Here is an 83,499-nt window from a genome sequence, read left to right as displayed (position 1 = left end):
TAGACCTTGCGCACGATCGCAATGGTCATGCGCGCGCCTTCGACGATGACAGATTCGCCGGCAAGGATGGGGATCATCCGGTCGGCAGCTTCTGCGCCCCAGACCGAGTCGCCAACCTTGATCTGGCCGTTGCCGCCGGAGAAATCGCCCGTCGCCTGCCCGCGCTGGCCGACAAGGCCGGCCATGCGCTTGTTCAGCGTCGGGTGCTCCTCGACGCTGCCACGAAGACCCGAGAACAGCGTCCGGCCGAGGGCGACCAGGACGAAAGCGGCCCCGCCGAAGAAGACCAGCTGGCCCTGCCACGTCGCGTAGGTTTCCGGCGCGAAATAAGCGAACGCCCCGGTCAGCCAGGCGGCAATCGCCAGCATCATCAGGTCGAACGTGCCGGTCATCATCTCGATGCCGAACAGAACTAGGCCCAGGGCCAGCCAGTGCCAGACGGTGAGTTCGGTGAATAGCTGTTCCATGGTCCGGTTTCCTTTCGTCTACTCGCGGCGCGTCGGCGGCACGGCGCCGCCCTGCGGACGCGGATTCGCCTGCGCTTCTTTCGCGGCGCCGGTCAGGCCCTTGATGCCTTCGATGGTGCCGAGGATGCTGGAGAATTCCGCCGGAATGATGACCGTGCGCTGCTGCGGGCTGGTCGCCAGTTTCTCGAAGGCGGCGACATAGGCCTGGCCGAGGAAGTAGTTGATCGCGTTGACGTCGCCCTTGGCGATGGCCTCGCTGACCATCGCGGTCGCCTTGGCTTCGGCCTCGGCCTCGCGCTCACGCGCTTCAGCGTCACGGAAAGCCGCTTCGCGGCGGCCTTCGGCTTCGAGGATCGTGGCCTGCTTCTGGCCCTCGGCCTTGAGGATCGCCGACTGCTTGTCGCCCTCGGCGGTGAGGATTTCCGCCCGCTTCAGGCGCTCGGCCTTCATCTGGCGGTTCATGGCTTCGGTAATGTCGGCCGGCGGGCTGAGATCGGCGATCTCTATGCGCGTGACCTTGACGCCCCACGGATTGGTGGCGGCATCAATCACATGCAGCAGGCGGGCGTTGATATCGTCGCGGTTGGAGAGGACCTCGTCGAGGTCCATCGAGCCGACCACCGTACGGATATTGGTCAGGGACAGGTTCTGGATCGCGTTGTGTAGATTGTTCACCTCATAGGCCGCCGAAACGGCATCGATCACCTGGATGAATACGATCGCGTCGCACTTCATCATCGCATTGTCTTTGGTGATCACTTCCTGCTGGGGAATGTCCAGCACGGTCTCCATCATGTTCATCTTGCGCCCGACCTTCTGGTAGACCGGCATGATGAAGTGCAGGCCCGGGGTCAGCGTCTTGGTATATTTTCCGAAATTCTCGACCGTCCAGTTATAGCCTTGCGGCACCTGCTTGACCGTGGACAAGATCAGAATGACGGCGACGGCGAATACCAGCACGTATGCAATCGTTGAGACTTCCATGAATCCCTCTCCTTTGTAACCCTTATTCATGTGGGGGAGGGTTTGTCGATAATCAATAACAAACGAACAAAATCGGCGCGCCCGGTCCCCCCGAACGCGCCGATAATGACTTGATTTGTTTAACAGATACTACGCAAGCAGCCTTAAAGCTGGCCGAGCAGGTAATCGGCGCTGGAAACCTTGAATTCCGGCCCCTGCTCAACATTGAGCTCTGCGACGACGCCGTCTTTCACCAGCATGGAATAGCGCTGCGAACGCTTACCCATGCCGAAGCCCGATGCATCCATTTCAAGGCCGAGCGCCGTGGCGAAGGCGCCATTGCCGTCCGCCAGCATGCGCACGTCTTGTTCGGCGCCGGCAGACTTGCCCCAGGCGCCCATCACGAACACATCGTTGACCGACGTGCAGACGATTTCGTCGACGCCCTTGGCCTTCATGTCGCTGGCCTTGTCGACGAAGCCCGGCAGATGGCGAGCCGAACAGGTCGGCGTGTACGCGCCGGGCACGGCGAACAGCGCGATGGTCTTGCCGCCGAAAACGTCAGCTGTTGTTCGCGGCTGAGGACCGTCGCCCGTCATTTCCATGAAAGTTGCGTCTGGAAGCTTGTCACCAACCTTGATGCTCATCTGTCTGTCTCCTTGCAGGTTTGGCATTGGACATAGGGCCGACCTACTGTCGCCGCAAGCCGGATCGCCCTTGCCAAATTCCCAGCCATGCCTCAGCCTCGCCAGAATGGAGATCGTTAGCGCATGAATACAGACCTCACAGGCAGACTCCTGATCGCCCTGCCCAGCATCGGCGACTCGCGGTTTTCACGTTCGGTCATCCTGCTCTGCGCCCACTCACCGGACTTCGCGATGGGTATCGTGCTGAACAAACCGATGGACGGCATTCGCCTGCCGGAACTGTTCGAACAACTCGATGTGGAAACCGAACTCGGCGTGCCCGACACGTGTGTGCTCGACGGCGGCCCGGTCAGCACCGAGCGCGGCTTCGTCATCCACACCGACGACGTGATCAGCGAAGGCGCAACGCTCGAGATAGACGGCGCCCTCTGCATGACAGCCACTCGCGACATATTGCTGATGATCGGCTCCAGCGCGGCTCCGCGAAAATCGGTGCTCGCGCTAGGGTATTCCGGCTGGGGTGCCGGGCAGTTGGAGGAAGAACTCGCGGCCAACGCCTGGCTCGTCGGAGACCCCGACGACAACATCGTGTTCGGTGATGAGTACGACCTGAAATGGCAGCAAGCGTTAGGCCGCATGGGTGTTGATTCCGGGCGCCTCCAAGTCGATGGCGGTTCCGCCTGATCAGGCGACCAGGAAGGCGGCGGCCGATTCGGCATTCATCGGCCGGGCAAAGGCAAACCCCTGCACATGGTCGAAGCCAAGGCCGCGCAGCTTCACTGCATCATCCTTGTTTTCGACGCCCTCCGCCGTGCTCGTCATGCCAAGACGGCTCGCCAGTAGCGTAATCGTCGTCAGGATCGTGTCGATGCGTCTCTGGCCGAGGCGGCAGGTCAGGCCATGGTCGATTTTCAGGCTATCAGCAGGCAGGTCAGCCAGCCAGGCGAAGGACGAATGCCCTGTGCCGAAATCATCGAGCACAAGTCCGGCGCCAACGGCTTTCAGCGCCATCGCGGCGGCAAGCGCGTTGCCGACATTGCGCAGTGCCGCCTGCTCGGTCAGTTCGATCCTTAGCGCACCCGGCGGCAGCTTGTATCCGTTCATCAACGCCTCGACCAGGGCAGGCATGGTGCCCCGGGCAAGGTCGCGGGCCGTCAAGTTCACATGCATGAACACATCACCTCGGCCGGATTTTTCCCGCAGCATGGCAAGCGTCTCAGCGGACCGGATAAGCATGTTCGACGCGAGCGCTTCGTCTTCGTACCGGCTGGGGGGCGATGTGCCTTCCGCGCCGACCCAGCGGGCCAGCGCCTCAAAGCCGGCGATGCGGCCGTCGCGCAGGGAAATGATCGGCTGGTAGACAGGCGCCAGGTCCGGACCCGGTTTCAGGTCGGACGGATCGATTTCCGGGAAGTCGTCACCAACCAGCAACATTCCGCGCGCCTCGGATTGTCCGACGAATGCCCCGACGAGATGAACGTCGCGTCCATTCGAAAGACGCAAGGCACACCGCACCGGGCCATCGCCGGTTCCGAACGCCTTGCCGAGACGCCCGCGGCTAAGGCCTTCCAGCATCTGCTCCAGCGCATCTATCGACCAATCGCCCGACAGGTCGGAAAGGGCGGTCGCCTGAGGCGCCTCGATGAGCAGGCGCTGGGACGGCGCGTGCCAGTACCAGTTGCCGTGAGGCTGCGTTGTAGTGGATTTGGCCATCATGCTGAAGCTAACTGCGTTTCGGATGCCTGACGAGACCGAAAAGGACGTGGTCACGCCGCTCACCTGCAATCTCGAGATAGGCGCGAGCATAGCCCTCTTCCTCGAAGCCCGCCGCTTCGAGGACTTTACGCGACCGGTTGTTCTCGGCCAGCGTCCCGGCCTCAATCCGCCAGAGACGGAGATCCGCGAAAGCCCAGTCGCACACGGCGATCACGCTTTCGCGCATATAGCCCTTGCCTTCAAAGTCCGCCCCCAGCCAGTAACCGAGACTTGCGCTGGAAGCAGGCCAATTGCGTACATGTGTCAGAGAGGCGCCGCCAATGAGGGTATTGTCCGAAATGTTGCGTATCAGGAAGACATAAGCCTGCCCCGCCTTCCAGGCCGTCGTCCAGACTTTCAGGCGCCGCACCCAGTCGGCTTTCGAGTGGGCGTCGCCCGGCCAGAGTGGCTCCCAGGGCTCAAGGTGCTCACGGTTCGCCGAACGCAGCGCGGCCCAGTCGTCAAAGTCGGCCTTGCGGGGGGGTGTGAGAACTACGCGTTCTGCCGTGATCGAAGTATCGCGCTGCAGGACGGCCATCAGGGGGCCGCTTGCATCTTGGCTTCAATCACGCCGCGCACGGCCGCCACGTCTGCCGGAAGGCGGTCGAACACTTCGCCACGCGCCAGAAGCGAGCCGCAGCGATGAGGCAAGGGGGCGTCGAGGCCAGTGGCCTCTTTCACGGTCTCCGGGAACTTCGCAGCAGCTGCTGTCGCCAGCACCACGGTCACAACGTCGGTGCGCGGCGACTGGCGCGCCTCGAATGTGCCCACAGCCGTATGCGGGCAGATCAGCCAGCCGGTCTCGGATTCGAAGGTCGCCATTTCGGCAAGCGTGTCTGCATTGTTGACGGCTGACGCGGTGATGCCAACGCAGCCGAGTCGGTTCTTGGCGACGTCAGACAGCTCGGCCTCGCCCGCTTGTTTGTATCGGTCGTAGACGCTGCGCACGGCGTCGCCGTCGCGTCCAGTGGCTTCATAGAGCAGCCGCTCGAAATTGCTGGGCACGGAAATGTCCATGGCCGGGCTCGGGGTCGCCACCGCCGGCGCACGCGACATGATTCCGGTTTTGAACAGGCGTGCCAGTGCGTCATTCTCGTTGACGGCGCAGGCGATCTCGAAACCGCCGGTCATTAAGCCGCATCGTGCAGCGACATAGCCGGCGAGCGCATCACCCATGTTCCCGCTCGGCACGACGAAGCGGATCTTGCCGCCGAGGGCGGCCTGCGCGGTAGCGTAATACACTGACTGCGCTGCGATACGGGCCCAGTTGATCGAATTGACCCCCGAAAGGCCGACGCCGTCGACAAAAGCCTTATCGGCGAACAGGGATTTCACGATCGCCTGACAGTCATCGAAGTCGCCATCGAGGGCGAGATTGGTAACATTGGGCGCGCCGGTCGTGGTCATGAACAGGCGCTGGACGGGCGAGATGCGCTCGTGCGGGTGCAGGATGAAGAGATCAGCATGCTTCGCGCCAGCAAAGGCGGCGGCTGCCGCACCGCCCGTGTCGCCCGATGTTGCGCAGACGATGGACAAGCGCCTGCCCGTCTTGCCGAGCATATAGTCATAAAGCTGGGCGATGATCTGCATCGCCACATCCTTGAAGGCCAGTGTCGGGCCGTGATGCAGTTCCATCAGCCAGAGGCCGGGACCGGCCTGTGTCAGCGGCGCGACCGAATGGTGGGCAAAGCTCGCATAGGCGCGTTCACACATGGCCAGCATATCGGCCTCGGGAATGGCATCGCCTGCGAAGGCTGACAGGATGCGCGCGGCGACGTGCGCATAAGGTTCATCTGGCCTGGGCGGCGCAATCTGCGGATAGGTCTCTGGCACGTATAGGCCACCATCCGGCGCTAGGCCCGCAAGGCAGGCGCCGATGAAGTCAACCGGTGCGGCCTGTCCGCGTGTCGAGACATATTTCACGCATCGCTCCCCTTGCGCAGCCGCAGACGGCCCTTTTGGTGATGGAAGGCGAGATACACGCCGAGCAGCGCCATGGCGAGCCCCCACCAGGTGATCGCATAACCGAAATGACGCTGCGGCGGCAGTTTGAAGTCGGCGCGGACACGGGCGAACGGATTGTCGCTGACCATGGTGCGGCCATTCTCGCTGAGTTGGATCGTGTCAGGTTCGAACACGCGGCCGTGCACGCGGCTGGCCTCGCCAGCTGGCAGGAGCGTCGCGAGAACAGCGGGATCCAGTGTGTAGAAGATGCCCGTTTCCGGGCTGTCGGTTCCGCTGAAGGCATTGCGCCCGCGCGGCACCTGGTAAAGGCCGCGCGCGGCAAAGCGCAGGCCGGCGCCGCATTCGGGGCCCTGGCACGGCTGTGGCGGCTCGACCTGGTAAATCACCTCGGTCGGCGTGAAGACGATCTCCTCGCCCGTGTCGATGGCGACGAAGCGCCGCCATGCGGCAGCCGCGTCAATATAGGAATAGACCATGGCCTCACTGCCCGGCACGACCGTTCCGTCAATCACCGTCCATTCCAGCTCGGACTTGTCCAGCGCCATCTTTTCGAGGAAGCGGCCATACTGCCAGTTACCGAGCCAGACCAGCAGCGCGAGGCTGAGCACGGTGAACAGTGTCAGCACGGGCATCGGACGAAACGACATGGGGGCAGGCCTCTTAAGAAAAAGGCCCGCCGGGCGGTTGGACGCGCCGGCGGGCCTGGGATCGAACCAGGTTCGCTTGAAGGCGCTTACTTGCCGCCCTCGAAAATCAGGTATGGCGCAACGTACACGAAGGCGAAGAGGAACAGCCACACCACGTCGACGAAGTGCCAGTACCAGGCAGCGAATTCGAAGCCGAGGTGCTTTTGCGCGGTCATGCCGCCCATGATCAGGCGCATCAGGCAGATGGCGAGGAAGATGGTACCGATGACAACGTGCGCACCGTGGAACCCGGTGGCCATGAAGAAGGCCGAACCATAGAGCGTGCCATCAAAAGTGAAGCCGGCATGGCTGTATTCGATCACCTGAAGCGCGGTGAAGCCCATGCCGAGAAGGACGGTCAGCAACAGGGCCAGCTTGGCACCGGAACGATCATTGTGCTGCAGCGCGTGGTGCGCCCACGTCACAGTGGTACCTGACAGGAGCAAGACCAGCGTGTTGATCAGCGGAAGGTGGAAGGGGTCGAACGTCTCGACACCTACCGGCGGCCAGTCCTTGAAACGGGACAGCGCATCGGCATAAAGCGGGTTGGTCGCATCCCATGTGTCGCCGACACGCGCGTGCGCAAAGATCGAGAATTCGAAAAAGCCCCAGAACCAGGCCACGAAGAACATGACTTCCGAGACAATGAACAGGATCATCCCGTAGCGCAGGCCAATGCTGACAACCGGCGTATGGTCGCCGAGAGCGCCTTCTTTGGCGACTTCGCGCCACCAGCCAATCATCACATAAGCGACCATGGCAAAACCGATAGCCATCAGCCACCAGGTGCCTTTTTCAAGACCGAAAAGGCCCTTCATATAGGTCACGCCGCCGACGGCCAGCGTCAGAACGGCCAGCGAGCCGATCAGTGGCCAGGGTGAGGCACTTACGAGGTGGTAGTCGTGTTTGACGTCGCCGCTGGACATGGCTTGGAAAACCCCTTGAAATTATCACGTATAGCTTTGCGCTGTTTAGCCCCCTCCGCGCCAAAAACGCAACTGGTTCAGCCTGGGCGGGCTGAATTCGCCGCACCCCGGGCTTCCTGCTTGAGCGAGCCTTTATAGGCCGTGCTGTCGAAAAATGTGTAGCTGAGCGTGATCGTCTCAAGTTGCCCGGCCACGTGATCCTCGATCATGTCTGGGGAAATGAAGTAGACGACCGGCAGTTTCTTCGATTCGCCCGGCGCGATTACACGCTCTTCGAAGCAGAAACATTCCAGCTTGTAGAAATACGGCCCCGCAAAATGTGGCGTCACATTATAGCTCGCGATGACGCGAATCGGTTTGCTCGTCGGGTTCTCGACCTCGAAAAAGGCAAGGCCGTGCTGGCCGATCCTGACTTTCTGGTCGCGTTGGAGAGGACGGAAGACCAGGGCCGTGTCGGCCACGTTCGCATCGAACCGGACGGTAATCTCCTGATCGAGGATTTCCTTCGGCGCACGCGTCGCGATCCGGGTCGTGCCGCCAAAGCCGGTGACCTGACAAAAACTCTTGTAGAGCGGCTCAGCCATGAAGGCGAGGCCGAGCATGCCGACGAAGACGGCGCCAGCGATGAGACCCATGTTGCGGTTGGACAATTTCATTCCGGTGCCTCGCCGGGCTCAAGTCCCGCTGGCGGAGCGGCCTGCTCCTCGGTCATGCCCGGCGGCAGGGCCGGCGCTTCGCCGACTGGCGCGCGGCCGTCACTATTGCTGTAGTAGAAGCCGGCCCCCTCGCTGAGGTCGGTGTTCGACAGACGGATGACGGTTGTCACAGCGACAAGGACGACAAAGCCGAACAGGGCCAGTCCCAGCCAGAAATTCCGCCTCTTGCGGGCGGCAATCGCCTCCGGCGCCATGCGCGGCGCATCCATGAACTCGCCGGCGTACGGCTCTTTCTCGTCGGTCATCTAGAAACCCTTCACAGCGAAATACAGGCCGGTCGCATGCTCGATGATCAGCGCGGCAAAGACGATGAACAGGTAGAGGATCGAGAACAGGAACATCGAGCGCGCCAGTTTCTTCTCGGCTGCCGTGCAATCGGCATCCCCGGCTTTCGACCGGAAAACCCGAACGGCATAGGTCATGAAGACCGCGCCCAGCACCACTGCCGTGACCGCATATATCCAGCCGCCGAGACCGGTCACGACAGGCGTCAGCGCCAGCGGAACCAAGACGATCGTATAGAGCAACATCTGCAGGCGGGTCGCCTTGGCGCCATGCGTCACGGGCAGCATGGGCACGCCGGCCTTCTCGTACTCGCCATGCGCCAGCAGGCTGAGCGCCCAGAAGTGCGGCGGCGTCCAGAAGAAGATGATTGCAAACAGGATCCACGCATCGAGCGGCGTGTTGCCGGTGACAGCGGCCCAGCCGATGACCGGCGGGAACGCCCCTGCCCCACCGCCAATGACAATGTTCTGCGGCGTCGAGCGCTTCAGCCACATCGTGTAGATGACGCCGTAATAGAAGATCGAAAAGGCGAGCAGCGCCGCCGCCAGCCAGTTCGACGCCAGCCACATCAGCATCACCGAGACGCCGGACATGATCAGGCCCATGGCGAGGGCCTCCTCGCGCGGCACGGCGCCGGACGGGATCGGACGCGTGGATGTGCGCGTCATGATCGCGTCGATGTCGGAATCGAACCACATGTTGATCGCGCCGGCCGCACCCGACCCCAGGGCCACGGCCAGCAGCGCGATGGCGCCCATCAGCGGATTGATCGGCGTCTGCGTGACACTTGCGGCCGCGATGAGGCCAGCCGCTGCCGTGAAGACGACGAGCATCATGATGCGCGGCTTCATCAGGTTCACATAATCGCTCGCCGTGGCGTAGCGCTTTGCGGGAGTGGCGGGGGCGTCGGTCATGGTCATAGCCTTATGGGGCATTCAAGCGAAACGGCCCATACGCCTTTTCAGCGCAGGGCCGCCCGATTCTCGTATCCGTGTGCAGGCCCGAAGACGGGGTCGGCAACGCAAGCGTCTAGTGGCCGCCCTTGTTCGTGACGTGCGGCAGCTCGTTATACTGGTGGAATGGCGGCGGCGAAGGCAGCGTCCATTCCAGCGTTGTTGCACCTTCGCCCCATGGATTGGCGACACCCTTGCGACGGCGGATCATCGCTTCGGCAAGGCCGATAAAGAAGACCAGCGTGGCGGCAAGCGTGATCGCATAACCGATCGACGACACGAGGTGCCAGGTGTGGAAGCCGTCGGCGTAATCGATGTAGCGGCGTGGCATGCCCTGCAGGCCGAGGAAGTGTTGTGGGAAGAACAGCACGTTCGAACCGATGAACATCAGCCAGAAGTGCAGGCCGCCGATCATGCCATTATACTTGATGCCGAACATCTTCTCGAACCAGTAATACCAGCCTGCGAACAGGCCGAACACGGCGCCGAGCGACAGCACATAGTGGAAGTGTGCCACGACATAATAGGTGTCATGCAGGGCATGGTCGATACCGGCATTGGCAAGCACCACACCCGTCACACCGCCGACGGTGAACAGGAAGATGAAGCCGATGGCCCAAAGCATTGGCACCTTGAAGTCGATGGAGCCGCCCCACATCGTTGCGATCCACGAGAAGATCTTGATGCCCGTGGGCACCGCGATCACCATGGTGGCTGCGATGAAATAGGCTTTCAGGTCAACGTTCATACCAACCGTGTACATGTGGTGCGCCCACACGACGAAGCCGATGACGCCGATCGAGACCATGGCATAGGCCATGCCGAGATAGCCGAAGATCGGCTTTTTCGAGAAGGTCGACACGATGTGACTGACGATGCCGAAGGCCGGCAGGATCATGATGTAGACTTCCGGGTGACCGAAGAACCAGAACAGGTGCTGGAACATGACCGGGTCGCCGCCACCTGCCGGATTGAAGAATTGCGATCCGAAATTACGGTCGGTCAGCAGCATGGTGAGCGCGCCCGCCAGAACCGGCAGTGCGAGCAGAAGAAGGACAGCCGTGACGAGAACGCCCCAGGCGAACAGCGGCATTTTGTGCATGGTCATGCCAGGCGCACGCATGTTCAGGATGGTCACAATGAAGTTGATCGCGCCGAGGATGGACGCAATACCGGCCGTGTGCAGCGACAGGATCAGCACGTCCATGGCTGGACCGGGGTGGCCCGTTGTCGAGGAAAGCGGAGGATACAGAACCCAGCCGCCGCCGAAGCCGTTACCAGCCGAGTTGCCCGGAACAGTCATTGAAATACAGGCGAGCACGAAACCGGCAACCGTCAGCCAAAACGAAATATTGTTCATCCGCGGGAAGGCCATGTCCGGCGCACCGATCATCAGCGGCACCATCCAGTTACCGAAACCGCCAATCAGCGCCGGCATCACCATGAAGAAGATCATGATCAGGCCGTGATAGGTGATCACGGTATTGTAGAAATGCTTGGCATGCGTGATGGCCGCGTCGCCCTGCACGCCCTGGAAGTGTTCGACGATCCAGAGCATCGGCCCGATGCCCGGCTCAGCCAGTTCCCAACGGATCAGGCCCGACAGCGTGTAGCCGACGATACCCGCAAACATCGCGAAGATGAGATAGAGTGTGCCGATGTCCTTGTGGTTCGTCGACAGGAACCAGCGCTTGAAAAAGCCGGGCTTGTGATCGTGGGCATCGTCGTGATGGTCGAGGGCGATTTCATCCATTGGCATGACGGATCTACTCTTCTTTGAAAGCTTAATGGTTAGCGGCGAGCTGGGTGCTCGGCTCAAGGGCGGCCATGGTCCGAACGGACGCGGCGGCGGCGTCATAGTCGCCGGCTAGCATCAGTTGGGCCCAGGCATCGAACTGGTCCTGCGGCACGACACGCACCTCGATCGGCATGTAGGCATGATCAACGCCGCAAAGCTCGGAACACTGGCCGTAATAGACGCCCGGCTCGTCAACCAGGAACCAGCCCTCGTTGAGGCGGCCTGGCACGGCATCCGTCTTCACGCCGAAGGCAGGCACGGTCCACGAATGGATCACGTCAGCGGCAGCGGTGTAGTAGCGAACATAACGACCCGCCGGGATGACCATCGGATAGTCAACTGCGAGGTTGCGCGGACGTACGTCCGTGTCGGTCGGGTCGTTCGATGTGCCCTTGTAGATGGAGTTCGAAACGAATTCGAGCGGTAGGCCCTCAGAATCAACGATGTCAGGATAGGAATAGGTCCAGTTCCACTGGTTGCCCTGCGCCTTGACGTTGACGAAGCCCTTCGCGGCAGCATCCGGGAAATAGTTCTTGGTGTAGCGCTCGTACTCGGCCGACTTGCCGTCAGCCAGCAGGGCGGCTGATTCGGTCTGGATCTTTTCGAGGTTCGGCACCACGTCCTGATAGTAGAGGTTCGGGAAAGACAGGCCGGCAATCGCGACCAGGATCAGCGCCGGAACGACCGTCCAGATCACTTCGATCAGCGAATTGTGGCTGAACTTGCGCGGTATAGGATTGGCCTTGCGATTGTAACGCACCATGACCCAGACCAGCAGAAGCGACACGAAGATCGTGATCGCCGTAATGATCCACATGACATAGTCATCGTGGAAGAAGTGGATGCGCTCAGCAATGCGTGTTGCAGCGGGCTGGAAGCCGAGCGCCCCGTCGACGGGGACGGCAGCGAAGGCCGGTGCAGCCAGTATTGAAGCGCACAAGGCGGCAAAGAAGTGTCGCACGAAGGAATCCTCGTCTCGTTGGAATTGCTCAGATGGGTCTATACCAGACCGCCCCGGCAACCCAGCAGTTTTGACGCTCAATATTGTCGCAGGCGCTCGCGGCTGGGGGGAACTCGTGCTATTCTTACAAAAAATAAAAGGACAGGGAGACGACAATGGTAAAATTCCCCGCGCTCGCGTTGATTGCATTGACGCTGTCGGCACCTATGGCCATTGCCCAGGTATCGATCATCGGAGGCGGCGTCGCGAAGGACTGTTACGAGGCCGCCAAGTATCAGCGTGTTTCCGCCAGCGCCGGTGAGAAAATCTGCACCAAGGCCATAGAAGCCGAGATCATGAACCTGACGAACAAGTCCGCCACCTATACCAATCGCGGCGTGTTGCGCATGCGTGACGGTAGGCTCGAGGCGGCCCTTTCGGACTATGACATCGCCAAACGGCTGAACCCGAACGAAGGCGCGACCTACCTCAACGAGGGCGCGGCCCATATCATGCGCAAGGATTACAATGCGGCGATGGTGTCGCTGAACAAGGCGATCGAACTCGATTCCCACGATCTCTACGCAGCCTACTACAATCGCGCGATCGCCAGGGAACACACAGGTGACATCCAGGGCGCCTATTTCGACTTCAAACGGGCAGATGAACTGAACCCTGAGTCGGACCTGGCCAAGCGCCAGATGGAACGGTTCCAGATCACGACGAACTGATCGTCGGGATACCCTCGCGCGCAGGGCCCTGAACGTACGTTAGAAAGGAGTGGAACCAATTTCCATTCCTGTCGTTTCATTTTCCAGAACCCACAATGGAAAAGGAAACACAACATGCTGCGTTGGGCCATCATCTTTCTCGTCGTCGCGCTGGTCGCGGCTGTCCTCGGCTTCAGCGGCATTGCAGGCACGGCCGCCGGCATCGCCAAGCTCTTGGCGCTGATCTTCGTCATACTCTTCGTCGTATCGCTCGTCTTCGGTGGCTTGCGTCGTAGATGACTTCCGACGCATCCAGCAATTCGGATGAAACACTGCGAGCGCCCAGCCATCAAGGCTGGGCGCTCGTTGGCATTTTCTGGATCATGGCCCTGAGCGTCCTGACGATCGCGCCGGGCCTTATTGTTCCGATTGTCACGGCGATGATGCTGGCGCTGATCTTCAGCCCGGTCCGCCGAGCGATGGACCGTTTCGGCTTCTCATCGGGCGTCTCGGCGGCCATCATCCTTCTGACCCTGCTCGGCTCGATCGGCACGCTCGGCTATTTCGTGTCCGGTGCCGTGCAGGACCGCCTCGCCGGCCCCCCGCACATGATCGAAGAAATCGGTGACAAGCTGAATGAGCTGACAGGTACCGTCCAGCCGGTCATGGATGCCACCGAGCAGATCGAACACATCGCCGGCAAGGAACCCGCCACGGACACAGTCACCATTCGCGAGCCGGGCTTCCTGGCCGGATTTACCGACAAGATGCCCGTCATGGCCGGCCAGGTCGTGATCTGCCTGACCCTCGCCTTCTTCCTGATCGCGTCCGGAGACCTGTTCTACGAAAAGCTTGTGCAGGTGATGCCGACGCTGAAGGATAAACGGCGCGCACTCGCTGTGGCCCGGGCGATCGAGAACCAGCTGTCGGTCTACCTGCTGACCATCACCCTCATCAATATGGGCCTTGGCGTCGCCATCGGCCTCGCAATGTGGGCCATCGGCATGCCGGACCCGGTCCTGTTCGGTCTCGCCGGCTTCCTGTTGAACTATATTCCCTATATTGGGGCGATGGCCGGGGTCGGCATTTCCTTCCTCGTCGCGTTGGTAAGTTTTGATTCGGCCGCGGCAGCCATCCTGCCTGCGGTCGTCTATTGGGGCCTGACCTCGTTCGAGGGACAGTTCGTGACCCCGGTCATGGTCGGCCGACGACTGCGGCTCAATGCCGTGGTCGTGTTGGTCTCGTTCGCGCTCTGGGCCTGGCTCTGGTCATTCATGGGCATGCTTCTGTCCACGCCGATGCTGCTGACCATGAAAGTCGTCTCCGACCATGTGCCCGGCATGTCCGGCTTCGGAAAGTTCCTGGCTGACCGGGATGAGCTCTCTCGCTCCGACCGGCGCATCCTGAAATTCATTTTTGGCCGTGATGTTCAGCTCAGCAAGCGCCAGTAAGCCTGGCAAGCCCGAGCGGCGGACGCGAACCCTGTGCCCCTGCCCGACGCCAAGCCACCAGCCTAGCCGATTGTGCGTCGATGACAGGGTTTGCCCTTGCTGCGGGCGCCGATCACCCGCATTTAGGATGGATGACCCAGACCCAATTGCCTTTCGATGTCGCCCGCGCTGCGGATATCCTGTCTGACGCCGTGTCCGGCGGAGATGACGGTGACCTGTTCATTGAGCGCTCACGCTCTGAAAGTTTCATGTTCGATGACGGGCGGCTGAAATCGGCCGCCTTTGATACAGACCAGGGCTTCGGCCTGCGGGTCGTCGCTGGCGAAGCGCAGGGCAGTGGCTATGGCTCCGAGCTGTCCTTGGGCGCGATTACCCGCGCGGCGCAGACAGCCTCGCAGGCCAAGCGCGGCTATTCCGGCAAACTGGCCGACGGTCCGCATCCGACCAACCGCCGCCTGTATGCGCCGATCGACCCGACATCGGCGCCCGACTTCACGGTCAAGACCGGCCTGCTCGCCGAGATCGATGCCTGGACACGGGCGCTTGATCCACGCGTCGTGCAGGTCTCGGTATCGCTTGCCGGCAGCCACCGGGAGATCGATATCATCCGCCCGGACGGCGCGATGTTCTCCGAGATACGTCCGCTGGTCCGCCTCAATGTTTCCGTGACACTGGAAGAAAGCGGCCGGCGCGAATCCGCCAGCGCTGGTGCAGGCGGCCGTGCGGCCTATGACGAGTGGATCCAGCCGGGCCGCTGGCAGGACCTCGTCCGCCGCGCCCTCGGAAAGGCTTCGGTCAACCTGCAATCCATTCCGACCCCGGCAGGCGTCATGGAAGTCGTGCTCGGCCCTGGCTGGCCGGCCGTGCTGCTGCACGAAGCTGTCGGCCATGGCCTCGAAGGCGATTTCAACCGCAAGGGCACCAGCGTCTATGCTGGCCGGATCGGCGAACAGGTGGCGGCCAAAGGCGTCACCGTGATCGACGATGGCAGTATCGAGGCACGCCGCGGCTCGCTTTCCTTCGATGACGAGGGCACGCCGACCCAGCGCACGGTCCTGATCGAGGACGGCATCCTGAAGGGCTATATGCAGGACCGGCTGAACGCCCGCCTGATGGGCGTCGCCCCGACCGGCAATGGCCGCCGCGAAAGCTATGAGGCCCAGACCATGCCCCGGATGACCAATACTGTCATGCTGGGCGGCGACAAGGACCCTGCCGAGATCGTCGCATCGATCAAGCGCGGCCTGTGGGCGGTCGATTTTGGTGGCGGACAGGTCGATATCACATCCGGCAATTTCGTGTTCCAGTGCACCGAGGCCTATCTCGTCGAGGACGGAAAGATCGTCGCGCCGGTCAAGAATGCCACTCTGATCGGCCATGGGCCAACCGTGCTTCAGCAGATCTCTATGATCGGCAACGATTTCGCCATGGATGACGGCGTCGGCGTGTGCGGCAAGGGCGGGCAGTCAGTGCCGGTGGGCGTCGGACAGCCAACCCTTAAGGTCGGTGCCTTGACCGTAGGCGGCGCCGGATAAAATTCCTGTCATTTTAACGGGAGACTCTTGCGGCCTCACGGAGGTTTTGCCACTTTGTTGCGACATTGACCAAGGGCCAAGCCCCCTGGCGGCGCAGAGGTGAGTGACGGCGATGAGAGTTCAGTTCCTGGGACTGGTATGCGGGGCCCTCGGCTTTGGCGGCGCGGCGATGGCGGATGTGGAAACCCTGAGTGCCGATTCAGCTTTCCAGATGTCCCAGAAAGGCGAGCTCATCCTGATCGACGTGCGCACGCCGTCAGAATGGGCCATGACCGGCATGCCGCGTGATAGTGTGGGTGCCACACTTCAGGATATCGACTTTGTGGCACGCGCGCGGGGAGCCGTTTACGGCGATCTCGAGCAGCCCGTCGCAGTGATCTGCAAATCAGGCAACCGATCGACCTCTGCGGCCGAGAAACTGGCCGCAGAAGGCTTCGCCCACGTGTTCAACGTGACCGAAGGCATGACGGGTCATCTTGGCTCCGGTGACGGTTGGATCAAACGCGGCCTGCCGACCGATCCCTTCAATCCCCCGATGCGATAGACCTGTTTTCATCCGAAACGAAAAAGGGCGGCCCGCTAAGGCCGCCCTTTTGTTTGAGCCTCGTAGCACGGCTAGACCATCGTGCCTTCGTCCGTTTTCATCCAGCTCTTGATCAGCGGCGAGATCAGCAACATCACGACCGCAATGCCGATCCCGATATAGCCCACCGAACTATAGACGCTGATATAGGTTGCCTTAGCCGCAGCGACATCGGTCAACTGGCCGCCAATGGTCTCAGACCCCGTGGACCGGGCGATAATGCCGGCGAGGAAATTCGACAGTCCCGAATAGAGGAACCAGGCGCCCATCGTCATGCCAACGACTTGTGCTGGCGCGAGCTTGGTCACGGCTGACAGGCCGACAGGTGACAGCATCAGTTCTGCCATCGTGTGTATCCAGTAGATCAGGAAAATGAACAGGACCGGCGTCATGGCCGACGGACCGACCGTCTGGATGCCTGCCACAAGGGCGAGAAAGCCAAGGCCGACACCGAAGACGCCAATGGCAAATTTCACCGGAGTCGATGGTTCCTTGTCACGCTTGGCCAGCCATATCCACAACCAGGCGATGATCGGCGCAAAAATGAAGATGAAGGCGGCATTGAGTGACTGGAACACCGGCGCCGGAACCGACCAACCAAACAGTGAACGGTCAACAAGGCGATCCGTGAACAGGTTCAGTGAAGAACCCGCCTGCTCGAACAGAGCCCAGAACGGGATCTGCGCCAGCACGAAATAGATCGCGGCAAACATCCGGTTCCGCTCAGTCCCTTTGAGGCGCAGCATCGCGTATCCGACGAGGAACAGGAACATCAGGATGCCGATCGGGCCAAGAATGCCGCCGACAATCTCTTCATTCATCACGAGCAGCATCGAAACACCGATCATCAAGAGACCGGCGAGATAGCAGGCCCATTCCACGTTGATCGGGCCAAGAACAGACTGCCGCAGCTTTTCAGCATCCGGCGGATCCGCGCGGCCACCAAGGTATTTCTGGCCCCAGAGGAACACGACCAGGCCAGCCAGCATGCCGATGCCTGCCAGGCCAAAGCCCCAAGCCCAGCCATAGACGATGCCGAGGATCCCGCAGGTGATCGACGACAGGAATGCGCCGAGGTTGATGCCCATGTAGAACAGGGTGAAACCGGAATCGCGGCGTGCGTCGCCGACACCGTAGAGTGCGCCCACGATGGTCGAGATATTCGCCTTGAGGAAGCCGACCCCGGCAATGATCAGGGCAAGCGACAGGAACAGGATGTTCTTGTACAGGTCCTGCTGGATGATCTTCGTGTCATAGCTGGCCCGGTCGATACGCTCGGGCAGGCCCATCAGTGCCGGGTCGCCGATCACGAGTTCATTGGTTTCATTGTCGAAACTGATCGGGGAGACCTTGTCGCCCTGAACGATGATCTGGTTGCCGTCGCCGCCGCGACCATCAAGGGTCAGTTCGTATTCGGCGCCGTTGATCGTGGCGATCTGTTGCGAGCCGGAGCCCTCGAACGCCATGCCAAAATGCCCGAGGACCAGCAGGATTGCCCCGAATGTCACGGCTTTCCGCTGGCCGAGATACTTGTCGGCGAGCGTGCCGCCAATGATCGTCATGACATAGACCAGCGCCGTATAGGCGCCGTAGATCAGCGCCGATTTCTCGTCCGAGAACAGGAAGTGCTGGGTTAGGTAGATGATCAGCAGGCCGCGCATCCCGTAAAAGGAAAAGCGCTCCCACATCTCGGTCAGGAACAGGATCAGCAGGCCCTTCGGGTGTCCGAAAAAGCTGGTGTCTCCCGCCACGGGATCCGTTTTTGATACTGGAATGTCTGTCACAGTGGCCCTCCCCAGGCTCGTTGCAGTCTGTGGTGCGCCATCCGCGCAGGGGGCCAGTTTGACCATGCGCCGGGCAAAGGCTCAAGGCAATTTGTGCTTATGCGCAGCTCCAAAGGCGCAAAAGCGCGCCCCTAATACGCCTCTTCCGCGAAAATCGGTCGCACATCGCGATTCCAGGCGCTGTAATAGCGGGCCAGCAAGCGGTCGGCAGGGGTGAGGCCGGTGGTTGCTATGTCATCGAGTTCGGTGAGGTAGCCGGTCTCGTCGTCCCCTGACGTGGAGAGGTTCGCCCGGTTCTTCAGGCCCTGCCGGGAGAGCACGAGCACCTGTTTGGCGAGGTCCTGCATCGAACCGCCGCCGGGAATAGGCGTCCGCAAGCCCAGTGTCCGCACGCCCTGGCGCATCGATTCGCGGTCGGCTGCCGTCCAGTCCTTCACGAGGTCCCAAGCGCCATCGAGGCAGTCCGGGCAATACAACAGGCCCGTCCAGAAAGCGGAGAAGGCGCACAGGCGGCTCCACGGGCCGGCATCGGACCCGCGCATTTCGAGGAATTGCTTTAGGCGCACTTCCGGGAAAATCGTCGAGAGATGATCGATATAATCGTCCATGGCTGGCTTTTCGCCCGGCAGGATCGGCAGCTTTCCGGCCATAAAGTCGCGGAAACTGAGGCCGCTGGCATCGAGATACTCGCCCTTGCGGCGGACGAAATACATCGGCACGTCGAGCGCATAGTCGACATATTGCTCGAAGCCGAACCCCTCTTCGAACACGAAAGGCAACATGCCCGTTCGGTCGGGGTCGGTATCTGTCCATATCTGCGAGCGATAGGACACGAAGCCGTTCGGGCGCCCGTCGAGGAAAGGCGAGTTGGCAAACAGGGCCGTGCCGAGCGGCTGCAAGGCCAGCGACACGCGGAATTTCTTCACCATGTCGGCTTCCGAGCCGAAATCGAGATTTGTCTGCACGGTGCAGGTGCGGAACATCATCTGGCGGCCAAGGCGGCCGACCTTGTCCATGTAATTGGTCATGATGCGGTAGCGGCCCTTGGGCATGACCGGTGTTTCCGCAAGGCTCCAGAGCGGGCTGGCGCCGGCACCAAGGAACGCCACACCCAGTGGTTCAGCCACCTGGCGCACTTCTTCCAGATGGCGCCCGACTTCATTGCAGGTCTGGTGGATGGTTTCGAGCGGCGCGCCGGAGAGTTCGAACTGGCCGCCGGGCTCGAGCGAGACGCTGGCGCCGTTCTGTTTCAAGCCGATCAGGTGGCCACCCTCGACAATCGGCTCCCAGCCGAACTGGTCGCGCAGGCCTTCAAGCATAGCGCGAATCGAGGCGTCGCCCTCATACGGCAGCGGGCGCAAGCCGTCCTTGATGAAGCCGAATTTCTCGTGTTCCGTGCCGATCCGCCAGTCCGCCATGGGCTTTGACCCTGCGGCAAGATAATCAACCAGTTCGGACTTGGATTCGATACGTGCGGAGGACTCGTCGATGTCCGACGTCGGTGTGGTCATCAGGTGCCTCCCATGAATCGGCGATGGAAGTGCACATAGGGATGTTTCATCCGAACGCCAACCGGGTTATCTTAACCTTCAAACTGAGATTTTAGAGGGACTAGCGTGAACAGGCTGAAGGCAGACGAGCGTGACGACCTGAAAATGTGGGCACATATCCACGTACGGGGCGGCTATGAGGAAATCGATGAGATCGAAGACATTCTGTTCGAACTCACCGAGGACTTCGAGACGACCATGTCCGAACGTGACCGCCGGGTGGAGGTGCGCCAGGTGCTGGTCACGGCGGTGCAGGCACTGGTCGACGAGCAGGAAAACTGGCCGGTGCTGACCGACTATGACCGCCTCGAACTGGCCATGGACACGCTGGAAGACAATGGCATTGTCGCCCGGCAAAACTTCACTTGCTGCGGCAATTGCGGCGCTGCCGAAATCGGCGTCGAGATTGAAGACTACGAAGCCATGGGCCACCTCGCCCGGGGCTATGTCTTTTTCCACCAGCAGGACACCGAAAGCGCCGTTGAAGGCCACGGACTGTATTTCAGCTATGGCGCGGCGCGTTCGGAGATGGACGTCGCTCATATCGCCATCGCGCAGGAATTGTTCGACCTGTTGCAGGCCGTCGGCCTGCAACCGCACTGGGACGGCAAGATCGATCACCGCGTCGGCGTCGTACTCGACTGGAAGCGCCGCTGGGTCGACGACGTGCCCATGCCGCTGAAGCGCTGGTCGTTCTAGGCCGACAACAAGCCCGGGCCCGTCCTTCGACTTCGCTCAGGATGAGCCCTCCGGGGCCATGTTTGCAGAAGCTCATCCTGAGCGAAGTCGAAGGACGAGCCGGTAGACCTAACCCCAATCCCCACACAAGGCCTGCCACAAGGTCATCGCCGCCACTGCAGCCGTTTCGGCGCGCAGGATGCGCGGGCCGAGGCTGACGGGATGAGTGCTGGCGCGGGCGCGCAGGTGGGCGCGTTCGGCGGGGCTGAAGCCACCTTCGGGACCGATCAGGATGGCAGCGGGCTGGCCCTTGAGGGCCGGCAGTATTTCCGCCATCGGGCGGGCCCGGCCGGACTGGCCGCCCCAGGGCGCCTCTGCCTCGTCGCCCGCCTCGTCGCAGAAGATCAGCGCCGTGCCGAATGGCAAGGCCGCCAGCGCCGCGTCGAGGCTGGTGGCGTCACTCACGTCCGGCAGGTCAAGGCGTTCGGTCTGTTCGGCCGCTTCGAGGGCGATTTTCTGGAACCGGTCGAGGCGGACGGTCCGGGTCTGGGTGCGTTCGGTGATCACGGGCTGGATCCGGGCAGCGCCAAGCTCGGTGGCCTTCTCGACGATGAAATCGGTCTCGGACTTCTTCACCGGGGCAAAGAGGAGCGTCAGCTGCGCGCAGCCGTTCGTCTCCTGCTGGCGCAACTGGTCCACGGGCGTCAATTCGGCCCGGCGGCCCTCAATCTTGTTGATCTCGGCGCGCCACTCACCGTGGCGGCCATTGAAGACGCGGGCGGCGTCACCCAAGCCAAGGCGCATGACGCGGATCAGGTAGTTTGCCTGCCCCTCGTCGAGCGCAAAGGCTTCTCCTTCGACAAGATCACTGTTCACGAAAAGGCGAGGCATGGAACTCATTGGCGCTCTATATGCCTATATAGGATTGAAGTTAAGCCGAAGGATCGCCTCATGAGCACGCCAGTCGTCACCTCGATCAACCCCGCCACCGGAGACGTGCTGCAAAGCTTTACGCCGCTGGCCAGCGCCAATCTCGATGCAGCCATCGAACGGGCGGATGACAGCTTCCGGACATGGCGCCTGACAAGCTTCACCGAGCGGTCGCGCCTGATGCACAAGGCCGCCGACATCCTGGAGAACCGAAAGGACGCCTATGCCCGCACGATGGTGCTGGAAATGGGCAAGCCGCTGCGCGAAGCCGTGGCGGAGGTGGAGAAATGCGCCCTCGTCTGCCGCCACTATGCCGAGCATGCAGAAGCCTACCTGGCCGACGAGCCGATCAAGACCGAGGCGAAACGCTCCTATGTGCGCCACTTGCCGGTTGGCCCGGTGCTGGCCGTGATGCCGTGGAATTTTCCATTCTGGCAGGTTTTCCGCTTTGCCGCACCGACCTTGATGGCGGGCAATGTCGGCCTGTTGAAACATGCCTCGAATGTCTGGGGCTCGGCCATGAATATCGAGGCGGTGTTTCGCGAGGCCGGATTCCCGGACGGTTGTTTCCAGACGCTGCTTATCGGCTCGAAAGCCGTCGAGGGCATTATCCGCGACCCGCGCGTGAAAGCCGTGACGCTGACCGGCTCGGGCCCCGCCGGGCGGGCCGTGGCCAGTGTTGCCAGTGAGGAGCTGAAGCCGTCGCTGCTGGAGCTCGGTGGATCGGACGCGTTCATCGTGATGCCGTCAGCTGACATGAACAAGGCGGTGGATACGGCGGTGAAGTCACGCACACGGAATAATGGCCAGTCCTGCATCGCGGCGAAGCGTTTCTTCGTTCACGCCGATGTCTACGACGCGTTCACCGAGGCCTTCGTGGAGAAGATCCAAGCGCTGCGCGTCGGCGATCCGCTGCTGGAGGAGACGGATATCGGGCCGCTGGCGACAGAAGCGATCCGCGACGAACTGGCCGAGCAGGTCGCGGCGACGCTGAAGGGCGGCGCGAAGCGGATCAGCACGCCGGCAAAGGTGGATGACAAAGGCTGGTGGTTTGCACCGCAGGTGCTGGCCGAGGCACCGGACGGCACGCCGGGCGCGGACGCGGAAATGTTCGGACCGGTGGCGAATGTCTGGCGCGTCAAAAGCCTGAGCGAGGCGATCAGCAGGGCCAACCGGAGCGATTACGGCCTCGGCTCTGCGATCTTCACGCAGGATGAGGGCGAGATCGAACAGGCCGTGCGCGACCTTGAAGCAGGTTCCACCTTCGTCAACGCACTGGTTGCCTCAGATCCGCGGCTGCCCTTTGGCGGGGTAAAACAGTCCGGCTACGGACGCGAACTCGCGGCGGACGGTATCAAGTCGTTCGTCAACCGCAAGACCGTTTCGATCAGCTAAGCCGATAACCGGCATCAACCTTCGGTGCCCAGCTTGCCTGTGTGATTGTCTGTTGGATTCAGCTGGAATCATCTCCCAGAACCCGCGCGGCGCACGCGAACTCAATGATATTAGCCGCCATCAGGGTGTCGCCTGAGCGTAAGCGGCCACTGGTCTGCAAGACAATAGGCGGCCTGGTTGAATGGCTGGTCATTATTCCGGGTATCGAGAACACCAAGATTGAAGGTGCAATAGTCTTTTGCCGGAATAACGCAGAGCGCCGCCTTCAGTCTGGCTTCCAGCTGCGCCAGACTGTCGATTGATATCATGCTGGCCGTTTCGCTGTCGCCCCAACTGGGGCTGCCTGTCTGACCTTCGATCAGGAGAAATGGCACCTGCGTTTCCTGTGCTTCCCTGAACCGTTTGAACGCGTCCCAACGCAGCGAGAGGGGAATATCCGTAGATTGGTAAAATTGATAAAACGGAGGGCGTTTTCTGAACAGTCTGGACTTGTCTGCAATGCATACATCAAGTGCGCAGAATATTTCGCCGAGACGATCCTCAGCCACGCAGGCCGAGATTCGGATGTCCGCATCATGATCATAATTCAGATGAGCTGCCTTTACGTGATCAAGCAGCGCATTGGCCGTGAGGCCCTCAAGGCCTCGTTTTGAGACAAAATATGTCTCGTAAATATGACCGGACCGATCGACTGAGATTTCGCTGACAAGGCTGTGCCCGGTCTGCATCGTCCAGTAGGCCGTGCAGCACCCCACATCGACGCGCGCATGTGTTTCCATAAACTAAAACACCCTTCTCTTGCGTGAAAAGTCTGGGATCGGGAATATGTCCGCGATACTCAACCCACCCTGCTCTAGTCTGCGCGATAGGCCTTCGGCATCTCGATGGCGGGCCAGCCCAGCATGGCGCGTTCGGCATTGATGTCGGCGGCGACCTTGGCCTCAAGGGCTTCAAGCCGGGGCCTGGGCGCGTCGTTCAGGCTGGGATAGATGAACAGGTAGATGTCGCGCTTGCCCTTCGAATAGGCCAGTTCCAACAGGTCCGTCGCCTTGCCCGGATGGCCCTCGAGAAAATATATCCCGGCTTCGTTCATATCGTAGTTGGCGTTCCGGAAACCAGACGCGCGATCCGCATCAATGGCCCGTCTTGCCGCCGCCAGCATGGCAGGCGCGTCCCGGTGCCCGGCGTCGAGCAGGGCCGGCAGGACGTATGTGTAGGGCGGCCAGATACAGGCCTGCTGGAAGGATTCCGGGCTGCCCCAGGCTTCATCATAGTAGCGAGCAACTTCTGCCCAATCGTGGATGCTGTTATGGACATCGAGATAGTCGGACTGCTGTTGCGGAAAGTCCGGTCGCGCATCCGTTTCCTGCCTGACCAGCGCCCGCGCATCATCCTTGCGGCCCATCAGGACCATCGCCCGATAGCGCAAATAAGGCTCGTCAGCTTTCAGGACCGTCTGGAATTCCCCCAGTCCCAGTTCGCCGAAATGAACGTCTGGCGATGCTCTCGGATCGTGCGGCGCCATGGCGAGCACCTTGCGACGAAACTTCAGCCCTTCTGCCAGATTGCCGGAAGCTTCCTGCAGAGACGCCCTGAACGCGTGAGGTCCCGGATTCTCCGGTGAGATGGCGAGCCATCTGTCGACCTGGGCGCGCGCCTTATCGAAGTCACCCAGGCGGCCGTAGTAAGCCAACAAATTTGTGTTTAGGTCGCTTTGGGCCGGGTCGCGCGCCAGCGCCACTTCGAATTGCGCAATGGCCTCGTCAAACCGTTTCTGGTCGTTCAGCCAATAGCCGTAGTCATTCCTTGCAAGTGCAAAATTGGGTTTGATCGCGAGGGCGCGTTCATAAAGTGCACCCGCCTTGTTCCGGGTCCCGGCATCAAACCCCATCGAGAACAGCCCGGCACGGGCGAAGAGGGCATCGGCAGAACGGGGTCCAGCTTGAGCGCGCGGCTGGTCCATTGGTCCGCACGCGTGATGGCTTCCTCGGCCGGAATGTCTCCGGCGGCGCCCTCTCCATCAGACATCATCAGCTCGTAATAGCCGCGCCATGCAAGGGCGGGAACGAAATCCGGATCGATGGCGAGGGCCTTGTCGAGGGCGTCAGCAGCATCCTTGAAGCCGGCCATCGTGTTGAGGGCAGCCTTCTGCTGGGCGAGCAGGTAGAGGTCGTAGGCGGCAATGTCCATGCGCGGGGCCGCGATGGGCGTAACCTTGCCCATGAGTTGCGGCTTCAGCTCTGTCAGGATGGCATTGGCGGTCTCGTCCTGCACGGCGAAGATGTCAGTCAGGTCGCCATCATAGGTGTCGGACCACATGTGGAAGCCATTGTCGGCGCGGATGAGCTGGGCCGTGACGCGGCCCTTGTTGCCGGACTTGCGGACGGAGCCTTCGGGCACATGGGCAACGTCGAGAATCTGGGCGATCTCGCGCAGGTCCGTGTTCTGCCCCTTGAAGGCGAACGAGGATGTGCGCCCCGCCACGGCGAGGCCGGGCGCTTGGGCCATAACATTGAGCAATTCCTCGGAAATGCCATCGGCGAAATATTCCTGGTCGCCATCCGGGCTCATGTCCGCAAACGGCAGGACGGCGATGGAAAAGTCTTCCGAGGCGACCGACTTCTGGTTGGCGGCGGCCTTGCCGGAAGGCATGACTCGGTCGCCGATAATGACCACCACGAGGAGGGCCGCTGCGGCAGCGAGGACAATGTCGCGCCGCTTGCCGGTGCGGCCCGCGACGCTTGATTCCGGATCGACCCTGCCGGTGGGTTTCAACCCGTCCGGCGTCATCTCGAACGCCCATGCCCCGAAAACAACGACCCGGAAGCCGATCAGCACGAGGATCGTGATCAGCGTATCAAACCAGCTGGGGAGCAGCAAAGTCGTCTCGAGAACGACCGCGAGCTACATCAATAGCCAGCCGCCGACCGCATAGATCGAAGCGACGCGGAACACGTTCCGGCGTTGTTGTTCCTGGATAAACTTCTGCAATCTGCGTCCCCGAACTGTCTTGCGTACACATTGGCTAACATCGTTTGAGCGCTTTGTCGTGAGTTAAGGCACGCAGTAGGCCGCCCCGTTTTCGGCGGCGTTTGAGCGGCCCACTTGCCCCCGGCAGCGCCTAGCGCCTAGTCTGCGCCTGGAACCAAAACATCAGAGAGCAGCATCATGAGTATAGCACCGCGCAAGCTGGGGTCGGACACGGTTTATCCTGTAGGACTAGGGTGCATGAACCTGCATCATGGCTATGGCCCGCCATCGGATGAGGGTGATGCGGCGGCGCTGCTGCACGAGGCGCTCGATCTCGGATACAATTTTCTCGACACGGCGACGATCTATGGCTTCGGCAAGAACGAGACGCTGATCGGCGAAACGCTGAAGGACCGGAAGAACGACTACCTGCAGGCGAGCAAATGCGTGCTGCTGTTCGATGGCGAGCAGCGGCGGATCGATGCGCGACCTGAGAGCATCAAGGCGGCCTGCGAGGCGAGCCTGAAGCGGCTGCAGCGCGATGTGATTGACCTCTACTACATGCACCGGCCCGACAAGAATGTGCCGATCGAGGATTCCATGGGCGCGATGGCGGACCTCGTGAGTGAGGGCAAGATCCGCATGGTCGGCCTGTCGGAAATGGGTGAGGGCCTGCTGCGCCGGGCGCATGCGGTGCACCCGGTGTCGGCGATGCAGTCTGAATACTCGCTGCTGACGCGCAACCCGGAGATCGCGGTGTTGGGTGCCTGCAAGGAGCTGGGCGTGACCTTCGTGCCGTTCTCGCCTGTAGGGCGCGGCTACCTCGCCGACAATCCCCCCGCACCGAAGGATTACCATGCCGCCGACATGCGGCGCATCTTCCCGCGCTGGACCGAGCCCTACTGGACCGAGAACCTGCCGCTGCTGAAACAGGCGCAGGAAATGGCCAGCGACGTTGGCTGTACGATGTCGCAGCTGGCGATTGCCTGGACGCTGGTGAAGGACCCGGATTGCGTGCCGATCCCCGGCACGACCAGCGCCAAGCATTTGCGGGACAATTTCGCCGCAGCGCAGGTAGCGCTGGCGCCTGAGCACGTGGCCCATCTCGATGCAGTGTTCGCGCCCGAGGCGGTGAAAGGGCCCCGCTATAACGAGAGGGCGCAGGCCAGCGTGGATACCGAGCAATACGCCTTCGAACTGACGGCGGGATGAGCGTTCGCGCGATGGTTGCTTGAGGCTGTGAAAGGGCGCGTTTCGCTGTATAAGCCGCGAAATGAACAAGTTCAACACCACCAGCAGGCCCAGCCTGCAAGCCATTCCGGCTGACAGCGCCCTGCCCGGGCTGCTGGCAAAGCTGCCTGACTGGATGCAGCCCTATGCCATGCTGGCACGGCTGGACCGGCCTGTCGGCATCTGGCTGCTTTACCTGCCCTGCCTGATTGGCCTCGCCTTCGAGCGGATGCGCACGGGGCTGTACCTGGTCGACCTGTTCTGGGTGCCGCTGTTCCTGTTGGGCGCTGTGGCGATGCGCGGCGCGGGCTGTACGTGGAACGATATTGCCGACAAGGATTTCGATGCGCAGGTGGCGCGTACGGCGCTGAGGCCGCTGCCGTCGGGCGCGGTGACATTGCGCGAGGCGTTCACGTTCCTCGGTGTGCAGCTGGCGGTGGGGCTGGCCGTGTGGGCCTGCCTGCCGGGCGACGCGAAACTTGTGGCCTTGTGTGCGCTGCCGCTGGTGGCGGCCTATCCGTTCATGAAACGGGTGACCTGGTGGCCGCAGGCCTGGCTGGGCCTGACCTTCAACTGGGGCGTTCTCGTCGGCGCGGCGACGGCGGACAGCCTGTCGGTGCCGGTGTTCATTCTCTATGCCGGGCTGGTCCTGTGGACGATTGCCTATGACACGATCTATGCCCTGCAGGACCGCGAAGACGATGCGCTGATCGGCGTGCGGTCGACCGCGCGCCTGTTCGGCAAGCGGGCGGTGCTGGCGAGCTTCTGCTTCCATATGGGTGCAGCGGCGCTGGTGGCACTGGCGGCCGCGCTCAACGGGTCGGTCCGGGCGGGCGCTGTGACAGGGCTGGCATTCTTTGCGCATGGCGTGTGGCAGGTGGTGCAGCTCAAAACGAGCCAGGAGCAGGACGCACTGGGCGTATTCAAATCGAATGTGTGGGCCGGGGCGATCCTTGCCGGGGGCTTCCTGCTGGCGGCGATGCTGCCGACGCCGGAGCCGCGCTCATTGTTCGCCGAGCATGAGACCGTTCCCGTCGGCCCATCAGAAACACTTGTCCTGCCCTTCGGGCTCGAACTGAAGCGTGAACACCAGATTTCGCACGCGGAAACCTGGATGGCGAGCGATGTGCTGCGCGCGCTGGAGACAGAGGGTGTTTTGGTGGAACCCGCGCAGCCTGAATAGGGCGGGATTCGCCGCCCCTGCCTGCGCCGGGGACACGGAGATATTGGTGCGGGGGGCAAAGCTTGATCGGCCAGCACGAAAGCCCGGCGCAGGGGAGCCCTGGTACGCAGCCGCTGGCGGCAGGTTGGAGACAAGATCGCTGACGATGAGGCATGTTTCGGCATCCGGTCGGATGGCCGGTGCGGGGCGCAGGCGCCCGCCACGGGATTTTATGTAAGCTGCCATGCGCAGGGCATGCAGTTCCGGATTTCGGAAGGCCTCGGCCAGCAGGTCGAGGCTGTGCGTGAGGTGGACGTCACGGGCGCCGGGCGTCGGTGGCAAGGGCGTGGCACGGGGGTACGACGGGGGTGGCGCGGGTGTGGCGCGTGGACGGAACGCGCCCGCAAAGGCCTTACCGACGGCGACGGAAAACACACGGGCAGCGCCGGGGCGAGATGATCGGCCCGTGCCCGCCAGGCCCGCCGCCCATGGCGCATGCACCGGTGGCGGCGCCTTGCGGCCCATCAGGATCAGCAGGCAGCGCAAGGCATGTTCCAGCATGGCGACACTGGCCGATGTGCCCGGCAACAGGCGCGTCCGGGCGCCGCCCGGTGCCAGCAGCATCACGGCCTGCACATAGAGGCGCAGCGCCCGTGTCGCGGCGCGCATAAGGGGCCAGGCGCGGGCAACGCGGCGGCGTGTCTGTGCGGGATCGGGAACATTTCGGGTCATGGCGCTTAGCTTAGCCACAGACCTGTCACGGTCGGAGACGTGCGACGCATTTTGCCGTCCCGGCAAAAGGTCTGCAGAGGAAATTTGGGGGAGAGGCCCGGCCTTGCAGGACAGGTGGGGGCGATCGTCACTCCCCTTGTGTATACCCCAATGGGGTATTATATGGAAGCAAGACACATCAAACGGAGCGAACGCACCATGGATACGTCTTCCCACGATCATACACATCACACACACAAGACAGCCGACGCGCCTGCGGCGGATGCCTGCTGCCATGGCGGCAGCGCTGCGGCGAAAGCCGGCACGGCCTATGATCACGTGCCGGAACATTATTCCGGCACCGTGTGGACCTGCCCGATGCACTCGCAGGTGCGCGAGACGTCGAACACCGGCTGCCCGATCTGTGGCATGTCGCTGGAACCGGAAACCGTGTCGGTCGACGAGGACACAAGCGAACTGGATGACATGACGCGCCGGTTCTGGATCAGCACTGCGTTTGCCCTGCCCTTGTTTGTCTATGCGATGGGCGACATGATTCCGGGCCAGCCCCTGCACGGGATATTCCCACCCGGCGTGGCGCAATGGATCCAGTTGGCGTTGGCCGCCCCGGTCGTGCTGTGGGGCGCGGCGCCCTTCTTCGTGCGCGGCTGGCGCTCGGTCAAAACCATGAACCCGAACATGTTCACGCTGATCGCGCTGGGCGTGGGTACGGCCTTCCTGTTCAGCCTGGTCGCGACCATTGCGCCGGGCCTGTTCCCTGATGATTTCCGGGACATGGACGGTAACGTCCATGTCTATTACGAAGCCGCTGCTGTCATTGTGGCGCTCGTCCTGCTTGGGCAGGTGCTGGAACTGCGCGCGCGCAGCGCGACGTCCGGCGCGATACGCGCGCTGTTGCAGCTGACGCCGCCGACGGCGCGGATCATCCGCGCGGATGGCAGCGAGGAAGATGTCGATCTTGACACGGTCAAATCCGGCGACCGGCTGCGCATCCGCCCCGGCGAGAAAGTACCGGTGGACGGCGAGGTGGCCGAGGGACATTCCTCCATCGACGAATCCATGGTGACGGGCGAACCCGTGCCGGTGGCGAAAGCGGCAGGCGATGCAGTCACCGGCGGCACGCTAAACACGACCGGCAGCCTGGTGATGACCGCGACGCGGGTGGGCGACGATACGGTACTGGCGCAGATCGTGCGCATGGTGGCCGAGGCGCAGCGCTCGCGGGCGCCAATCCAGCGGCTGGCCGATATTGTCGCAGCCTGGTTCGTGCCGGCAGTTGTGGCGTCAGCCGTATTGACGTTCATCGTGTGGGCCCTGTTCGGGCCGGACCCGGCGCTGGCCTTTGCGCTGGTCAATGCCGTGGCCGTGCTGATCATTGCCTGCCCCTGTGCCCTGGGCCTTGCAACACCAATGTCGATCATGGTGGGCACGGGCAAGGGTGCGCAGAACGGCATCCTGATCCGCAATGCCGAAGCGCTGGAGACGCTGGAGAAAGTGGACACTGTCGTCGTCGACAAGACCGGCACACTGACCGAAGGCAAGCCGAAACTGGTCACCGTGGAGCCCGCCGAGGGCTGGGACGAAACCGGACTGCTGACGCTTGTTGCGGCCGTCGAAGCGGCGAGCGAGCACCCGCTGGCAGCCGCCATCGTGCGCGGCGCGGAAGCACGCGGCATCAAGACGAGCATGGCCCAGGACTTCGAGTCCGTTACGGGCGAAGGTGCTCAGGGTACGGTGGATGGAAAGTCGGTCGCCATCGGCAATGCGAAGATGATGCGCCGGATTGGCGGATTCGATGACGCGCGGGGCGAGGCCGCCCAGTCATACAGGGAAGACGGCCAGACCGTGATGTTCGTGGCGGTCAATGGAAAAGCGGCGGGCCTGATCGGCGTCGCCGACCCGATCAAGGCAACCACGAAAGAAGCGATTGCGCGGCTGCACGCACAGGGCCTGAAAGTGGTGATGCTGACCGGCGACAGCGAGGCGACAGCACGGGCCGTGGCCCGGCAGGTGGGCATTGACGACGTGCACGCCGATGTCTCGCCGGAGGACAAGAACCGGATCGTGCGCGAGCTGCAGGCGGGCGGCGCGGTGGTGGCGATGGCGGGGGACGGCATCAATGACGCCCCGGCGCTGGCGCAGGCCGATGTCGGCATCGCGATGGGCACCGGCACAGATGTGGCCATGCAAAGCGCCGGCGTGACGCTAGTGAAAGGCGACATGCTGGGCATTGCCCGGGCGACCGCGCTGAGCCGCGCGACGATGCGCAATATCCGGCAGAACCTGTTCTTCGCCTTCGTCTACAACACGCTGGGCGTGCCGCTGGCGGCAGGCGTGCTCTACCCCGTGTTCGGCCTGTTGCTGAGCCCGATGATCGCGGCCGCAGCAATGAGCCTGTCATCGGTGTCGGTGATCGGCAACGCGCTGCGCCTTAGGACATTGAAGCTGTAATGGCTAGTTCTTACGAGAAAGGCAGTCTGACGCTTCCGGGCACTGTGGCCATGGGCACAGGCGTGATGATCGGCGCGGGCATCTTTGCCCTCACCGGCCAGGTGGCCGAACTGGCCGGCACGCTGTTTCCGCTCGCCTTCCTGCTGGCCGCCGTTATCAGCGGCTTCAGCGCCTATTCCTATATCAAGGTATCGAACAAATATCCCTCGGCGGGTGGCATCGCCATGATCCTCAAGAAGGCCTACGGACCAACCGTCGTGACCGGTGGCGCCGCCCTGCTGATGGCGTTCTCGATGATCATCAATGAAAGTCTCGTCGCCCGCACGTTTGGGACATACACACTGCAATTGTTCGGCATCGAAGGCGGCATTCTGGTGCCTGTGCTGGCGCTGGGACTGATCGTGGGAGCGTTCATCGTGAACATCTCCGGCAATCACGTGATTGGCGCGGTCTCAAAAATTACCGCTGCGCTGAAGATCGGCGGCATTCTGGTCTTTGCACTGGTGGCACTTTGGGCGGCAGGGTTTGCTTTCCAGCCTGTACGATCCGGCGTGGGTGACAACACGTCGGCGGGCGGATTCCTCGCAGGGGTCGCGCTCGCTATACTTGCCTATAAGGGCTTCACCACGATCACGAACAGCGGCGGCGAGCTGAAGGACCCGAAGAAGAATGTCGGTCGGGCGATCATGATTTCGCTTGCCATCTGCACGGTTTTCTACCTGCTCGTGTGCTACGCCGTCGGTTCGACCCTCAGTATCGAGGAGATCGTCAAGGCGAAGGATTATTCCCTGGCACAAGCAGCACGTCCCGCCGTTGGCGAATACGGCGTCTGGTTCACAGTAGCCATTGCCATCATTGCAACCGCCTCCGGACTGCTGGCAAGTGTGTTCGCCGTGTCCCGTATGCTGGCCATGCTGACTGAGATGAATCTCATTCCGGAAATGAAGCTGGGACTACCGGGCGACACGCAAAAACATACGCTGGTATATACGGTCTTAGCTGCCGGCCTGCTGGCGGCTTTCTTCGACCTGTCACGCATCGCATCACTCGGCGCAATCTTCTATATCGTCATGGACATCATCATCCATTGGGGCGTCTATCGTCACTTGCGCGAGGATGTCGGCGCACGGGCCAGCGTGCTTCTGACTGCGATGATGCTCGACATTGTTGTTCTGGGCGCATTCCTGGCAATGAAATCGCAGAGCGATCCGTTGATTATCGTCATCGCGCTCGCCGGTATTACTGTGACCTTCGCCTTTGAACGATTTTATCTTGCAAAGGCCCGCGACAATAGCGTCGAAGCGCCTGATTTGGATCAAGGACAGTTCGTGATGAAAACAGAGACAAGAGATGCCGCCGCTAAGCGCCTGGCCCGGATCGAGGGACAGGTGCGGGGCGTGGCGAAAATGGTGGGCGAGGACCGCTATTGCGTGGACATCGTGCGGCAGGTGCAGGCCATCAAGGCGGCGCTGACCGGACTCGAGGGACTGATCCTCGATGATCATATCGCGACCTGCGTCGAGCATGCGCTGGAAGCTGACGATCTTGATGCGCGTCGGGAAAAGGTGGAAGAACTCGTCGCCGTGCTGGGCGGACGGAAGAAGTAGGCTGCGCGGCGACTTTCTGCCCGCCAGAAGCCACCGGCGTTGCCGAACCGGACGCTTGATCCGCATCGGAGGCACGCGGCTGCGGCATGCAGAGTTGACGAGATTTGGTCACTATTCTAGGAAAACAGCGTTTTCATGCTCAACTCAGTGCAGTGGCATGAATACCAGGGAAAATGGACGATGCTCGCAGCCAAGCACCCCCACCAGGCTGAGCGTCTAGCCGCCCTGTACCGATATGACATACTCGACACCGAGCGAGAGGCCGATTTCGACGATATCGTCGAACTGGCCGCTGAATTGTGCGGCGCGAAGATTTCGGTCATCAACCTGATCGATGCTGACCGCCAGTGGTTCAAGGCGGAGACCGGGCTGGGCGTGCGCGAAACGCCGCTGGACACCTCGATCTGTTCGCACGTCATACTCGAGAACGATTTCGTCGAGATTCCCGACACACAGGCCGACACGCGCACGCAGGACAACCCGCTCTGCCGCGATGAGCCGGCCCTGCGCTTCTATGCTGGCGCGCTGCTAAAATCCCGCGACGGGTTTCCAATCGGCACGCTGTGTGTCCTTCACGACGAGCCCTATGCGCTCAGCGAATTCCAAAAGAAGTCCCTGCGCACACTGGCCAAGCAGGTGATGCGCGAACTGGACCTGCGGATGGCGCTTCGCGACCAGCAGGTGCTGCTGGGTGAAATGGATCACCGCGTGAAGAATTCGCTGCAATCGGTCAGCTCGCTGGTGCGGCTCTACCAGTCGCGCGCTGGCGAGGAAAACAGGGACGCATTCGATGCCGTGTCCCGGCGCGTTGATGCCATTTCCCTGCTTCACCAGGAACTGCACCAGGCCGCAGAAATCGAGACCGTGCCGCTGGCGCGGTTCATTCCGCGTGTGATCGCGCTGCTGCAGGATTCGGCGCCGGAAAATATTGTGATCGAGGCGGAGATCGACCCGATCAGCGTCGGGTCGGCCTATGCGTCGGCCATCGGCATCATAGTCAGCGAGTTCGTCGCCAATTCGATCAAGCACGGCTTTGCCAACAAGCGCGCGGGCACCATTTCGCTGAGCCTGCTGAACGGGGCGGACGGGCACGTGACCCTGACCTGCAGCGACAATGGCGCGGGCACAGGCTCGGACACCCGACCGACGAGCGCCGCCGAGGGGCTCGGGCACCGGCTGGTCGATGCGGCCGCTTCGCAACTCGGCTCGGAAGTCACACGCACCGCCACCGAAAACGGCTTTTCGCTGAGCCTGACATTCGCCCGCACCTGAACCGGCGCCATTCTTCCAAACTCAGACGTTTTCACGACTTTGCGCGGCTTCCTCTGCCGGGCTGCTGCATGGCACCCGTCGGATACTAGGCAGGCTTGCACCAGTCGGGCGGTGACATGCCCGCCGGATTTGCCGGGTGCGGCAGCAGCATGAAGTCAGGAAAGGGGGTGACGCGTGGATAGTCGCCGATCCCGGCGAAGGCGGCCGTCACGTCGCCCAGCGCACTCCCCGGCAGTTCCAGCACGTGTTCGCCGCGGCGCGACTTGTCCTGTTGGCCAAACGACTGGCCCGCCGCTGCCTTCATCTCCACATGCCCGCCAAGCAGCCAGTCGATCGGGTGGGTCTCCGCGAAACCAGCAACACGGTCGAGGGAGGCCGCATACTCACCGGCCTTGTCGCATACGAAGTACAGCCGGCCCGGATAGATGGCGTCCCCCGAGAACATACTGCGCGTGACCGCGTCATAGACCATGACGTGCGAGGCATGATGCCCCGGGGTCGGCAGTATGTCCACTTTGCGTCCGCCAAGGTCCAGCGTGCCGATATCGTCCGGCCACCGATCAATTCCGAATAACTCCGCCACTTCCTCAGCCGTGTGCCCGACGACTATTGTATCGGGCCGATCGGCAAAGCCGGCATCGCCGCCGACATGATCGCCGTGACCATGCGTATGCATGACCACGAGCGCCAGTCCGGCGTGCCCGCTCGCCGCGAGCACCCTGTCCACTTCGGCGCGAGGGTCTGCGCCTTCAGCGCCTGTATCGATCAACAGCGCCTTGTCCTCTCCGAGGAGGAGGTAAAGGAATGGCGCCTCGAAACTGGTCCTCAGCGACTGGCGCAGGGCGAACGTGTTCGCATCGATCTCCTGCACCTGGAACGCGGGCTCATCCGGATCAATGCCACTGTTCCACGCTTGCGCGAACAGCGCAGAGGGCGGCGCTTCGATGGCGGCATCCTGGGTTTCGCAGGCCGAGAGGCTGGCGAACAGGATGGCAGACAAGAAGAGGTTTGAGAGTCGGGTCATGTCAGTTGTCTTTCATGCGAGTGAGAAGTGGCGCGTTGAGAAGGGCGTCTGCCGCGCGCTGGATGACGGCGGAGAGATTGCACCCGAGTTCGTCGGACAGGGCTTCAAAAGCCAGGCTGGCATTTGCGAGCCGCGCCGTCAGGACCTCGAATTGAGCGGCCCCCTGACGGGTGAGGCGGAGCAGTCTGCGGCGACCATCATCGGGATCGTCGACGCGCTCCACGATACCAAGACGGATCAGGAGGTCCACGCGCTGGGTGGCAACCTGATGGGGTTGGCCAAGGGCCCGGGCGATATCGGCGGTCGAGGTCGGCTGGTGCTCGCCGATATACAAAACAGTCGAGACGGCCCGCGACGGGAACGTGATCCCGGCCGCGTCCAACATATCGTTCCCTTGGGCGACGATCAGTTCTGCCAGTCGCTCAAGCTGGTACGCGATGAACGCGGATCCCAGCCTGTGTGTATCGATGAAATTTTCGTCGCGCATTTGCCTCGCGTCCTTTTATACAATTAATTGTACAGTTAGTTGTATTGTTGATCACTGTCAAGCCGGACGGACTACTCGTCCATCACATCTTGTTGTGCCGGTTGCGTGCGCGATAAGTGGGGAATAGGCTGAGGCCATGACAGTTGTTGTTGAAATGGTATCGGACTTGGTCTGCCCGTGGTGCTGGCTGGGACTTCGCAGGATCGAGGCGGCGCGCAAGCTCGCCCCGGAGGTGGACGTGCAGCTGGTGTTCCGGCCCTTCGAGCTGGACCCGACGATCCCGTCGGCGGGCGTCGACTACAAAGCGTACATGAAAGAGAAGTTCGGCGGATCGGATGAGAGCCGCGAACGCTCCGGCATGATGCGCCAGGCGCTGGTCGACTATGGCGAGGCCGAGGGCATTCCCTATCATTTCGACAAGATCACGCGCCGGCCGAGCAGTTTCGATGCGCACCGGCTGGTGCGCTGGGCACAGGGCCAGGACAAGGGCGCAGAGGCCAAGGAAGCGCTGTTCATGGCCTTCTTCGAGGACGGGCGCGACATTGGCGACCATGACGTCCTCATAGACGTGGCGCGGGAGATCGACCTCGACGCGGCGATCGTGGCCGACCTGCTCAAGAGCGATGCCGACGTGCAGGCCGTGCGCGAAGAGGCCGAGACCTTCCGCCAGATGGGCGTGAGCGGCGTGCCGACCTATATCGCCAATCGCGCGGTGGCCGTGCAGGGCGCCGAGAGCGCCGAGAAGCTGGCGAAATTTCTCCAGCATGCCGCTGCGCAACTGCCGCAGGAACGCCCGGCGGGCGACGCCTGAATGAGCGACCTTGTCAGCGTTACGCGCGAAGGCCGGATTGCAACCGTGCGCTTCGATACGGGCAGCCGCTCCAATGCGCTCAGCCAGAAACTGATGCGGGAGCTGACCGAGACGGCGCAGAGTTTCCATGACTGCCCGGATATTTCCGCCGTCATCCTGACCGGCCGCGACGACCAGTTCTGCATGGGCGCGGACCTGAAAGATCCGGAAGGCAATACGGCAGTCCAGTTGCCGCTGAGCCAGCGGCGCGTGCAGCTGCGCCGGGGTCCGCGCCTTTGCCAGGCGTGGGAGGATATTGACGCGCTGACCATATGTGCGGTGGAAGGCTGGTGCGTCGGCGGCGGCACGGCATTGGCGACGGCGTGCGACCTGCGCGTGGCGGCGGACAATTCGACCTTCTATGTACCGGAAGTCGAGCGCGGCATGAACATGAGCTGGGGCTCGATCCCGCGCTTTGTCGCGCTGGTCGGCCCGGCCCGGACGAAGCGTATCGCAGCGCTGTGCGAGAAAGTGGATGCCGCGACAGCGCTGGCCTGGGGCCTTTGCGACCATGTCGTGCCAGCGGGCACGGCGCTGGCCAAGGCCCGCGAGATCGCCGAAGCCGCCGCCGCGCTACCGCCGACGGCGCTGAAAAGCGTGAAGCAGGACGTGAATATTGCGGCCATGGCGCTGGCCCGGGCGACCGGCCACCGCGACCTTGAGGCGTTTGCCCTGTTGCAGCAGTCGGATGATTTCAAGGAGGGCGTCAGCGCTTTCCTGACAGGGCGCGAGCCGGACTTTACCGGGGATTGATCTGGCCCAGTCTGCGGAGCGCCCATCCTGAGCGAAGTCGAAGGACGGGCGCGGGAGCTGGCAGATCAGCGTCGCCCGGCTCGTCCTTCGACTTCGCTCAGGATGAGCCTTCGAGGGCTCAGCTCAGCTGGAGGTCGACCAGGCGGCGATAGGCGCCGTTCCTGTCCATCAGGTCGCCGTGGGTGCCGTCTTCGACGGCGCGACCGTCTTCCATAACGATGATGCGGTCAGCGGCGCGCACGGTGGACAGGCGGTGCGCGATGATCAACGTGGTGCGACCGGTTGAGAATTTGGCGAGGGCGTCCTGTACCTTCGCTTCGCTTTCGGCATCGAGGGCGGAGGTGGCTTCATCGAGCAGCAGGACCGGGGCAGCGCGCAGGATGGCGCGGGCGAGCGCGACGCGCTGGCGCTGGCCGCCGGAGAGGTTGCGGCCCATTTCGCCGGCGGGGGCATCATAGCCGCCCGGCAGTGCACGGATGAACTCGTGGGCATTGGCCGCATCGGCGGCAGCTTCGATCTCGGCATCGCTGGCGCCGAGGCGGCCAAGCGCGATATTGGCGCGGACCGTGTCGTCGAACAGGGCGGCATCCTGCGCCACGAGGCCCATATGGGCACGCAGGCTGGCACCGCTGACATCGCGGACATTCGTTCCGTCGACGGAGACGATGCCGCCGGTCGGATCGTAGAGCCGCAGCAGTAGGTTGAAAACGGTAGATTTTCCCGCGCCGGAAGGGCCGACAAGGGCGATCGTCTCGCCGGGATTGGCCGTGAAGGAGAGGCCTTTGAGGGCCTCGGTGCCATCCGGATAGGCGAAGCTGACATTGTCGAAGGCGACGGTGCCGCTGACCCAGGCGATTGGCTGGGCGCCGGGCGGGTCGGCGATTTCGGGCGCGGCATCGGTGATTTCGAAGACGCGATCTGCGGCGGCGCCGCCTTCCTGCGCCACCGAGTTCAGCGTGCCCAGCGCCCGCAGTTCCGACGCGGCAACGGCGATGGCGCCGACAATGCCGACAAAATTACCAAGCGATGTGTCGCCCTGCGCGATGCGCCAGGCGGTCAGCGCGAGGATGCCGACAAGGGCGAGGCCACCCGTAATTTCGAGGATCGGATCGACAGCGGCGCGGTCGGTGAGCACTTTGAGGAAGAGGCGGGAGCGTTCGGCAAAGCCGCGCCCGGCGCGGGCCTTCTGGTAGTCCTCGAGGCCATAGGCCTTGACCACACGGGCGGACTGGAACGCCTCGCCGAGCAGGGAGGTCACCTGGCCGATCTGCTGTTGCGACTGGCGCGAGCGTTTGCGGACCCGGTTGCCAAGGGCAAGAACCGGGGCAAAGGCGATCGGATAGATGACGAGGAGGACGAGGGTCAGCTTCCAGTCCATGACGAGCATGGTGATGAAGACACCGATGACGGTGAGCACGCCCTTGGTGAGATTGTTGGCGATGCGCAGGCCGGCGTCGCGCAGGGCATTCACGTCATTGATGAATCGCGAGACGAAGCCGCCCGACGCCTCGGCCGCGATCCTGGCAAAGTCTCCATCGGTGAGCGCGCCGAACTGGTCAGCCTGGATATCGACAATGGCGCGCTGGACGCCGGTATTGTTGAAGATCGTCATGCCATAGAGCGCCAGCGAACGGACAATGGCGGCGAGGCCGATAACGGCGATCAGCCACCAGAGGCTGGTCGGGACCTCGACCCTCTCGGGTGCGGTCAGAGCCTCAAGGCCTTCGACGACAAGTTTCAGGAGGTAGCCGTAGGACGCGGCCGCGACAGAGGTCAGCGCGGCGCACAGCGTTCCGGCCGCGAACCAGCGCCAGTGCGCGGCAAAGCGCTCCCGGCCGAGACGCGTCAGGGCGCCAGAGCGGCGCACCGGTTTGGCCGGATCAGATCTGATGGTGTTCCCCCGTCTCCGGGTCGAGCAGCCGGTGGGCGTGGAGGATGAAATACCGCATTTCGGCACTATCGACCGTGCGGTGTGCCGCGGCCTTCCATGCGTCATAGGCTTCCTTGTAGGAGCCGAAGGCACCGACGAAGTCCATTTCCGAGAGATCTTCGAATTCGACTTCGTTCACGTCTTTCAGCTCTCCGCCAAACACGATGTGGAGAAGCTGTTTTCCGACTTTTGGTGCGTCGCCCATTTTGACTGGCTCCGTTTTGACAATGGGTGCGGCCTGGACCGCCTTTTGCTGTGGGTCAGGTATATCCACAAAACCTGACCGGCGCACTAACAGAGGATGCAGTCGTTTGCCAGACGCGATGACGCTGCGCTGGGCCGGAATGGCCCGGTTGAAATGCAGCGTCTCGCCCTTGTGGGTTGTGGCGATGCCACCCGCTTCGCTGACCAGTATGGCCCCTGCGGCGAGATCCCAGTCGGATTTGTGGCTGAGAACCAGCGTGGCATCCCAGGCTCCGGACGCAACAAAGGCCATGCGCAGCAGCGTGGAATTGGGTTTGGGGCGTGGCACGGTGACGGCGGGCCACGGTTCTGGCCAGCCCTTGTGGTTGAGCATTTCCTCGGCTGCGATCAGGCGGCAGCCTATCTCGCTCTGGCATTCGGAGACACGCATGATCTCGCCGTTCAGGTAGGCACCGGCACCGATGCGGGCTTCGTAGAGCTGGCCGAGCGCGGGCGCATAGAGGACTCCGGCGACGGCCCGGCCTTCCTCTACGATGGCGAGGCCGACACACCAGTTCGGGTCGCCGCGCATATAGGCGCGGGTGCCGTCGATCGGGTCGACGACCCAACAGCGGTCTTTCTGGCGGGCGGCAGGATCGTCGAGCGTTTCTTCCGACAGCCAGCCATACTCCGGCCGGGAGGCCGACAGGCGCAGGTCGCAGAGCTGGTTGACGGCCATGTCGGCTTCGGTAACCGGGCTGCCGCCGGTCTTCTCCCAAGCGCGCGCAGACTGGCCTTCCAGCGTATAGGACAGCGCCAACTGGCCGGCCTCGATGGCGAGGCTGCGCAGTGTCACTAGGTCTTCGATCAGCGTGCGTTCAGATGCCGGCAAGACTCATGTCCTCGACGAGGATGCTAGGCGCGTCGCGCGTACCACGGAATTCAAGATCGGAGGCGGGAATCAGGCGCGCAAAGATCGCCGGCAGGTCGCCCGCGATGGTCACTTCGGACACCGGATAAGCAATCTCGCCATTCTCGAACCAGAAGCCCGCGACGCCGACCGAATAGTCGCCGGTATTCGGATTGATCGACGGGCCGAACATGTCGGTAACGAGCAGGCCCTTGCCAGCCTGGGCCATCAGTTCGGCGGGCGTCTTATCGCCGGCCTGAAGATAGAGGTTCGAGGTCGTGACGCCCGGCGGATCGCCGAAGCCGAGCGCAGAGAAGCCGTTGGGCTTGAGGCCGAGCTGGCGGGCCGATGGGCCGTTGAGCAGCCATTCGGTCAAGCGGCCATCCTCGATCAGGTGGGTCTCTTTCACGGGCAGGCCCTCGCCATCATGGCTGCGCGAGCCCATGCCCAAGGGGCGGAACGGATCGTCGATCACGTTGACGCCCTTGGCAAAGACCTGCGTGTCCATGCTGTCTTTCAGGAAGCTGACGCCGCGCGCGATGGACGGGCCGGAGATCGCGCTCATCAGCGCGCCGATCAGGCCGCTGGAGACGCGCCGGTCATAGAGGACGGCAGCCTTCTGGGTTTCGATCTTGCGGGCGCCGAGGCGGGCAATGGTGCGCTCGCCAGCAACGCGACCGATAGCTTCGGCGCTGGGGCGGTCAGCCGTGTGGCGCACGGACCAGCTTTCATAGTCACGCTCCATGGCGCCGTCTTTTTCGGCGACCGAGGCCAGGCCGAGGCTGGTGCTCGTGCCAGTCTTGTAGGCCGCGAAGCCATTGGAGGCCGCGACCCAACGCGAGGAGCGGTTCCATGAGGCGCCGCAGCCGGCGACCGTCTTGATGCCTTTGACAGCCAAAGCAGCGGCTTCGGCGGCGATGGATTCGCTTTCGAGCGTCTCGGCGGAAATTTCGGGTTCGCCTGTCAGGTCCATGTCGAGCGGACCCGTGGCGAGTTCGCTGGCGTCCGGCAGGCCGCAATACTTGTCGTCCGGCACAGCGCGGGCCATCGCAGCGCAGCGGGTGGCGAGGGCGTGGAGCCCTTCGGTGGAGAGATCGGAGCCGGAGACGTGTGCCTGGCGCTTTCCGAAGAAGGCGCGAAGGGCCACGCTTGTGCTCTCCTCACGCTCGATGCTTTCCATCTTGCCGTCGCGGACGGAGACGCTGACGCCCTCGGCTGCGCCGATACGGGCATCTGCTGCGTCGGCGCCTGCTTTCAGGCACTGGTCGATGAGGCCGGCGAGCAAGTCAGCCGGCGGAGTCTTGAATTCAGCCATTCCGGCTAGATGGACCGCCCCGCCGGGCTGTGCAACCGGTCAAATCAGGCAAGCCCGTGATAAATAAGCATGACCGCGATCAGGATCATCGCGATCCAGGTGACCACCATGCCAGTCGCCCGAAGTGGCAAGATCGTGCGCGACAGGCCGATGGCATGGAGGATACGGCCCGCCGTGAAGGCGCTGCCGAGGATGTGAATCCAGAGCGCCGGGATGCCCATATAGGCCGCCGTGACCAGCCCCACCATCATGGCCGGGATGTACTCGGACGCATTGCCATGCGTGCGCGTTCTCAGCTCAAGTTCGATATTCCCGCCATGCCCGACCGAGACCTGCGCCGAGCGGCGCATGAACACGACGCGCGAAGACAGGTAGATCAGCAATAATATGTTGATGCCGACATAGATGGCGGCAGCTTCCAAGGGTGGCATATTTCATTCCTTCCAGAAAAAATGCCGCCAGAAGAACTCCGGCGGCATTGAATAATTTCCCCTAAATCAATGACCGCTCAGTCGTCGCGGCGCGCGTCCGGCAGGCGGTCGTTGATGTCGTCGCGGATGTCCATGAGCGTGACGATCAGGCCGCACACCAGGCTGGCAGCGATCCAGCCACCGGCCGTAAAGATTGCGAAGTCCGCAACCTGAGCGATTCCGCCCGTCAGGCCTAGCATTTCATTGCTGAATTCGCCCTTGTTGTAGAGGCCGAGGGCGATGCCACCGACGATGATCGCGATATAGGCCACATAGACCATAATGCGGAAACTGTTGATGATTAAGAACTTCATGGGCATCCCCTTTGTGTTGCAGGATCGAATTTAAGCGGAATAGCGGCCCCCGTCACGCGATTACACGTGTGAAACGAAGTTCGGGACCGCAACGGTGCGCAATTGCATCAGCCTCCCAGGGCCGTTTACGCCTTTGGCGGCGACAGTTTGCAGGTGAACATATCATTCACGACGGAGGCAAACTGGAGCTGGTCTTCATTGCTCAGCGAGGTGACGAACGTTTCGACATCGCGCTTTTCGCGCCCGATCGACTGGGCCGTGCGCTTGAACAGGTCCGGATCGAGCTTGGCCTCCATGGCGTCGGCGATGCAGGCACATGTTTCGGCGTTTTCACCGCCCGTCGTGCAGGCGGCCACGATGGCCTTGTTGTCGCTGTTGCCGCTGCAGGACGCGAGCAGCGTGAGGGCCGCGAGGGAGAGGGCGAGGTGGCGCATTCTGGCGGCTCCGTAATCATATTCGTCGCCGACCCAATCATGAATCTTTCGTAAGGGGAAGCGGCTATTCCCGCCCGAGAATCTTGTCGATCTGCACTTTCGTGCCGAAGGATTCGAGGAAGTCCGCCTTCACCGCGAGACGGTCATAGTCTTCCGCGACCCAGTCGAGGAAAGGTTTCCAGTCGCCCGGCGCCCTGCCCTCATTGAACCGCGCATAGGTGTCGAAGAAGGCATCCAGCATGCCCGTCTTGCCATGCCTGATATGCAGGTACTTTAACGACAGCTGCTCGCGCGCCTCTTCAAACGGCACCTTTTCGTGCAGCAATTTGTACAGGACAGCCATGATGCCGGCCCGGTCTGCGCCCGACTTGCAGTGCATCAGGGCCGGATATTCGATCCGGGCGAACAGGTCGCGGGCCCCGAAAAGGGCTTCTTTCGTGGGCGTGTCGCGGGAAAAGACCTGGAAATCGACAAGTTCGATGCCAGCGGCCTCGCAGGCCTCCTTTTCCAGTAGGTAATAGCCCTTGGTGCTGGCCCCGCGCAGGTTGATGATCGTTCGGATGCCGCGCTCGCGTGCATGCGCAGCGACCTGACTCGGGGACGGCTGGTTGGCGCGCCACATGCCCGGACCGAATTCGTGCAGGTTGCTGAACGCCGCCCGCAGGAAGCCATGGTCGCCCCAGACAAGCTCGCGGCGCGCGCGTTTGCGCCCTGACGAGGTGGCGAGATCGGGCGCCACATGCGGGCGTTTTCTGGATTTCGGCTTGAGTTTGACCATGCTGCCTTCGCGATTACAGGGGTGCCCCGCCGCCTGCAAGCCGAGGCGGCAGCAAGTTTTTTTGATGACAGCTGCATCCAAATGGGCCGCTCGCGGCATCTCCCACATAAAGCCGGGCAAAAGGATCCGGTGAAACTGTGAGAAAGACTATCCAATGAAAGACATCCTTGTCCCAATCGTCCTGTTCTCTGTCGTGCCCGTGTGCATTTGGCTGGTCAGCTATTTCAACTATCGCAAACGCCTGACGGCCCACGAAACCGTGCGCCATGCCATCGACAGCGGCCAGACCATCTCGCCGGAACTGATTGAGAAAATGTCGTTGCTGGTCGACCCGATCCGCGCCGACCTGCGCCGCGGCGTGCTGTTCATCGCCTTCGGCGCCGCGTTCGGCGTCCTCGGCCTGATGATCGGCCAACAAGAAGGCGAAGCGATCATGCCCATGTTTGGCGTGGCATCATTTCCGGTTTTCCTCGGACTGGCGTATCTTGGCCTCTGGGCATTCGGTCATGGTCAGAAATCGGCCTGATCTCTGGATCGTCGCTGCGGGAGGCACCGACATGCGCACCGACCCCGACCTGGCCGCTGATGCCGCACGTGGCAACGACAGCGCGTTCGCCGAACTCGTTCGGCGTCACCAAGCCAGGGTGAGGGGCATGTCCCGGCGCCTTACCGCCGCAGGCGGCGATGCAGACGACATTGCGCAGGCCACCTTCGTGACCGCCTGGCAGAAAATCGGCACCTATGCCGGGGGCACGTTCGCCGCATGGATCTGCACGATCTGCTACCGGGAATTCCTGCAGGTGCGGCGACGCCAGAGACAGGAAATCGGGTTTGACGAGACGGCGGAGATCATTCCCTTCGACCGGTCTATGGCCGACACCGGCGACAAGATGGACCTGTCGCGCGCCCTCGCCAAACTGCCTGAAGCCCAGCGCATCTGTGTCACCCTGTGTGTCGCGGCCAGCCTGAGCCACAGGGAAGCTGCCGAAGCGACCGGATGGCCGCTTGGCACGATAAAATCACATGTGACGCGCGGCGTGGCCGCCCTTCGCAAACACCTTGCCGCCGACCAAGTGGCGTGATGGAGTAGAGACCATGCGAGACGAAGACACTTATGCTGACCTGACGGCCCTGTTCACCGCTGAAGACCAGGAACATGAGGCCAGGCCCTTCGTGGACCGGGTGATGGGCCGTATACGGGCACAGGCCCGCATGCGCAAGCTGCTGCTTGTTGCTGCCGGACTGGGCGGTGCGATCGTGGCCGCATCGCAATTGCCGAAACTGCTGGCCGATTCCGTGGGGCTTGATGCGTCGCTGACAACATCGGTCATTCAGGCGCAGGAAGATGTCAGCGCGCTGGCCAGCGCCAATCCGCTCTGGCTGGGCATTGGCGCCGTGGTGATGCTCAGCCTGGTGGCCGTCGCCGCGATGGAGCGAGCCTAGGGCACGAAGACGCCGCCATTGGCATGGATGGTCTGACCCTGAACAAATTTGGCGGCGGGACTGAGCAGGAATTCGACAACACCGGTAAAGTCATCGTCCTGCGCAATCCGGCCCTGCGGGGTCATGCGGGCGGCACTCGCAAGGACTTTGCTGGCCGCCTCTTCGCCGCCGACCATGGTTGCCACCGAACTTGTCGCAACGATGCCAGGCGCCACGGAATTGATCGTGATACCAAGCGGCGCCAGTTCCAGCACCAGGTAGCGGATCAGCCCCTCTGCGAGGGTTTTGCCAACGCCGAGCGCCGCATAGCCAGGCCTCGCTACCTTGGCGCCGGCACTGGTGACAAACACGATTGAGCTTCCGGATTTGAGCACGGGCATCGCGGCCCGCACGAGGCGCAGCAAAGACATGCCGTTGACGTCGAGCGCCTTGGAAAGGATCGTCATGTCGGCGGACAACAGGTTAGTGGCATATATCATTGCTGCATTGTGGACGATGTGGACCGGGCCATCATCACTCACACTTTGAACGAGCCGATCAACGCCGCCCGGCTCACCGAGATCGCTGCGAACCGTTGTGACCTTCGCGCCAAGCTGTTCGAGGCTTGCTGTGGCGTCTGCGGCGGCGCGCTCATCGCTCAAATAGCCGATAATGAGATGGCTGTCTTTCGCGGCGAGACGCTTGGCTATGGCCAGTCCGATGCCCTTGGTGCCGCCTGTGATGATGGTGGTTTTCGTCATGTAAATCCGTTCCCTGAGTTGAGCCTGACGCGACATCGCAACCAGGCTCTTGTCGACGTGCCCATGCCTTGTGCCTGCTTTCGCTTGGCCTGGACGGCCCGACAGTCCAAACCCATCGTCATGGGTGGCACGTTCAGGGACATAGGATCACATGATCCATCTCCGCGACATGCAAATTGGCGAGTTTTCCGATTGCATCGCCTACTTCATCCCCGACTACGCGGAAGAGATTTCTGCCAATTATAATGAAGCCATCGGGGCCGCTCGCGCGCGAGCGGCGCGCGAAGTGAAAGCCGACTTGCCCTTGGGCGTTGATACGCCGGGTCAGGTCCTGCTTTGCATGGTGAGAGGCGATGAAGACGACGCGCCTGTCGGGTATCTTTGGTGCAAGCCCGAAGAGACCGTACACCGAGAAGCCAGGTCGCGCGTGGCCGCAGACAATGAAAAGGCGCAGCGCCTGTACCTGACGGCGGGCTATCGTGCGACAGGCATCAATATGAGAAAATCCATTTGCGGATGAAATGCTTCAACCGCGCCAGCCCATGCCTTCGAGCAGGGATTTGGTTTCATAGAGCGGCAGGCCGACAATGGTGGTGTAGCTGCCATTGATGTGGGTGATGAAGGCGCCAGCCATGCCCTGGATGCCGTAGCCGCCTGCCTTGCCCTGCCATTCGCCGCTGGCGACGTAAGCGGCGATCTCTTCATCGGTGAGGCGCTTCATCCGGACTCGGGCAAGGATGGTGCGCGACTGCACCCGGCCGTCCGGCGCTTTCACGGCAATCCCTGTGATGCACTGGTGAGACCGGCCTGACAGCAGGCGCAGGAAGGCTTCGGCTTCAACCGCGTCTTCGGCCTTTTCCAGGTTCCGTGTGCCCAGGGCGACTACCGTGTCGGCGGCCAGTACAAAGCCGTCGGCATCGCACGCCGCCGCCTTTTCCCGGGCGAGGCGTTCGGCCAACGCACGCGGGGACTCGTCCTTGCGGCGCGTTTCGTCAATGTCGGTGGGGGCGATGCGGGCCGGGACGATGCCGATCTGGGCAAGCAGGTCCCGCCGGCGCGGACTGGCGCTCGCAAGGATGAGCGGCGCGTGTCCGAAGCTCGCCATGCGTCTTACTTGAAGCGGTAGGTGATGCGACCCTTGGTCAGGTCGTAGGGGGTCATTTCAACCATGACCTTGTCGCCAGTCAGCACGCGGATACGGTTCTTGCGCATCTTGCCAGCTGTGTGGGCGATGATTTCGTGCTCGTTCTCGAGTTTGACGCGGAAGGTCGCGTTCGGCAGCAGTTCGACGACCGTACCTTCAAATTCAATCAGTTCTTCTTTCGACATGAAGTCTCCAAATTCAGAGCGGTCCGTTGCGCCGCCGAAACATATGTAGGGCGCGCCATAGCCGTTTGCACAGATTCCGGCAAGCGCGGAAGGTCAGAGGGGCTCGCGCTTGTCGGTCAGTCACCGCTGCCTTATGGCTGGAGGCACTGGAGGATGCCATGCTTGATCTTGATCGCTTCGTCGAAGATTGCCGTGTTGCGGTGGCCGCTGACCCGACACCCAAGACCGTACAGGACGTCGTGGCGCGCGCTTTCAGTGATCCGGCGGACGTGCTGGCCGCCGTTGGCGAGCCGACGGCGGGGGGAATTGTCCCGCTCCATGTCGCAGACGACCTCACGATCCTGAACGTGATCTGGAAGCCCGGCATGACGCTGATGCCGCACAATCACGAAATGTGGGCGGTTATCGGCGTCTATGGGGGCCGGGAAGACAATATCTTCTGGCGGCGCGTGCAGGACGCCCCGGACGGCCGTATCGAAGCCGCAGGCGCGAAGGCGCTGTCGACAGGCGATGTCACGCCGCTGGGCAAGAACGTGATTCACTCGGTTACGAACCCGATTCAGAAATTGACCGGTGCGATCCATGTCTATGGCGGCGACTTCTTCAAAATCCATCGCAGCGAATGGGATCCGGAACACCTTACAGAGCAGGCCTACGACATCGAAAAAGCGAAAGCCATGTTCGGTCGCTGAGCGGCGAATGACAGACCGGATGGCCGCCGGCCTAGCGCGTTTGGCCTGCATGCAGGGCGCAAATCAGGGTGAACACGCGGCGGGCGGTGTGGAAGTCGATCTTGACCTTACCTTCCAGTCGCTCGGCCAGGAGTTCGGACCCCTCATTGTGGATGCCGCGCCGGGCCATGTCGATCGCCTCGATCTGGTGCGGCGTCTGGTTGCGAATGGCGTCGTAATAGCTGTCGCAGATCATGAAATAGTCGCGGATCACGCCCCGGAACGGGCCCATCGACATGATGAATGTGTGGACGTCCTCGCCCGCCTCGTCGCGAATGGCGAACACCAGCTTGCGCTCGACCTGCGAGAGGCTGAGCGTATAGGGACCGCGATCATGGTCTGGCAGGGCGAAACTGTTTTCCTCGATCAGGTCGAAGATCGCGACGCGGCGCTCATGCTCGGCGTCCGGGCCCGACGCGCCGAGGGTCTCGTCGTCAATGCTGACGGATATCAGGCGGTTGTCACCCATCGCCCCCACTCCGGTTCGTGCGGATGGAGATCGAGCGCGCATGGGCTGGCAGGCCTTCGGCTTCAGCCAGACGCACCGCCGCCGGGGCCAGCGCAGCAAAGCCTTCAGGACTGACGCGCTGCACGCTCATCCGTTTGAGGAAATCATAGAGGCCGAGGCCCGAGCCGAAGCGCGCCGCGCGGCTGGTCGGCAGAACATGGTTCGACCCGGTGACATAGTCGCCGAGCGCTTCCGGCGTCAGGTGGCCGAGGAAGACCGCGCCTGCATGTCGGATCAGCGGCAGGAGGGCGTCCGGATCGGCGATGGCGAGTTCGAGATGTTCCGGTGCGATCTGGTTGGCAATGGCTGCTGCAGTTGCCAGATCAGGGACGGTGATGATGGCCCCGTGGCGCTCCCAGGACACACGGGCGCGTTCGCCCGTCGCCAATTCCTTCAACTGGTTTTCCACAGAGATTTCCACAGCTTTGCCCACAGCCTCATCCACAGTGATCAGGATCGACTGGCTGGACGGGTCATGCTCGGCTTGGGACAGCAGGTCGGCAGCCACCCAGTCCGGGTTGGCGGTGTGGTCGGCGATGATCAGGATTTCCGACGGACCGGCAATCGTGTCGATGCCGACACGGCCAAAGACCTGGCGCTTGGCTTCGGCCACGAAGGCGTTGCCGGGACCGACAATCTTGTCGACTGGCTTCAGGCGTCCGGCACCGAAGGCAAGGGCACCGACAGCCTGCGCGCCGCCGATCGGGTAGTATTCATGCACGCCGGCCTTGAGCGCGGCATAGGCAACGGCGGGAGCGAGTTCGCCGCCCGGTGCCGGCGCCACCATCACGATCCGCTCCACGCCGGCGATCTTGGCCGGAACCGTGTTCATCAGCACGGATGAGGGATAGCTCGCGCGGCCGCCGGGCACATAGACACCAACGCTTTCCAGCGCCGTCCAGCGCCAGCCGAGATCGACGCCTGCACTGTCGGTGAAGGCATGGTCAGCCGGGCGCTGCGCGGTATGATAGGCCGCGATGCGGTCGTGGGCGAAATCGATCGCTTCGCGCAGGTCTGCGGGGCAATCCGCAGCGAGCGCATGCAGGTTCACATTGTCGGATTCCAGCGTCGTCGGGTCGATCTGCAATTCGTCATACTTGGCGGTGTAGTCGGCAACGGCCTTACCGCCGAAGCCTTCGACATCTTCCAGTATCTTGCGCACGATGCTGGCGACATCATGCCCCGTGCCGCGATCCTCGGCGAGGAAGGCCGCAAATTCGCCCTTGAATGACGGCGTTTCGGAATTGAACCTGCGCAACACGTTACCGCCGCCTTTGCTCGTGGCTCGGCAGGTTGCGGGTCGGCCAGACATAATCGCTGTCGAGCAGGGTCGCGTCGAGCACTTCAACATCCAGCGTGATTTCGCCGTCACCTGCAAACAGCAGAGTCACGGTGCCGCCGGGCGGCTCGTCCGCTGGCGTGAACGTGGCTGAGAGCAGTGAGAGGATCAGTTCCGGATCGGTCTTGGTGACCGCGCGGGTTTTCGCGCCCAGGACGCCGTCAAAGGCAAGCAGCGAACGAACGCGAACGCCTTCCTTCGCACGCGGCTGGCCAGCCTCCCAGCGGAACCGGTTCAGTTCCAGCGAGAAACGATTCTTGCGCGCCTCGTATTTCAGGCTGCCAGCCTTGACGACCGAATCCTGGACTGCCGCTGCAATGACTTGAAGATCCTCGGCCGTTTCGGCCAGGAGACGCAGCGCGTGTGGTTCGGACATTGGGGCCCCTTATTCGTCCTCGCCCGACAGACGCTGGATATTGGCGCCGCAGGCATTCAGTTTCGCTTCCAACCGCTCAAACCCGCGATCCAGATGATAAATACGGTTCACCACAGTCTCACCCTGTGCGGCAAGCCCTGCAATGACAAGTGAGACCGACGCACGCAAGTCTGTTGCCATCACGGGAGCCCCGGTCAGCTGTGGCACGCCTTTGACGACGGCCTCCTGCCCCCGGACATTTATGTCGGCGCCAAGGCGTGACAATTCCGGCGCGTGCATGAAACGGTTCTCGAAAATCGTCTCGCGAATAATGCTGGTGCCATCGGCCAGGCTCATCAGGGCCATGAACTGGGCCTGGAGGTCGGTCGGGAAGCCCGGGTGCGGCTGGGTGGAGACGCTGACGGCCTTGAGGCGCGTGCCATTGCGGCGAATGCGAAGCGTCGACGCCGCCTCGTCGGCATCGACCGTGACGCCGGCTTCGCGCAGCTTGGCGATCATTGCGCCGAGGGCCTCGACCGGCGCGCCGACAAGCGTGACATCGCCGCCTGCAGCGGCGGCCGCCATGGCATAGGTACCGGCTTCGATCCGGTCGGGCATGACGGCGTGCGTGGTGCCGTGCAGTTTCTCGACGCCGGTGATGCGGATCGTCGACGTGCCGGCCCCGGTCACTTGCGCGCCCATGCTGTTGAGGCAGTCTGCGAGATCTTCGATCTCGGGTTCGCGTGCGGCGTTTTCCAGGACCGTGTCGCCCTTGGCCAGGGTGGCGGTCAGCATGGCGTGTTCGGTGGCGCCGACGCTGGGCATGGCAAACACGATATGCGCGCCCTTGAGGCCCTGGATCGCGGCCGCCTTCACATAGCCGCTCTCGACCTTGAGGTCAGCGCCCATGGCTTCGAGCGCTTGCAGGTGGAGGTCAACCGGGCGGGCACCGATGGCACAGCCGCCGGGTAGCGAGACGGTCGCATGCCCCGAGCGGGCAATCAGCGGGCCTAGCACGTTGAAACTGGCGCGCATTTTCCGCACCTGTTCATACGGCGCGATCGTACTTTTCAGCTCGGCCGCATTGAGGTGGCAGGTCGATTCGCCCTTCGGCCAGTAGACTTCGACGCCCAGTGTTTCGAGCAATTGCGCCAGGAAACGGGTGTCGGCCAGGCTCGGCATGTTGGTGAGCGTGATCGGCTCGTCGGTGAGCAGGCACGCGACCATGAGCTTAAGGGCCGAGTTCTTCGCGCCGGAAACGCGAATGCTGCCATACAGCTGGGCGCCGCCAATGATGTTCAATCTATCCATGGCGCGCACTTATAGAGCGGTTCACGGCGCGCGAAAGGCGTGATTGTGGAACCTTTAGGCGCAAACGCAGTCCATTCAGGGCAGGCTGGTCTCAAGCCAAGCTAACTGGCAGCGCCTGAAGCCCACGCAAACCCGACCGTCTGATCCATTTTAGTGCGTCGGGCGGTGTCTTCAGCGCCATGTTTGGCGCGCGCCGGAAGAGTTCAGACAGCGCAATCTCAGCCTCTGCTTTGGCAAGGTGTAGCCCCAGGCAGATGTGCGGGCCGTTGCCCCACCCCAGGTGGCGGTTAGGGCGACGCGCAAGGTCCAGCGCCAACGGATCATCGAACACGGTCGGGTCCACATTTCCGGCGGCCAGCAAAGCCATGATCTTGTTGCCCTTTTTCAGAGCCTGGCCCTCGAATTCCATGTCTTCGCGAACGAAGCGCGGCTTCGTCATCTGCACGGGCCCGGTAAACCGCATCAGCTCATCGACAGCGACTGACAGCGCGTCGCCCTCGAGGCGGCCGAAGGCTTCACGCGCAGCTGGCTCTGTCAACAGGGTGAAGATGCTGGCCGAGAGCAGGTGCGTTGTGGTTTCGTGGCCCGCAACGAAGAGCACGAAAACCATCGTGACCAGCTCGTCCTCGCTCAACTTCTCGCCTTCCTGTTCGGCATGGACAAGTTCGCTCATCAAGCCGGGGCGCGGATTGGTGCGCAATTCTATGAGTTCCCTGCGCAGGGCCTTCAGCAAAGGGCTGAGCGCAAAGACCGCGCGCAACATCATCAGGGGGGATTCTCCCCCGCTGAACGCGCCCATCGCCACGTCAAACCGGGCCCGCGTCGCCTCGCTCATGCCCAGAACCGTGTAGATCACCTGTAGCGGCAGCTTGCGACAAAATCCGGACACAAGGTCCGGGTCACCGCTGGCAATGTGTTCATCCAGCAGCCGGTTGACCTGGTGCTGGATTTGCGGCCGCATGGCCTCGATGCTGGTCCGCCGGAACGGGCCGTCCGCCAGTTGCCTCAGTCGCCGATGGTCCGGATCGTCGAGCGAGAGGACATTGTTTGCCAGCATGCGAAAAACCTTGGGCAGGAACGGCATGCCAAACGCTGATTTGTGGCCTGCATTGCGCGCGTCCACGGCGAAATGGTCAGTATCCTTGAGCAGGGCCTGTGTGGCGACGTATTGGGTCGAGCACAGCATCGGCCCAAAGAGAGGTAGTGTGATTTCGCAAAACGGTCCCTGTTCAACCAGCTGTGCCAGCGTCGCATGGGGCGAACGCTTGAAAGCTTGCGAGGACAGGTCCGGTCGGTTCATTCGCGCTTGTCGTCGGCCAAGGGTGGTGAGTCGTCCCTGGTCTTCCGGACAGCGGCCTTGCGCCGCTTCAGATTCGCCCGCAGCGCCTCGGCGCGACGGATGGCTTTTGCAGGGTCTTTTGGCGTGTGGGACATTTCAAACAGCTTTTCGCGGCTAAACGGTCTTTTCATATGGTAAGTCATAAGCTAAAGCCGCGATTTGCAAACGGCAACGCCGCGGTAGCTCAGTGGTAGAGCGCGTCATTGGTAATGACGAGGTCGGGAGTTCAATTCTCCCTCGCGGCACCAGTTTTTTCTCTGGTTTTCAACGTATCGCTGGCTTCGTACTGCCCTTGTGCTTCGCCAAACCGTGTTCGCACTGATCGCATGCGCCTCAGCTCTCATGGCCGGGACGATCAATCATTTCACAGTCAGTGTGCTCACAGGGAATGAGTTGCGCTTCCAAAGCAAGACCGATTAGTGTCCGCCTGTAAATTCGCCAATCGTTCCTCGGGCCGCCAAGACGATTGGCCTGCAGCTTCGAACGAAAATGCGATACCGTTCCCATCCTCGTAATGAGGGACATGAGAGTAATTCATGGATTTTGATTTCGAGTACGTGACTCATCATGTTCACGGTCGGGACGTGACGTTCGCGCTGCGCAGGGGGATCAGCGATCCGCTATCTGGATGGCATCCGGTCCGGCAAACTCCAGGTTGATACATTGTTGTATTTTAACTTTCGCGCCGACGAACTTGGCCGCCCGATGACGGTCGTCGACGTCGGGGCCAATATCGGAGCGCTCTCGCTCCCGCTCGCCGTGTCCGGTCACCGGGTGCTCAGCATAGAAGCGGATCCGAACAACTATGCCTGCCTGCTGGCCGCGAAGAGGGCCAATCCGGGCGCCAACCTCCTCCCCGTCAACCTGGCCGCGACGAGCCGCTTTCGGATGGTGTTTCTAGAAAGTGACAGCGCCTGGACGCAAGTTACGGACTCACCGGCTTCCGGCCGGTCGGCACTCGGCATGCCACTCGTCGATATCATCGAGACGTTCGAGTTTGCAGATGCCGACCTGATCAAGATGGACATCGAGGGATCCGAGTTCTCCGCCCTGACGGCCATAGAGCCCCTCATCGCGAACAATCCGGATGTTGAATTTGTCTATGAGAGCAATTTTGAGGCCTGCGACTTTTATGGCCATAGGCGCCAGGACCTGGCGCGCCGGTTCGAGGACCTCGGCTATTCACTCTATTGCTTTCGTCCGCAGGGCGACCTGATGCGATATGCCAGTTCTCTGCCGCAGGGGCTCGCCATCGTCGATATGCTGGCCACGAAGCGCGACATGTCAGGCGTCGGATACGCGCCTGTCGTGGACTATGATTACGAATGGGCTGAGCTGGAAATCCGGAAAGCCTTGAACCGGCCCATGGAGGTCCAGCAAAAACATGCACTGAGCGACCTCAAATATTGTCGGCCCGCACTCCTCGACAGCGGCGTGTGGAAACGGGCCTATCAGGCTTACCTCAAAAAGAATCCGGCTTCCGCGTCAGGGTCTTAACCGCGCAAACAGTACAGTCAGGGAACATGATGGCGGCCCACCATTGAACGGCAGGCCGCGCCGGACAATGCCTGCAACACCCGACACAGCAATAATTCCCCCCCAAAACGTAGAACGTCCCGATGCCAAGGCAACGGGACGTTCTCAAATCCTGCCTGATCCGTCGGGATCAATGCATCGGCCACGCGTCGGCCAATAACCCCGCCTACATATTACACTTCGTCTTCAGGAAGCGATCAATCTGGTTCAGGATGTCGCCCTTGTGCTCAGGCAGCCATTTGTTCCCCTGATGCCCCATTTGCTTGTACACGATGAACTCGCTGTCAGGCTGCCGACTCTTGATCGCATTGTAGAATTCGCGGCTGTGGAAGATTGGCACACGGACGTCATAGTCACCATGGTAGAGCAAGATTGGAATGTTCACCTTGTCGGTGTTCTGCTGGGGATCCATGCCATCAACTGTGTCGCCCTGCACGATGCGCTGGATGCGGTTGTCGCCCCATTCGTTCGCCAGCTTGGCGAGGTTGCCTACACCGGCGCCTGCGATCGCACACTGGTAAGGGCTGTTCGGCCGGACGGACGCGGCAATTGCGGCAAACCCGCCATAGGAATAGCCGTGGATGGCAATCTTGTCGGCATCGACATAGCCCTTCTGGACGAGCCAAGCGGCGCCATCATCCTTGTCGTCCTGCATTTTCTGGCCCCACTCGCCGTCACCGGCCAGCCAGAGTTCACGTCCCCAACCGGAGCTGCCGCGATACTGGGGCTGCATGATGATATAGCCGCGGCTGGCGAAAAACTGCGTCCAGCCCGACGAATCAAACCCGGCATAGTCACGCGCCCAGGGCCCGCCGTGCGGTACCATGATGGCACCCTTTGCCTTGTCGCCATCCTTGAAGCCAGCAGGATAGGTGATCAGGGCCGGAATCTTCATGCCATCGCGGGCGGTGTAATAGACGAACTCACCTTTGCCGAGGGAATTTTCGTCGATCCACGGACGCTGTGAACCGATTACGGCCACTTTCGACTTGTCGACCAGCACGTAATAGGCGGGCGGCGAATTGGGGGCCGCGACCTGGAACAGGACGCGATTGCGATCTGCCGTATAATCGGTCAGCGAGACATGCTTGCCCGGGAATGCCGCGTCGAGACCATCCTGAATGCCCTTCATTTCGGAATCAAGCCAGTAGTCCGTGCTTGTCGCGCCATCATAGGTGAAACCGATAAGGTCGCCAAAGTCTTCTGCGCGCCGCGAGAAGATCAGGTTCGAAATGTCGAACTCAGGATGGGCGAGCACGGCGGTGTCGCTGAATGTATTTGCTGCCGCGTCGTAGAGGTAGACCGTGGTCTTGTCCGAAAACTTGTCGGTGATGACGAAATACTTGCCGGTTCCATTCTGGCGACCAACAACATTCATTGTGTAGCGATTGGCGATCTCGGTCGCCAGAGCGTCCTCACGATTGAACTTGCCGTTGGCATCCGGAAGGCTGATGTACTGGCGCCAGGCGCCGCCCTCGTATTCCAGTTCCGTGCGGGCAACCGGCATGCCGTCCTTGTCGGAAATCTGGATCGCCTGCGTATCGCTAGCCTTGTAGAGGAATTTTTCACGGCCATTGGACAGGTCGTGCGAGAAAAAGCTGGTGCCGTTCTTGGTCGACGCGCGCGAAATCACGATCTTGGTCGGGTCCAGCGGCAGGAGTGACGCGATATTGGTCTCGCCTACAAGCTCGAAGCAGCGCAACGTATCCTTGTTGGCACCGATCTCGGCCCGGCCATCGGGCAGGTCGTCGATTTTCGTGATCTTCTCGTTGCCCATATAGGCTTTCTCGAGATACTTTTTGGTCGCGCCTGTGTCGCGGCCTTCGCCGCAACCATATAGCGCGCCGATATAGGGCTGGACCGTGAACCAGAGGGACTGCTTGTCCTTCAGGGCCGCCGCCGCGTAGAAGATGGTCTTTCCGCTATTTGGCGTGATCGCCGTCGGCATGAGTGGCTTGGTCGTATCGATCTTGCCGGAAAGGTCCCAATAGGCTGCTGCGGTTGCTTCGCCATTCTGCGAAGGATCAGCGATCACGCCGACCAGCATGTCTCCCTCGAGCGACATGGAAACACTTGAAACATTGGGATATTTGGAAAAATCTTTGCTTGAAAGAGGCTCAGCGTGCGCAACCAGGGCGCTGGCAATAAGCGCGGCGGAACCCGCCGCGACGAAGCGTTTCAACATCTTTAATTCCTCCAAAGTGAAGAGTCTGCATTATTTTCCGGGCGGGGTAACGTCAAGGGCAGCTTGCATGGGTGGCTTTGAATTTCGGCATCTATATTCAACCGAAGCTCAGAATTCCAAGGCAAAATGTTGCCGAAAAAACACACCAAGGGGTCGAAATACCCGCCACATTAAGAATCTGTCATAAAGACTTGTCAGGACGGTTTCCAGAGCGTCAACGTGTTGTCAGACCCGGAGGTGCAAATCGGGGTAGTCGGCGCTTGCGCCAACGAAAAGCTTTTTTTAAGATCAATAGTTAGGGGTAGTAACAATGAATAGACGAGCATTTCGTCTTTCCGTCTTCGGTAGCGTCGCGATCAGCGCGCTGGTTCTCTCGGGTGCAGTAAATGCGCAAGAAGCGGATCCAGCCAGCACCGAGGACGACACCGTCATTTCCGTTATCGAGGAAGCTCCGGCCGATGCCGAGTCTCGTCAGGAAAAAATCGTTGTTACGGGCTCGCTGCTTGCGCGCGACAACTTTGCTTCGTCTTCGCCTATTCAGGTGATCACAGCTGAAGTTGCGACCTTGGAAGGTCTCGTCGACACCGCAGCCCTGCTGCAGGGGTCTTCGCTAGCTTCCGGCTCAACCCAGTTGAACAACACGTTCCAGAATTTCGTCACGAATGGCGGCATCGGCGCACAGACCATCGACCTTCGCGGTTGCGGCGACACCCGTACGCTGGTCCTGATTGACGGCAAGCGCCCCGGTCCCGCCGGTACGCGCGGTTCGATCGCAGCACTCGACCTGAACGTCCTTCCGCAGTCGATCATCTCGCGCGTTGAGATTCTGAAAGATGGCGCATCGACGATCTACGGTTCGGACGCCGTGTGTGGTGTTGTCAACATCATCACCCGCGACTCGGTCGACAGCCTCGAGCTGAACTTTCAGGCGACCCGCCCATTCGATAGTGGCGGCGAGCAGTATTCGGTCAGCGGCGCCTATGGTTTCCAACTTGGCGATTTTGCTGACTTCACGATTTCGGCCGAATACCGTCTGTCCGAAGAGTTGGACACGAGCCAACGTGACTATCTCGACTGTGCGCGCGACTACGTCCGCAGCGAAAATGGCACGGGTCTGATCGATCGCCTGAACTTTTCGGCACAGGGCGATCCAAACCAGAACTGTAGCAACCTTTACCACAACACAGCCATCGACGCCTTCACCGGTGAGCGTCTCATCCCGTCGCCAGACGGCATCTCGGGTGCGACAGGCACTGGTGCGTTCATCCCAGGCTACCGTCCCCGCGTCGGCACCGGTTACACGGCCGACGGCGCTGCCTATTTCGAAGACATCCTCGATGGTCCGTTCCTCGACAATCGGGACTTCATTCCGCGCAACGAAAACATCTCGCTCTTCGGTACAGCTGACGTCGACCTTGGCGGCATCGCCTGGGACACGGAGTTGTTGTTCAGTCGTCGTGAAACCAGTGTCGAAGGCTGGCGCCAGTTCTTCCCGGTTGTTGGGTCCGGTTCCCTATGTGGTTTCTGTGGCTACATCGATGATCCGACCTACGACAACGCAGCTGGCGGTTTGATGCAGATTGTTGCGCCATTCCCAACGGTCGACGACATCCAACTCGACTACTACTATGCGAGTTCGTCGCTTTCCGGCGGTTTTTCACCCGGCATTCTCGATGACTGGTCGTGGAAAATTGACGGCAGCTACTCGCGCGGTGAAGGTAGCTATGGCGGCAACGAGATTCTTCTCTCGAAGTCGGGCGACTGGAACTATGATGGCGTTGCAGACATTGATGGTGACGGCGTCGCCGACACTATCGCGCCTCCAAGCATCGACTTCTTGAATCCGGACATTCTCTCCGGCGCAGCTGTCAACGATCTCGTAGCAGCTATTGGTGGCTATCAGACCGGGAACACGGTCTACGAGCAGACGACCTTCACGGGCGTGCTTGCTGGTGAAGTGTTCGAATTGCCTGCAGGTCCGGTAGGCCTCGGTCTCGGTGCTGAGTACCGCGAATTCTCGATCGACGATCAGCCGGGTGTCCTGACCCAGGGTGGCGACATCTGGGGTTCGTCGACGGCTGGCCCGACCAAGGGCACAAACAGCGTTTCGGAAGTCTTCGCCGAAATCAACGTTCCGCTGTTCAAAGGCGCTCCACTGGCTGAAGATGTCGAGTTCGCAGGCTCCGTCCGTGCATTCGACTACGACATCGGTGGCTCGGGTACGATCTACAAAGTGGGCCTGAACTGGCAGATCAACCCGGTTCTGCGTGCACGTTCGAGCTACGGCACGTCCTACCGCGCACCGGCCCTGTTCGAGCTCTTCCTCGAAGACCAGACCGGTTTCCAGAGCCAGACTAGTATCGACCCATGCGTCAACTGGGCAGATACTACCAACCCGAACATTCGTGCTAACTGCGCGGCTGCGGGTGTCCCGGACAATTACACAGGCGCCGGTTCGTCGGCGCTCGTGATTACATCGGGTGGTGGCGAACTGCTCGAGCCGGAAACAGGTGACACGTTCACCGCTGGTATCATCTGGACTCCAACCTTTGCTGACCTGAACATCGCTGTCGACTATTACGAAATCGAAATTCAGGACCAGATCACCAGCCTTACGGCTGGCCAGATCGTTGGCGGTTGCTACGGAACCACGGCTTACCCGAACGATTTCTGTTCCCTGTTCGAACGTGCTCCAGGCACGGCAACGGTCGGCGCGTACAAAGTTGACAACATTCAGGCACCAACCCTGAACGTTGATTCCCAGTCGCAGAATGGCATCGACCTTGAAGTGCGTTACACGAACGAGTTCAACTTCGGCACGCTGATTGTCGACGGCTCTGTCAACTGGGCCTTCGAACGTTACATCAACGTGTTCGGTTCCGACTTCGTGTCCGGCATCTCGGACAACGACTTCAACGGCACTATCGGTTATCCGAGCGTTGTCGGTGATGCGTCGGTCCGTCTTGACCGTGGTGACTGGACCTACACCTGGTTCACCGACTTCATCGGTCACCAGGACGACAACCGCTACTATAGCGCTGACTATAACGATCCACAGGCATACTTCGCTCTGACCGGCCGCTATAAGGTCTACACCGAAGCACAGTGGACGCACGGCATGTCCGTTCGCTGGACGGGTGACACGTGGACGCTTACCGGTGGTATCCGGAACATCTTCGACGAGCACCCACCACAAGTGTCTGACCTCGTTCAGACCAGCGCCGGTAACACGCCGGCGGCAGCAACGGGCTACGACGTCCGCGGTCGCCGTGCCTTCGTCAACGTCAGCAAGAAGTTCTAGTCACAAGAACTCCCAAAATCAGAGACCGGCGGAACAGTGTTCCGCCGGTCTTTTTTTGTCCGGAATGTCGAGAATTGCCTGTCCCCGCAGGCAAGACGCTGTCAGGCCAGCGTCTTGCGCATGGCGTCCTGCCAGCCCTTGAGGAGGGCCGCGCGTTCTGTTGCCGCCATCCTGGGCGTGAAGCGCACGCCCTGCACCTGACGCTCGGTCCAGTCCTTCGCGTCGAGCCAGCCAAGCTGCATCGCCGCCAGCGCCGCTGCGCCGAGCGCCGTCATTTCGCGATAGTCGGGCCGCAGCACGGGCCGGTCGCAGATATCGGCCAGGAACTGCATCAGCCAGTCATTCGCCACCATGCCGCCATCAACACGCAGTTCGCGGATTTCGGCGCCGTCGGCGGCGAAGGCGTCAAGCAGATCCCGCGTCTGGTAAGCGGCTGATTCAAGCCCGGCACGCACGAGGTGCGCCGCTGTCGTCGCCCGCGTGATGCCGCTGATCGTGCCGCGCGCATCGGCGTTCCAGTGCGGCGCGCCCAGCCCGGTAAAGGCCGGCACGATATAGACACCACCATTGCCCTTAAGGCCCGAGGCGATGCTTTCGGTATCCTCCGCCGAGGCCACGATGCCGAGATCGTCGCGCAGCCATTTCACCACTGTGCCGGCATTGAAGATAGAGCCTTCGAGGGCCATCGCGCCGCCGCCGGGCAATTCATAGCCCACCGTACCGAGCAGACGATGCTGTGAATTCGGCCGCTCAGCGCCTGCATTCGCCACAAGGAAAGCGCCTGTCCCATAGGTGATCTTGGCCATGCCGGGCGCAAGACACCCCTGCCCCACCAGAGCCGACTGCTGGTCGCCCGCCGCTGACAGGATCGGCAGCGCCGCGCCGAGCAGGCTCTCGTCACTCATGCCGAAGTCCGCCGCATTCGGCTTGACCTCCGGCAACAGGCTGGCAGGTACATTGAACAGCGCCGCCATCGCATCGCTCCAGCCGCCGTCTTCACCGAGGCCGAGGCGATAGAGCAGCGTGCGCGAGGCGTTCGTCACGTCCGTCGCGTGCACGCGTCCGCCCGTCAGCTTCCAGATCAGGAAACTCTCGACTGTGCCGAAGGCGAGTTCGCCTGCCTCGGCCCGCGCCCGTGCGCCATCGACCGAATCGAGAATCCAGCCGATTTTCGTGGCCGAAAAATACGGGTCGAGCAGAAGGCCTGTTTCCTTCTGGACAGCAGGCTCATGGCCGTCGGCTTTCAGCTTCTCGCAGACCCGCGCCGTGCGCCTGTCCTGCCACACGATGGCGGGGGCTATGGGCTTGCCGGTCGCCCGTTCCCAAACGAGAGTCGTTTCGCGTTGGTTGGTAATGCCGATTGCGGCAATCTCACTCACGCCGCCAGCCGCTTCCACCGCTTCACGGCACACTGCCAGCGTGCGCTCCCAGATTTCCTCGCCGTCCTGCTGCACCCATCCGTCTTCCGGATAGGCCAGCGACACGTCCTGCTGTGCGAGCGAAACCTGCGCAAAAACCCGGTCGAACACGATGGCCCGCGTGGACGTGGTCCCCTCGTCGATCACCAACAGCTTGTCCGGCTTGGCCATGTCACTCATCTCCCGCAAAAGGGTGATCTTGGCCCAGCCCGCCGGGCCGCGCAATCATGCCCGGCCTATACGGTCAGGCCGGCTGTCTCCATCAGCTCGGCAAAGGCGAGCGTGGTGCGGTCGCCATAGGGTGCTCCGATCACTTGCAAGCCAATTGGCAGGCCTGTCGCGCTCTTCGCCACCGGCACACATGTGGCCGGCAGGCCCGGGAATGTGGCAAGGCCCGCCCAGGCAAGCTGCGCGCCATAAGGTTGCGGCTGGCCGTCAATTATGAGCGTCCGGTTGGCCCAGTTCGGATCGGTCTGGTACGGGAAGGCGGGCGTGCTGAATGCGGGCGCGATGACAATATCGAAGTCGTCGAACGCACTGCGCCAGGCACGGGTGACGCGCATCTGTTCATCAAGCAATTCCATCCAGGCATGTGCATCAATCGGCTCCGCTCCGGGCGCGCCACGCGTGATCACCGTGTTCAGCATCTTCAAATAGTTCGAGTGCATCCGGTCGAGGCGCGGCAGTACACTTGTGTCATCTGATACGGTCGCGCCTGCGTCTGAGAGCGCGTCTGCCAGGCTCGACAACGCATCACGCGTGTCCGAATCGCCTCCCACGCCGGGTAATTCTCCCAACATGAGAACGCGGAAATCTTTCAGCGCGCCATGGCGCGCCTGAGGCAGGTCGAGCCTGAACCCGGTTCCTGTGACCGGTCCGGATATCACGTCCATCGCGGCAACAAGGTCGCCTGCATTGCGCGCCATCGGTCCGACCACCGCCAGCGGCACGTCAATGCCGTCCGTACCCGGAAACCCATGTCCTTTCGTCGGTACGATTCCATAGGTTGGCTTATGGCCGAACACACCGCACATGTGGGCTGGAATCCGGATCGACCCGCCAATGTCGGATCCGATCTCGAGCGGCACCAGGCCGGTCGCCAGCGCAACCGCAGCGCCGCCGGACGATCCGCCCGGCGACCGCGCCGGATCATAGGGATTGAGCGTGCGCCCGTAGACCGGGTTTTCCGTCTGCCAGTCTGCAAGCGCCACCGGCGCGTTCGTCTTGCCGAGTATCACCGCGCCGGCCGCCTTCAGGCGCTGCACGACCACGGCATCTTCTTCTACCGGAAGGTCCTTGAACGCGGCCATGCCCCACGTCGTCGGCAGGCCGGCAACGTCATTCGATTCCTTCACCGTCATCGGCACGCCCAGAAACGGGCGGGCGTCATCGGACTGACGCGTCTTGTCTATATGCCTCGCGGCGGCCAGCGCGCGATCGAAGTCGCGCACAACGACGGCATTCACCGGACCGTCAAAATGTTCGATCCGCGCAATGGCCGCTTCGCAGGCATCCAGAGCTGTTATGATCCCGGTACGCACCGCTTTGGCTGTGTCTCTCGCACCGGCTGAGCCAAGGTCCACCATTTCCCGTTGCGGCATCATCTTTCTCCCTCTTCCGGTGCAAAGGTAGCACGCCAAGAGAAAGGTTCAACGTGGATCGCGCCGCGGCCCCCGGTCACCGAACCACCAGAGCGTGGCGGCCGTCGCCGTCTCGACGATCTCGCCCCGTGCCGCTGCGCCACTGCCAAGAAAGACCAGCCCCGTGATCACCCATAACAGGAGCGTCAGGCATGGCCGGGTTAGGCCGCGCACGGCGTTGACCCACTTGTAGCTTTCCCCAATGGCCGCCTCCGCCGCAAGCGACGCGCTGAGCCCTTGCCAGCCGCCTGCCACATCGGCGAGGCGCAGGTCGTCCTCGCTGGCCTGACGCTTCGCCTGCATTTGCATGTCCATCAGGCGGCTCTCATGTGCCCAGGCGCCCGTTCCTGCGCCTGGTCCTGCCGCCGCTCAACAAGACCCGCGGCGCGGCCAATCACCGATCCCATCAGGCCGAATATCCCGCCCCCTGCTGCGCTCGCGGCCAGTCCTGCTATGTCTGCCATGAAGCTGCACTCCGCCTGTAATACCAGCGCGTAGGCACGGCCCGCCTGTCGAGATGGATGAAGGTCCGGGCGAGGCCAGTGCCTGAAAAGCCGAGGCGCTCGGCCGCAGTCAGTAGCGCAAACCGGTCATGCCCCGTCAGGGTGAGATCGACCGCAATCGTCCTGCGCATGGATTGCCGCGCGCCGCCGACCGATGCATTCCACTGCTCGCAACGATGCCCGGAATTCACGACCAGAGGCCGGCCTATCGCCGCGCGCAGGGCTTCGAGCGCGTCGAGAAAGCCTTCATCGTGCCAATACTCACCATGGCACAAATGCCCGCCGCACCGGCAAGCCAGTTCGCGCGGACTGAAATGCGGCCGGTGCCAGCCAGCAAGGTCAAAGTCGGGGAAATGGGCGATCAGCATGGGCGCCATTATGCGCCCGGCGACACCCCGGTCGGAAAAGTTCAGCCCGCCTGCCGCTGTCCATGCGCAGGCGAGCTGAGAAATTGCGGGAAAGACGTTGGCCTATCCGGCAGTGACCGTGGTTTTGGGAGCGGCATAAGCCTGCCGTTTGGCCAGCGCATCGCGCGCTCCATTATATTCACGCTCCAACTGGTCGACATAATCAGCCGTCGACATGCGGGTCTGGATCGCGCCAATGCCCTGGCCGCAGCCCCAGATGTCTTTCCACGCCTTGGCTTCCTGATTGCCGCCAGAACTGAAATTCATGGCCGACGGATCGGATTCCGGCAAATTGTTCACATCCATGCCCGCCTTGGCGATCGATGGTGCCAGGTAATTGCCGTGCACGCCGGTGAAGAGATTGGAATAGACGATGTCGCCCGCCTTGGAGTCGACAATCATGTCCTTGTATCCTTCGACTGCATTGGCTTCGTGGCATGAGATGAACGCGGACCCGATATAGCCGAGATCGGCGCCCATGGCCTGCGCAGCGGCGACGGCATTGCCGGTCGCGATCGAACCGGACAGGGCCAGCGGCCCGTCGAAGAACTGACGGATTTCCTGGATCAGGGCAAAGGGCGAAAGCGTGCCCGCATGGCCGCCCGCGCCGGTGCAGACCGCGATCAGACCATCGGCACCCTTTTCAAGCGCTTTGTGCGCAAAGACGACATTGATGATGTCGTGCATGACGATGCCGCCATAGGAATGGATCGCATCGTTCACATCCTGCCGCGCGCCGAGCGAGGTGATCACCAGCGGTACTTTCCAGCGTACGCAAGCCTCGACGTCATGGTCCAGCCGGTTATTCGTCTTGTGAACGATCTGGTTGACGGCATAGGGCGCGGACTTGCGGTCAGGGTTCTTCTCGTCCCACTCGGCCAGTTCGGTCGTGATCTTGTCGAGCCATTCGTCCAGCACCGGGCCGGGGCGTGCGTTCAGCGCCGGGAAGCTGCCAACCACACCGGCCTTGCACTGGGCGATCACGAGATCCGGGTTCGAGATGATGAACAGGGGCGAGCCGATGACGGGGACGCGCAGGTTTTGCAGAACGGGTGGCAGGGCCATGAAATTTCCTCACAGGACAAAAGCGTTGCTAACTAACTAGAAGCCCCCGGTTCGGGGACAAGCGGTAACGTAGGGACAGGCGGGCGCGCCGCCTATCCCAGTTTGAGGCTGTCGACGCTGACAACCTCGTTGATCAATTGGTCGATGTCTTTTGGCGCGATCTGGCCACTCAGGATCAGCATGGCCAGCCCGTGCACGAGCGCCCAGGCGCGCAGCACGCCCGCCTTGCGCTGTGCATCGCTGGCCGTGGGCCCGGCAAGGTCCGAGATCGACTGGCGCAGCAGCCAGCCGGGTGAGTCTTCGGGGTTCGGGCAACTCGGGTCCGCCGCCGCAGGCAACGAGGAATAGACCAGCCGGAACAGGGCGGGATTGTTCATCGCGAAGCGCACATAGGCGCGGCCCATTTCAGTGAAGCCTTCCTTGCCGCCCGCCTTGCCGGCCACCTTCTGCTCACGCGCCAACTGGGCCAGTCCTTCGTCCGCGAGCGCCGACAGAAGGGAATCCTTGTCCGGGAAATGCCGGTAGATCGCTGTTGCGCTGACCCCGATCTCACGGGCGATCTCACGCAGGCTCAGCGATTCTGCGCTGCCTTCTTCAAGCTTCTTCAGCCCGGTTGCGATCAGGGCGACCCGCAGGTCGCCATGATGGTATCCGCCTCTGGGCGATCTTATGTTGACAGTGTTATCATTCGCGTTCATGTTAGTGCTGTAAACATTATTGTCTCGAGTTTCAACCCCGGAGTTTTCCCATGGCCAGTCCCGTCGAAGCCCTGATCAAGAAGAATGTCACCAAAGGCATCATGAAGGTTGTCGAGTTCAATCGCTCCCGCCCCCGGTTGGGCAACAAGGAAAACACGTTCCTCACTGGCGTCCACACCCCGGTCGACGCCGAGATGACGCTGGAAGACCTTGCAGTGACGGGTGAAATCCCCGCCGCGCTCGACGGGCGCTACCTGCGCATTGGGCCGAACCCCGTCACCAATCCCAACCCGGCCACCTATCACTGGTTCAGTGGCGACGGCATGATCCACGGCGTGCGCCTGAAGCAAGGCAAGGCGCTTTGGTACCGCAACCGCTGGGTCCGCTCCAATGCCGTGTCCGCCGCCCTTGATGAGACTCCTGCCCCCGGCCCGCGCCGCGGCACGCAGGATAATGCGAACACGAACGTCATCGGGCATGCCGGCAATACCTGGGCCCTTGTCGAGGCGGGCGCCTTCCCCGTGCGCCTGAATGACGAGCTCGACACGCTGGCGCACGACCCGTTCGGCGGCACGCTGAAAGGCTCCTTCTCCGCCCACCCGCATCTCGATCCCGAGACCGGCGAGATGCACGCCATCACCTATTTCGCGATGGACCCGTCGACGATCCATCACACAGTCGTCGATGCCAGCGGCAAGGTGATCCGCGAGGAGCCCATCTCGGTCGAGCATGGTCCTTCGATCCACGATTGCGCCGTCACAAAGCAATATGTCGTCATCATGGACCTGCCCGTCACCTTCTCGATGAAGACGCTGCTCGCCGGCCAGTCCTTTCCGTATCGCTGGAACCCGGCGCACAAGGCCCGCATCGGCCTGATGCCGCGCCAAGGCACCAATGACGACGTCATCTGGTGCGATATCGAGCCCTGCTATGTCTTCCATCCCTGCAATGCCTATGAGAACGCGGCAGGCGAAGTGATCATGGATGTCAGCGTCCACGACCGCATGTTCGCCGACGGCAAGAACGGGCCTGATTCCAACACAGTCACGTTCGAGCGCTGGACCATTGACCCCGTCGCCCGGAAAGTCACCCGCGCGACGCTCGACGCCGCGCCACAGGAATTCCCACGTCCTGACGAGCGCTTCACCGGCAAGAAATACCGCTACGCCTTCACCATGGCCCTGCCGGAAGAACACGGGTTCGAAGTCTTCGACCAGACGAAACTGTTCAAGCATGACCTCGATGCCGGCACCCGAGAGATCCACGATTTCGGCCCCGGACGCGTACCCGGCGAATTCGTCTTCATTCCGCGTAGTGACGATGCGCCTGAAGGCGACGGCTGGCTGATGGGCTATGTCATCGACCGGAACACGGGCACGACCGACCTCGCCATCCTCGACGCGACCAACTTCACCGCGCCGCCGGTCGCCCTCGTCCACGTCCCCCACCGCATCCCGCCCGGCTTCCACGGCAACTGGGCGCCCACGGAGTAAGTTACGCAGCGCTCAACCGGCACTGAAGCTGACCGTGTCGGCAACTCGCCAAAAGGCGACGCAGCACTTGTTCAAAGCAATGACCGGAATGACGCCGACAAGAGATGAAGAGACCAGCCACCTTTCGGCCCGCTGCGACCAACGCGATTTTCCGGTCGTGCCCCAAATGGCGTGAGCCAATGCGCCAACCAAACTGATCACCTGTTCGTCACTTGTCAGCCGCAGGATCATTTTGAACTTGCCTGAAACGGCCGAGAGATAGTCGCGAAATTCAACACGCCGCTGCGCGATCAGACAAGACGGCGGCGCCGGCTTGACCTAGGCTGCGCAGCGGGACTCTTTCTCGGTATTTTGACGCATCAGCCGCGCGATCAGCCCATTCAGCGCTTTCATGTCAATCGGCTTCGGCAAATGCGCGTCCATACCGGCCGCCTCGTATTCTGCGGCGTGGCTGTCTAGCCCATTGGCCGTCAGTGCCACAATCGGAATGCGGCTTGCCACGCCGGTCATTTCGCGGATACGCCGGGTCGCTGTCTGCCCGTCCATGTCCGGCATCTGGATATCCATCAGGATGACATCAAACACCGCGCCTTCGATCAGCGCCTGGATGGCCTCCGGCGCCGAAGCAAAGCTCGCAACATTATGGCCCGAAGCCGACAGGCCCACCTCGATCAGGTCCCGGTTCATCTCGACATCATCGACCACCATGACCCTCGCACCGACGGATGTCCGCCGATCCTCTTCCAGTTCGTCTTTATCGGGAGTGTGACTTGCAACCCTGCGACCCCTCATCCCCGGCCTTGTCCCGGGGGAGAAGGGGGCGTGTGGCGCAGGCGTATTGCCTCACCCCACCCGCGCGCTGCCGCCGCCATCCACCGGCAGCACAGCGCCCGTGATGAACCGCGCCTCGTCGCTTGCCAGGAACAGAGCCGCATGGGCGGTGTCCCAGCCGGTGCCCATGAATTTCATCGGCACATTCTTTGATCGTTCCTCGCGCAGCTCTTCCATCGAAATCCCGCGCGCTGCCGCGATGCCGCCAATCGCCATCGGCGTGTCCATCAGGCCCGGCGTGACCGCATTGCAGCGCACCCCGCGCGACGCGCCGCTGAGGGCCACGCTGCGCGTCATCCGGTTCATCGCCGCCTTAGACACTTCATAGGCCATCTGGAAGCCGCCTGCGATCGAGGCGAGCGACGAGATGTTGACGATAGCGCCGCTGCGTTGGTCCAGCATGCCTGGCATCGCCGCCTTGGTGACCAGCCACGCGCCCTTCAGGTTCACCCGCAGGATACGGTCAAACGCGTCCTCGGTCAGCTTGTGTGCGGGACCGTCGCCATTTCCGCCGATACCGACATTGTTGACGAGAATATCGACCCGACCGAACGCGTCGATACAGTCCTGCACGATCCGGCTCGCATCGCCCATATGGGAAATGTCCGCCGCGCAGGCCTTGGCCACGCCGCCCTGGCTTTCGATCCCGGCAACCGTTTCAGCGGCCCGCGCGCCGTCCCGGTCAACACACAGGACACTTGCCCCTGCGCGCGCGAACAGCAGCGCCATCGCCTTGCCGTTGCCAATGGTCTCGCCCGGCGTCTGCCCGGCGCCGTTGACAATCGCTACCTTGCCCGCAAGGCGTCCGCTGACGTCGCCGAGGCTCACCGTTCGAGGTCCGGGTCCGATTCCAGGTCTGCATCCAGCTGCACGCCGAACGAGTTCAGCATCATCGACACCTGCGTGTACTGGCCGACGGTCATCACCAGGTCCATGCGCTGTTTCTCGGTCAGGCCGTCAAGCTCCCCCCATGTCCGGTCGGTGATGAAGGCATCGGTCGTCAGCTCGTCCACGGCGCGGATCATCGCGCTTTCCAGCGGCGACCAGCTCGGTGCCAGCGGGCCCTCCTTGATGTGATCGATCTCCAGGTCGGTCAGGCCGCATTCCTTGCCGATCCGCACATGCTGCGCCCATTCATAGCCGGATTTCCAGTTATAGCCCGTGCGAAGGATGACAATCTCGCGCTCGCGCGGGGCAAGGCTGTTGTAATCCGACAGGATATAGCCGCCCCAGCGCATAAACGACTTGAACGCTTTCGGCGCCCGGCCCAGCGTGCGGAAAATATTGTAGACGGGCCGACCCTGGAACGTTTTCTCCAGCGTCTCCTTCTGTTCGGCGTCCATCTCTGCATCGGTCAGCGGTGCGATCCGCGCTTTGTCCAGTCTCATCTGTAGGTGCCCTCCTGCTTGGCGGCGCGTCTACACCTGCCCATTTCATCCCTGTGGCTGCAGTAAATACGCTTCCAGACGGCTCCACAAGCACCGCGCCGGGCATCAGGCCGCACCCCTGCCGTTGCGCTAACCCTTGACCTTACGTTGGCGTCAACTCCATTACCTAGGCACACTAGTGAATACAGGCACCGTACACCATGGCAGACGATATCCTCCCCCTCAGCAACGCGTTCGCGGACGCGACCGAAGCCGAATGGCTGGCCGCCGTCGACAAGGCCCTTAAGGGCAAAGGCGTGGACTCGATCACGCGCCACACGGCTGACGGACTGGACGTGCGTCCACTGTATCGCGAAAGCGATTTCCCCTCGGCGACCAACCCGCTCGGCACGCCCGGCGTCGCGCCCTACTTGCGCGGCCCCACCGCCGCGCCGGACGCCTACCTGCCCTGGGATATCCGCCAGGCCTTCACCCATCCGGATCCGGCCACCACGAACGCTGAAATCCTGCGCGACCTCGAACGCGGCGTCTCGTCGGTTGAACTGACGCTCGACCCGACAGGTCAGACCGGCGTGCAGGTGACAGATTTGGCCAGCATCACGACCGTGCTTGCGGGCGTGAACGCCGCCATCGCCCCGGTCGCACTCGATCATACGCGCGATGCCGGCTGCGACGCTGCCGAGCTGCTCATCGAATGGGCGCAGGCGCAGGACGACACATCCGCCTTGAAACTCGATGTCAATCTTGACCCGCTCGGCGCCCTCGCCCGCACCGGGGGCCTCGATGCCAGCCTCGAAGAGACCTTTGAGCGCCTCGCCCACACCCTTGCCACCCTCTCGGCACACCTGCCCGGCACCGGCCATCTCCGCATCGACGCGCGCATGGTGCATGAGGCCGGCGGCTCGGACGCGCAGGAACTTGGCGCCCTGATCGCCAGCGCCATCGACACATTGCGCCGCATCCCGGACGCAGACTTCGCCGCCATTGCCCCCCACATCACCTTCTCCCTCGCCCTTGACGCCAATTACGGCCTCGGCGTCGCCAAGCTGCGCGCCGCCCGCCGCCTCTGGGCGCGCTGCCTTGAATTGCTGGACGTCGCCCCCGTGCCGATGCGTATCCAGGCCACGACCTCGGCCCGCATGCTGACCCGCTATGACGCCTGGACCAACATGCTCCGCTGCACCACCGCCGCGTTCGCCGGCGCCATTGGCGGCGCCGACATTGTCACTGTCCGCCCGTTCAATTCTGCCCTCGGCATCCCGGAAGAACTCGGCCGCCGCATCGCCCGCAACACACAGATCATCGCCATGGAAGAAAGCCATCTCGGCCGCGTGGCAGATCCCGCTGGCGGCGCCTGGTTCACAGAGAGCTTCGCTGAAGACCTCGCCAACACCGCGTGGGCTGAATTCCAGCAGATCGAAAAGGAAGGCGGATTTGCCAACTCGCTCCTCGCCGGTGCACTCCAGTCGCGCGTCGCGACCGTCCGTGACGCCCGCGCCAAGGACATTGCCAAGCGCAAGGTGCCGATCACGGGCGTCAGTGAATTCCCCCTGCTTGAAGAGATCCCCGCGCCCGTCGCCGACCCGGTGAAACCGAAACCGGCCCCCGCCGCGCCGCGCATGGCCGAGACGTGCACGCCGCTCCTCCCCATCCACCTTGCCGCACCCTTCGAAGCCTTGCGCGACACAGCCGCCGCCGCGAAGAAAGCACCTTCCATCTTCCTCGCCACGCTTGGCCCGGTCGCCGAACACTCGGCCCGCGCAGATTTCGCCCGCAACCTTTTCGCTGCGGGCGGCCTCGCCGCGAAAGAACCGCCCGTCGTGCCGAAATCCGCCGCTGAACTCGCTGCCGCCTACAAGGCGTCCGGTTGCCATATCGCCGTCATTTGCGGCAGCGACACACGTTATCCTGCCGAGGCCGAAGCCGCTGCCGCAGCCCTCAAGGCCGCTGGCGCCCGCCATATATGGCTCGCGGGCAAGTTCGAAGCGCCCGGCATCGACTCAAACATCTTCATGGGCTGCGATGTGCTGCACACATTGACGCTCGCCCAAGCAGAACTGGGGCTTTCCCAATGACCACTTTTCCTGACTTCACCAAAGCCGAACTCGGCGCCCCGCACGCAAAAGCCGCAGCTCCCACGCTGGGCGGGCCATGGCACACGCCCGAAGGCATCGCCGTCAAAACGGCCTTCACGGCTGAAGACACCAAGGGTCTCGACTATCTCGACGACTATCCGGGCCTCGCGCCGTTCGGCCGCGGCCCCTACCCGACCATGTACACGAACCAGCCCTGGACCGTACGCCAGTATGCCGGCTTCTCCACGGCTGAAGACTCCAACGCCTTCTACCGCCGCAACCTCGCGGCAGGCCAGAAAGGCCTTTCGGTCGCCTTCGACCTCGCCACCCACCGCGGCTATGATTCCGATCATGTCCGCGTCTCCGGCGATGTCGGCATGGCGGGCGTTGCCATCGACTCCATTTATGACATGCGAACGCTGTTCTCGGGCATCCCGCTCGACAAGATGTCCGTGTCGATGACCATGAATGGCGCGGTCCTGCCAATTCTCGCGCTCTATATCGCCGCCGCCGAGGAACAGGGCGTCACGCCTGACAAACTGGCCGGCACGATCCAGAACGACATTCTCAAGGAGTTCATGGTTCGCAACACCTATATCTATCCGCCCAAGCCCAGCATGCGGATCATTTCGGATATCTTCGCCTACACGTCGCAGAACATGCCGAAATATAATTCCATCTCGATTTCCGGCTACCACATGCAGGAAGCCGGCGCGACGGCAGACCTCGAGCTTGCCTACACGCTGGCCGACGGCATCGAATACATCCGTGCCGGTGTTGCTGCCGGGCTGGATGTCGACAAATTCGCACCGCGCCTCTCCTTCTTCTGGGCCATCGGCATGAACACGTTCATGGAAGTCGCCAAGATGCGGGCCGCCCGCCTGATCTGGGCGAAACTGGTCGATAAAGAGTTCAAGCCGAAGAACGTCAAGTCCCTCAGCCTGCGGACGCACAGCCAGACCTCCGGCTGGTCTCTCACCGCGCAGGACGTCTACAATAACGTTATCCGCACCTGCCTCGAAGCCATCGCGGCTACGGGCGGACAGACGCAGAGCCTGCACACGAACAGCTTTGACGAAGCGCTCGCTTTGCCGACGGACTTCTCCGCCCGGATCAGTCGCAACACCCAGCTCTTCCTGCAACAGGAAGCTGGCGCCTGCCAGACGATCGACATGTGGGGCGGCTCTTACTATGTCGAGCGCCTGACGCACGACCTCGCCGCCAAAGCCCTCGCCCATATCGAGGAAGTCGAGAAAATGGGCGGCATGCGCAAGGCCATCGAGCAAGGCCTGCCCAAGCTCCGCATCGAGGAAGCCGCCGCCAATACGCAGGCCCGCATCGACAGCGGCACGCAGACCGTAGTCGGCGTCAACAAATTCCATCTCGATGAAGACGAGGACGTGCCCGTCCTCAAAGTCGACAATGCCGCCGTGCGCCGCATGCAGCTCGACAAGCTGGCCCGCCTGAAAGCAGACCGCAATGAAGCCGAAGTCGCCGCCAAGCTCGACGCCATCGCCGAGGCCGCTGCAGGCACGACAGGCAACCTGCTCGCCCTCGCCGTCGATGCGGCCCGTGCAAAGGCCACGGTCGGCGAAATTTCCGAAGCCGTCGAGCGCAGCCAGGGCCGCCACAGCGCCGTCATCCGCTCGATCAAGGGCGTCTATGGCGGCGGCGTCAAAGGCAATCCGCGCGCCGAGGACGCCAAGTCCCTCGCCGCCGTTTTTGAAAAGAAGCACGGTCGCCGCCCCAAGATCTACATCGCCAAGATGGGACAGGACGGTCATGACCGCGGCCAGAAGGTCGTCGCCTCGGCCCTGATGGACCTCGGCTGGGACGTCGAGATCGGCCCGCTCTTCCAGACACCGGAAGAGGCCGCTGCTGACGCCCGCAAGGCCGGGGTCGACATCGTCGCCGCCTCCTCGCTTGCGGCCGGTCACCTCTCGCTCGTGCCGGAACTCAAGCGCGCCCTCGGCAATGAAGGCGCCGCGAACACCCGCATCATCGTCGGCGGCGTCATCCCGCAGCAGGATTTCGACGCCCTCTACGCCGCCGGCGCCACCGCCATCTTCCCGCCGGGCACCGTCATCGCCGACAGCGCCATCAAAATGCTGGAAGTCCTGGAAGGTGACGGGGCAGACGTGGCAGCGGAATAGGAGTCTCCAATGATCATCTCGACCACTCCCACGATCAATAACCGCGACATTACTGCCTATAAGGGCATCGTGTGCGGCGAGGTCATCATCGGCGCGCATCTGGGCAAGGATATCCTCGCCAGCTTCACCAATATTTTTGGTGGCCGGTCTAACGCCTACGAAAAGACGATCCGCGAAACGCGCGACGGCGCCATCGACGAAATGATCCGCAACGCCGAACAACTCGGCGCCAACGCCGTCGTGGGTGTGAAATTCGACTATCAGGTCATCGGCCAGTCCGGCTCGATGATGATGGTTGCCGTCTCCGGCACCGCTGTCACCCTCGCGTAAGCCCTTCCCATTCGGGGCGACAGGTTCCAAACTGCGCGAAAGCGGAGGGAATGATCTGATGGACGAGGAATTCAAGGACTATGACGCGCTGGGCCTCGCCCATCTGGTTCGCACCAAACAGGTCAAGCCATCCGAACTGTTGGACGTCGCACTCGGCCGCGCTGAAGGGGGACAGGAACAGATAAACTGTTTCTCCGCGCTTTTCCCCGAACTTGCCCATGAACAGCTCGAACAGCCGCTCGGCGATGGCCCCTTTGCCGGTGTGCCCTTTGCCACCAAGGATCTCGCCGTCGACATCAAGGGCGCGCCAATCACGCAGGGCTCTGTCGCCTGGAAAGGCCACGTTGCGTCTGAAGACAGCACGCTCGCCGCACGCTATCGCAAGGCGGGCCTCGTCTTCTTCGGCGCCACCACGACACCGGAATTCGGCCTCACCCTGACAACTGAGTCCACCCTGCACGGCCAGACGCGCAACCCGTGGGACACAACCCGCACGTCCGGCGGCTCATCCGGCGGCGCAGCGGCGGCCGTCGCATCCGGCGTGCTCCCCCTCGCACAGGCCAGCGATGGCGGCGGCTCGATCCGAATCCCTGCCGCCTGCTGCGGCCTGTTCGGCCTCAAGCCTTCGCGCGGGCGCACCCCGATGGGCCCCGGCCGGACCGAAGGCTGGAACGGCCTCTCCACCGTGCATGCTGTCAGCCGCAGCGTGCGCGACAGCGCGGCCCTGCTCGACGTCTCTCACGGCCCGGAAGTCGGCAGCCGCTATCACGCACCGCCGCCATCCCGCCCCTTTCTCACGGAACTCGACCATGACCCGAAACCCCTGAAGATCGCGCTCTGGCGTACCGCGCCCAATGGCACCCAACCGGATGCCGATGCCGAAGCTGGGCTCAAGTTCACCGCTGAACTGCTCGAACGCCTCGGCCATACCATCGTGGAAGTCGGCCCCCAGATGGATGGCGCCGCGCTCGGCAAGGCGGCCCTGTTCACCATCTCCGCCAATATCGCCGCCATGATCGACGACCGCGCCAAGATGCTCGGGCGCGACATCCGCGAGGACGAACTGGAGCCGGTCACGTTCCAGATGGCCAATCTCGGCCGCACTGTTCCGATGGTCGAGCTGGCCCATGCCAACAATATTTTCCAGACGGCCGCCATTGCCTATGAGCACTTCCTCGATGCCGGCGGCTTCGACATGACCCTGTCGCCCACGCTGATGCGCGCGCCGGAAAAACTGGGCGTCATGGCCCTCACCGAGCCCGACACGATGGGTGAAGCCGTGCAGAGCTTCGCGCCGCACTGCGCCGTGTTCAACCAGATGGGCGCCCCTGCCATGTCAGTCCCCCTGCACTGGACCGGCCCCACCCCGACCGCACCCTCAGGTCTCCCGCTCGGCATGATGTTCGGCAGCCGCTACGGAACGGAAAGCCTGCTCTTCGCACTGGCCGGACAGCTGGAACGATCCGCGCCCTGGGCCCATCGCAAACCGCCTGTCTGGGTTGCCTGAACCGGAAAGCGAACGCATATCCACTTAGAAAAGTTCAAGGTCATGCAGAATAAATGTTGACGCCCGTCTCGCGCACACCCCATTCAGGCGGCTGCCATTGCGGCGCGGTCCGCTTCGAAGTCGACCTGCCTGACGCGTTCGACGTCGAGGACTGCAATTGTTCGATCTGCGCCATGAGCGGCAACACGCATGTCATCGTGCCCGCCAGCCGCTTCCGTCTATTGAAGGGCGAGGGCAACCTGACGGAATACACGTTCAATTCCGGCCAGGCCCGCCACCTGTTCTGCCGCACATGCGGGATCAAGAGCTTCTATGTGCCGAGATCAAATCCGGACGGGTTCGCCGTCACCTGGCGCTGCCTCGATGAATGGCAATCCCTCGATGTGGCGATCAATGCCTTCGATGGCCAGAACTGGGACGCCAATGCCGGCGCACTGGCGCACAAGTCCAGGGACTGAACTGACAGTCCTAGTCCCGGTCGCGCGGACCATCCGGACGGCCATCATCCTCACCGAACTTGCGGCGTTTGCCTCGGGGCCCGTCGCCGGGCTCACGCGACAGCATCTCGGCCAGCGCCCTGCGCTGTTCCACGCTGAGTTCACCCAACCGGTCAACCAGCGACTCGTGGATCGCCGAATGTACGGCCTGATCCGACAGGCGCAGGGCGGCAAAGGCACGCCGCACGACGTCCGGATCATAGGGATCAATCTGCAGGGCCTCGCCCAGTGTCACGCGGACTGCTCGCCGGTCTGCCACTTCCGTTTCAGCCGACCGGAAGGCCTCCATCATGATACGGCGCACCATCATGCGATCCCCATGACTGGCCTCGCCCAATATGGGTGGCCGCTGCGATGACATGCCTTCCGGCCCGAAACGATGATGCGGCGAGCGCAGGATCCAGCCGATCACAAGGCCCATCAGAAGCAGGTTCGCCATGATTGACAGTGTCAGCCAGAACGGAATCCGGCGCTTTGGGGTCGGATCACTCATTGAGCGGTCTCCTGAGAATAGTTGATCACGTCAAATCCGAGCGCGGCATAGACGAGCGTGTCGACAGCATCTTCGGTCGCAGCAGTCGTTCCCGACTGGGCTGTTCCCAATCCGATCGCAAGCCCGATGGCGAGCGATGCAAAGGCACCGACCGTCGGCCAGTGCGGAATGGCGGCAAGCCAGCTGCGCCGTTGCGGACGGGCTTTGGGCGCCGTGTCCATCAAGGCCGCTGTGAGCGCCGGAGACGGCGTCACGGCAGGTAGGCCGCCCAGCAACATGTCCATGTCTCTGGCAGCCTGAAGTTCATCTGCAAACCGATCCGGCGCTTCAGCCAACAGGGACTTGGCTGCAGCGCGTTCGGTTTCCGGAAAGGCGTTCGCATCCGCGCCCCAGGCTTCGATCAGCGCAATCAGCCGTGCATCGGTCATTGTGTTCGTCATGCCTCGCTCCTTTCCATCAATACCGTACGCAGCGTTCGCCGCGCGCGTGCGAGAAGGCTTTCGAGCGCCTCCACGCTGATCTCCATAATCTCCGCTGCATCGGCCTGAGAATGGTCCTGAAGCGCGCACAGCGTCAAGGCAGCGGCCTGGCGCTCAGGAAGCGCAGCGATGGCGCCCTCGACGGCGCCCACACGTTCCGACTGGTCCAGTGCATCGTCCGGGCGCAGCGCCATGTCGACCTGTTCCGGCAACTCCGCCATGGTCGATTCCCGGCGCTTGCGCAGCCGGTCATAACAAAGGTTCAGCACGACGCGGTGCAGCCAGGTCGAGAATTTCGCCCGTGGCTCCCAGGTCGGCAAGGCCTTCCAAGCGCGTATGAATGTTTCCTGTGTCACATCCTCGGCCTCTGCCCGGTCCGCCAGTATGCGGGTTGCAAGTGCCAGCACACCGGGGCTGTACCGATTGACCAGCGCCGACACGGCCTGCCGTTCCCCAGCTGCCGCGCGCGTGATCTGATCAAGGTCGGATGAGAATGCCACGTGGTAGTGTCTAGCGTGCGATCTGTCGAAGGGGAAATGCCTTCACCACAAGCCGCGGGCAGGAACCGGGTCGCAGGGCGAGCCGAACGCAGTCGACGGTGCGAAGGGAGGGGAATAATTCGCATGTCATGCATCTGGCCCGCCCGGCATTCCGGGCCGCCTGTCCTATTCCCCGTCTGGCGCGTCTGATGCACGCTTGTCACCATGTCGGCCCCACTTGCCGCGATGATCTTTCATCGCAGCGCGAGCGGCTTCACGCTCTTCATCGCTGACCGTGCCGTCACCGTCGGTGTCAAAGCGTTCCATTCCGCGCATCGGGCGAGCGGCGAACTCTGCCGCGCTCACCGTGCCATTGGCGTCCGTGTCGAGCTTCTCGAACATGCGGACTTGATGCTCGGCCTTGCGTTGCGCTTCCATCGCGTCTTGATGCAAGGTCATTTCATCCAGCGTAAAGGCGCCGTCCTGGTTGGCGTCAGCGGCCTTGAACATCGTGGTGCGGAACGCCTGCACCTCTTCCTTCGAGATGTCGCCATCACCGTTGGTATCGACCGCTTTCATATGTTCGCTGTCGGGTCCGCCATCTCGGCCGTGCCCGCGCTCAGCTTGCGCTGCAAAGGGCACCGCAATGACAAGCGCCGAAGCAGCGACCAGTGTAGCAAGAGTGGTACGTTTCATGAGGAAATTCTCCGTTATCGTGATTAACCCATCACGCATTCAACGGCGCATTGTCCTCAATCCGTCGCTGGCAGCTGCAGTTTTTCCGCAGCAATGGCATGCACCTTTGCTTTCAGTGCAGCGAGATGGCGCTCCAGCGCGGTGAAATCTTCGGCGCCGACAGCGCGGCACAAGCGGTTCTTCAAACCATCCGGTATGTCGTCTGCGGTTATTTCACTGCCGACTGCAAGACGCTGAACCTGCTGCAGCGCCTGTAGGTAAGCCAGGGACTCCTGCAGCACGGCATAGGGGGCTGCAGGCTGGTAACCACTGGCTGCGATGCGGTCCAGCGCCTCACTCACGTTCGGCCAAATGCAGTCCGGCTTGCCCATCAGCAGCATGTCCTGCTGCACGATGAATTCGATGTCGATCAGCCCGCCTTTTTCAGTTTTCAGGTCCCACAGGCCCTTGCCGGGCTTTTCGCGGTAGAGTCGCTGGCGCATCTGCGAGACATCCTGCGCGATCTGGCCCGCATCCTTGCTCGCACGAGCGGCAATGGCCGCCTTGGCGCTCGATAGCACTTTGGCGCCGAGACCAGTATCTCCAGAAACGAACCGCAGGCGCGTCAGCGCCATGTGTTCCCAGGTCCAGGCTTCGTCATTCTGGTAGCTCTTGAACGCTGTCAGGCTGACGGCCACCGGTCCGCCGCGCCCGGAAGGCCGCAGGCGCATGTCTACTTCATACAACGCGCCTTCCGCCGTCGGCGCCGTCAGCGCCGTAATTAGGCGCTGTGTGACCCGGGTAAACCAGCTCTGCGAATCCAGTGACGGCGCCTCATAGACCACGATGATATCCAGATCGGATCCGGCCGTCAGTTCCGAACCGCCGAGCTTGCCCATTGCGAAGACGCCCCAAACGCCCGGCGCTCGGCCATACCGCCGCACCGTCTCCGCCTCGGCAACCTCAGCCATCTGACGGATTGTGTCGTCGGCCAGTCGCGACCAGTGCGCTGCCGCACCGGAGGCATTGATCAGGCCGTGCAGCAGGTTGTGTCCGATCAGGAAGCTCTGCTCGCGATGGTAGCGGCGCCATTCGTCCAGCGCGGCGTCGAAACTTGTGCTGGCCGTAATCTTCGGCGGTTCGGGTGCCTGTCCGCTGACCAGCGCTTCCAGGAGGTCAGGACGGCGCGACAGGATTTCGGCGAGCCGCGGCGCCAGGGCCAGTGTCGCCACCAGGTCATCAAGCAGCGCCGGTTTGGCCAGCAGCATGGATAATGTCTGCACGCCGGACGACAGCCCGCTGAAAAAGCGCGAGAACCACCGGAACGCTTCATCCGGCTCGCCCGTCGCGCCCATAGCTTCCAGCATACGCGGCAGGATCGCCGTCAACAGTTCCCGTCCTCGCACGGTACGGGTCGCGGGCACGTTCCCACGGTGCCAGTTTCGAATCGTCGCAATAGCGGCACTCGGGTCACCAAATCCTAGCCCCAGCAGAGTGCGGACTGTTTCAGGGTCGTCATCCACGCCCGTGAAGACGAGGTTGCCGATACGGCTTGGCTCGTCCTGCTGTTCGTCCCGGGCGAACAACGCATCATAGGCCGCCTGCACCACTCGCCGCGTTTCGAGTAGGTCGCGATCGAAGTCAGCAAGGGATTCATAGCCGCACAGCGCCGCGACACCTTCGCGCTCCTCGGCATCTGCCGGAATCGTGTGGCTCTGTTCGTCATGGCGCATCTGGATCCGATGCTCGACGTCGCGGAGCAATTTGTAGGCCCTTGTGAGGTCCGTCGCTGTGCCGTCCGCCACAATGCCCGCATCGCGCAGGGCCAGCATCGCGCCGAGCGTTGTATTGTCTCTCAGTTCCGGATGGCGACCGCCCATGATCAGCTGCTGGGTCTGCACGAAGAACTCGATCTCGCGAATACCACCCGGGCCCAGCTTGATGTCGGGGGCCGGGTTTTCGAATCCATGCGCGCCGATCTTGGTATTGATCATCCGCTTGATCGCCTGGATGTCGTCAATCGCCCAATAGTCGAGATTGCGGCGCCAGACATAGGACCCCATCCGGTCGATGAATCGCGCGGCAGCCTGCATGTCGCCGGCCGCCGCGCGCGCCTTGATCCAGACCATTCGCTCCCAGTTCTGGCCGACACTCTCATAGTACATTTCCGCCATCGCGGTTGAAACGGCGAGCGGCGTCGATGACGGGTCGGGCCTGAGGCGCAGGTCCGTTCGGAATACATACCCATCCGCCGTGACTTCATCGAGCAGCCGGACAACATCCTTCAACACCCGCTGCGCCATCTCGCCGGGTGATCGCTCGCCGCCTTCAAACCCGTCTGGTTCATAGAAGGCGACAATGTCGATATCGCTGGAATAGTTCAGCTCGAACGCGCCCATCTTGCCGAGTGCAACAATGAACAACCCCTTGTCCGAAAAGCCCCGGCCTGCGAGCGACACACGCAGCGCCGCCTGAACCGACGCCATCGCGAACGCGGTCAGCGCCGTCGTCACTTGCATCACGCTGCGTTTGCCGGACAGGTCGTCGGCGGCCAGCGCGAGGTGAACGGCGGCCTTTGCCTTGCGCAGCACGGTCATCGCCTCGTCTATCGGCGTCTCACCCGGCAGGTCCGTCACGGACGCAAGCGCCGACTCGAACGAGCGTGCTTCGGTCCGCTCCGACAGGCGTCTCAGGTAGGGCGCGTGATTGATCGCCACAGCGAGGGCTGCGTCAGGCGTCGAGGCAAGGGGACGTATCTCGAGCATGGTCCGTCAAGCCCGCGGGAGACGCAGGATCGCCTTCAGGCCGGGCTGGCCTGGCGGCCCACCTGCATCCTGAAGGATCAGTTCGCCGCCATGCATGTCTGCGACCGAGTCCACGAGCGACAGGCCAAGGCCCGATCCGGGTTGCGTGCGCGCCGAATCCAGCCGCTGGAACCGCTGCACGACCGTCTTGCGCGCATCCGGCGGCACACCGGGTCCGGAATCGACCACTGTCAGGTCAATCGTCCCGTCCGGCCCGCGCGCGGCCGTGAAGGAAATCGCCCCGCGCGCTGGCGTGTATTTCACCGCATTGTCGAGCATGTTCGACAGGGCCTGTCCGATCAGGTCGCGGTCGCCGAGAATCATCAGGTGCCGGGCGATCTGGCTTTTGAACGTCAGCTCCGCCTCTTCGCAGGCCGGGTCGAACAGTTCGGCGAGTTCCTCGGCCAGTTCGCTGACATCCATACGCACTCGCTCGCCCTCGGCGCCGGCTTCCAGCCGCGCAAGGCGCAGGATCGCGTTGAAAGTCGCCAGCACGCGGTCGACCTCTTCGACTGTTTCGCTCAACGTTGCGCTGGCAGCTTCCTGCGACAGAGGTTGGGATAGCGCGATCTCGAGCCGGTTACGCAGGCGAGACAGGGGAGAGCGAAGGTCATGCGCGATGGCATTGCCGGTATGCCGCGTCGCATCGACCAGCTTCTCGATCTGGTCGAGCATGGCATTGATACGCTGGCCCAGCCGGTCGAACTCATCGCCAGACCCGCGCACGGGCACGCGCCGTCCGAGCTCGCCGCCCATCACAGCTTCGGCCGTCCGCGCTAGTTCGTCCGCGCGACTCGCCGCACCCCGGGAGATCAGGACGCCGCCCAACAGCGACAGGATCAGCCCGATCGGCGCCGCAATGAAGATGGCGCGCTGGATGCGCACCACGATCGCCGTCTGCTGCGCCGTATCGAAGGCCACGAGCAGCGCCCCGCCATTGTCTCTCAGGCGCACGAACTTGCCCGCCGCAGACCGCACGATCATCGATCCGTCGGGTTCGGGCTGGTCAAAGTCGAAATAGACCGTCTTCGAATCAACTTCCGGCGGTGCCACCGGCATCCGCTGGAAGTGACCGGCAATTTTCCGGCCCGAGGAATCCTCGAGATAGTAGAAATAGGTCGAACCGGTGCGCGTCATGCGCTCCAGCACCGACTGGCTCAGCCGCTCCATACCGCCCGTATAATAGGCGTTGCCAAGTTGCTCGAACTCAAGGTCGAGCCGTCGGTCGGATTCGTTGCGGATATAATAGACGGTCGAATAGTAGAGATAGACCAGCAAAGCCGCCGAAAACGTCGCAAACATGGCGCTGTAGAGCAGCGCCAGTTTGAACGTCGTCGTTCTCAGGAAGGTCGGCAGGCCGAGTTTCATGACTCGCCTCGTGCCAGTCCGCACGCGGGCCGTCTAGCCCTGCAGACGATACCCGGCACCGCGCACCGTATGCAGCAAGGGTTCTTCGAACTCCTTGTCGATCTTTGCCCGCAGGCGCGAGATATGCACATCGATGACATTGGTCTGGGGGTCGAAATTATAGTCCCAGACTTTTTCGAGCAGCATGGTGCGGGTCACGACCTGTCCGGCATGGCGCATGAGGTATTCCAGCAGGCGGAATTCGCGCGGCTGAAGGTCGATCTTCTTGCCGGCCCGCGTCACCTTGCGGGTCAGCAGGTTCATCTCGAGGTCGCCTGCCTTGAGTGATGTGACCTGCGGCTCGCCAACCTGGCGGCGGCCAAGGGCTTCGACGCGCGCTGCCAGCTCCGAGGGTGCGAAGGGCTTGGACAGGTAGTCGTCTGCCCCTGCCTTCAGGCCCTGGACCCGGTTCTGAACATCGCCCAGCGCCGAAAGGAAGAGCGCAGGCGTCTTGCCGCCCGCTTCCCGGTATTCCTTGAGCAAGGTCAGGCCGTCCTTGGCAGGCAGCATGCGGTCGACCACGAGCGCATCGAAATCAGCCGAGCGGGCCAGTTCCAATCCGCGTTCGCCATCAATCGCTTTGTCAACGCTGTGGCCTGCCTCAACGAGAACTTTCTCGATGAAACTTGCCATTTCGGCATCATCTTCGATCACGAGAACGCGCATAGTGTCTCCCACTACTGTATCTTCCACCAAGGTATCAGGCATCATTCTATCCTATCCTTTTGTCGAAAGGTCGAGGGTGCGGTAATTGGTAATCTGACCAATCCGCACGGCGACGAGCACTTTGCTGCGGCCGGTCTTCCTGGCGTCGGCCACGGCTTTCTGGAAAGCGTCAACCGAGACGGCTGGCTGGCTATTGGCTTCCAGGATCACCATGCCGACCTGCAGGCCCGCATCCTCGAACACACCTTTGCGGGCAACGTCGACGATCATCAGGCCGGGCTCACCGGGTTTCAGGCCAAGCTTGGTGCGGGTTTCGTCGTCCATCGGCTTGAAGGTCACACCATAGTCGTCGAGGACAGTGCCCTTTTCTTCGGCTTTCGGCGCGTTCGAGTCGGATGCCGGCCGGATGTTTGCCGTCAGGTCGTCCGGGCGTTCGCCCACGGTCACGCTGACCGTCTGGCGCTTGCCGCCGCGCAGCACTTCGAACTTGTTCGATGTGTTCGCGATCAGCTTGCCGACGAGGCGGGTCGTCGTCGTTGCATCCGCGACTTTCTGGCTGTTCACCGAGAGGATGATATCGCCACGCTCAAGTCCGCCCTTTTCGGCCGGGCTGCCATTGGTGACATCGGCGATGATCGCGCCTTCATTGTCCTTCAGGCCCTGAGCCTCGGCCATGTCTGCGGTCAGGTCCTGGATCGCAACGCCCAGCCAGCCACGTGACACGCGACCGTCCTTGATGATCGCCTGCGTTACTTCGTTGGCCAGTTCAGCCGGAATCGCAAAGC

General features: G+C 62.3%; 85 protein-coding genes, 1 tRNA gene and 1 pseudogene. 30 read left to right on the top strand and 57 right to left on the bottom strand.

Features of this window, described 5'->3' with window-relative positions; translation table 11 throughout:
* The 3 genes from ACESNB_RS15150 to ACESNB_RS15140 form a co-directional block, all read right to left on the bottom strand.
* On the bottom strand, positions 1–467 hold a 467-nt coding region (locus tag ACESNB_RS15150), incomplete at its 3' end, for an NfeD family protein (RefSeq protein WP_373008782.1).
* Positions 468–485: 18 nt separating this feature from the next.
* The gene (locus ACESNB_RS15145; protein WP_373008780.1) at positions 486–1,451 is read right to left on the bottom strand and encodes an SPFH domain-containing protein; all 966 of its coding nucleotides are present in this window, start codon (positions 1,449–1,451) and stop codon (positions 486–488) included.
* 143 nt (positions 1,452–1,594) lie between these two features.
* Positions 1,595–2,077, bottom strand: a complete 483-nt coding sequence (locus ACESNB_RS15140; protein WP_373008778.1) for a peroxiredoxin — start codon at positions 2,075–2,077, stop codon at positions 1,595–1,597.
* A gap of 123 nt (positions 2,078–2,200) precedes the next feature.
* On the opposite strand from ACESNB_RS15140, the gene ACESNB_RS15135 reads away from it, so the two are divergent.
* Positions 2,201–2,761 carry a YqgE/AlgH family protein gene (locus tag ACESNB_RS15135; protein ID WP_373008776.1) on the top strand — a complete coding sequence of 187 codons (561 nt, stop codon included), beginning with the start codon at positions 2,201–2,203 and terminating at the stop codon, positions 2,759–2,761.
* Here ACESNB_RS15135 and ACESNB_RS15130 read toward each other — a convergent pair whose 3' ends face one another.
* The 10 genes from ACESNB_RS15130 to coxB all read right to left on the bottom strand — a co-directional run bounded on the left by ACESNB_RS15130 (position 2,762) and on the right by coxB (position 12,122).
* Positions 2,762–3,847, bottom strand: a complete 1,086-nt coding sequence (locus ACESNB_RS15130) for an EAL domain-containing protein (protein WP_373008774.1) — start codon at positions 3,845–3,847, stop codon at positions 2,762–2,764.
* A complete protein-coding gene (locus ACESNB_RS15125) occupies positions 3,801–4,370 on the bottom strand; it encodes a GNAT family N-acetyltransferase (RefSeq protein WP_373008771.1) in 570 nt (189 codons plus the stop codon). The genes ACESNB_RS15130 and ACESNB_RS15125 overlap by 47 nt, the downstream gene beginning before the upstream one ends.
* A complete protein-coding gene (thrC, locus tag ACESNB_RS15120) occupies positions 4,370–5,755 on the bottom strand; it encodes a threonine synthase (RefSeq protein WP_373008769.1) in 1,386 nt (461 codons plus the stop codon). The genes ACESNB_RS15125 and thrC overlap by 1 nt, the downstream gene beginning before the upstream one ends.
* The gene (locus ACESNB_RS15115) at positions 5,752–6,444 is read right to left on the bottom strand and encodes an SURF1 family cytochrome oxidase biogenesis protein (protein ID WP_373008767.1); all 693 of its coding nucleotides are present in this window, start codon (positions 6,442–6,444) and stop codon (positions 5,752–5,754) included. The genes thrC and ACESNB_RS15115 overlap by 4 nt, the downstream gene beginning before the upstream one ends.
* Positions 6,445–6,530: 86 nt before the next feature.
* Positions 6,531–7,409, bottom strand: a complete 879-nt coding sequence (locus ACESNB_RS15110) for a cytochrome c oxidase subunit 3 (protein ID WP_373008765.1) — start codon at positions 7,407–7,409, stop codon at positions 6,531–6,533.
* A gap of 77 nt (positions 7,410–7,486) precedes the next feature.
* The gene (locus tag ACESNB_RS15105) at positions 7,487–8,065 is read right to left on the bottom strand and encodes a cytochrome c oxidase assembly protein (RefSeq protein WP_373008763.1); all 579 of its coding nucleotides are present in this window, start codon (positions 8,063–8,065) and stop codon (positions 7,487–7,489) included.
* Positions 8,062–8,370 (bottom strand): hypothetical protein, encoded by a 309-nt coding sequence (locus ACESNB_RS15100; RefSeq protein ID WP_373008761.1) that lies wholly within the window; start codon positions 8,368–8,370, stop codon positions 8,062–8,064. Before ACESNB_RS15100 ends, ACESNB_RS15105 begins: the two co-directional genes overlap by 4 nt.
* Positions 8,371–9,324 carry a heme o synthase gene (cyoE, locus tag ACESNB_RS15095; RefSeq protein ID WP_373008759.1) on the bottom strand — a complete coding sequence of 318 codons (954 nt, stop codon included), beginning with the start codon at positions 9,322–9,324 and terminating at the stop codon, positions 8,371–8,373.
* A gap of 115 nt (positions 9,325–9,439) precedes the next feature.
* Positions 9,440–11,122 carry a cytochrome c oxidase subunit I gene (gene ctaD, locus ACESNB_RS15090; RefSeq protein WP_373008757.1) on the bottom strand — a complete coding sequence of 561 codons (1,683 nt, stop codon included), beginning with the start codon at positions 11,120–11,122 and terminating at the stop codon, positions 9,440–9,442.
* A gap of 25 nt (positions 11,123–11,147) precedes the next feature.
* Positions 11,148–12,122 (bottom strand): cytochrome c oxidase subunit II, encoded by a 975-nt coding sequence (gene coxB / locus ACESNB_RS15085; RefSeq protein ID WP_373008755.1) that lies wholly within the window; start codon positions 12,120–12,122, stop codon positions 11,148–11,150.
* Positions 12,123–12,277: 155 nt separating this feature from the next.
* On the opposite strand from coxB, the gene ACESNB_RS15080 reads away from it, so the two are divergent.
* The 5 genes from ACESNB_RS15080 (at position 12,278) to ACESNB_RS15060 (ending at position 16,341) form a co-directional block, all read left to right on the top strand.
* On the top strand, positions 12,278–12,832 hold the full coding sequence (locus ACESNB_RS15080) for a tetratricopeptide repeat protein (RefSeq protein ID WP_373008753.1): 555 nt from the start codon (positions 12,278–12,280) through the stop codon (positions 12,830–12,832).
* A gap of 114 nt (positions 12,833–12,946) precedes the next feature.
* Positions 12,947–13,111, top strand: a complete 165-nt coding sequence (locus ACESNB_RS15075; protein WP_373008751.1) for a DUF1328 domain-containing protein — start codon at positions 12,947–12,949, stop codon at positions 13,109–13,111.
* Positions 13,108–14,262 carry an AI-2E family transporter gene (locus ACESNB_RS15070; RefSeq protein WP_373008749.1) on the top strand — a complete coding sequence of 385 codons (1,155 nt, stop codon included), beginning with the start codon at positions 13,108–13,110 and terminating at the stop codon, positions 14,260–14,262. The genes ACESNB_RS15075 and ACESNB_RS15070 overlap by 4 nt, the downstream gene beginning before the upstream one ends.
* Before the next feature lie 131 nt (positions 14,263–14,393).
* Entirely contained in the window at positions 14,394–15,797 is a 1,404-nt protein-coding gene (gene tldD, locus ACESNB_RS15065; RefSeq protein ID WP_373008747.1) for a metalloprotease TldD, read from the top strand.
* A gap of 112 nt (positions 15,798–15,909) precedes the next feature.
* Complete coding sequence (locus tag ACESNB_RS15060) at positions 15,910–16,341, top strand: rhodanese-like domain-containing protein (RefSeq protein WP_373008745.1); 432 nt, start codon at positions 15,910–15,912, stop codon at positions 16,339–16,341.
* Positions 16,342–16,412: 71 nt separating this feature from the next.
* On the opposite strand, the gene ACESNB_RS15055 is transcribed toward ACESNB_RS15060, so the two are convergent.
* Together ACESNB_RS15055 and ACESNB_RS15050 are read right to left on the bottom strand one after the other, a co-directional pair.
* Positions 16,413–18,068 carry a peptide MFS transporter gene (locus tag ACESNB_RS15055; protein WP_373008792.1) on the bottom strand — a complete coding sequence of 552 codons (1,656 nt, stop codon included), beginning with the start codon at positions 18,066–18,068 and terminating at the stop codon, positions 16,413–16,415.
* Positions 18,069–18,295: 227 nt separating this feature from the next.
* Positions 18,296–19,675 carry a glutamate--cysteine ligase gene (locus ACESNB_RS15050; RefSeq protein ID WP_373008743.1) on the bottom strand — a complete coding sequence of 460 codons (1,380 nt, stop codon included), beginning with the start codon at positions 19,673–19,675 and terminating at the stop codon, positions 18,296–18,298.
* Positions 19,676–19,780: 105 nt separating this feature from the next.
* Between ACESNB_RS15050 and ACESNB_RS15045 the strand changes: the two genes are divergently transcribed.
* On the top strand, positions 19,781–20,413 hold the full coding sequence (locus ACESNB_RS15045; protein ID WP_373008741.1) for a hypothetical protein: 633 nt from the start codon (positions 19,781–19,783) through the stop codon (positions 20,411–20,413).
* Between the two features lie 108 nt (positions 20,414–20,521).
* Here ACESNB_RS15045 and ACESNB_RS15040 read toward each other — a convergent pair whose 3' ends face one another.
* Positions 20,522–21,283, bottom strand: a complete 762-nt coding sequence (locus tag ACESNB_RS15040) for a 16S rRNA (uracil(1498)-N(3))-methyltransferase (protein ID WP_373008739.1) — start codon at positions 21,281–21,283, stop codon at positions 20,522–20,524.
* A gap of 60 nt (positions 21,284–21,343) precedes the next feature.
* Between ACESNB_RS15040 and ACESNB_RS15035 the strand changes: the two genes are divergently transcribed.
* Positions 21,344–22,717: an NAD-dependent succinate-semialdehyde dehydrogenase gene (locus ACESNB_RS15035; protein ID WP_373008737.1), complete on the top strand. Its 1,374-nt coding sequence runs from the start codon at positions 21,344–21,346 to the stop codon at positions 22,715–22,717.
* 110 nt (positions 22,718–22,827) lie between these two features.
* On the opposite strand, the gene ACESNB_RS15030 is transcribed toward ACESNB_RS15035, so the two are convergent.
* The 3 genes from ACESNB_RS15030 to ACESNB_RS15020 all read right to left on the bottom strand — a co-directional run bounded on the left by ACESNB_RS15030 (position 22,828) and on the right by ACESNB_RS15020 (position 25,597).
* On the bottom strand, positions 22,828–23,496 hold the full coding sequence (locus ACESNB_RS15030; RefSeq protein ID WP_373008735.1) for a hypothetical protein: 669 nt from the start codon (positions 23,494–23,496) through the stop codon (positions 22,828–22,830).
* A gap of 74 nt (positions 23,497–23,570) precedes the next feature.
* Positions 23,571–24,608 (bottom strand): tetratricopeptide repeat protein, encoded by a 1,038-nt coding sequence (locus ACESNB_RS15025; RefSeq protein WP_373008790.1) that lies wholly within the window; start codon positions 24,606–24,608, stop codon positions 23,571–23,573.
* Positions 24,500–25,597, bottom strand: coding sequence for a hypothetical protein (locus tag ACESNB_RS15020; protein WP_373008733.1), 1,098 nt, complete (start codon positions 25,595–25,597; stop codon positions 24,500–24,502). Before ACESNB_RS15020 ends, ACESNB_RS15025 begins: the two co-directional genes overlap by 109 nt.
* A 288-nt stretch (positions 25,598–25,885) precedes the next feature.
* On the opposite strand from ACESNB_RS15020, the gene ACESNB_RS15015 reads away from it, so the two are divergent.
* From ACESNB_RS15015 to ACESNB_RS14990, 6 genes and pseudogenes are all read left to right on the top strand, one after another.
* Entirely contained in the window at positions 25,886–26,899 is a 1,014-nt protein-coding gene (locus tag ACESNB_RS15015; protein WP_373008731.1) for an aldo/keto reductase, read from the top strand.
* A gap of 61 nt (positions 26,900–26,960) precedes the next feature.
* Positions 26,961–28,100 carry a 4-hydroxybenzoate octaprenyltransferase gene (ubiA, locus tag ACESNB_RS15010; protein WP_373008729.1) on the top strand — a complete coding sequence of 380 codons (1,140 nt, stop codon included), beginning with the start codon at positions 26,961–26,963 and terminating at the stop codon, positions 28,098–28,100.
* A 909-nt stretch (positions 28,101–29,009) separates the two neighbouring features.
* Positions 29,010–31,262 (top strand): copper-translocating P-type ATPase, encoded by a 2,253-nt coding sequence (locus ACESNB_RS15005; RefSeq protein WP_373008727.1) that lies wholly within the window; start codon positions 29,010–29,012, stop codon positions 31,260–31,262.
* Positions 31,262–32,554: pseudogene (locus ACESNB_RS15000) on the top strand (APC family permease); the annotation flags it as partial. The gene ACESNB_RS15005 and the pseudogene ACESNB_RS15000, both read left to right, overlap by 1 nt.
* Positions 32,555–32,593: 39 nt before the next feature.
* Entirely contained in the window at positions 32,594–32,869 is a 276-nt protein-coding gene (locus tag ACESNB_RS14995; RefSeq protein WP_373008788.1) for a metal-sensitive transcriptional regulator, read from the top strand.
* Positions 32,870–33,004: 135 nt separating this feature from the next.
* The gene (locus ACESNB_RS14990; protein ID WP_373008725.1) at positions 33,005–34,141 is read left to right on the top strand and encodes a sensor histidine kinase; all 1,137 of its coding nucleotides are present in this window, start codon (positions 33,005–33,007) and stop codon (positions 34,139–34,141) included.
* Positions 34,142–34,226: 85 nt separating this feature from the next.
* Here ACESNB_RS14990 and ACESNB_RS14985 read toward each other — a convergent pair whose 3' ends face one another.
* Together ACESNB_RS14985 and ACESNB_RS14980 are read right to left on the bottom strand one after the other, a co-directional pair.
* Positions 34,227–35,165: an MBL fold metallo-hydrolase gene (locus tag ACESNB_RS14985; protein ID WP_373008723.1), complete on the bottom strand. Its 939-nt coding sequence runs from the start codon at positions 35,163–35,165 to the stop codon at positions 34,227–34,229.
* A gap of 1 nt (position 35,166) precedes the next feature.
* Positions 35,167–35,652 carry a MarR family winged helix-turn-helix transcriptional regulator gene (locus ACESNB_RS14980; protein ID WP_373008721.1) on the bottom strand — a complete coding sequence of 162 codons (486 nt, stop codon included), beginning with the start codon at positions 35,650–35,652 and terminating at the stop codon, positions 35,167–35,169.
* A gap of 136 nt (positions 35,653–35,788) precedes the next feature.
* Between ACESNB_RS14980 and ACESNB_RS14975 the strand changes: the two genes are divergently transcribed.
* A complete protein-coding gene (locus ACESNB_RS14975; RefSeq protein ID WP_373008719.1) occupies positions 35,789–36,463 on the top strand; it encodes a DsbA family oxidoreductase in 675 nt (224 codons plus the stop codon).
* The gene (locus tag ACESNB_RS14970; RefSeq protein ID WP_373008717.1) at positions 36,464–37,255 is read left to right on the top strand and encodes an enoyl-CoA hydratase/isomerase family protein; all 792 of its coding nucleotides are present in this window, start codon (positions 36,464–36,466) and stop codon (positions 37,253–37,255) included. It begins immediately after the preceding gene.
* A 118-nt stretch (positions 37,256–37,373) separates the two neighbouring features.
* Here ACESNB_RS14970 and ACESNB_RS14965 read toward each other — a convergent pair whose 3' ends face one another.
* From ACESNB_RS14965 to ACESNB_RS14935, 7 genes are all read right to left on the bottom strand, one after another.
* Positions 37,374–39,122 (bottom strand): ABC transporter ATP-binding protein, encoded by a 1,749-nt coding sequence (locus ACESNB_RS14965; protein WP_373008715.1) that lies wholly within the window; start codon positions 39,120–39,122, stop codon positions 37,374–37,376.
* A gap of 13 nt (positions 39,123–39,135) precedes the next feature.
* A complete protein-coding gene (locus ACESNB_RS14960) occupies positions 39,136–40,260 on the bottom strand; it encodes an inositol monophosphatase family protein (protein ID WP_373008713.1) in 1,125 nt (374 codons plus the stop codon).
* Positions 40,247–41,593 (bottom strand): TldD/PmbA family protein, encoded by a 1,347-nt coding sequence (locus ACESNB_RS14955; protein WP_373008711.1) that lies wholly within the window; start codon positions 41,591–41,593, stop codon positions 40,247–40,249. The genes ACESNB_RS14960 and ACESNB_RS14955 overlap by 14 nt, the downstream gene beginning before the upstream one ends.
* Before the next feature lie 44 nt (positions 41,594–41,637).
* Entirely contained in the window at positions 41,638–42,024 is a 387-nt protein-coding gene (locus ACESNB_RS14950) for an MAPEG family protein (RefSeq protein ID WP_373008709.1), read from the bottom strand.
* 77 nt (positions 42,025–42,101) lie between these two features.
* Positions 42,102–42,377, bottom strand: a complete 276-nt coding sequence (locus ACESNB_RS14945; RefSeq protein WP_373008707.1) for a hypothetical protein — start codon at positions 42,375–42,377, stop codon at positions 42,102–42,104.
* Between the two features lie 125 nt (positions 42,378–42,502).
* On the bottom strand, positions 42,503–42,811 hold the full coding sequence (locus ACESNB_RS14940) for a hypothetical protein (protein WP_373008705.1): 309 nt from the start codon (positions 42,809–42,811) through the stop codon (positions 42,503–42,505).
* Positions 42,812–42,875: 64 nt separating this feature from the next.
* Positions 42,876–43,589 carry a protein tyrosine phosphatase gene (locus tag ACESNB_RS14935; RefSeq protein ID WP_373008703.1) on the bottom strand — a complete coding sequence of 238 codons (714 nt, stop codon included), beginning with the start codon at positions 43,587–43,589 and terminating at the stop codon, positions 42,876–42,878.
* A gap of 154 nt (positions 43,590–43,743) precedes the next feature.
* On the opposite strand from ACESNB_RS14935, the gene ACESNB_RS14930 reads away from it, so the two are divergent.
* From ACESNB_RS14930 to ACESNB_RS14920, 3 genes are read left to right on the top strand one after another with little or no spacing between them, the layout of a single operon-like run.
* Complete coding sequence (locus ACESNB_RS14930; protein WP_373008701.1) at positions 43,744–44,115, top strand: DUF6249 domain-containing protein; 372 nt, start codon at positions 43,744–43,746, stop codon at positions 44,113–44,115.
* A 31-nt stretch (positions 44,116–44,146) separates the two neighbouring features.
* Entirely contained in the window at positions 44,147–44,671 is a 525-nt protein-coding gene (locus ACESNB_RS14925) for an RNA polymerase sigma factor (protein WP_373008699.1), read from the top strand.
* 13 nt (positions 44,672–44,684) lie between these two features.
* Positions 44,685–45,032, top strand: a complete 348-nt coding sequence (locus ACESNB_RS14920; protein ID WP_373008697.1) for a hypothetical protein — start codon at positions 44,685–44,687, stop codon at positions 45,030–45,032.
* Here the strand turns inward: ACESNB_RS14920 and ACESNB_RS14915 are convergent.
* A complete protein-coding gene (locus ACESNB_RS14915; RefSeq protein ID WP_373008695.1) occupies positions 45,029–45,772 on the bottom strand; it encodes an SDR family NAD(P)-dependent oxidoreductase in 744 nt (247 codons plus the stop codon). The two genes, ACESNB_RS14920 and ACESNB_RS14915, sit on opposite strands and share 4 nt — an antisense overlap.
* A gap of 151 nt (positions 45,773–45,923) precedes the next feature.
* Between ACESNB_RS14915 and ACESNB_RS14910 the strand changes: the two genes are divergently transcribed.
* On the top strand, positions 45,924–46,292 hold the full coding sequence (locus tag ACESNB_RS14910) for a GNAT family N-acetyltransferase (protein ID WP_373008693.1): 369 nt from the start codon (positions 45,924–45,926) through the stop codon (positions 46,290–46,292).
* A gap of 6 nt (positions 46,293–46,298) precedes the next feature.
* Here the strand turns inward: ACESNB_RS14910 and ACESNB_RS14905 are convergent, their stop codons facing one another.
* Both ACESNB_RS14905 and infA read right to left on the bottom strand, forming a co-directional pair.
* Positions 46,299–46,877, bottom strand: coding sequence for a nucleoside triphosphate pyrophosphatase (locus ACESNB_RS14905; protein ID WP_373008691.1), 579 nt, complete (start codon positions 46,875–46,877; stop codon positions 46,299–46,301).
* Between the two features lie 5 nt (positions 46,878–46,882).
* Complete coding sequence (gene infA / locus ACESNB_RS14900; protein ID WP_045654549.1) at positions 46,883–47,101, bottom strand: translation initiation factor IF-1; 219 nt, start codon at positions 47,099–47,101, stop codon at positions 46,883–46,885.
* 158 nt (positions 47,102–47,259) lie between these two features.
* Here infA and ACESNB_RS14895 point away from each other — a divergent pair, with 158 nt between their 5' ends.
* Complete coding sequence (locus ACESNB_RS14895) at positions 47,260–47,793, top strand: hypothetical protein (RefSeq protein ID WP_373008689.1); 534 nt, start codon at positions 47,260–47,262, stop codon at positions 47,791–47,793.
* Between the two features lie 31 nt (positions 47,794–47,824).
* Here the strand turns inward: ACESNB_RS14895 and ACESNB_RS14890 are convergent, their stop codons facing one another.
* From ACESNB_RS14890 to ACESNB_RS14865, 6 genes are all read right to left on the bottom strand, one after another.
* Positions 47,825–48,301 (bottom strand): UPF0262 family protein, encoded by a 477-nt coding sequence (locus tag ACESNB_RS14890; protein WP_373008687.1) that lies wholly within the window; start codon positions 48,299–48,301, stop codon positions 47,825–47,827.
* On the bottom strand, positions 48,294–49,598 hold the full coding sequence (gene hisD / locus ACESNB_RS14885; protein WP_373008786.1) for a histidinol dehydrogenase: 1,305 nt from the start codon (positions 49,596–49,598) through the stop codon (positions 48,294–48,296). Before hisD ends, ACESNB_RS14890 begins: the two co-directional genes overlap by 8 nt.
* Before the next feature lie 4 nt (positions 49,599–49,602).
* Positions 49,603–50,055: a DUF2948 family protein gene (locus ACESNB_RS14880; protein WP_373008685.1), complete on the bottom strand. Its 453-nt coding sequence runs from the start codon at positions 50,053–50,055 to the stop codon at positions 49,603–49,605.
* A gap of 9 nt (positions 50,056–50,064) precedes the next feature.
* Positions 50,065–51,345 (bottom strand): UDP-N-acetylglucosamine 1-carboxyvinyltransferase, encoded by a 1,281-nt coding sequence (gene murA / locus ACESNB_RS14875; protein WP_373008683.1) that lies wholly within the window; start codon positions 51,343–51,345, stop codon positions 50,065–50,067.
* 91 nt (positions 51,346–51,436) lie between these two features.
* Entirely contained in the window at positions 51,437–52,645 is a 1,209-nt protein-coding gene (locus ACESNB_RS14870) for a cytochrome P450 (RefSeq protein ID WP_373008681.1), read from the bottom strand.
* Entirely contained in the window at positions 52,642–52,815 is a 174-nt protein-coding gene (locus ACESNB_RS14865; protein WP_373008679.1) for a hypothetical protein, read from the bottom strand. The genes ACESNB_RS14870 and ACESNB_RS14865 overlap by 4 nt, the downstream gene beginning before the upstream one ends.
* Before the next feature lie 42 nt (positions 52,816–52,857).
* Here ACESNB_RS14865 and ACESNB_RS14860 point away from each other — a divergent pair.
* A tRNA-Thr gene (locus ACESNB_RS14860) sits at positions 52,858–52,932 on the top strand.
* A 415-nt stretch (positions 52,933–53,347) separates the two neighbouring features.
* Positions 53,348–54,181 (top strand): FkbM family methyltransferase, encoded by an 834-nt coding sequence (locus ACESNB_RS14855; RefSeq protein WP_373008676.1) that lies wholly within the window; start codon positions 53,348–53,350, stop codon positions 54,179–54,181.
* A gap of 205 nt (positions 54,182–54,386) precedes the next feature.
* Here ACESNB_RS14855 and ACESNB_RS14850 read toward each other — a convergent pair whose 3' ends face one another.
* Complete coding sequence (locus ACESNB_RS14850) at positions 54,387–56,285, bottom strand: alpha/beta hydrolase family protein (protein ID WP_373008674.1); 1,899 nt, start codon at positions 56,283–56,285, stop codon at positions 54,387–54,389.
* 430 nt (positions 56,286–56,715) lie between these two features.
* Here ACESNB_RS14850 and ACESNB_RS14845 point away from each other — a divergent pair, with 430 nt between their 5' ends.
* A complete protein-coding gene (locus ACESNB_RS14845) occupies positions 56,716–59,706 on the top strand; it encodes a TonB-dependent receptor plug domain-containing protein (protein WP_373008672.1) in 2,991 nt (996 codons plus the stop codon).
* Positions 59,707–59,807: 101 nt separating this feature from the next.
* Here the strand turns inward: ACESNB_RS14845 and glpK are convergent, their stop codons facing one another.
* The 7 genes from glpK to ACESNB_RS14810 form a co-directional block, all read right to left on the bottom strand.
* Positions 59,808–61,295: a glycerol kinase GlpK gene (glpK, locus tag ACESNB_RS14840; protein ID WP_373008670.1), complete on the bottom strand. Its 1,488-nt coding sequence runs from the start codon at positions 61,293–61,295 to the stop codon at positions 59,808–59,810.
* A gap of 65 nt (positions 61,296–61,360) precedes the next feature.
* A complete protein-coding gene (locus ACESNB_RS14835; protein WP_373008668.1) occupies positions 61,361–62,728 on the bottom strand; it encodes an amidase family protein in 1,368 nt (455 codons plus the stop codon).
* Between the two features lie 45 nt (positions 62,729–62,773).
* Positions 62,774–63,079 carry a hypothetical protein gene (locus tag ACESNB_RS14830; RefSeq protein WP_373008666.1) on the bottom strand — a complete coding sequence of 102 codons (306 nt, stop codon included), beginning with the start codon at positions 63,077–63,079 and terminating at the stop codon, positions 62,774–62,776.
* Positions 63,079–63,228 (bottom strand): hypothetical protein, encoded by a 150-nt coding sequence (locus ACESNB_RS14825; protein ID WP_373008664.1) that lies wholly within the window; start codon positions 63,226–63,228, stop codon positions 63,079–63,081. The genes ACESNB_RS14830 and ACESNB_RS14825 overlap by 1 nt, the downstream gene beginning before the upstream one ends.
* Positions 63,216–63,635: a D-Ala-D-Ala carboxypeptidase family metallohydrolase gene (locus ACESNB_RS14820; protein WP_373008662.1), complete on the bottom strand. Its 420-nt coding sequence runs from the start codon at positions 63,633–63,635 to the stop codon at positions 63,216–63,218. The genes ACESNB_RS14825 and ACESNB_RS14820 overlap by 13 nt, the downstream gene beginning before the upstream one ends.
* A gap of 102 nt (positions 63,636–63,737) precedes the next feature.
* Complete coding sequence (locus ACESNB_RS14815; protein WP_373008660.1) at positions 63,738–64,739, bottom strand: NAD(P)H-dependent flavin oxidoreductase; 1,002 nt, start codon at positions 64,737–64,739, stop codon at positions 63,738–63,740.
* A gap of 92 nt (positions 64,740–64,831) precedes the next feature.
* A complete protein-coding gene (locus ACESNB_RS14810; RefSeq protein WP_373008658.1) occupies positions 64,832–65,437 on the bottom strand; it encodes a TetR/AcrR family transcriptional regulator in 606 nt (201 codons plus the stop codon).
* A 50-nt stretch (positions 65,438–65,487) separates the two neighbouring features.
* Here ACESNB_RS14810 and ACESNB_RS14805 point away from each other — a divergent pair, with 50 nt between their 5' ends.
* On the top strand, positions 65,488–66,930 hold the full coding sequence (locus ACESNB_RS14805) for a carotenoid oxygenase family protein (protein WP_373008656.1): 1,443 nt from the start codon (positions 65,488–65,490) through the stop codon (positions 66,928–66,930).
* Positions 66,931–66,942: 12 nt separating this feature from the next.
* Here ACESNB_RS14805 and ACESNB_RS14800 read toward each other — a convergent pair whose 3' ends face one another.
* The 4 genes from ACESNB_RS14800 to ACESNB_RS14785 all read right to left on the bottom strand — a co-directional run bounded on the left by ACESNB_RS14800 (position 66,943) and on the right by ACESNB_RS14785 (position 69,149).
* On the bottom strand, positions 66,943–67,161 hold the full coding sequence (locus ACESNB_RS14800) for a hypothetical protein (RefSeq protein WP_373008654.1): 219 nt from the start codon (positions 67,159–67,161) through the stop codon (positions 66,943–66,945).
* Between the two features lie 87 nt (positions 67,162–67,248).
* A complete protein-coding gene (locus tag ACESNB_RS14795; RefSeq protein WP_373008652.1) occupies positions 67,249–67,638 on the bottom strand; it encodes a response regulator in 390 nt (129 codons plus the stop codon).
* Between the two features lie 135 nt (positions 67,639–67,773).
* Positions 67,774–68,589, bottom strand: a complete 816-nt coding sequence (locus ACESNB_RS14790; RefSeq protein WP_373008650.1) for an SDR family NAD(P)-dependent oxidoreductase — start codon at positions 68,587–68,589, stop codon at positions 67,774–67,776.
* Entirely contained in the window at positions 68,586–69,149 is a 564-nt protein-coding gene (locus ACESNB_RS14785) for a carboxymuconolactone decarboxylase family protein (protein ID WP_373008648.1), read from the bottom strand. Before ACESNB_RS14785 ends, ACESNB_RS14790 begins: the two co-directional genes overlap by 4 nt.
* Positions 69,150–69,349: 200 nt before the next feature.
* Between ACESNB_RS14785 and ACESNB_RS14780 the strand changes: the two genes are divergently transcribed.
* From ACESNB_RS14780 to ACESNB_RS14760, 5 genes are read left to right on the top strand one after another with little or no spacing between them, the layout of a single operon-like run.
* The gene (locus tag ACESNB_RS14780; protein WP_373008646.1) at positions 69,350–71,224 is read left to right on the top strand and encodes a methylmalonyl-CoA mutase family protein; all 1,875 of its coding nucleotides are present in this window, start codon (positions 69,350–69,352) and stop codon (positions 71,222–71,224) included.
* Positions 71,221–73,377 carry a methylmalonyl-CoA mutase gene (scpA, locus tag ACESNB_RS14775; protein ID WP_373008644.1) on the top strand — a complete coding sequence of 719 codons (2,157 nt, stop codon included), beginning with the start codon at positions 71,221–71,223 and terminating at the stop codon, positions 73,375–73,377. Before ACESNB_RS14780 ends, scpA begins: the two co-directional genes overlap by 4 nt.
* A gap of 9 nt (positions 73,378–73,386) precedes the next feature.
* On the top strand, positions 73,387–73,707 hold the full coding sequence (locus tag ACESNB_RS14770) for a YbjQ family protein (protein ID WP_373008642.1): 321 nt from the start codon (positions 73,387–73,389) through the stop codon (positions 73,705–73,707).
* Between the two features lie 58 nt (positions 73,708–73,765).
* Positions 73,766–75,214: an amidase gene (locus tag ACESNB_RS14765; protein WP_373008640.1), complete on the top strand. Its 1,449-nt coding sequence runs from the start codon at positions 73,766–73,768 to the stop codon at positions 75,212–75,214.
* A 53-nt stretch (positions 75,215–75,267) separates the two neighbouring features.
* The gene (locus ACESNB_RS14760) at positions 75,268–75,672 is read left to right on the top strand and encodes a GFA family protein (RefSeq protein ID WP_373008638.1); all 405 of its coding nucleotides are present in this window, start codon (positions 75,268–75,270) and stop codon (positions 75,670–75,672) included.
* A gap of 10 nt (positions 75,673–75,682) precedes the next feature.
* Here ACESNB_RS14760 and ACESNB_RS14755 read toward each other — a convergent pair whose 3' ends face one another.
* The 8 genes from ACESNB_RS14755 to ACESNB_RS14720 form a co-directional block, all read right to left on the bottom strand.
* Entirely contained in the window at positions 75,683–76,204 is a 522-nt protein-coding gene (locus ACESNB_RS14755; protein ID WP_373008636.1) for a periplasmic heavy metal sensor, read from the bottom strand.
* Positions 76,201–76,644: a hypothetical protein gene (locus tag ACESNB_RS14750; RefSeq protein WP_373008634.1), complete on the bottom strand. Its 444-nt coding sequence runs from the start codon at positions 76,642–76,644 to the stop codon at positions 76,201–76,203. The genes ACESNB_RS14755 and ACESNB_RS14750 overlap by 4 nt, the downstream gene beginning before the upstream one ends.
* Entirely contained in the window at positions 76,641–77,183 is a 543-nt protein-coding gene (locus ACESNB_RS14745) for an RNA polymerase sigma factor (RefSeq protein ID WP_373008632.1), read from the bottom strand. The genes ACESNB_RS14750 and ACESNB_RS14745 overlap by 4 nt, the downstream gene beginning before the upstream one ends.
* Positions 77,184–77,348: 165 nt before the next feature.
* Positions 77,349–77,858, bottom strand: a complete 510-nt coding sequence (locus tag ACESNB_RS14740; RefSeq protein WP_373008630.1) for an EF-hand domain-containing protein — start codon at positions 77,856–77,858, stop codon at positions 77,349–77,351.
* A 56-nt stretch (positions 77,859–77,914) separates the two neighbouring features.
* The gene (locus ACESNB_RS14735; RefSeq protein ID WP_373008628.1) at positions 77,915–80,602 is read right to left on the bottom strand and encodes a bifunctional [glutamine synthetase] adenylyltransferase/[glutamine synthetase]-adenylyl-L-tyrosine phosphorylase; all 2,688 of its coding nucleotides are present in this window, start codon (positions 80,600–80,602) and stop codon (positions 77,915–77,917) included.
* Between the two features lie 6 nt (positions 80,603–80,608).
* Positions 80,609–82,009 carry a sensor histidine kinase gene (locus tag ACESNB_RS14730; protein ID WP_373008626.1) on the bottom strand — a complete coding sequence of 467 codons (1,401 nt, stop codon included), beginning with the start codon at positions 82,007–82,009 and terminating at the stop codon, positions 80,609–80,611.
* 33 nt (positions 82,010–82,042) lie between these two features.
* Positions 82,043–82,714, bottom strand: coding sequence for a response regulator transcription factor (locus tag ACESNB_RS14725; protein WP_373008784.1), 672 nt, complete (start codon positions 82,712–82,714; stop codon positions 82,043–82,045).
* A 51-nt stretch (positions 82,715–82,765) separates the two neighbouring features.
* Positions 82,766–83,499 (bottom strand): PDZ domain-containing protein (locus ACESNB_RS14720; RefSeq protein WP_373008624.1); only part of this gene is annotated, 734 nt, incomplete at its 5' end.

Origin of the sequence: Hyphomonas sp. (assembly GCF_041689225.1) — a bacterium.
GTDB lineage: Bacteria > Pseudomonadota > Alphaproteobacteria > Caulobacterales > Hyphomonadaceae > Hyphomonas.
Note: the sequence above shows the minus strand (reverse complement) of the source record. Positions and strands in the feature narration are given on the sequence as shown.

What these genes read in the sequence shown, in the direction of transcription:
- ACESNB_RS15145 (WP_373008780.1), bottom strand. Translation starts at nt 1,451, where the DNA reads ATGGAAGTCTCAACGATTGCATACGTGCTGGTATTCGCCGTCGCCGTC.
- ACESNB_RS15140 (WP_373008778.1), bottom strand. Translation starts at nt 2,077, where the DNA reads ATGAGCATCAAGGTTGGTGACAAGCTTCCAGACGCAACTTTCATGGAA.
- ACESNB_RS15135 (WP_373008776.1), top strand. Translation starts at nt 2,201, where the DNA reads ATGAATACAGACCTCACAGGCAGACTCCTGATCGCCCTGCCCAGCATC.
- ACESNB_RS15125 (WP_373008771.1), bottom strand. Translation starts at nt 4,370, where the DNA reads ATGGCCGTCCTGCAGCGCGATACTTCGATCACGGCAGAACGCGTAGTT.
- ACESNB_RS15115 (WP_373008767.1), bottom strand. Translation starts at nt 6,444, where the DNA reads ATGTCGTTTCGTCCGATGCCCGTGCTGACACTGTTCACCGTGCTCAGC.
- ACESNB_RS15110 (WP_373008765.1), bottom strand. Translation starts at nt 7,409, where the DNA reads ATGTCCAGCGGCGACGTCAAACACGACTACCACCTCGTAAGTGCCTCA.
- ACESNB_RS15105 (WP_373008763.1), bottom strand. Translation starts at nt 8,065, where the DNA reads ATGAAATTGTCCAACCGCAACATGGGTCTCATCGCTGGCGCCGTCTTC.
- ACESNB_RS15100 (WP_373008761.1), bottom strand. Translation starts at nt 8,370, where the DNA reads ATGACCGACGAGAAAGAGCCGTACGCCGGCGAGTTCATGGATGCGCCG.
- cyoE (WP_373008759.1), bottom strand. Translation starts at nt 9,324, where the DNA reads ATGACCGACGCCCCCGCCACTCCCGCAAAGCGCTACGCCACGGCGAGC.
- ctaD (WP_373008757.1), bottom strand. Translation starts at nt 11,122, where the DNA reads ATGCCAATGGATGAAATCGCCCTCGACCATCACGACGATGCCCACGAT.
- ACESNB_RS15080 (WP_373008753.1), top strand. Translation starts at nt 12,278, where the DNA reads ATGGTAAAATTCCCCGCGCTCGCGTTGATTGCATTGACGCTGTCGGCA.
- ACESNB_RS15075 (WP_373008751.1), top strand. Translation starts at nt 12,947, where the DNA reads ATGCTGCGTTGGGCCATCATCTTTCTCGTCGTCGCGCTGGTCGCGGCT.
- ACESNB_RS15070 (WP_373008749.1), top strand. Translation starts at nt 13,108, where the DNA reads ATGACTTCCGACGCATCCAGCAATTCGGATGAAACACTGCGAGCGCCC.
- tldD (WP_373008747.1), top strand. Translation starts at nt 14,394, where the DNA reads ATGACCCAGACCCAATTGCCTTTCGATGTCGCCCGCGCTGCGGATATC.
- ACESNB_RS15060 (WP_373008745.1), top strand. Translation starts at nt 15,910, where the DNA reads ATGAGAGTTCAGTTCCTGGGACTGGTATGCGGGGCCCTCGGCTTTGGC.
- ACESNB_RS15055 (WP_373008792.1), bottom strand. Translation starts at nt 18,068, where the DNA reads ATGTGGGAGCGCTTTTCCTTTTACGGGATGCGCGGCCTGCTGATCATC.
- ACESNB_RS15050 (WP_373008743.1), bottom strand. Translation starts at nt 19,675, where the DNA reads ATGACCACACCGACGTCGGACATCGACGAGTCCTCCGCACGTATCGAA.
- ACESNB_RS15040 (WP_373008739.1), bottom strand. Translation starts at nt 21,283, where the DNA reads ATGCCTCGCCTTTTCGTGAACAGTGATCTTGTCGAAGGAGAAGCCTTT.
- ACESNB_RS15035 (WP_373008737.1), top strand. Translation starts at nt 21,344, where the DNA reads ATGAGCACGCCAGTCGTCACCTCGATCAACCCCGCCACCGGAGACGTG.
- ACESNB_RS15030 (WP_373008735.1), bottom strand. Translation starts at nt 23,496, where the DNA reads ATGGAAACACATGCGCGCGTCGATGTGGGGTGCTGCACGGCCTACTGG.
- ACESNB_RS15025 (WP_373008790.1), bottom strand. Translation starts at nt 24,608, where the DNA reads ATGGGGTTTGATGCCGGGACCCGGAACAAGGCGGGTGCACTTTATGAA.
- ACESNB_RS15015 (WP_373008731.1), top strand. Translation starts at nt 25,886, where the DNA reads ATGAGTATAGCACCGCGCAAGCTGGGGTCGGACACGGTTTATCCTGTA.
- ubiA (WP_373008729.1), top strand. Translation starts at nt 26,961, where the DNA reads ATGAACAAGTTCAACACCACCAGCAGGCCCAGCCTGCAAGCCATTCCG.
- ACESNB_RS15005 (WP_373008727.1), top strand. Translation starts at nt 29,010, where the DNA reads ATGGATACGTCTTCCCACGATCATACACATCACACACACAAGACAGCC.
- ACESNB_RS14995 (WP_373008788.1), top strand. Translation starts at nt 32,594, where the DNA reads ATGAAAACAGAGACAAGAGATGCCGCCGCTAAGCGCCTGGCCCGGATC.
- ACESNB_RS14990 (WP_373008725.1), top strand. Translation starts at nt 33,005, where the DNA reads ATGCTCAACTCAGTGCAGTGGCATGAATACCAGGGAAAATGGACGATG.
- ACESNB_RS14985 (WP_373008723.1), bottom strand. Translation starts at nt 35,165, where the DNA reads ATGACCCGACTCTCAAACCTCTTCTTGTCTGCCATCCTGTTCGCCAGC.
- ACESNB_RS14980 (WP_373008721.1), bottom strand. Translation starts at nt 35,652, where the DNA reads ATGCGCGACGAAAATTTCATCGATACACACAGGCTGGGATCCGCGTTC.
- ACESNB_RS14975 (WP_373008719.1), top strand. Translation starts at nt 35,789, where the DNA reads ATGACAGTTGTTGTTGAAATGGTATCGGACTTGGTCTGCCCGTGGTGC.
- ACESNB_RS14970 (WP_373008717.1), top strand. Translation starts at nt 36,464, where the DNA reads ATGAGCGACCTTGTCAGCGTTACGCGCGAAGGCCGGATTGCAACCGTG.
- ACESNB_RS14955 (WP_373008711.1), bottom strand. Translation starts at nt 41,593, where the DNA reads ATGGCTGAATTCAAGACTCCGCCGGCTGACTTGCTCGCCGGCCTCATC.
- ACESNB_RS14950 (WP_373008709.1), bottom strand. Translation starts at nt 42,024, where the DNA reads ATGCCACCCTTGGAAGCTGCCGCCATCTATGTCGGCATCAACATATTA.
- ACESNB_RS14945 (WP_373008707.1), bottom strand. Translation starts at nt 42,377, where the DNA reads ATGAAGTTCTTAATCATCAACAGTTTCCGCATTATGGTCTATGTGGCC.
- ACESNB_RS14940 (WP_373008705.1), bottom strand. Translation starts at nt 42,811, where the DNA reads ATGCGCCACCTCGCCCTCTCCCTCGCGGCCCTCACGCTGCTCGCGTCC.
- ACESNB_RS14935 (WP_373008703.1), bottom strand. Translation starts at nt 43,589, where the DNA reads ATGGTCAAACTCAAGCCGAAATCCAGAAAACGCCCGCATGTGGCGCCC.
- ACESNB_RS14930 (WP_373008701.1), top strand. Translation starts at nt 43,744, where the DNA reads ATGAAAGACATCCTTGTCCCAATCGTCCTGTTCTCTGTCGTGCCCGTG.
- ACESNB_RS14925 (WP_373008699.1), top strand. Translation starts at nt 44,147, where the DNA reads ATGCGCACCGACCCCGACCTGGCCGCTGATGCCGCACGTGGCAACGAC.
- ACESNB_RS14920 (WP_373008697.1), top strand. Translation starts at nt 44,685, where the DNA reads ATGCGAGACGAAGACACTTATGCTGACCTGACGGCCCTGTTCACCGCT.
- ACESNB_RS14915 (WP_373008695.1), bottom strand. Translation starts at nt 45,772, where the DNA reads ATGACGAAAACCACCATCATCACAGGCGGCACCAAGGGCATCGGACTG.
- ACESNB_RS14910 (WP_373008693.1), top strand. Translation starts at nt 45,924, where the DNA reads ATGATCCATCTCCGCGACATGCAAATTGGCGAGTTTTCCGATTGCATC.
- ACESNB_RS14905 (WP_373008691.1), bottom strand. Translation starts at nt 46,877, where the DNA reads ATGGCGAGCTTCGGACACGCGCCGCTCATCCTTGCGAGCGCCAGTCCG.
- infA (WP_045654549.1), bottom strand. Translation starts at nt 47,101, where the DNA reads ATGTCGAAAGAAGAACTGATTGAATTTGAAGGTACGGTCGTCGAACTG.
- ACESNB_RS14895 (WP_373008689.1), top strand. Translation starts at nt 47,260, where the DNA reads ATGCTTGATCTTGATCGCTTCGTCGAAGATTGCCGTGTTGCGGTGGCC.
- ACESNB_RS14890 (WP_373008687.1), bottom strand. Translation starts at nt 48,301, where the DNA reads ATGGGTGACAACCGCCTGATATCCGTCAGCATTGACGACGAGACCCTC.
- ACESNB_RS14880 (WP_373008685.1), bottom strand. Translation starts at nt 50,055, where the DNA reads ATGTCCGAACCACACGCGCTGCGTCTCCTGGCCGAAACGGCCGAGGAT.
- murA (WP_373008683.1), bottom strand. Translation starts at nt 51,345, where the DNA reads ATGGATAGATTGAACATCATTGGCGGCGCCCAGCTGTATGGCAGCATT.
- ACESNB_RS14870 (WP_373008681.1), bottom strand. Translation starts at nt 52,645, where the DNA reads ATGAACCGACCGGACCTGTCCTCGCAAGCTTTCAAGCGTTCGCCCCAT.
- ACESNB_RS14865 (WP_373008679.1), bottom strand. Translation starts at nt 52,815, where the DNA reads ATGAAAAGACCGTTTAGCCGCGAAAAGCTGTTTGAAATGTCCCACACG.
- ACESNB_RS14850 (WP_373008674.1), bottom strand. Translation starts at nt 56,285, where the DNA reads ATGTCGCTCGAGGGAGACATGCTGGTCGGCGTGATCGCTGATCCTTCG.
- ACESNB_RS14845 (WP_373008672.1), top strand. Translation starts at nt 56,716, where the DNA reads ATGAATAGACGAGCATTTCGTCTTTCCGTCTTCGGTAGCGTCGCGATC.
- glpK (WP_373008670.1), bottom strand. Translation starts at nt 61,295, where the DNA reads ATGGCCAAGCCGGACAAGCTGTTGGTGATCGACGAGGGGACCACGTCC.
- ACESNB_RS14835 (WP_373008668.1), bottom strand. Translation starts at nt 62,728, where the DNA reads ATGATGCCGCAACGGGAAATGGTGGACCTTGGCTCAGCCGGTGCGAGA.
- ACESNB_RS14830 (WP_373008666.1), bottom strand. Translation starts at nt 63,079, where the DNA reads ATGGACATGCAAATGCAGGCGAAGCGTCAGGCCAGCGAGGACGACCTG.
- ACESNB_RS14825 (WP_373008664.1), bottom strand. Translation starts at nt 63,228, where the DNA reads ATGGCAGACATAGCAGGACTGGCCGCGAGCGCAGCAGGGGGCGGGATA.
- ACESNB_RS14820 (WP_373008662.1), bottom strand. Translation starts at nt 63,635, where the DNA reads ATGCTGATCGCCCATTTCCCCGACTTTGACCTTGCTGGCTGGCACCGG.
- ACESNB_RS14815 (WP_373008660.1), bottom strand. Translation starts at nt 64,739, where the DNA reads ATGGCCCTGCCACCCGTTCTGCAAAACCTGCGCGTCCCCGTCATCGGC.
- ACESNB_RS14810 (WP_373008658.1), bottom strand. Translation starts at nt 65,437, where the DNA reads ATGAACGCGAATGATAACACTGTCAACATAAGATCGCCCAGAGGCGGA.
- ACESNB_RS14805 (WP_373008656.1), top strand. Translation starts at nt 65,488, where the DNA reads ATGGCCAGTCCCGTCGAAGCCCTGATCAAGAAGAATGTCACCAAAGGC.
- ACESNB_RS14800 (WP_373008654.1), bottom strand. Translation starts at nt 67,161, where the DNA reads ATGATCCTGCGGCTGACAAGTGACGAACAGGTGATCAGTTTGGTTGGC.
- ACESNB_RS14795 (WP_373008652.1), bottom strand. Translation starts at nt 67,638, where the DNA reads ATGGTGGTCGATGATGTCGAGATGAACCGGGACCTGATCGAGGTGGGC.
- ACESNB_RS14785 (WP_373008648.1), bottom strand. Translation starts at nt 69,149, where the DNA reads ATGAGACTGGACAAAGCGCGGATCGCACCGCTGACCGATGCAGAGATG.
- ACESNB_RS14780 (WP_373008646.1), top strand. Translation starts at nt 69,350, where the DNA reads ATGGCAGACGATATCCTCCCCCTCAGCAACGCGTTCGCGGACGCGACC.
- scpA (WP_373008644.1), top strand. Translation starts at nt 71,221, where the DNA reads ATGACCACTTTTCCTGACTTCACCAAAGCCGAACTCGGCGCCCCGCAC.
- ACESNB_RS14770 (WP_373008642.1), top strand. Translation starts at nt 73,387, where the DNA reads ATGATCATCTCGACCACTCCCACGATCAATAACCGCGACATTACTGCC.
- ACESNB_RS14765 (WP_373008640.1), top strand. Translation starts at nt 73,766, where the DNA reads ATGGACGAGGAATTCAAGGACTATGACGCGCTGGGCCTCGCCCATCTG.
- ACESNB_RS14760 (WP_373008638.1), top strand. Translation starts at nt 75,268, where the DNA reads ATGTTGACGCCCGTCTCGCGCACACCCCATTCAGGCGGCTGCCATTGC.
- ACESNB_RS14755 (WP_373008636.1), bottom strand. Translation starts at nt 76,204, where the DNA reads ATGAGTGATCCGACCCCAAAGCGCCGGATTCCGTTCTGGCTGACACTG.
- ACESNB_RS14750 (WP_373008634.1), bottom strand. Translation starts at nt 76,644, where the DNA reads ATGACGAACACAATGACCGATGCACGGCTGATTGCGCTGATCGAAGCC.
- ACESNB_RS14740 (WP_373008630.1), bottom strand. Translation starts at nt 77,858, where the DNA reads ATGAAACGTACCACTCTTGCTACACTGGTCGCTGCTTCGGCGCTTGTC.
- ACESNB_RS14735 (WP_373008628.1), bottom strand. Translation starts at nt 80,602, where the DNA reads ATGCTCGAGATACGTCCCCTTGCCTCGACGCCTGACGCAGCCCTCGCT.
- ACESNB_RS14730 (WP_373008626.1), bottom strand. Translation starts at nt 82,009, where the DNA reads ATGAAACTCGGCCTGCCGACCTTCCTGAGAACGACGACGTTCAAACTG.
- ACESNB_RS14725 (WP_373008784.1), bottom strand. Translation starts at nt 82,714, where the DNA reads ATGCGCGTTCTCGTGATCGAAGATGATGCCGAAATGGCAAGTTTCATC.